Annotated in this window: 128 protein-coding genes, 2 tRNA genes and 3 other RNA genes (2 of these 133 only partly in view); 65 read left to right on the forward strand and 68 right to left on the reverse strand. The window is 58.8% G+C overall.

From position 1 onward, the window contains the following. A protein-coding gene (gene leuA / locus J0F90_RS09135; RefSeq protein ID WP_033640758.1) for a 2-isopropylmalate synthase crosses the window boundary here: on the forward strand, positions 1 to 1,385 show its 3' portion. The gene continues 304 nt to the left of window position 1, outside the view; only the last 1,385 of its 1,689 coding nucleotides appear in the window; its start codon lies off the left edge, out of view; the stop codon is at positions 1,383 to 1,385. Here leuA and J0F90_RS09140 read toward each other — a convergent pair. Continuing rightward, positions 1,336 to 2,136, reverse strand: a complete 801-nt coding sequence (locus J0F90_RS09140; protein WP_016928219.1) for an AraC family transcriptional regulator — start codon at positions 2,134 to 2,136, stop codon at positions 1,336 to 1,338. The two genes, leuA and J0F90_RS09140, sit on opposite strands and share 50 nt — an antisense overlap. Positions 2,137 to 2,271: 135 nt before the next feature. Between J0F90_RS09140 and J0F90_RS09145 the strand changes: the two genes are divergently transcribed. The 4 genes from J0F90_RS09145 to J0F90_RS09160 are packed head-to-tail and all read left to right on the forward strand — an operon-like array spanning position 2,272 to position 3,833. Then, the gene (locus J0F90_RS09145; protein WP_016928218.1) at positions 2,272 to 2,589 is read left to right on the forward strand and encodes an ArsR/SmtB family transcription factor; all 318 of its coding nucleotides are present in this window, start codon (positions 2,272 to 2,274) and stop codon (positions 2,587 to 2,589) included. Then, positions 2,579 to 3,013 (forward strand): YeeE/YedE family protein, encoded by a 435-nt coding sequence (locus tag J0F90_RS09150; protein ID WP_033640757.1) that lies wholly within the window; start codon positions 2,579 to 2,581, stop codon positions 3,011 to 3,013. The genes J0F90_RS09145 and J0F90_RS09150 overlap by 11 nt, the downstream gene beginning before the upstream one ends. A gap of 2 nt (positions 3,014 to 3,015) precedes the next feature. Then, on the forward strand, positions 3,016 to 3,444 hold the full coding sequence (locus J0F90_RS09155; protein WP_033640756.1) for a YeeE/YedE family protein: 429 nt from the start codon (positions 3,016 to 3,018) through the stop codon (positions 3,442 to 3,444). Further along, positions 3,435 to 3,833 (forward strand): VOC family protein, encoded by a 399-nt coding sequence (locus tag J0F90_RS09160; protein WP_016928215.1) that lies wholly within the window; start codon positions 3,435 to 3,437, stop codon positions 3,831 to 3,833. The genes J0F90_RS09155 and J0F90_RS09160 overlap by 10 nt, the downstream gene beginning before the upstream one ends. Before the next feature lie 50 nt (positions 3,834 to 3,883). On the opposite strand, the gene J0F90_RS09165 is transcribed toward J0F90_RS09160, so the two are convergent. From J0F90_RS09165 to J0F90_RS09180, 4 genes are all read right to left on the reverse strand, one after another. Beyond that, complete coding sequence (locus tag J0F90_RS09165; protein ID WP_016928214.1) at positions 3,884 to 5,437, reverse strand: peptide MFS transporter; 1,554 nt, start codon at positions 5,435 to 5,437, stop codon at positions 3,884 to 3,886. Positions 5,438 to 5,912: 475 nt separating this feature from the next. Continuing rightward, a complete protein-coding gene (mdtG, locus tag J0F90_RS09170; protein ID WP_016928213.1) occupies positions 5,913 to 7,151 on the reverse strand; it encodes a multidrug efflux MFS transporter MdtG in 1,239 nt (412 codons plus the stop codon). A gap of 201 nt (positions 7,152 to 7,352) precedes the next feature. After that, entirely contained in the window at positions 7,353 to 7,637 is a 285-nt protein-coding gene (locus tag J0F90_RS09175) for a YciI family protein (protein WP_033640755.1), read from the reverse strand. Between the two features lie 102 nt (positions 7,638 to 7,739). Continuing rightward, complete coding sequence (locus tag J0F90_RS09180; protein ID WP_015377426.1) at positions 7,740 to 8,660, reverse strand: Kdo(2)-lipid IV(A) acyltransferase; 921 nt, start codon at positions 8,658 to 8,660, stop codon at positions 7,740 to 7,742. Positions 8,661 to 8,921: 261 nt separating this feature from the next. Between J0F90_RS09180 and J0F90_RS09185 the strand changes: the two genes are divergently transcribed. Continuing rightward, complete coding sequence (locus J0F90_RS09185; RefSeq protein ID WP_016928210.1) at positions 8,922 to 9,080, forward strand: hypothetical protein; 159 nt, start codon at positions 8,922 to 8,924, stop codon at positions 9,078 to 9,080. A gap of 119 nt (positions 9,081 to 9,199) precedes the next feature. Next, a complete protein-coding gene (gene trhO / locus J0F90_RS09190) occupies positions 9,200 to 10,267 on the forward strand; it encodes an oxygen-dependent tRNA uridine(34) hydroxylase TrhO (RefSeq protein WP_033640754.1) in 1,068 nt (355 codons plus the stop codon). 43 nt (positions 10,268 to 10,310) lie between these two features. Here trhO and J0F90_RS09195 read toward each other — a convergent pair whose 3' ends face one another. Continuing rightward, positions 10,311 to 10,889, reverse strand: a complete 579-nt coding sequence (locus J0F90_RS09195; RefSeq protein ID WP_015377429.1) for a YceI family protein — start codon at positions 10,887 to 10,889, stop codon at positions 10,311 to 10,313. A gap of 23 nt (positions 10,890 to 10,912) precedes the next feature. Continuing rightward, the gene (locus J0F90_RS09200; protein WP_016928207.1) at positions 10,913 to 11,467 is read right to left on the reverse strand and encodes a cytochrome b; all 555 of its coding nucleotides are present in this window, start codon (positions 11,465 to 11,467) and stop codon (positions 10,913 to 10,915) included. Between the two features lie 442 nt (positions 11,468 to 11,909). On the opposite strand from J0F90_RS09200, the gene J0F90_RS09205 reads away from it, so the two are divergent. Further along, positions 11,910 to 12,968 carry an AI-2E family transporter gene (locus tag J0F90_RS09205; RefSeq protein ID WP_033640753.1) on the forward strand — a complete coding sequence of 353 codons (1,059 nt, stop codon included), beginning with the start codon at positions 11,910 to 11,912 and terminating at the stop codon, positions 12,966 to 12,968. On the opposite strand, the gene J0F90_RS09210 is transcribed toward J0F90_RS09205, so the two are convergent. The 8 genes from J0F90_RS09210 to pyrC form a co-directional block, all read right to left on the reverse strand. Continuing rightward, positions 12,916 to 13,920, reverse strand: a complete 1,005-nt coding sequence (locus tag J0F90_RS09210; RefSeq protein ID WP_033640752.1) for a zinc-dependent alcohol dehydrogenase family protein — start codon at positions 13,918 to 13,920, stop codon at positions 12,916 to 12,918. The two genes, J0F90_RS09205 and J0F90_RS09210, sit on opposite strands and share 53 nt — an antisense overlap. Positions 13,921 to 13,923: 3 nt before the next feature. After that, positions 13,924 to 14,040, reverse strand: a complete 117-nt coding sequence (locus J0F90_RS09215) for a DUF2770 family protein (protein ID WP_004927822.1) — start codon at positions 14,038 to 14,040, stop codon at positions 13,924 to 13,926. 122 nt (positions 14,041 to 14,162) lie between these two features. Next, positions 14,163 to 14,789 carry a LuxR C-terminal-related transcriptional regulator gene (locus J0F90_RS09220; protein ID WP_028128019.1) on the reverse strand — a complete coding sequence of 209 codons (627 nt, stop codon included), beginning with the start codon at positions 14,787 to 14,789 and terminating at the stop codon, positions 14,163 to 14,165. A 216-nt stretch (positions 14,790 to 15,005) separates the two neighbouring features. After that, positions 15,006 to 16,121 carry an N-methyl-L-tryptophan oxidase gene (gene solA, locus J0F90_RS09225; RefSeq protein ID WP_028128020.1) on the reverse strand — a complete coding sequence of 372 codons (1,116 nt, stop codon included), beginning with the start codon at positions 16,119 to 16,121 and terminating at the stop codon, positions 15,006 to 15,008. 139 nt (positions 16,122 to 16,260) lie between these two features. Continuing rightward, positions 16,261 to 16,515 (reverse strand): biofilm formation regulator BssS, encoded by a 255-nt coding sequence (gene bssS / locus J0F90_RS09230; protein WP_004927812.1) that lies wholly within the window; start codon positions 16,513 to 16,515, stop codon positions 16,261 to 16,263. A gap of 201 nt (positions 16,516 to 16,716) precedes the next feature. Further along, complete coding sequence (locus J0F90_RS09235) at positions 16,717 to 16,995, reverse strand: hypothetical protein (RefSeq protein WP_004927809.1); 279 nt, start codon at positions 16,993 to 16,995, stop codon at positions 16,717 to 16,719. A 130-nt stretch (positions 16,996 to 17,125) separates the two neighbouring features. After that, positions 17,126 to 17,365, reverse strand: a complete 240-nt coding sequence (gene dinI / locus J0F90_RS09240; RefSeq protein ID WP_015377444.1) for a DNA damage-inducible protein I — start codon at positions 17,363 to 17,365, stop codon at positions 17,126 to 17,128. A 75-nt stretch (positions 17,366 to 17,440) separates the two neighbouring features. Continuing rightward, positions 17,441 to 18,487, reverse strand: coding sequence for a dihydroorotase (gene pyrC, locus J0F90_RS09245; protein ID WP_033640751.1), 1,047 nt, complete (start codon positions 18,485 to 18,487; stop codon positions 17,441 to 17,443). A 213-nt stretch (positions 18,488 to 18,700) separates the two neighbouring features. Between pyrC and J0F90_RS09250 the strand changes: the two genes are divergently transcribed. Beyond that, complete coding sequence (locus tag J0F90_RS09250) at positions 18,701 to 18,988, forward strand: putative quinol monooxygenase (protein WP_015377446.1); 288 nt, start codon at positions 18,701 to 18,703, stop codon at positions 18,986 to 18,988. A 60-nt stretch (positions 18,989 to 19,048) separates the two neighbouring features. Here J0F90_RS09250 and rne read toward each other — a convergent pair whose 3' ends face one another. Beyond that, positions 19,049 to 22,414 carry a ribonuclease E gene (gene rne / locus J0F90_RS09255; RefSeq protein ID WP_072009674.1) on the reverse strand — a complete coding sequence of 1,122 codons (3,366 nt, stop codon included), beginning with the start codon at positions 22,412 to 22,414 and terminating at the stop codon, positions 19,049 to 19,051. Between the two features lie 552 nt (positions 22,415 to 22,966). On the opposite strand from rne, the gene rluC reads away from it, so the two are divergent. Further along, positions 22,967 to 23,926, forward strand: a complete 960-nt coding sequence (rluC, locus tag J0F90_RS09260) for a 23S rRNA pseudouridine(955/2504/2580) synthase RluC (RefSeq protein WP_015377448.1) — start codon at positions 22,967 to 22,969, stop codon at positions 23,924 to 23,926. Between the two features lie 6 nt (positions 23,927 to 23,932). On the opposite strand, the gene J0F90_RS09265 is transcribed toward rluC, so the two are convergent. Further along, complete coding sequence (locus J0F90_RS09265) at positions 23,933 to 24,514, reverse strand: Maf family protein (protein ID WP_065426414.1); 582 nt, start codon at positions 24,512 to 24,514, stop codon at positions 23,933 to 23,935. A gap of 141 nt (positions 24,515 to 24,655) precedes the next feature. On the opposite strand from J0F90_RS09265, the gene yceD reads away from it, so the two are divergent. The 14 genes from yceD (at position 24,656) to ptsG (ending at position 36,964) form a co-directional block, all read left to right on the forward strand. Next, positions 24,656 to 25,177, forward strand: coding sequence for a 23S rRNA accumulation protein YceD (yceD, locus tag J0F90_RS09270; RefSeq protein WP_004927780.1), 522 nt, complete (start codon positions 24,656 to 24,658; stop codon positions 25,175 to 25,177). Positions 25,178 to 25,193: 16 nt separating this feature from the next. After that, on the forward strand, positions 25,194 to 25,361 hold the full coding sequence (gene rpmF / locus J0F90_RS09275) for a 50S ribosomal protein L32 (RefSeq protein ID WP_004927778.1): 168 nt from the start codon (positions 25,194 to 25,196) through the stop codon (positions 25,359 to 25,361). An 11-nt stretch (positions 25,362 to 25,372) separates the two neighbouring features. After that, positions 25,373 to 26,407, forward strand: a complete 1,035-nt coding sequence (plsX, locus tag J0F90_RS09280) for a phosphate acyltransferase PlsX (RefSeq protein WP_072009673.1) — start codon at positions 25,373 to 25,375, stop codon at positions 26,405 to 26,407. 6 nt (positions 26,408 to 26,413) lie between these two features. Then, a complete protein-coding gene (locus J0F90_RS09285) occupies positions 26,414 to 27,367 on the forward strand; it encodes a beta-ketoacyl-ACP synthase III (RefSeq protein ID WP_028128023.1) in 954 nt (317 codons plus the stop codon). A gap of 18 nt (positions 27,368 to 27,385) precedes the next feature. Beyond that, a complete protein-coding gene (gene fabD / locus J0F90_RS09290; protein WP_015377451.1) occupies positions 27,386 to 28,315 on the forward strand; it encodes an ACP S-malonyltransferase in 930 nt (309 codons plus the stop codon). Positions 28,316 to 28,326: 11 nt separating this feature from the next. Beyond that, positions 28,327 to 29,061: a 3-oxoacyl-ACP reductase FabG gene (gene fabG / locus J0F90_RS09295; RefSeq protein WP_016928193.1), complete on the forward strand. Its 735-nt coding sequence runs from the start codon at positions 28,327 to 28,329 to the stop codon at positions 29,059 to 29,061. A 154-nt stretch (positions 29,062 to 29,215) separates the two neighbouring features. Further along, on the forward strand, positions 29,216 to 29,452 hold the full coding sequence (gene acpP, locus J0F90_RS09300) for an acyl carrier protein (protein WP_004719003.1): 237 nt from the start codon (positions 29,216 to 29,218) through the stop codon (positions 29,450 to 29,452). A gap of 82 nt (positions 29,453 to 29,534) precedes the next feature. Then, positions 29,535 to 30,776 (forward strand): beta-ketoacyl-ACP synthase II, encoded by a 1,242-nt coding sequence (gene fabF / locus J0F90_RS09305; RefSeq protein ID WP_004928734.1) that lies wholly within the window; start codon positions 29,535 to 29,537, stop codon positions 30,774 to 30,776. Positions 30,777 to 30,920: 144 nt separating this feature from the next. Next, positions 30,921 to 31,718 carry an aminodeoxychorismate lyase gene (gene pabC, locus J0F90_RS09310; protein ID WP_033640747.1) on the forward strand — a complete coding sequence of 266 codons (798 nt, stop codon included), beginning with the start codon at positions 30,921 to 30,923 and terminating at the stop codon, positions 31,716 to 31,718. A gap of 13 nt (positions 31,719 to 31,731) precedes the next feature. After that, positions 31,732 to 32,757 carry an endolytic transglycosylase MltG gene (gene mltG / locus J0F90_RS09315; RefSeq protein ID WP_033640746.1) on the forward strand — a complete coding sequence of 342 codons (1,026 nt, stop codon included), beginning with the start codon at positions 31,732 to 31,734 and terminating at the stop codon, positions 32,755 to 32,757. Next, positions 32,747 to 33,385 carry a dTMP kinase gene (tmk, locus tag J0F90_RS09320; protein ID WP_033640745.1) on the forward strand — a complete coding sequence of 213 codons (639 nt, stop codon included), beginning with the start codon at positions 32,747 to 32,749 and terminating at the stop codon, positions 33,383 to 33,385. The genes mltG and tmk overlap by 11 nt, the downstream gene beginning before the upstream one ends. Then, positions 33,385 to 34,392 (forward strand): DNA polymerase III subunit delta', encoded by a 1,008-nt coding sequence (gene holB, locus J0F90_RS09325; RefSeq protein WP_033640744.1) that lies wholly within the window; start codon positions 33,385 to 33,387, stop codon positions 34,390 to 34,392. Before tmk ends, holB begins: the two co-directional genes overlap by 1 nt. 19 nt (positions 34,393 to 34,411) lie before the next feature. Next, positions 34,412 to 35,188, forward strand: coding sequence for a metal-dependent hydrolase (locus tag J0F90_RS09330; RefSeq protein WP_033640743.1), 777 nt, complete (start codon positions 34,412 to 34,414; stop codon positions 35,186 to 35,188). Positions 35,189 to 35,530: 342 nt separating this feature from the next. Continuing rightward, the gene (gene ptsG / locus J0F90_RS09335; RefSeq protein WP_016928184.1) at positions 35,531 to 36,964 is read left to right on the forward strand and encodes a PTS glucose transporter subunit IIBC; all 1,434 of its coding nucleotides are present in this window, start codon (positions 35,531 to 35,533) and stop codon (positions 36,962 to 36,964) included. A 176-nt stretch (positions 36,965 to 37,140) separates the two neighbouring features. Here ptsG and J0F90_RS09340 read toward each other — a convergent pair whose 3' ends face one another. Both J0F90_RS09340 and J0F90_RS09345 read right to left on the reverse strand, forming a co-directional pair. Further along, positions 37,141 to 37,389: an ogr/Delta-like zinc finger family protein gene (locus tag J0F90_RS09340; protein ID WP_072009672.1), complete on the reverse strand. Its 249-nt coding sequence runs from the start codon at positions 37,387 to 37,389 to the stop codon at positions 37,141 to 37,143. Between the two features lie 45 nt (positions 37,390 to 37,434). Next, positions 37,435 to 38,589, reverse strand: coding sequence for a phage late control D family protein (locus tag J0F90_RS09345; RefSeq protein ID WP_033641443.1), 1,155 nt, complete (start codon positions 38,587 to 38,589; stop codon positions 37,435 to 37,437). 151 nt (positions 38,590 to 38,740) lie between these two features. Between J0F90_RS09345 and J0F90_RS09350 the strand changes: the two genes are divergently transcribed. Genes J0F90_RS09350 through J0F90_RS09375 form a run of 6 tightly spaced genes read left to right on the forward strand, consistent with a single transcriptional unit; the run spans position 38,741 to position 44,439 of the window. Then, positions 38,741 to 39,922 (forward strand): phage tail sheath subtilisin-like domain-containing protein, encoded by a 1,182-nt coding sequence (locus tag J0F90_RS09350; RefSeq protein WP_033640741.1) that lies wholly within the window; start codon positions 38,741 to 38,743, stop codon positions 39,920 to 39,922. Continuing rightward, on the forward strand, positions 39,923 to 40,438 hold the full coding sequence (locus J0F90_RS09355; protein WP_033640739.1) for a phage major tail tube protein: 516 nt from the start codon (positions 39,923 to 39,925) through the stop codon (positions 40,436 to 40,438). Between the two features lie 58 nt (positions 40,439 to 40,496). Continuing rightward, positions 40,497 to 40,796: a hypothetical protein gene (locus J0F90_RS09360; RefSeq protein WP_033640737.1), complete on the forward strand. Its 300-nt coding sequence runs from the start codon at positions 40,497 to 40,499 to the stop codon at positions 40,794 to 40,796. 32 nt (positions 40,797 to 40,828) lie between these two features. Then, positions 40,829 to 40,969: a GpE family phage tail protein gene (locus tag J0F90_RS09365; RefSeq protein ID WP_071531441.1), complete on the forward strand. Its 141-nt coding sequence runs from the start codon at positions 40,829 to 40,831 to the stop codon at positions 40,967 to 40,969. Beyond that, positions 40,959 to 43,934 carry a phage tail tape measure protein gene (locus J0F90_RS09370; protein WP_033640733.1) on the forward strand — a complete coding sequence of 992 codons (2,976 nt, stop codon included), beginning with the start codon at positions 40,959 to 40,961 and terminating at the stop codon, positions 43,932 to 43,934. The genes J0F90_RS09365 and J0F90_RS09370 overlap by 11 nt, the downstream gene beginning before the upstream one ends. Positions 43,935 to 43,947: 13 nt before the next feature. Beyond that, entirely contained in the window at positions 43,948 to 44,439 is a 492-nt protein-coding gene (locus J0F90_RS09375; RefSeq protein WP_033640731.1) for a phage tail protein, read from the forward strand. 92 nt (positions 44,440 to 44,531) lie between these two features. Here J0F90_RS09375 and J0F90_RS09380 read toward each other — a convergent pair whose 3' ends face one another. The 18 genes from J0F90_RS09380 to J0F90_RS09460 form a co-directional block, all read right to left on the reverse strand. Next, positions 44,532 to 45,566 (reverse strand): phage tail protein, encoded by a 1,035-nt coding sequence (locus J0F90_RS09380; protein WP_033640729.1) that lies wholly within the window; start codon positions 45,564 to 45,566, stop codon positions 44,532 to 44,534. Between the two features lie 3 nt (positions 45,567 to 45,569). Continuing rightward, positions 45,570 to 46,472 carry a hypothetical protein gene (locus J0F90_RS09385; RefSeq protein WP_033640727.1) on the reverse strand — a complete coding sequence of 301 codons (903 nt, stop codon included), beginning with the start codon at positions 46,470 to 46,472 and terminating at the stop codon, positions 45,570 to 45,572. Between the two features lie 5 nt (positions 46,473 to 46,477). After that, positions 46,478 to 48,784, reverse strand: a complete 2,307-nt coding sequence (locus J0F90_RS09390) for a hypothetical protein (RefSeq protein ID WP_033640725.1) — start codon at positions 48,782 to 48,784, stop codon at positions 46,478 to 46,480. Next, entirely contained in the window at positions 48,777 to 49,388 is a 612-nt protein-coding gene (locus J0F90_RS09395; protein ID WP_033640724.1) for a phage tail protein I, read from the reverse strand. Before J0F90_RS09395 ends, J0F90_RS09390 begins: the two co-directional genes overlap by 8 nt. Continuing rightward, positions 49,381 to 50,280: a baseplate assembly protein gene (locus J0F90_RS09400; protein WP_033640722.1), complete on the reverse strand. Its 900-nt coding sequence runs from the start codon at positions 50,278 to 50,280 to the stop codon at positions 49,381 to 49,383. Before J0F90_RS09400 ends, J0F90_RS09395 begins: the two co-directional genes overlap by 8 nt. Beyond that, positions 50,267 to 50,635 carry a GPW/gp25 family protein gene (locus J0F90_RS09405; RefSeq protein ID WP_033640721.1) on the reverse strand — a complete coding sequence of 123 codons (369 nt, stop codon included), beginning with the start codon at positions 50,633 to 50,635 and terminating at the stop codon, positions 50,267 to 50,269. The genes J0F90_RS09400 and J0F90_RS09405 overlap by 14 nt, the downstream gene beginning before the upstream one ends. Further along, positions 50,632 to 51,216 (reverse strand): phage baseplate assembly protein V, encoded by a 585-nt coding sequence (locus tag J0F90_RS09410; protein WP_033640720.1) that lies wholly within the window; start codon positions 51,214 to 51,216, stop codon positions 50,632 to 50,634. The genes J0F90_RS09405 and J0F90_RS09410 overlap by 4 nt, the downstream gene beginning before the upstream one ends. Beyond that, the gene (locus tag J0F90_RS09415; protein ID WP_033640719.1) at positions 51,216 to 51,854 is read right to left on the reverse strand and encodes a phage virion morphogenesis protein; all 639 of its coding nucleotides are present in this window, start codon (positions 51,852 to 51,854) and stop codon (positions 51,216 to 51,218) included. The genes J0F90_RS09410 and J0F90_RS09415 overlap by 1 nt, the downstream gene beginning before the upstream one ends. Beyond that, positions 51,851 to 52,312, reverse strand: coding sequence for a phage tail protein (locus tag J0F90_RS09420; protein WP_033640718.1), 462 nt, complete (start codon positions 52,310 to 52,312; stop codon positions 51,851 to 51,853). The genes J0F90_RS09415 and J0F90_RS09420 overlap by 4 nt, the downstream gene beginning before the upstream one ends. Then, positions 52,309 to 52,557: an Rz1-like lysis system protein LysC gene (gene lysC / locus J0F90_RS24885; protein ID WP_418895784.1), complete on the reverse strand. Its 249-nt coding sequence runs from the start codon at positions 52,555 to 52,557 to the stop codon at positions 52,309 to 52,311. Before lysC ends, J0F90_RS09420 begins: the two co-directional genes overlap by 4 nt. Then, the gene (locus J0F90_RS24670) at positions 52,454 to 52,837 is read right to left on the reverse strand and encodes a DUF2570 domain-containing protein (protein ID WP_050072191.1); all 384 of its coding nucleotides are present in this window, start codon (positions 52,835 to 52,837) and stop codon (positions 52,454 to 52,456) included. The genes lysC and J0F90_RS24670 overlap by 104 nt, the downstream gene beginning before the upstream one ends. Continuing rightward, positions 52,834 to 53,388 (reverse strand): lysozyme, encoded by a 555-nt coding sequence (locus J0F90_RS09430; protein ID WP_033640717.1) that lies wholly within the window; start codon positions 53,386 to 53,388, stop codon positions 52,834 to 52,836. The genes J0F90_RS24670 and J0F90_RS09430 overlap by 4 nt, the downstream gene beginning before the upstream one ends. Next, complete coding sequence (locus tag J0F90_RS09435) at positions 53,385 to 53,666, reverse strand: SGNH/GDSL hydrolase family protein (protein ID WP_033640716.1); 282 nt, start codon at positions 53,664 to 53,666, stop codon at positions 53,385 to 53,387. Before J0F90_RS09435 ends, J0F90_RS09430 begins: the two co-directional genes overlap by 4 nt. After that, positions 53,657 to 53,857 (reverse strand): tail protein X, encoded by a 201-nt coding sequence (locus J0F90_RS09440; RefSeq protein ID WP_033640714.1) that lies wholly within the window; start codon positions 53,855 to 53,857, stop codon positions 53,657 to 53,659. The genes J0F90_RS09435 and J0F90_RS09440 overlap by 10 nt, the downstream gene beginning before the upstream one ends. After that, the gene (locus J0F90_RS09445) at positions 53,857 to 54,354 is read right to left on the reverse strand and encodes a head completion/stabilization protein (protein WP_033640713.1); all 498 of its coding nucleotides are present in this window, start codon (positions 54,352 to 54,354) and stop codon (positions 53,857 to 53,859) included. The genes J0F90_RS09440 and J0F90_RS09445 overlap by 1 nt, the downstream gene beginning before the upstream one ends. A gap of 103 nt (positions 54,355 to 54,457) precedes the next feature. Further along, positions 54,458 to 55,327, reverse strand: coding sequence for a phage terminase small subunit (gene gpM / locus J0F90_RS09450; protein WP_033640711.1), 870 nt, complete (start codon positions 55,325 to 55,327; stop codon positions 54,458 to 54,460). 44 nt (positions 55,328 to 55,371) lie between these two features. Continuing rightward, a complete protein-coding gene (locus J0F90_RS09455) occupies positions 55,372 to 56,418 on the reverse strand; it encodes a phage major capsid protein, P2 family (protein ID WP_033640709.1) in 1,047 nt (348 codons plus the stop codon). Positions 56,419 to 56,454: 36 nt separating this feature from the next. Then, complete coding sequence (locus tag J0F90_RS09460; RefSeq protein WP_033640707.1) at positions 56,455 to 57,288, reverse strand: GPO family capsid scaffolding protein; 834 nt, start codon at positions 57,286 to 57,288, stop codon at positions 56,455 to 56,457. A gap of 159 nt (positions 57,289 to 57,447) precedes the next feature. Between J0F90_RS09460 and J0F90_RS09465 the strand changes: the two genes are divergently transcribed. After that, a complete protein-coding gene (locus J0F90_RS09465) occupies positions 57,448 to 59,169 on the forward strand; it encodes a terminase large subunit domain-containing protein (protein WP_033640706.1) in 1,722 nt (573 codons plus the stop codon). Position 59,170: 1 nt separating this feature from the next. Beyond that, positions 59,171 to 60,226, forward strand: a complete 1,056-nt coding sequence (locus J0F90_RS09470; RefSeq protein WP_033640705.1) for a phage portal protein — start codon at positions 59,171 to 59,173, stop codon at positions 60,224 to 60,226. Between the two features lie 411 nt (positions 60,227 to 60,637). Here the strand turns inward: J0F90_RS09470 and J0F90_RS09475 are convergent, their stop codons facing one another. The 13 genes from J0F90_RS09475 to J0F90_RS09540 all read right to left on the reverse strand — a co-directional run bounded on the left by J0F90_RS09475 (position 60,638) and on the right by J0F90_RS09540 (position 68,887). Continuing rightward, complete coding sequence (locus J0F90_RS09475; RefSeq protein ID WP_033640703.1) at positions 60,638 to 61,276, reverse strand: hypothetical protein; 639 nt, start codon at positions 61,274 to 61,276, stop codon at positions 60,638 to 60,640. Between the two features lie 3 nt (positions 61,277 to 61,279). Continuing rightward, complete coding sequence (locus tag J0F90_RS09480) at positions 61,280 to 62,278, reverse strand: ImmA/IrrE family metallo-endopeptidase (RefSeq protein WP_033640701.1); 999 nt, start codon at positions 62,276 to 62,278, stop codon at positions 61,280 to 61,282. A gap of 148 nt (positions 62,279 to 62,426) precedes the next feature. After that, complete coding sequence (locus tag J0F90_RS09490; RefSeq protein WP_050072190.1) at positions 62,427 to 64,850, reverse strand: replication endonuclease; 2,424 nt, start codon at positions 64,848 to 64,850, stop codon at positions 62,427 to 62,429. After that, the gene (locus tag J0F90_RS09495; RefSeq protein ID WP_033640698.1) at positions 64,847 to 65,176 is read right to left on the reverse strand and encodes a hypothetical protein; all 330 of its coding nucleotides are present in this window, start codon (positions 65,174 to 65,176) and stop codon (positions 64,847 to 64,849) included. The genes J0F90_RS09490 and J0F90_RS09495 overlap by 4 nt, the downstream gene beginning before the upstream one ends. Further along, entirely contained in the window at positions 65,173 to 65,994 is an 822-nt protein-coding gene (locus J0F90_RS09500; protein ID WP_033640696.1) for a Dam family site-specific DNA-(adenine-N6)-methyltransferase, read from the reverse strand. The genes J0F90_RS09495 and J0F90_RS09500 overlap by 4 nt, the downstream gene beginning before the upstream one ends. Then, a complete protein-coding gene (locus J0F90_RS09505) occupies positions 65,991 to 66,839 on the reverse strand; it encodes a 3'-5' exonuclease (RefSeq protein ID WP_072009671.1) in 849 nt (282 codons plus the stop codon). The genes J0F90_RS09500 and J0F90_RS09505 overlap by 4 nt, the downstream gene beginning before the upstream one ends. Before the next feature lie 161 nt (positions 66,840 to 67,000). Continuing rightward, a complete protein-coding gene (locus J0F90_RS09510; RefSeq protein ID WP_033640694.1) occupies positions 67,001 to 67,198 on the reverse strand; it encodes a hypothetical protein in 198 nt (65 codons plus the stop codon). A 74-nt stretch (positions 67,199 to 67,272) separates the two neighbouring features. Beyond that, on the reverse strand, positions 67,273 to 67,581 hold the full coding sequence (locus J0F90_RS09515) for a hypothetical protein (RefSeq protein ID WP_126186489.1): 309 nt from the start codon (positions 67,579 to 67,581) through the stop codon (positions 67,273 to 67,275). A gap of 92 nt (positions 67,582 to 67,673) precedes the next feature. Next, positions 67,674 to 67,883: a hypothetical protein gene (locus J0F90_RS09520; RefSeq protein WP_033640691.1), complete on the reverse strand. Its 210-nt coding sequence runs from the start codon at positions 67,881 to 67,883 to the stop codon at positions 67,674 to 67,676. Then, positions 67,880 to 68,152 (reverse strand): hypothetical protein, encoded by a 273-nt coding sequence (locus J0F90_RS09525; protein WP_033640689.1) that lies wholly within the window; start codon positions 68,150 to 68,152, stop codon positions 67,880 to 67,882. The genes J0F90_RS09520 and J0F90_RS09525 overlap by 4 nt, the downstream gene beginning before the upstream one ends. Further along, complete coding sequence (locus J0F90_RS09530) at positions 68,149 to 68,397, reverse strand: hypothetical protein (protein ID WP_033640688.1); 249 nt, start codon at positions 68,395 to 68,397, stop codon at positions 68,149 to 68,151. The genes J0F90_RS09525 and J0F90_RS09530 overlap by 4 nt, the downstream gene beginning before the upstream one ends. Then, the gene (locus tag J0F90_RS09535; RefSeq protein ID WP_033640687.1) at positions 68,394 to 68,606 is read right to left on the reverse strand and encodes a DUF4761 family protein; all 213 of its coding nucleotides are present in this window, start codon (positions 68,604 to 68,606) and stop codon (positions 68,394 to 68,396) included. The genes J0F90_RS09530 and J0F90_RS09535 overlap by 4 nt, the downstream gene beginning before the upstream one ends. 11 nt (positions 68,607 to 68,617) lie before the next feature. Further along, positions 68,618 to 68,887: a hypothetical protein gene (locus tag J0F90_RS09540; protein ID WP_050503712.1), complete on the reverse strand. Its 270-nt coding sequence runs from the start codon at positions 68,885 to 68,887 to the stop codon at positions 68,618 to 68,620. 82 nt (positions 68,888 to 68,969) lie between these two features. Between J0F90_RS09540 and J0F90_RS09545 the strand changes: the two genes are divergently transcribed. The 3 genes from J0F90_RS09545 (at position 68,970) to J0F90_RS09555 (ending at position 70,838) form a co-directional block, all read left to right on the forward strand. Next, positions 68,970 to 69,275, forward strand: coding sequence for a helix-turn-helix domain-containing protein (locus tag J0F90_RS09545; protein ID WP_392391993.1), 306 nt, complete (start codon positions 68,970 to 68,972; stop codon positions 69,273 to 69,275). A gap of 64 nt (positions 69,276 to 69,339) precedes the next feature. After that, the gene (locus J0F90_RS09550; protein WP_033640686.1) at positions 69,340 to 70,320 is read left to right on the forward strand and encodes a phage integrase; all 981 of its coding nucleotides are present in this window, start codon (positions 69,340 to 69,342) and stop codon (positions 70,318 to 70,320) included. Between the two features lie 161 nt (positions 70,321 to 70,481). Continuing rightward, positions 70,482 to 70,838 (forward strand): hypothetical protein, encoded by a 357-nt coding sequence (locus J0F90_RS09555; RefSeq protein ID WP_033640685.1) that lies wholly within the window; start codon positions 70,482 to 70,484, stop codon positions 70,836 to 70,838. Between the two features lie 142 nt (positions 70,839 to 70,980). Here the strand turns inward: J0F90_RS09555 and J0F90_RS09560 are convergent, their stop codons facing one another. Both J0F90_RS09560 and mntR read right to left on the reverse strand, forming a co-directional pair. Next, positions 70,981 to 71,346 carry a DUF4180 domain-containing protein gene (locus J0F90_RS09560; protein WP_033640683.1) on the reverse strand — a complete coding sequence of 122 codons (366 nt, stop codon included), beginning with the start codon at positions 71,344 to 71,346 and terminating at the stop codon, positions 70,981 to 70,983. A 14-nt stretch (positions 71,347 to 71,360) separates the two neighbouring features. Next, a complete protein-coding gene (gene mntR / locus J0F90_RS09565) occupies positions 71,361 to 71,831 on the reverse strand; it encodes a manganese-binding transcriptional regulator MntR (protein ID WP_016928182.1) in 471 nt (156 codons plus the stop codon). 230 nt (positions 71,832 to 72,061) lie between these two features. Between mntR and J0F90_RS09570 the strand changes: the two genes are divergently transcribed. Then, positions 72,062 to 73,366, forward strand: a complete 1,305-nt coding sequence (locus J0F90_RS09570) for an Nramp family divalent metal transporter (RefSeq protein ID WP_028128024.1) — start codon at positions 72,062 to 72,064, stop codon at positions 73,364 to 73,366. Between the two features lie 9 nt (positions 73,367 to 73,375). Here the strand turns inward: J0F90_RS09570 and J0F90_RS09575 are convergent, their stop codons facing one another. Continuing rightward, the gene (locus tag J0F90_RS09575; protein ID WP_016928180.1) at positions 73,376 to 74,281 is read right to left on the reverse strand and encodes a LysR family transcriptional regulator; all 906 of its coding nucleotides are present in this window, start codon (positions 74,279 to 74,281) and stop codon (positions 73,376 to 73,378) included. 158 nt (positions 74,282 to 74,439) lie between these two features. On the opposite strand from J0F90_RS09575, the gene J0F90_RS09580 reads away from it, so the two are divergent. After that, positions 74,440 to 74,958: a YybH family protein gene (locus J0F90_RS09580; RefSeq protein WP_016928179.1), complete on the forward strand. Its 519-nt coding sequence runs from the start codon at positions 74,440 to 74,442 to the stop codon at positions 74,956 to 74,958. A 51-nt stretch (positions 74,959 to 75,009) separates the two neighbouring features. Here J0F90_RS09580 and J0F90_RS09585 read toward each other — a convergent pair whose 3' ends face one another. Further along, a complete protein-coding gene (locus tag J0F90_RS09585; protein ID WP_033640682.1) occupies positions 75,010 to 75,759 on the reverse strand; it encodes an SDR family oxidoreductase in 750 nt (249 codons plus the stop codon). 99 nt (positions 75,760 to 75,858) lie between these two features. On the opposite strand from J0F90_RS09585, the gene J0F90_RS09590 reads away from it, so the two are divergent. Next, positions 75,859 to 76,236: a winged helix-turn-helix transcriptional regulator gene (locus J0F90_RS09590; protein ID WP_072270887.1), complete on the forward strand. Its 378-nt coding sequence runs from the start codon at positions 75,859 to 75,861 to the stop codon at positions 76,234 to 76,236. On the opposite strand, the gene J0F90_RS09595 is transcribed toward J0F90_RS09590, so the two are convergent. Next, positions 76,233 to 77,138, reverse strand: coding sequence for a transporter substrate-binding domain-containing protein (locus J0F90_RS09595; protein WP_033640680.1), 906 nt, complete (start codon positions 77,136 to 77,138; stop codon positions 76,233 to 76,235). The genes J0F90_RS09590 and J0F90_RS09595 overlap by 4 nt on opposite strands. 221 nt (positions 77,139 to 77,359) lie before the next feature. Between J0F90_RS09595 and hinT the strand changes: the two genes are divergently transcribed. From hinT to J0F90_RS09645, 10 genes are all read left to right on the forward strand, one after another. Further along, positions 77,360 to 77,710, forward strand: coding sequence for a purine nucleoside phosphoramidase (hinT, locus tag J0F90_RS09600; RefSeq protein ID WP_004928776.1), 351 nt, complete (start codon positions 77,360 to 77,362; stop codon positions 77,708 to 77,710). Positions 77,711 to 77,721: 11 nt separating this feature from the next. Then, a complete protein-coding gene (locus tag J0F90_RS09605) occupies positions 77,722 to 78,111 on the forward strand; it encodes a YcfL family putative periplasmic lipoprotein (protein ID WP_016928175.1) in 390 nt (129 codons plus the stop codon). A 26-nt stretch (positions 78,112 to 78,137) separates the two neighbouring features. Continuing rightward, complete coding sequence (lpoB, locus tag J0F90_RS09610) at positions 78,138 to 78,728, forward strand: penicillin-binding protein activator LpoB (protein ID WP_033640679.1); 591 nt, start codon at positions 78,138 to 78,140, stop codon at positions 78,726 to 78,728. Further along, entirely contained in the window at positions 78,709 to 79,575 is an 867-nt protein-coding gene (gene thiK, locus J0F90_RS09615; protein ID WP_033640677.1) for a thiamine kinase, read from the forward strand. Before lpoB ends, thiK begins: the two co-directional genes overlap by 20 nt. Before the next feature lie 37 nt (positions 79,576 to 79,612). Next, on the forward strand, positions 79,613 to 80,632 hold the full coding sequence (gene nagZ, locus J0F90_RS09620) for a beta-N-acetylhexosaminidase (RefSeq protein ID WP_016928173.1): 1,020 nt from the start codon (positions 79,613 to 79,615) through the stop codon (positions 80,630 to 80,632). 79 nt (positions 80,633 to 80,711) lie between these two features. Beyond that, positions 80,712 to 81,254, forward strand: a complete 543-nt coding sequence (ycfP, locus tag J0F90_RS09625; RefSeq protein ID WP_015377468.1) for an alpha/beta hydrolase YcfP — start codon at positions 80,712 to 80,714, stop codon at positions 81,252 to 81,254. Between the two features lie 332 nt (positions 81,255 to 81,586). Continuing rightward, positions 81,587 to 82,891 (forward strand): NAD(P)/FAD-dependent oxidoreductase, encoded by a 1,305-nt coding sequence (locus J0F90_RS09630; RefSeq protein ID WP_004928794.1) that lies wholly within the window; start codon positions 81,587 to 81,589, stop codon positions 82,889 to 82,891. Between the two features lie 8 nt (positions 82,892 to 82,899). After that, a complete protein-coding gene (locus J0F90_RS09635; RefSeq protein ID WP_126186846.1) occupies positions 82,900 to 83,145 on the forward strand; it encodes a hypothetical protein in 246 nt (81 codons plus the stop codon). Positions 83,146 to 83,246: 101 nt separating this feature from the next. Next, positions 83,247 to 83,783, forward strand: coding sequence for a glycine zipper 2TM domain-containing protein (locus J0F90_RS09640; RefSeq protein WP_167325016.1), 537 nt, complete (start codon positions 83,247 to 83,249; stop codon positions 83,781 to 83,783). A gap of 264 nt (positions 83,784 to 84,047) precedes the next feature. After that, positions 84,048 to 84,527, forward strand: a complete 480-nt coding sequence (locus J0F90_RS09645; RefSeq protein WP_028128027.1) for an RrF2 family transcriptional regulator — start codon at positions 84,048 to 84,050, stop codon at positions 84,525 to 84,527. Between the two features lie 65 nt (positions 84,528 to 84,592). On the opposite strand, the gene sdeB is transcribed toward J0F90_RS09645, so the two are convergent. Together sdeB and sdeA are read right to left on the reverse strand one after the other, a co-directional pair. After that, positions 84,593 to 87,736, reverse strand: a complete 3,144-nt coding sequence (sdeB, locus tag J0F90_RS09650) for a multidrug efflux RND transporter permease subunit SdeB (protein ID WP_033640676.1) — start codon at positions 87,734 to 87,736, stop codon at positions 84,593 to 84,595. A 24-nt stretch (positions 87,737 to 87,760) separates the two neighbouring features. Next, positions 87,761 to 88,948 (reverse strand): multidrug efflux RND transporter periplasmic adaptor subunit SdeA, encoded by a 1,188-nt coding sequence (gene sdeA, locus J0F90_RS09655; RefSeq protein ID WP_033640675.1) that lies wholly within the window; start codon positions 88,946 to 88,948, stop codon positions 87,761 to 87,763. 296 nt (positions 88,949 to 89,244) lie between these two features. On the opposite strand from sdeA, the gene J0F90_RS09660 reads away from it, so the two are divergent. After that, positions 89,245 to 89,601, forward strand: coding sequence for a helix-turn-helix domain-containing protein (locus tag J0F90_RS09660; protein ID WP_033640674.1), 357 nt, complete (start codon positions 89,245 to 89,247; stop codon positions 89,599 to 89,601). A 54-nt stretch (positions 89,602 to 89,655) separates the two neighbouring features. Here J0F90_RS09660 and J0F90_RS09665 read toward each other — a convergent pair. The 5 genes from J0F90_RS09665 to J0F90_RS09685 form a co-directional block, all read right to left on the reverse strand. Further along, a non-coding RNA gene (locus J0F90_RS09665) (RtT sRNA) lies at positions 89,656 to 89,775 on the reverse strand. A 47-nt stretch (positions 89,776 to 89,822) separates the two neighbouring features. Continuing rightward, positions 89,823 to 89,942: non-coding RNA, RtT sRNA (locus J0F90_RS09670), on the reverse strand. 47 nt (positions 89,943 to 89,989) lie between these two features. Further along, a tRNA-Ser gene (locus tag J0F90_RS09675) sits at positions 89,990 to 90,079 on the reverse strand. Between the two features lie 362 nt (positions 90,080 to 90,441). Continuing rightward, a non-coding RNA gene (locus J0F90_RS09680) (RtT sRNA) lies at positions 90,442 to 90,562 on the reverse strand. A 44-nt stretch (positions 90,563 to 90,606) separates the two neighbouring features. Continuing rightward, positions 90,607 to 90,696, reverse strand: a tRNA-Ser gene (locus J0F90_RS09685). 447 nt (positions 90,697 to 91,143) lie between these two features. Here J0F90_RS09685 and J0F90_RS09690 point away from each other — a divergent pair. The 6 genes from J0F90_RS09690 (at position 91,144) to J0F90_RS09715 (ending at position 98,032) form a co-directional block, all read left to right on the forward strand. Further along, positions 91,144 to 92,610 (forward strand): peptide MFS transporter, encoded by a 1,467-nt coding sequence (locus J0F90_RS09690; RefSeq protein ID WP_016928165.1) that lies wholly within the window; start codon positions 91,144 to 91,146, stop codon positions 92,608 to 92,610. Positions 92,611 to 92,736: 126 nt separating this feature from the next. Further along, entirely contained in the window at positions 92,737 to 93,678 is a 942-nt protein-coding gene (gene ghrA / locus J0F90_RS09695) for a glyoxylate/hydroxypyruvate reductase GhrA (protein WP_033640673.1), read from the forward strand. Positions 93,679 to 93,768: 90 nt separating this feature from the next. Next, complete coding sequence (locus tag J0F90_RS09700; RefSeq protein WP_033640672.1) at positions 93,769 to 94,506, forward strand: phosphatase; 738 nt, start codon at positions 93,769 to 93,771, stop codon at positions 94,504 to 94,506. Between the two features lie 42 nt (positions 94,507 to 94,548). Then, entirely contained in the window at positions 94,549 to 95,127 is a 579-nt protein-coding gene (locus tag J0F90_RS09705) for a TorD/DmsD family molecular chaperone (RefSeq protein WP_033640671.1), read from the forward strand. Positions 95,128 to 95,276: 149 nt separating this feature from the next. After that, the gene (locus tag J0F90_RS09710) at positions 95,277 to 95,930 is read left to right on the forward strand and encodes a tellurite resistance TerB family protein (RefSeq protein ID WP_033641437.1); all 654 of its coding nucleotides are present in this window, start codon (positions 95,277 to 95,279) and stop codon (positions 95,928 to 95,930) included. Positions 95,931 to 95,998: 68 nt separating this feature from the next. Then, positions 95,999 to 98,032 carry a S9 family peptidase gene (locus J0F90_RS09715; RefSeq protein WP_033640669.1) on the forward strand — a complete coding sequence of 678 codons (2,034 nt, stop codon included), beginning with the start codon at positions 95,999 to 96,001 and terminating at the stop codon, positions 98,030 to 98,032. A gap of 35 nt (positions 98,033 to 98,067) precedes the next feature. Here J0F90_RS09715 and exoX read toward each other — a convergent pair whose 3' ends face one another. Both exoX and J0F90_RS09725 read right to left on the reverse strand, forming a co-directional pair. Beyond that, a complete protein-coding gene (gene exoX / locus J0F90_RS09720; protein ID WP_033641436.1) occupies positions 98,068 to 98,736 on the reverse strand; it encodes an exodeoxyribonuclease X in 669 nt (222 codons plus the stop codon). A 26-nt stretch (positions 98,737 to 98,762) separates the two neighbouring features. Beyond that, positions 98,763 to 99,509, reverse strand: a complete 747-nt coding sequence (locus J0F90_RS09725; RefSeq protein WP_033640668.1) for a carbon-nitrogen hydrolase family protein — start codon at positions 99,507 to 99,509, stop codon at positions 98,763 to 98,765. A 369-nt stretch (positions 99,510 to 99,878) separates the two neighbouring features. On the opposite strand from J0F90_RS09725, the gene dksA reads away from it, so the two are divergent. Further along, positions 99,879 to 100,304, forward strand: a complete 426-nt coding sequence (gene dksA, locus J0F90_RS09730) for an RNA polymerase-binding protein DksA (protein ID WP_004928840.1) — start codon at positions 99,879 to 99,881, stop codon at positions 100,302 to 100,304. 4 nt (positions 100,305 to 100,308) lie between these two features. Here the strand turns inward: dksA and J0F90_RS09735 are convergent, their stop codons facing one another. After that, positions 100,309 to 101,205 carry a LysR family transcriptional regulator gene (locus J0F90_RS09735; protein ID WP_004928843.1) on the reverse strand — a complete coding sequence of 299 codons (897 nt, stop codon included), beginning with the start codon at positions 101,203 to 101,205 and terminating at the stop codon, positions 100,309 to 100,311. 149 nt (positions 101,206 to 101,354) lie between these two features. Between J0F90_RS09735 and J0F90_RS09740 the strand changes: the two genes are divergently transcribed. Together J0F90_RS09740 and pip are read left to right on the forward strand one after the other, a co-directional pair. Beyond that, a complete protein-coding gene (locus J0F90_RS09740) occupies positions 101,355 to 101,750 on the forward strand; it encodes a RidA family protein (RefSeq protein WP_033640666.1) in 396 nt (131 codons plus the stop codon). A gap of 156 nt (positions 101,751 to 101,906) precedes the next feature. Further along, on the forward strand, positions 101,907 to 102,860 hold the full coding sequence (gene pip, locus J0F90_RS09745) for a prolyl aminopeptidase (RefSeq protein ID WP_033641435.1): 954 nt from the start codon (positions 101,907 to 101,909) through the stop codon (positions 102,858 to 102,860). 31 nt (positions 102,861 to 102,891) lie between these two features. On the opposite strand, the gene J0F90_RS09750 is transcribed toward pip, so the two are convergent. Next, positions 102,892 to 103,122: a DNA polymerase III subunit theta gene (locus tag J0F90_RS09750; protein WP_016928156.1), complete on the reverse strand. Its 231-nt coding sequence runs from the start codon at positions 103,120 to 103,122 to the stop codon at positions 102,892 to 102,894. 344 nt (positions 103,123 to 103,466) lie between these two features. Here J0F90_RS09750 and ftnA point away from each other — a divergent pair, with 344 nt between their 5' ends. From ftnA to J0F90_RS09775, 5 genes are all read left to right on the forward strand, one after another. Further along, entirely contained in the window at positions 103,467 to 103,985 is a 519-nt protein-coding gene (gene ftnA, locus J0F90_RS09755) for a non-heme ferritin (RefSeq protein WP_015377481.1), read from the forward strand. 292 nt (positions 103,986 to 104,277) lie between these two features. Further along, on the forward strand, positions 104,278 to 104,694 hold the full coding sequence (gene yobA / locus J0F90_RS09760) for a CopC domain-containing protein YobA (protein WP_042706245.1): 417 nt from the start codon (positions 104,278 to 104,280) through the stop codon (positions 104,692 to 104,694). Between the two features lie 2 nt (positions 104,695 to 104,696). Next, the gene (gene copD, locus J0F90_RS09765; protein WP_033640664.1) at positions 104,697 to 105,578 is read left to right on the forward strand and encodes a copper homeostasis membrane protein CopD; all 882 of its coding nucleotides are present in this window, start codon (positions 104,697 to 104,699) and stop codon (positions 105,576 to 105,578) included. Positions 105,579 to 105,647: 69 nt separating this feature from the next. Then, positions 105,648 to 105,989, forward strand: a complete 342-nt coding sequence (locus J0F90_RS09770; RefSeq protein ID WP_004940890.1) for a YebY family protein — start codon at positions 105,648 to 105,650, stop codon at positions 105,987 to 105,989. Positions 105,990 to 106,478: 489 nt separating this feature from the next. Continuing rightward, entirely contained in the window at positions 106,479 to 106,883 is a 405-nt protein-coding gene (locus J0F90_RS09775) for a hypothetical protein (protein ID WP_033640663.1), read from the forward strand. On the opposite strand, the gene J0F90_RS09780 is transcribed toward J0F90_RS09775, so the two are convergent. Together J0F90_RS09780 and J0F90_RS09785 are read right to left on the reverse strand one after the other, a co-directional pair. After that, positions 106,880 to 107,098, reverse strand: a complete 219-nt coding sequence (locus J0F90_RS09780) for a hypothetical protein (protein WP_033640661.1) — start codon at positions 107,096 to 107,098, stop codon at positions 106,880 to 106,882. The genes J0F90_RS09775 and J0F90_RS09780 overlap by 4 nt on opposite strands. A gap of 74 nt (positions 107,099 to 107,172) precedes the next feature. Then, entirely contained in the window at positions 107,173 to 107,523 is a 351-nt protein-coding gene (locus J0F90_RS09785) for a hypothetical protein (protein ID WP_033640660.1), read from the reverse strand. Positions 107,524 to 107,771: 248 nt separating this feature from the next. On the opposite strand from J0F90_RS09785, the gene J0F90_RS09790 reads away from it, so the two are divergent. Beyond that, positions 107,772 to 108,122: a DUF4377 domain-containing protein gene (locus J0F90_RS09790; RefSeq protein ID WP_033640658.1), complete on the forward strand. Its 351-nt coding sequence runs from the start codon at positions 107,772 to 107,774 to the stop codon at positions 108,120 to 108,122. Positions 108,123 to 108,305: 183 nt separating this feature from the next. After that, positions 108,306 to 109,098 carry the 5' portion of an enoyl-ACP reductase FabV gene (gene fabV, locus J0F90_RS09795; RefSeq protein ID WP_016928134.1) on the forward strand. Its footprint extends 407 nt past the window's final position, so the window shows 793 of its 1,200 coding nt (coding positions 1-793); the start codon lies at positions 108,306 to 108,308; its stop codon lies off the right edge, out of view.

Here is a 109,098-nt window from a genome sequence, read left to right on the forward strand (position 1 = left end):
TGACGCAGTCGCGCGACGATCTGATCGATCGCACCTTCGAAGCGCTGCAGGGGGCGCCGCGGGCTATCGTGCATCTGTATAACGCCACGGCGCCGATGTTTCGCGATATCGTGTTCCGCCAGGATAAGGCCGCCACCGTGGCGCTGGCGGTGAACGGCGCGCGGCGCATCCGCCGGCAGTGCGAGGCACAGCCCGATACCGCCTGGTGCTTCGAGTATTCGCCGGAAACCTTCTGTTTTACTGAGTTAGAGTTCGCGCTGGAGATCTGCGAAGCGGTGGCGGAGGTTTGGCAGCCGGGGCCGCAGCGGCCGATGATCATCAACCTGCCGGCGACGGTGGAAGTGAGCACGCCCAACGTGTATGCCGATCAGATCGAATGGTTTTGCCGGCACTTCAGCCGTCGCGCCGATGTGGCGATCAGCGTGCATCCGCATAACGATCGCGGCACCGGCGTGGCCTGTGCGGAGCTGGCCTTGCTGGCCGGCGCCGATCGGGTCGAAGGCTGCCTGTTCGGCAACGGAGAGCGCACCGGCAACGTCGATCTGGTCACGCTGGCGTTGAATCTCTATACCCAGGGCGTGGCGCCGGGTCTGGACTTCAGCCGCCTGAAGCAGGTGGTGGAGGTGGTGGAGCAGTGCAATCAGCTGCCGGTGCATCCTCGCCATCCTTATGCCGGCGAGTTGGTGTTTACCGCCTTTTCCGGTTCGCATCAGGATGCGATCAAGAAAGGTTTCGCCGCGCAACGGCAGCGGCAAGATGGCCGCTGGCAGGTGCCATACCTGCCGCTCGATCCCGCCGATGTCGGTTGCAGCTATGAAGCGGTGATCCGGGTCAACAGCCAGTCCGGCAAAAGCGGCGCCGCCTGGTTGTTGGAACAGAATCATGGGTTGGCGTTGCCGCGCGGTTTGCAGATTGATTTCAGCCAAGTGGTGCAGCGCGCGACCGACGGCAGCGGCAAAGAAATGAGCGGCGCGCAGCTGTGGCGTTTATTCCGCGATACTTACGGGCTGGTGGAGCAGCCGCGTTTGCAGCTGTTAAGCTACCAAACGGAAAGCCATGGGGTAGAGGCCTACAGCTTCAACGCGCGAGTTGCCTGCGAGGGAGAGCCACTGCGCCTGCAGGGGGCCGGCAACGGTCTGCTTTCCAGCGCGGTGGATGCGCTGCGTCAGCGCTTCGGCTTGTCGCTGGCGATCGAGGATTATCACGAGCATACGTTGGGACATCAGAGCGATAGCCGAGCGGTGGCCTATATTCGCTGTACGCTGCCGCAAGGTGAGGCGACTTACGGCGTTGGCATCGACGCTGACTCCGCCAGCGCCTCGCTGCAGGCGCTGTTCAACGTCGCCGGGCGCTATCTGGCGCCAACGTCGGCGCAGTCCGGCTGAAATAGTCGCTGGGCGCTACTCCCAGCAGCCGGCGGAACATGGCGCTGAACGCGCTGGGGCTGTCATAGCCGAGATCCAGCGCCACTTCCAACACCGAGCGGCCGGTCGCCAGCGCGTTTAATGCCGCCAGCAAACGGGCGCGTCGCACCCAATCGCTAAAATGCAGCCCGGTTTCTCGCTGGAAGCGCCGCGACAGAGTGCGTCCGCTGACGCTGAGATGAGCGGCAGCCTGTTCCAGCGTCCAGGGTTGCGCCAGCGTGGCCTGGATATGGCGGCACAGGGCGAGCAGCGAGGCTTCGCGAGGTTCCGGCAGGTGCAGCGGCAGAATCGGCAGCATTCGCAACTCATCCAGAATCAGTTCCATCACGCGCTCATCGCGCCCGCCGCTTGGATAGCCGGGCGCAATTTCCATCGCACAGATAATCAACTCGCGCAGCAGCGGGGAAACCTGCACTACCTGGCATTGGGCCGGCAGATCGGCGCGCGCCAACGGATCGACGAACAACGTCCTGGCCGCCACCTGGCCGGTGATACGCAGGCTGTGCACCACTTTCGCCGGCACCCAGACGCCGCGGCCGGGCGGCACCACCCAACTGCCGAGCCGGGTCGTGACCTGCACCACGCCGCTCAGGCTGTGAATCAGCTGCGCGCAGTTATGGTAGTGGTCCGGCTCGCTGTCGCCGTGGCGATAATCTCTGGCTAATGGCCGTACAGGCCGATCGGGCGGCAGAACGTCGTGAAACAACAGCATCGTAAGCAGGCTCCGCGCGGCAAAAGGGGGAGGACAGCATGCCATGCGGCGCTGTTTCACACCAGTCTGTGGCGCGGCACGGCAAAATGGTTTATAAAATTATATTATATAATTTTATAAACTGATGGAGAGGCAATGGATATTGATGCGATGCGCAAGGCGGCGGCGCAGGCCGGTGCGATGCTGCGTACCTTGGGCAACGAAGATCGGCTGCTGTTACTGTGCAGGCTCAGTCAGGGCGAGATGGCGGTGAGCGAGCTGGCGCAGGCGCTGGATATCCGCCAGCCGACGCTGTCCCAACAGCTTGGCGTGCTGCGCGAGGAGGGGTTGGTCTCCACCCGGCGAGCCGGCAAGCAGATTTACTATGCGGTGGCCGATGCCAAAGCGCTGGCGCTGCTCACGACCCTGTATCAACTGTATTGCCCACAGCCGGAGAACCGCGATGACCATTGACTGGCAGCACTTCACGCCGTATTCCGCGTTGGCGGGAGGGGCCATTATCGGCGGCGCGGTAGCGCTGCTGCTGCTGTTCAATGGCCGGATCGCCGGTATCAGCGGCATTACCGGCGGTTTATTGAGCGCGGGAGGCCGGGAGCGGGGCTGGCGCGCCGCATTTATTGGCGGGTTGCTGCTCTCTCCCTGGCTGTATGCTGCCGCTGCGGCGTTGCCGCCCGGTGAGATCTCGGTTGGCAACGGCTGGCTGGCGGCCGCAGGGCTGTTGGTGGGCTTGGGCACTCGATTGGGCAGCGGTTGCACCAGCGGGCACGGCGTGTGCGGCGTCGCGCGGTTGGCGCCGCGTTCACTGGCCGCCACGGCGGTGTTTATGCTGCTGGGCTTTATGACCGTGTGGCTGATGCGCCATACGTTGGGAGGTTGAAAATGCTTAAAACGCTGTTGGCGCTGCTGAGCGGCGTGATTTTCGGTCTGGGGTTAATTATCGCCGGCATGGCCAATCCGGCCAAGGTGTTGGCGTTTCTCGACGTTACCGGCATGTGGGATCCCTCGCTGGCGTTGGTGATGGCAGGGGCGATCGCGGTGGCAGCGCCGGCCTTCCTGTGGGCGCGGCGACGCGAGCGGAGTCTGTTGGGCGAGCCGCTGCAGATCCCGGCCGCCGGGCGTGTGGATCGCCGTTTGCTGGCCGGCAGCGCGCTGTTCGGCATCGGCTGGGGCATCGCGGGCATTTGCCCCGGTCCGGCCTGGGTATTGGCCGGGGCGGAGATACAACGGGTATGGCCGTTCCTGCTGGCGATGCTGGCGGGCATGGCGCTGTATGACGTTATCATGAGGCGGAGGCGTACATGTCGATAGCCAAAGCGGTGTTGCGCATCGGGCGCCCCACCGATCGGTTGCAGGAAATTGCCGCGTTGTATTGCCGCGGGCTGGGTTTCGAAAAACTGGGCGAGTTTGTCGATCATCAGGGGTTCGACGGCATGATGATTGGGCATCCGCAGCATGCCTACCATCTGGAGTTCACGCAGCACCGCGGGGTGCGGGTCGGGCAGGCGCCGACGCAGGATCATCTGCTGGTATTTTATCTGCCGGATGAGAACGAATGGCGGGCCGCGTGTGAGCGGATGCGGGCGGCGGGGTTCTTGGCGGTCGCCGCCTATAATCCCTATTGGGATCGCGCGGGGCAAACCTTTGAAGATCCTGACGGCTACCGGGTGGTCTTGCAACATCAGGCCTGGCAAGCATAAAAAAACCGGCGCATCGAGCGCCGGTTTGCGAGAGAAAAACGGGTTATCCGTCAGACGTTGGTCGCCGGTTTTTGCGCGCTCTTGGACTGGGTATTTTCCAGCATGCGGCGAATCGGCACGATCAGCACGATAAGCACGGCGGCGCAGATCAGCAACGCGACTGAACAGCGAGCGAACAGATTCGGCAGCATATCCAGTTGGTCGGCCTTGACGTGGCCGCCGATCAGACCGGCCGCCAGGTTGCCCAGTGCACTGGCGCAGAACCACAGCCCCATCATTTGCCCGCGCATTCTCTCCGGTGCCAGCAGCGTCATGGTGGCCAGCCCGATCGGGCTCAGGCACAGCTCACCCAGCGTCAGCATCAGGATACTGCCCACCAGCCACATCGGCGATACGCCGGCGCCGCCGTTGCTCAGCACATTCTGCGCGGCCAACATCATCAGGCCGAAACCGCCGGCGGCGCACAGGATACCGATCACGAACTTGGTGATGCTGCTCGGACGCACGTTATTGCGTGCCAGCGCAGGCCAGGCCCAGCTGAACACTGGCGCCAGCAGGATGATGAACAGGGCGTTGATAGACTGGAACCACACCGCCGGGATCTCGAAGCCGCCGATCATGCGATTGGTGTAATCGTTGGCGAACAGGTTGAACGAGGTCGGTTTCTGTTCAAACGCCGACCAGAAGAACGCAGCGGAGATCAGCAGGATGAAGCACACCAGCAGGCGTGCGCGCTCTTTGCGGCTCAGGCCGGCAAAGGCGAACAGATAGATGAAGTACAGGGTGACCGACGCGGCGATGACGTATACCAGCACGCTGGCCACCTCGACCGGATTGATGACGATGGTGCCCTGAGCGATCAGCACGATGACCGCCACCAGGATGGCCGCCAGCGCCAGCAACCAGACGCCGACGCCTTCTTTCTTCGCGACCGGGCTGTTCCAGGTGGAGTCCAGGCCCACTTCGTGGTCATAACGTTTCATCGCCGGTACGGCGAATACCCGGAAGATCACCAGCGCCACCAGCATCCCGATACCGCCGATGCCGAAGCCCCAGTGCCAGCCGTGTGACTTGATCAACCAGCCGGAGATCAGCGGGGCAATGAACGAGCCGATGTTGATGCCCATGTAGAACAGCGAGAAACCGCCGTCACGACGCGCATCGCCTTTTTTGTACAGCGTACCGACCATCACCGAGATACAGGTTTTGAACAGGCCGGAACCGAGCACGATGAACATCAGGCCGATGAAGAACAGGTTGGTGCCCATCACCGCGGACAGTGCGATCGACAGGTGGCCGAGCGCGATCAGGATCGAACCGTACCAGACGGCCTTGCGTTGGCCGAGCCAGTTGTCCGCCAGCCAGCCGCCCGGCAGCGCCGCCAGGTACATGCTGCCGGCGAAGATGCCGACGATCGCCGACGCGTTCTCGCGCGCGAGACCCAGACCGCCATCGTACACGGTGGCGGCCATAAACAGGATCAGCAGCGGACGGATGCCGTAGAACGAGAAACGCTCCCACATTTCGGTGAAGAACAGAGAACCCAGCGGATAGGGATGGCCGAAGAAGGTCCGGCTTTCTGACTTATTGACAGAGGATTGCATAACGATTTCCCAATAAAAGGCGCTGCAAGGCTGCAGCCCGTACTGTGGTATGTATGTGTATTTAATGAAGGCGATCCGCCCAATGCGGATTACCCGACAAACACCGCGGCTGCAACGCTGATAAACCGTGGAAAGCGTGCTGACCTTTTCTTCACTTGGCCGATGTTTCACATCTGGCGTGATATTATTTAACCATTTGATAACTGGTCGTTGGTTTTGTCTAGTACCTGTATCCCATTTTTTAGACGAAAAGTCGACAAGCATCTCCTTTTCTGGTTTTTATGTTGGTTATGACAGGAATATGATTGACAGCGGGTTTTATGCGCTGAAAGTTAATTAATTGTTGATAAACAAAGCGTTGTAATAAGAATGTTCTGGGTGGGGCGAAAATACGCCAGCCCGAAGGAGGCATTATTAAAAGTGGGGGAAATGCGCCATTGATCTGGCCAACGGAGGCAACTGGCGATAAATGCAGCTATTGCTCTTCCTGCAGCGTGTCTTCCCGCAAATAGCTCGGCCGCCGCCGCAGACACCACCAGGAATAACCCGCGTTGAACAGCACCACTAAAGCGGTGACGGCGAAGACCGCGCGAAAACCGTAACCGGCGGAGACTGCGGCGCCGAGCAGCGGACCGCTGACGTTGCCGACGTCGCGGAACGACTGGTTATAGCTGAAAATACGGCCGGCCACCTGATTGGTGCAGTTATAAATTAACAACGTCTGTACCGCCGGCAGCAACGCGCCGTCGGCCGCCCCCAGCAGAAAACGCAGCACCCCGAGCTGCCACGGCGTTTGCACGAACGCCATCGGGATCAGCAATAGCACCGAGACGATCAGCATGAATACCAGTATGCGTTCCGGGCCGATGCGATCGCCCAGCTTGCCCAGCCGCGGGGCGCTCATCAATGCCGCGACGCCGGGCACCGAGGCGATCAGCCCGCTGATAAACGCCAGGTTATGGGTGGCGCCGGCCAAATCGCGCACATACAGCGTCAGGATCGGCGCGATCGAGCCGGTGGCGATCTGGATGATCATGGTGGTGACGAACAGGCTGAGCACCAGCTTCGGGTTTTTCAGCGAAGCGAACACCTGTTTTGCATGCAACATGTCGCGCTTTTGCACCGGGGTGAATTGTTCTTTGACATACAGCAACGTCAGCACGAAGCAGACGAACAGCACCGCGGCGGTGATGTAAAACACCGGGCGCAGGCCGTATAAATCGGCCAGCAGCCCCCCGATCAGCGGGCCGACCAGCGCGCCGCCGACGCCGCCGGTAGACAGGGTGCCGAGCGCCCAGCCGCTGCGGTTGCGCGGCACCTGGGTGGCGATCAGCGCGTTGGCGTTGGGAATGAAGCCGCCGAGCAGCCCCAGCACCGCACGCAGAGCGAGAAACTGCCAGACCGTTTGCGCCATGCCCATCAGCGCCATGACGATCGCCATACCGAGCGCCGAACGCAGCAGCATCAGTTTGCGGCCGCGTCGGTCGGCCAGGGCGCCCCAGAACGGCGCGGCGATAGCGGAAAACAGGAAGGTGATGCTGAACAGCAGACCGGACCACATGTTGAGCGCCTGATGGCCGGTTACGCCCAGCGTCTCTACGTACAGCGGCAGAAACGGCATCACCAGGCTGAAGGCGGCGCCGGTGAGAAAGCATCCCAGCCAGGCGACGAAAAGGTTGCGTTTCCAGTTAACGGGTTCTGCTGCCGAAGCCATAAATGTCCATTGCCGAAAGGTGACGCGTTTTGCCGGTGGCAAAGATGAAGGGGCAAAACGTGAAAAGTTAGCCTGGTAAGTATGCGCCGCAAGCGCGGCGACGGCAAATGAGGGGACAAAGATTGGGCGAAAAATGAAATAAAGTTTTAAAAATAACGTTTAAACCTTATTCCGCGCTTGGCGCGCGGAATTTACAGCGTTTTATAAGCCGGCCAGCGCCTCGAAACCGGCAGCGGTGGTGGTGGCGCTAAAGTCGGTGACCTCGTAGTAGGCCACGGCGTTGAACGGATCTTCGGCCAGGATGGCGTCCAGTTGCGCACGCTCAATGCCTTTGGCCAGGATCACGCCGCCGGTGCGGGGATTCTTGCGGCCGGAAGCGACGAAGGTGCCGTCCTGAAAATATTTCTTAAGCCAGGCGATGTGCCCGTCAAGGTGGCTGTCGACGTCGGCGATCGGGCGATGGTAGGTCAGGCTGACAATGTACATAGCGGCTCCAGGGGGTGGCGGCAAAGGCATTACCATCCCACCCTCGCCGGCGATTCTCAAGAGGCGCGCAATAAAAAACCCGCCGGCGGCGGGTTGGTTTTATCAGTAAAGCGAAGGCTCGCCTTCCGGGCGGGTCTTGAAGCGGCGATGCAGCCACATGTATTGATCCGGCGCCATCAGGATCTCTTTTTCCACCACTTTGTTCATGAAGGCGGCGGCGTCGAGTTCATTATCCAGCGGGAAGTTTTCCACCGCCGGCTGCATGATCAGCTCATACCCTTTGCCGTCCGGCAGGCGGCGCGGGGTGAACGGAATGATCGCCGGTTTACCCATTCGCACCAGCACATAGCTGCCGGTGGTGGTGGCGGCTTTGTCCACTGCGAACAGCGGCACGAAAACGCTGCTGCGCGGGCCGTAGTCGTGATCCGGCGCATACCAGATGATATCGCCCTGTTTCAGGGCGCGGATCATGCCTTTGACGTCCTTGCGATCCAGCATCGACTTGTTGGAACGCATGCGCCCCCAGGTTTGCAGCCAGTCCATCAGCTTGTTGTCGTGCGGGCGGTAAACGCCGATGCCCGGGTTGTGAATGCCGAAGATGCGCGCGCCCAGCTCCAGCGTCAAAAAGTGCAGGCCAATCAGCAGCACGCCCTGCTGGTTGTCGCGCGCTTTTTGGATATGCTCCAGGCCGCTGACCTTGAACCAGCGCTCGATGCGCCAGTTGGGCCAGAACCACGCCATGCCGGTTTCAAACAGCCCCATGCCGACCGATTCGAAATTCTTTACCACCAGCGCATCGCGTTCGGCCTGCGGCATGTCGGGAAAACAGAGCTCGAGGTTGCGCTGGGCGATAGCGACGCGCCGCTTGAGAAAGCGCATGGAAAATCGCCCAATCGAGGTGCCGAGCCAGTAGATGACGGGGTAAGGCAGCAACACCAGCAGATACAGCAAGCCGATGCCGACCCAGGTCAGCCAGTAGCGCGGGTGCAATAAGGAGCGATTGAAAGTAGGAACTTGAGTCATGGGTTCTCTGTTTGAATACGGTTGTTTAAGTGTAATGACAGCGTCATCGCACGGTCTGGCAGCCGGGTGAACTCGGCGGCAAGGTTCGTTTCTGCCGTTTGTTTGCGACTATTGTGGCATTTTTCTGGCGATCCGGGAAAACACAACGCATTAAAATCCCTTTTTGGGCGTTAAATATGCATCGAATGCCGAATTTTTCCACAATCTTTCCTGCCAAAGATAATGGCGATATTATTGTCGGTAATTATTCAGAGGGTAAATATGTTGGCACCATGGATCAGTGCGGGGCTGCTGGTGTTGGGCGCGGCGGTCGGCAGCGTCGGCGCACATTTGCAGATGAACGCGATATTGGCGCTTGCCGGCGTGATGATGGCGCTCGGTATGGTGGCTTCCGCGTTTACCGAAGGCGGCGGACGCTGAACGGGGCGCTTGCGCCAGGGCTGCGCGGCGGCGGTTTTTCGGGTATGATGTGCGCCGCGCGCGGGCCTGCTGGCTGCGCGCGGTAATCAGTCACCTCCCGAAAGACAGGAAAGTACACCATGCCAGTGTTACATAACCGAATTTCTAATGAGGAACTGAAGGCGCGCATGCTGGCGGAAACCGAGCCGCGCACCACAGTTTCTTTTTACAAATACTTCTCCATCGACGATCCCAAGGCGTTTCGCGACAGCCTGTACGTTCAGTTCGAAAAACTGAAGGTGTTCGGCCGCATCTACGTGGCGAAAGAGGGCATCAACGCGCAGATCAGCGTGCCGCAGCATCACTTCGACGCGTTCAAAGCCGCGCTGTTCGCCTCGCACCCGGCGTTGGATCAGGTCCGCCTGAATATCGCGCTGGAAGACGACGGCAAATCCTTCTGGGTGCTGCGCCTCAAGGTGCGTGAGCGCATTGTGGCCGACGGCATCGATGACGAGAGCTTCGATCCGAGCAACGTCGGTGAGTATCTGCAGGCCGATCGCGTTAATCAGATGATCGACGATCCGAATACGGTATTTGTCGATATGCGCAACCACTATGAGTACGAAGTTGGCCACTTCGAAAATGCCATCGAGGTGCCGTCGGATACCTTCCGCGATCAGCTGCCGATGGCGGTGGAGATGCTGCAGGACAGCAAAGACAAGAATATCGTCATGTACTGCACCGGCGGCATTCGCTGTGAAAAAGCCAGCGCCTATATGCTGCACAACGGTTTTAAAAACATCTACCACGTGGAAGGCGGGATCATCGAGTACACCCGCAAAGCGAAAGAACAGGGGTTGCCGCTGAAGTTTATCGGCAAAAACTTCGTGTTCGATGAGCGCATGGGCGAGCGCATCTCTGACGATGTGATCGCCAACTGCCACCAGTGCGGCGCGCCGTGCGATACCCATACCAACTGCAAGAACGACGGCTGCCATCTGCTGTTCATTCAGTGCCCGAGCTGCGCCGCCAAGTTCGAAGGATGCTGCAGCGAGATTTGCCGCGAAGAGCTGAAGCTGCCGCGCGAAGAGCAGCGCGCGCGCCGTGCCGGCCGCGAAAATGGCGTCAAGATCTTCAATAAGTCGAAAGGATTGTTGCAGACCACGATGCACATTCCGGCACCGGAAGAAGAAGGCCCAGCCCGCTGAGCCTGAGGAAATGAGAAGCCCGGCCGCCAAGCCGGGCTTTTTTTTATTTCTCGCGCACGCCTTCTACGGAGATGATCAGCTCAACGTCTTGCGACGCCGGGCCCAGATCGGTGGTAATGCCGAAATCTTTCAGCTTGATCTTGCCGTTGGCTTCAAAGCCGGCGCGGTAGCCGCCCCACGGATCGTTGCCCTGGCCAATCAGTTTGGCGTCCAGCGTGACGGGCTTGGTCACGCCGTTCAGCGTCAGGTTGCCGACCACCGCATAACCGTCGCCGTTTTTCTTCACTTCGGTGGATTCAAACTTGGCCTGTTTGTTCTTCTCCACGTTGAGGAACTCGGCGCTGCGCAGGTGCTTGTCGCGCTCGGCATGGTTGGTGTCGACGCTGGCGGTATTGATGGTCACGTTGACCTTGTCCTTCGAAGGATCTTTTTCGTCGAAGGTGAAGCCGCCGTCGAAGTCTTTAAAGCTGCCGTACAGCCAGCTGTAGCCCAGGTGCTGGATGCGGAACTCGATAAAGGCGTGCTGGCCCTGTTTGTCGATCTTGTAGTCCGCCGCCAGTGCGGAACCGGCGCTCAGCAGCAGGGCGCCTGCGGTCAGGCCCAATACGGTCTTTTTCAACATAGCAATCTCCATAAATCCAAAGGTTAATCGGCGCTGCTACCCAGCATCCGTTTCAAAGTGACATCACGATCGATAAAGTGATGTTTAAGCGCGGCCAGCCCGTGCAGTACCGAGAGCACTACCACGGCCCAGGCCAGGTAAAGGTGTATGGCGCCGGCGGTGTCGGCTTGCTCCGCCATGCCGGTCACGGTGGCGGGCACGTCGAACCAGCCGAACACGCTGATCGGTTGGCCGTCGGCGGTGGAGATCAGATAGCCGCTGATCAGAATGCCGAACAACACGGCGTACAGCGCCAGATGCGCGAGAATAGCGCTGACGCGAGTGAGGCGGCCATAGCTGGCCAGAGGTTTGGGCGGCGGCGAGACAAAGCGCCAGACCACGCGGATCACCATCACGATGAACAGCAGCGTGCCGATGCTTTTGTGGATCTCCGGCGCCTGATGGTACCAGACGTCGTAATAGCCCAGCGTGACCATCCACAGGCCAAGTGCGAACATGCCGTACACCGTCAGCGCCACCAGCCAGTGGATCAACACTGACACATGGCCGAAACGATCGGCGGTATTTTTCCAGAGCATCCTGTTTCCTTCGATTACCGATTGGCTGGCTGCAATAATTAAACTTTAGGAAACATAAAATCAATAATAAATTTAACTATGTTACTTCTTAGAAATATTAGTCAGTGAATTTGTTTGAGATGTTCGGGCTTCATCAGATAAATCGTTGAAGATGATATTATTTCCCTCATGGGGCGGTTGTGCTAGTTGTTGAAAATTAGGCTTATTATTTATTAATGTCAGCTTTTGTCATTTTACGTAAATCGTCCATGAGTTGCTCGGTGGAATTATTTGTTGGCAAAGGTTATGCCTATTTCTTGCGGCAAAGAGCAGGGCGGAAAGATTAATTTTTTCGAACGGTTAGGCGAAATCCTCTGCGGCGTGACGGTGGATTTTGCTACCATTAGCGCCAAGAGTCGGCTCTTGGTGGCCGGTTAACCCAGTGAAATAACAAGGAAACGTCATGGGCCGAACCCGCGTGACCGACAGCAGCCTGCGTCTGGCCGTCCTGCTGGCGATGTTGGTGATCATTTTGGCCGGGGTGAAAGCCGCCGCCGACATCGTGGTGCCGTTTTTGCTGGCGGTATTTCTCGCCATGGTGTTGAACCCGCTGGTGGCGATGCTGGAACGCAAGCGGGTGCCGCGTATCGTCGGGGTGACGCTGCTGCTGACGGCGGTGATCGTGGTCGTGATGCTGTTTATCGGCATGCTGGGCGCTTCGCTCAATGAGTTCGCCCGCTCGCTGCCGCAGTACCGCGGCATGATGATCGAGAAGTTGCGCGAGCTGCAGCATTACGCCGATCGCTTCAATATCAGCCTCTCCAGCGAAGCGATGCTGCAGTATGTCGATCCGAGCGCGGCGATGAATTTGGTCACCCGCATGCTGGGGCACCTGTCTGGCGCCATGACCAACGTCTTCCTGCTGCTGATGACCGTGGTGTTTATGCTGTTTGAAGTGCAGCTGCTGCCGTATAAGCTGCAGCAGGCGCTGGATAAGCCGAACGAAGGCCTTGCCGCGGTGCGGCGGGCGCTGGACGGCGTGACGCGCTATCTGGTGATTAAAACCATCATCAGCCTGGCCACCGGGGTGATCGTCTGGATCTTCCTGGCGGCGGTCGGCGTGCGCTTCGCTTTTATCTGGGGGCTGCTGGCGTTTCTGCTCAACTACATTCCCAACATTGGCTCGGTATTGGCCGCCATTCCGCCGCTGATTCAGGCGCTGTTGTTCAACGGGCTGGGCGATGCGCTGGTGGTGGCGGGCGGCTTTATCGCTGTCAACATGGTGATCGGTAATATCCTCGAACCACGGGTGATGGGGCGCGGGCTGGGGCTGTCGACGCTGGTGGTGTTCCTGTCGCTGATCTTTTGGGGCTGGCTGCTCGGCCCGGTGGGCATGTTACTGTCGGTGCCGTTGACGATCGTGGCGCGCATCGCGCTGGAGACCACCGAGGGCGGCTATCGGCTGGCGGTTATCCTGGGCGACGGCCGCCCGCCGCGTCAGCCTCCGGCGGCGCCGGAGTGAGGAAGATCTTGCCGTTCACACCGGGCTGCGTGGCCTGCTGCAGCGCCGCTGCGTACTGATGCAAAGGATAAATCGCGGCGGGTGGGCGCAAAGCCAGCTGGCCGCGCCGCAGCAGCTGGAATAGCTGATAAAACGCCATCTGCCACTGCGCCGGCGCCGCCTGTGCGTTCCATTTGCGCAGGTGGAACAGCGAAGCGCGCAGCTTTAACTCGTCCACCACGCGCCGCCAGTCTACCTGGCGGCCGCTCAGCAGGCCCAGCGCCACAAAATCGCCGCCGGTGCGGACCGCCTGCGCCAGCTGCAATCCGTCTTCCCCACCGATGCAGTCGATGGCCGCACGGGCGCCAAAATTCGTCATTTCCACCAGCTGTGGCGCTTCGATAACGCGCCAGGCGCCGGCGGCCAGTAACGCCTGGCGATGAGCGGCGTTGCGCACCACGACCGCCAGACGAATGCCGCGCAGCGCCGTCAGCTGCGCCAGCAGCAGGCTGACAGCGGAGCCGCCGCCGTTGAGCAGCAGTACGTCGCCGGCGTTGAGCGGCAGCCATTGCGTCAACAGCACCCAGCAGGTGAGCGGGTTGATATAGATTTGCGCTGCGCAGGCGTCGTCAATGTCATCCGGCACCCAGACCACCCGAGCCTCAGGCAGCGTGACGAAGGTTTGCCAACTGCCGTCACCCGCTACCGCCAGCGCGCGTCGGTCCGTTGAATGCCCATTCTGCGGATTGACGATGACGCCCACGCCTTCATATCCCGGCACCTGCGGCAGGGCGATGCGGTGCGCGTATTGGCCGTGGATCGGGATCAGATCGGAAGGGTTGATCGGGGCATAGCGCATCTGCAATAACTGCTGTCCGGGGCGCAGCAGCGGTCTGCTCATCTGCTGCAATTCCAGCACCTGGGCGGGATCGCCGAAGCGGTTGAAGCTCAATCGGGGAAATAACGGCGGCATGGATTACATGACGAAGAAGAAATAGACATCCAACGCCAGCAGCACCAGCCACAGACAAAGGTAAAGCACCAGGTGCTCACGCACATTGTTGACGATAGCCGCCAGTATTCGGTTTAACATTTCAGCCGCCTGAAGAGAAGGACCCTTGATTATAGTCCTTTTCTCGACGTCTTTTACAGCGCGCCGCGCGTGTGCGCTGGAAGAGCGGCGATAAAAAAGCCTGCGTTATCGCAGGCTTGATGTTATACCGCCAGCAGCGCCAGCGGCGTCGAATTTGTTGGCGTGCTCGGCGGGTAGAAATAGCGCAGCACGTTATACAGCGAGTAGAACTCCAGCCGGTTGCGCGCGTTGATCTTCTCCGTGATGTGACGCTTGTGCACGTACACCGTATGCGAGCTGATCTGCAGCTTTTTCGCGATGCGGTAGTTGGGCATCTCCGCCATCCAATATTTCATTACCGTCAGTTCCTGCGGGCTGAACAGGGAACGCTCTTCGCCGTCATCGGCCAGCGCCAGCGGATTTTCGCGCAGCGTGCGTAAGGTGAGCGGCAGAATGCTTTTATTGAACAGAAAGGCATTATCGGCGATGCGCATTGGCGCTTCGCTGTAAGGGTAAGGCGTATCGAGATAGATAAACAGCAAGGCAGACTGGCTGGCTTCCATAAATGCCAGCAGCTGTGCGTCCGCTTCGTTATAGCGGCATTGGTTGCTGAGGTTCACCAGAATGTGGCTCGGCTGAAAGCTGGACAACAGTGGCGTAGCGTACTCAATGCTGTGGCAGCACTTGATCGTCGTAATCCCACTATCAGCAAAGTAGCTGGCTATACCGACCCGGGTGAAGCAGCATTCGTCCACGACAAGTAGTTTCATGGTGACGTCCTTGTTGAAAGCCGATGGAGCATATCTTCTGTAAAATAGGACTTACACTGCAAGTGTTCAATTCGGAAATTCAAATGCTGAATGCAAGAAATTTCCGTTATCAGAATTTTTACTTGGTATTTAAAAGAGTTAGCAGGTTAATAAATTGTAACCGCCAGATTTCGCTGTCCAGGGCTCGACGGGAACGTGGACAGCGAAATCCTCCGCTCAGCTAAATCGCTTCAGACCAAAGCTGGAGAGGTCAACCGGCGGCGCTTTGTCCTGCGCGAACAGCGCGGCGATCTCGCCCAGAGCGCTGGCGAACTTGAAGCCGTGGCCGCTCAATCCGCTGATGACCATCAGACGATCGCAATCCGGCAGCGTATCGATAATAAAGTCTTCGTCAGGGCTCATATCATAACTGCAGGCTTCGCCGTGTAAACATACGCCTACACCCGGCAAAAATTGCCGCAGGAAGGAGAAAACTTCCGTGCCGTCGCTGGCGTAGCTGCCGAAGGGCTTGCGCTGCTCGGGGGCATCCATCGGCTGGCCGCCGTCGTGTTTGCCCACTTTCAGGCCATCGTTATCCGCCGGGAAGCCGTAATAGTGCGTGCCGTCCTGCGCTTCGACGGTAAAGGCCGGGAAGCGATTGTTCACGCTGTAGCGGCCGTCCGCCTGATGCCAGGAGAATACCTTGCGCAATGGCGCGATCGGCAGCTGCGGCAACAGCGCCTTCACCCAGGTGCCTGCGGTGACCACCGCTTTTCGCGCCGTGAAACGCCCTTCGTCGGTGACGACCTCAACGCCGCCATCAATGGGGTTCACCGCGCTGACCGGGCAGTTGAACAGCTGGCTGCAGCCGGCCTCTTTCGCCAGTTTGATCAGGCTGGCAACCGCCAGTTCGGAGCGCAGAAAGCCGGCGTCCGGCTCGAATACGCCGACGTAACCTTCCGGCGCGCGGAATTCCGGCCAGCGTTGAGCGATCTGTTCGGCGCTGAGGGTTTGCGCATTAAGGCGAAACTTTTGCGCGCTCTGCTGAGCATTGCGAATGAATTCGGAGTGCTGCGGCCCCAGGTTGAGCACGCCGCACGACTGGAACAGTTCTTCACCGGATTGTTGAATCAGCGCATTCCACAGCGCCTGTGCGCGCAGCACCAGCGGCACGTACTTTTCACCTTCGCCGTAAGCGTGACGAATGATGCGGGTATCGCCGTGATGGCTGCCGTTGCGGTGTGGAGGAATGGCGCTGTCGATCATCAGCGCTTTCAAGCCGGCCCGGGTAGCGTAATACCCTGCCGCCGCGCCGACTGAACCGCTGCCCACCACAATCAAATCATATTCCACGTGCCCACCCTCTCTGATAGCGATTTCTTATCGCCCCATGATAAAAGGTTGGCGAGCGCAATGCACTGATTGAACGGCGAAAGGCGAAGAAAAGGCGCCGGGATCGGTCACGGCGCCTTAGGGGTTAGGGGACGATGTATCAATGTTTTCTGCGATCAAGATCCTGGTAATCCGTAGCTTCAATCTTGGCGATGCCGGCCTCTAAGATATTGATTAATTGACGGGCGACATCTGTAGTCAGCCAAAGCGTTCGGTCTACTTGGGCTTCTTCGGGCGTTTGGTCTAGTGAAGACAGGTAATGAAGGCGTATCATCATGGCGTCGTAAACGTCGACAGTACTGATATCCCAACCGACAAGCGGGTGCGTCTGAATTACTTCATCATTTCTGTCCATAAAGACCCCTTATTGAGTAGTAACTACCGTGAGTGACTAACGAGGATCAATGCGGCTCATCATCATGAGAGCAATTACAGTATACGCATCCGCTTTCATCGGTGGAGGGGGTTGTCACCGAAATTTGCAAAATAAATATTTATTTGAACAATTATTCTACAAATTTGTATGTGCAGCAGTGGATGAGTCAAGCGCAGCGCGTTATTCCGCGTCGGCAGGTGGCGATGCGCCGTGCAGACATTTTTCCAGCTCTTCGGCCAAATGGGCGAAATGCTTTTGCGTTTCGGCATCACGATTCTGGCTGTGCGATTCCAGCTTCAGGCTGTGGATCAGCCGCTGGTTGGCTTTGTCATCCAGGCTGAAGGCCAGGTAAGAGAAGGCCACTTCCAGTACGTTCAAGCGCCTTTTCTGATCGGCAATCAGCGCCAGCAGTTCGCCAAACGTCATTGCGTCTTCGGATTTCACCTTGTCCGGGGCCATGCTTACTCCTTTGCGTTAAATACAGCGCTGAGGCAAATTTTGTTTCAGAGTAAGGGTAAGCGATGAATGGGCAGGGCGCCAGAAACAAAAAAGCCGGAGAGCGACCCCCGGCAAAAACAGCATTGCAGTGTTATTCTGCGCTAAACCATTCGTCTGCGCTTTCCCAGGTTTCCTGAAGGATTTCCTCGATCAGATCCCGGTCGGTTTTGGCGCCCCCCAGCACGGAGAGCCCGTTGGCGCCGGCATAACGTACGTGCACGACGGCGTCTGGAAACTGGCGGTTGACCCGCTTGCCCAGTTCACCGGTCAGCGCCTCAATGGCGCCCGCCGGCAGCGGCCGGGTTTTATCTATAGTGACTTCAACACGCATAATTGCCCCCGAAGCGATTTACTGTTTATTTATACAGTTAACCGAGTGCGGGGGCAAGAGGGCGAAGCAAAAATATCAGTCTTTCAGCGACCAGTTCAGGGTTTCACCCGCCAGGAAGGGGATCACGGATTCATTGCCGAGGGTAATCTCTTCCGGCTGGGTGGTTGGCACGCGCTGCAGTTCGATGAAGTCTTCGTTGAGCGGCAGGCCATAGAAGCGCGGGCCGTTGAGCGAGCAGAAGGCTTCGAAGTGCTCCAGTGCGCCTAGCTGTTCGAAGACCGCTGCGTAAGCCGGGATGGCATTCGGCGCGTTGAAACAGCCGGCGCAACCGCAGCTGGACTCTTTGCGATGCTTGAGGTGCGGCGCGGAGTCGGTGCCAAGGAAGAAGCGATCCGAGCCGCTGGCGACCGCCTGACGCAGCGCTTCCTGGTGGACATTGCGCTTGAGGATCGGCAGGCAGAACAGGTGCGGGCGAATGCCGCCGACCAGCATGTGGTTGCGGTTGAACATCAGGTGCTGTGGCGTGATGGTGGCGCCGAGGAAACGATTGCCTGCCTGCACGTATTGCGCCGCTTCTTTGGTGGTGATGTGCTCGAAGACGATCTTCAGCTCAGGGAACTGTTGGCGAATCGGTTCCATCACCTGCTCGATAAAACGCGCCTCGCGGTCGAAGATATCGACGGAAGGATCGGTCACTTCGCCGTGGATCAGCAATGGCATGCCGATTTTTTGCATCTGCTCGAACAGCGGGTAAATACCGGTCACGTCGCTGACGCCGTGGCTGGAGTTGGTGGTGGCGTTGGCCGGATACAGCTTGGCGGCAGTAAACACCCCTTGTTCGAAGCCGTTGACCAGTTCACTGGCCGCCAGGGAGTTGGTCAGGTAGCAGGTCATCAGCGGAGTGAAATTGTGACCCTGCGGAACCGCCGCCAGAATGCGATCGCGGTAGGCGCGCGCGGCGGCCACGGTCGTTACGGGCGGAACCAGGTTCGGCATCACGATCGCCCGGCCAAATACCTGGCTGGTATAGGGCACCACCGTTTTCAGCATTTCATCGTCACGCAGGTGGATATGCCAGTCGTCTGGGCGGCGGATTTTCAGAACTTGAGGTTGTGCGGTCATCTAGCTAGGCTCCGGCGGTCAAATACGTCTAATGAAAAGCGAATAATGGGTTTATTCACGCCGGGGTGTAAGGATAAGCGGAAAGTGCCGCAGATGCATCTGTTTGTTGGCGACAAGTTGAAATCAATAGCGCGGCGGGCGCATAGTAACAGGGATTTCAACGATGCCGACGCCAATACCGTCGACCTTCATCAAGTGGAAAGGGAGAAAGCAATGGAAGTACGCGTTATCGCCACCCTGCAAGCGAAAGCGGGATTTGAAGCCGCCGTCAGCGAAGCGGTGCACGACATTATCGAGCCGAGCCGCCAGGAGTTGGGCAACCTGCAATATGACTTGCATCGCGATCTGGAAAAACCGGGCGTTTTCGTGTTCTTTGAGCGTTGGGCCAGCAGCGAAGCGCTGGATAAGCATAATGAGACGGCGCATTTTCAGCAGTTCGTCAGCCGGCTTGACGGCAAGTTGGATGTTCTGGACATCAAAAAACTGAAGAAGATCGCCTGAGGACGTTACAGGCAAGAAAAAACCCGCCGATGGCGGGTTTTTTTAGGGTTGCAGATTAACTTATTCGTTAACCGGCTGTGGTTTGGTGGCCGGCGCGGTCGCCTGGCTCACCGCCGAATGGCCGCCTGCGGAGCCTTTGCCTTCAAAGTTGAAGGAAGGGCGCTGCCAGTTGCTGTGCTTGCGTTCTTCCGGCACGTAGGCCGGCGCAGGCGCTTTGGTCATCGGCGCAGTGGCGATGTGTTTGTACAGCGCGTCCTGCACGGCTTTCACCGGCGCCGGCTGCTGAGCAACCACTGGCGCAGGGGCTTGTTCCACCGGAGCGGCTTCCACGGCTGCCGCCGCAGGTGCGGCTTCTACCATTGGCGTTTCTTCCGCTGGCGTGGCTTCTACCACCGGTGCAGTTTCGACCACAGGCTCGTCTTCCGCTAGCGCAGGTTCAACCACTGGCTCTACAGCTACGGTTTCAGCTACCGGCTCGGCTTCCACTGCAGGGGCAGTCTCTTCCGCTTTCGGCTGTTCAACTGCAACAGTTGCCGGGGCGGTTTCCACCGGCGCCGGGATTTCCTCGGCCGGGATAGCCACGACAGGCGCTACGGCTGCAGCTTCTTCCGTTACGGTAACGGCAGCAGTTTCAACGGCGGCTTCTGGCGCAGGCGGGTTGACGCTGGCCGCCACCTGGGTTTCTTCCACGGCAACGTTGTGCTGTTCAACCGCGGCAGCGACAACCGGTGCCACAGCCTGTTCTACGGCTTCGGTCTGCACTTCGGCTTCTTCAACCTGAGCGACCGGGTAGCTTACCCAGACTTTGCCCGATGCCATTTCCGGCGAAGCGAATGCGCCCGCCAGCGGCATTGGAGATTGCAGCGGGTAACGTTCATCGCGGTAACGGCGGCGGCGCTGGCCGCTGACGCGCAGGTGGCGCGGTGAACGGCGGGAACGGCGCGGCATGCCTTCGCCGTTGCCGCGGCTTTCGCCCTGGGCATCGTCTTCCGGCTGTGCGGCAACGGTTTCCGGCAGCAGCTTGACGCTGTCGTCGGTGGTCGGCTGCGCGTCTTCGGCTTTCGCTACCGGCGCTTTCGGCGCCAACAGCTCTTCCGCTGCGCGCTGCAGCTCTTCTTCGGCAGACAGGATACGCACTTTCTGCGTCAGCGTGCGGCGCTGACGGCGCTGCATGTTCTGCTGCTGGCGTTCTTCCTGCTCTTCGTCGGTGCTCTCGACCGCTTCAACGTTTTCCAGCGCTTTCACTTCCTGCTGAGCCTGACGTTTCTCTTCCTGACGGCGACGCTGGCGTTCAGCGCGCTGCTCACGGCGTTGCTGCTGATCTTCGCGCGGCGCTTTAGCGCCTTCTTCTGAAGCGGTTTCCTCCGCTACCGGCGCGTTCTGCTGCTGGTTGCGGCGGTTACGGCGTTGCTCATCGCGGGACTCACGCGATTCACGGCCTTCACGGTTCTCACGCGGTTCACGGTTGTCACGCTCGCGATTGTCACGGCCTTCACCGCGCTCTTTACGCTCGCCGCGTTCCGGACGATCGCCACGGTCGCTACGCTCACCGCGCTCTTTACGGCCGGTGCCTTGACGGCGCTGACCGCGACGATCCTGACGACGGTTTTCACCGTTGCTTTCCGCCTTCGGCGCTTCGGCTGGTTTGGCTTCTTCGACGGCAGGTTGCTCTTCACCGGCGAACAAGTTCTTCAGACCACCGAACAGGCGGCCCAGGAAGCCCGGCTTGGCGGCGGCCGGCGCTGCGGCTTTCGCCTTGGCGGCTGCAGCGGCAGGCTTGGCCACGGCGACGGGTTCTTCAGCCGGCGGCGGCGCATCGGCGGACAGCGAGAAGGAAGCCAGGGCCGGTTGCTCCGGACGCTTGCGCTCCATCGGCGCATCTTCCAGCGGGCGTTCCATGTCTTCTTCGTGCAGCTTCGGCAGCAGGTAGCTGAGGGTAGAGGTTTCCTCGCCCTTGCGCACGCGCAGCACCGAGTAATGCGGGGTTTGCATTTCATCGTTCGGCACGATGACGGCTTTCACGCCACCCTGACGTTTTTCGATCGCGCTGACGGATTCGCGCTTTTCGTTCAACAGGTACGAAGCGACCTGAACCGGCACGATAGCGTGAACTTCTTTGGTGTTTTCCTTCAGCGCTTCTTCTTCGATCAGGCGCAGAATGGACAGCGCCAGCGATTCGTTGTCGCGAATGGTGCCGGTGCCGTTACAGCGTGGGCACACGTGATGGCTGGACTCGCCCAGCGACGGGCTGAGGCGCTGACGCGACATTTCCAGCAGGCCGAAGCGGGAGATGCGGCCGATTTGGATGCGCGCGCGGTCTTGGCGCACGGCGTCACGCAGGCGGTTTTCCACTTCGCGCTGGTGGCGAACCGGCGTCATGTCGATGAAGTCGATGACGATCAGGCCGCCGAGGTCGCGCAGGCGCAGCTGGCGAGCGATCTCGTCCGCCGCTTCCAGGTTGGTGTTGAACGCCGTCTCTTCGATGTCGCCGCCGCGGGTTGCACGCGCGGAGTTGATGTCGATGGCGGTCAGCGCTTCGGTGCTGTCGATGACGATCGAGCCGCCGGACGGCAGGCGCACTTCGCGCTGGAAGGCGGATTCGATCTGCGATTCGATCTGATAGTGGCTGAACAGAGGAATTTCACCGCTGTACAGTTTGATTTTGCTGCTGAAATCCGGGCGGCCCAGCGCAGCGATGTGCTCTTTGGCCAGATCGAGAATTTTCGGGTTGTCGATCAGGATTTCGCCGATGTCCGGGCGCAGGTAATCGCGGAAGGCGCGCACGATAACGTTGCTTTCCTGGTGGATCAGGAACGGCGCAGAGCGGCCTTCGGCGGCTTTTTTAATCGCTTCCCAGTGCTTCAGGCGGAAGGAGAGATCCCACTGCAGCGCGTCGGCGGATTTGCCTACGCCCGCGGTGCGAACGATCAGGCCCATGCCGTCCGGCAGTTGCAGCGAAGAGAGCGCTTCTTTCAGCTCGGTGCGATCGTCGCCCTCGATGCGGCGAGAAATACCGCCGGCGCGCGGGTTGTTCGGCATCAGCACCAGATAACTGCCCGCCAGACTGATGAAGGTGGTCAAGGCGGCGCCTTTGTTGCCACGTTCTTCTTTGTCTACCTGAACGATGACTTCCTGGCCTTCGCGCAGCACATCTTTGATGTTCGGGCGACCATGGGAAGAGTAATTGCTAGGGAAGTATTCGCGGGCGATTTCTTTAAGGGGGAGGAAACCATGTCGTTCTGCGCCGTAGTCCACGAACGCTGCTTCAAGACTTGGTTCAATGCGGGTGATTTTGCCTTTGTAAATATTCGCTTTTTTCTGCTCATGACCCGGACTTTCAATATCCAAATCATACAGCCGCTGTCCATCTACGAGGGCAACACGCAACTCTTCCTGCTGAGTTGCGTTAATCAACATTCTTTTCATCTTAACTTACTCGTTATTTTTACATTATCGACAAAGCTGCGGGCAAAATAACCTCATGGCCGGAGTTAAACCGAAAGCCCCGTGTCTTCTCGCAAAGTCGTCAACCTCACGGTTGTCGCCTGCATAGGGGCGCATTATCTCGGTAAGCCTGCTTTTCTTTGTGAAAGACAGCACTTTTACTAGGGGAATAGCCTCTGATTTACGTCGACAGATCTGATTCCATTTGCCGGCCAAGCTGCAACCCGCAGCCCGCTAATTGTTTGATTTCGCATTACGTCTTACGCCATTGCTGCGTTTTTGCGCGATCAGACAAATTTTATAATTCCACCGTTTTCCCTGTTTAACGAGAATCAACGCGGAAAGTGACTGCATTATTCCACTGCTGATGCCGTTATAGCAAGGTGACTTTTCCTTAACTGCGGAAGAAATCGCAAACGTTCAAATCGGCTTGCTGCCTTATTGTCCGCTGGGGTTTCGCCCGCCGTCAGAGAGACAGTTAAGCACAGAAAAAGATGTGGCGCTATTCACGCGCTCTATTTAGAATCCCGCACCATGAAAACGAACAATCCAGCAGTACAATTCATCACGATTTCCGACGACGAAGCCGGTCAGAGAATCGACAACTTTCTGCTCGCTCGCCTGAAAGGCGTGCCGAAGAGCATGATTTATCGCATCGTGCGTAAAGGCGAGGTGCGGGTCAATAAAGGGCGCATCAAGGTTGAATACAAATTGGCGGCCGGCGACGTGGTGCGCGTGCCGCCGGTGCGGGTGGCCGAGCGCGAAGAGACGCCGGTCTCGGCCAAGCTGGATAAGGTGGCCGCGCTGGCCGACTGTATTTTGTATGAAGACGACCACCTGCTGATCCTCAACAAGCCTTCCGGCACCGCAGTGCACGGCGGCAGCGGCCTGAGCTTCGGCGTGATCGAAGGGCTGCGCGCGCTGCGCCCGGAGGCTCGTTTCCTTGAACTGGTGCACCGGCTCGATCGCGATACCTCCGGCGTGCTGTTGGTGGCCAAGAAGCGTTCCGCGCTGCGTTCGCTGCATGAGCAACTGCGGCTGAAAGGCATGCAGAAAGATTATCTGGCGCTGGTGCGCGGCCAATGGCAATCGCACTGCAAGGCCGTACAGGCGCCGCTGCTGAAAAATATTTTGCAAAGCGGTGAACGCATCGTGCGCGTCAACAGCGAAGGCAAGCCTTCGGAAACCCGCTTCAAGGTGGAGGAGCGTTACGAATTCGCCACCCTGGTGAAGGCTAGCCCAATCACCGGGCGTACCCACCAGATCCGCGTGCACACTCTGCATGCCGGGCACCCGATCGCCTTTGACGACCGCTATGGCGACCGCGAGTTCGATCGCCAACTGGCGGGTACCGGCCTGAAGCGGCTGTTCCTGCACGCCGCGGCGCTGCGCTTCGAGCATCCGGCCACCGGCGAAACGATGCGCATCGAAGCGCCGATGGACGAAGAGCTGCGCCACTGTCTGCAGGTGCTGCGCCGGCAGGCGGCCAAGTAATCTGCGTCACCCCAGCGGGTTGATGCCTTCAGCCCGCAACATCTCCAACAGCGCGATCAACGGCAGGCCGATCAGGGCGTTCGGATCCCGGCCTTCCAGCCTGTCGAACAGCGCGATCCCCAATCCCTCGCTCTTGAAACTGCCTGCGCAGTTCAGCGGTTGCTCCAGACGCACATAGGCGGCGATCTCCGCTTCGCTCAGCGCGCGAAAATGCACGTGAAACGGCTCGCACAAGGCTTGCAGCTGCTTGCTGCGGCCGTTGTACAGCGCCAGGCCGGTATAGAAAGTCACGGCTTGGCCACTGGCCTGCCGCAGCTGCGCCCGGGCGTTTTCCTCGGTATGGGGCTTGCCGGTGATGTTGCCATCGATCACGCAGACCTGATCGGAGCCGATGATCAGATGCTCGGGATAGGCGAGGGCCAACGCCTGAGCCTTCGCCGCCGCCAGGCGCAGCACCAGCGCTTCCGCGCTTTCGCCGGGCAAGGGGGTTTCATCCACCTCCGGCGCGGCGCAGTCGAACGGCAGCTGCAGCTTCTCCAGCAGCATTTTTCGATAGGGGGAGGTGGAGGCTAAAAGCAATCTCTGCATAATTTTTTTCGCAAACCGTAGCGTAAATGGGTACGGCATTTTAAACTGTCGGCCGCTGTGGAAGCGAATATTGGTGAAAGGAGCCGTTTTACGGCCTTTTTCTTTGACTCTATGTCGTTACAAAGTTAATATGCGCGCCCTATGCAAAAGGTAAAATTACCCTTGACCATTGATGCGGTACGTACCGCTCAGAAACGCCTGGACTATGCTGGTGTCTATGCGCCTGAGCAGGTTACTCGTGTTGCCGACTCCGTGGTCAGTGTGGACAGTGATGTCGAGGTGTCGTTGTCGTTTAATATCGACAATCAACGCCTCGCGGTGATAACAGGGCATGCGGACGTCACGGTAACGTTGATGTGCCAACGCTGTGGAGTCCCGTTCGAACATCAGGTTCACACAACATATTGTTTTAGCCCGGTCGTCAATGATGAGCAGGCTGAGGCATTACCGGAAGCGTACGAACCGATCGAAGTTGACGAGTTTGGCGAAGTCGATCTGTTGGCAATGATTGAAGACGAAATTATTCTTTCACTGCCTGTCGTTCCGGTACATGAATCTGAACACTGTGAAGTGTCCGAAGCGGACATGGTATTTGGCCAACTGCCTCCTGAGGCGGAGAAACCGAATCCGTTTGCCGTATTAGCCAGTTTAAAGCGTAAGTAATTGAGGAGTAAGGTCCATGGCCGTACAACAGAATAAACCAACCCGTTCCAAGCGTGGCATGCGTCGTTCTCACGATGCTCTGACCACGACTACTCTGTCTGTAGACAAAGTATCCGGTGAAACTCACCGTCGTCACCACATCACTGCCGACGGTTTCTACCGCGGTCGCAAGGTTATCGGCTAAGTAGCGATACCTTGACTCGTCTAACCCTGGCGTTAGATGCAATGGGCGGGGACTTCGGTCCCTGCGTCACAGTGCCTGCTTCGTTGCAGGCACTGGCCTCTAATTTACAGCTTCATCTCCTGCTGGTCGGCAATCCCGACGTCATCTCTCCCTTGCTTGCCCACGCCGATCCGGTTCTTCTGGAGCGTCTGCAAGTCGTGCCCGCCGAGTCCGTGATCGCCGGCGACGCCAAACCTTCACAAGCGATACGCGCCAGCCGCGGCACGTCGATGCGCATTGCGCTCGAGCAGCTCAGCAGCGGAAACGCGCAGGGGTGCGTCAGCGCCGGCAATACCGGTGCGCTGATGGGATTGGCGAAGCTGTTGGTCAAGCCGCTGGAAGGCATCGAGCGCCCGGCGCTGATGACGGCGATCCCGAATCAGCAACGCAGCAAAACCGTGGTGCTGGATCTCGGCGCCAACGTCGAGTGCGACAGCACCATGCTGGTGCAGTTTGCCGTGATGGGGGCGGTGATGGCGGAAGAGGTGATCGGCATTGCGCAACCGCGGGTGGCGCTGCTGAATATTGGCGAAGAAGAGACCAAAGGCCTGGATAATATCCGCGAAGCGGCCACTGTGCTAAAAAATACTCCGGCAATCAACTATATTGGTTACCTGGAAGGAAACGAACTGCTCACCGGCAAGACCGACGTGTTGGTTTGCGATGGCTTCGTGGGCAACGTCACCCTGAAAACCATGGAAGGGGTGGTCAGGGTGTTCTTATCGCTGTTGAAATCGTCCGGCGACGGAAACAAGCGAGCGTGGTGGTTGAAATTGTTGGGCCGTTGGTTGCAAAAACGGGTGGTTAAGCGGTTCGGCCACCTGAACCCCGACCAGTATAATGGCGCATGTCTGTTAGGATTGCGCAGCACCGTAGTCAAGAGCCACGGCGCTGCGAACCCTCACGCGTTTGCAGTCGCAATCGAACAGGCTGTGCAGGCGGTGCAGCGGCAAGTCCCGGAAAGGATTGCTGCGCGCCTTGAGGCTGTATTACCTAAGAGTGACTGATCGTACATGTATACAAAGATTCTCGGTACGGGGAGTTATTTGCCCGTACAAGTGCGCACCAATGCTGATTTGGAAAAAATGGTGGATACCTCTGACGAATGGATCGTCACGCGTACCGGTATCCGCGAACGTCGCATCGCCGCTGCGGATGAAACCGTTGCGACGATGAGCTTCCAGGCCGCTGAGAACGCGCTGGAAATGGCAGGTGTGGCTAAAGAAGACATTGGGCTTATCATCGTGGCGACCACCACGACCACTCACGCGTTCCCGAGCGCGGCGTGCCTGGTGCAGCAAATGCTGGGCATCAAAGACTGCGCGGCGTTCGATCTGGCTGCGGCCTGCGCCGGCTTTACTTATGCGCTCAGCGTGGCCGATCAGTACGTGAAAAACGGCGCGGTCAAACATGCGCTGGTTATCGGCGCGGACGTCTTGTCGCGCACGCTCGATCCTGAAGATCGCGGCACCATCATCCTGTTTGGCGATGGCGCGGGTGCGGTGGTGCTTGGGGCGTCTGAAGAGCCGGGCATTCTGTCTACCCATCTGCATGCCGACGGCAGCTACGGCAACCTGCTGACGCTGCCGTACAAGGATCGCCAGAATCAAGACAAGCCGGCCTATGTCACCATGGCGGGCAACGAAGTCTTCAAGGTTGCGGTCACCGAACTGGCGCGCATCGTCGACGAGACGTTGCAGGCCAACAACATGGACCGCAGCGAGCTGGATTGGCTGGTGCCGCACCAGGCCAACCTGCGCATCATCAGCGCAACGGCGAAAAAACTGGGCATGGGGATGGACAAAGTGGTGGTGACGCTCGATCGTCACGGCAACACCTCTGCCGCCTCGGTGCCTTCCGCACTGGACGAAGCCGTGCGCGACGGGCGAATTCAGCGTGGTCAACTGGTGCTGTTGGAAGCCTTCGGCGGCGGCTTTACCTGGGGCTCGGCGCTGGTTCGTTTCTGATTTGGACAGGAAGAAAAAATGACGCAATTTGCTTTTGTTTTCCCGGGCCAGGGGTCGCAGACCGTTGGCATGCTGGCCGAGTTGGCCGCACAGTTCCCGATCGTCGAAGAAACCTTCGGCGAGGCTTCTTCCGCCCTGGGTTACGACCTGTGGCAGCTGGTGCAGCAAGGTCCGGCGGAAGAACTGAACAAAACCTGGCAGACCCAACCGGCTCTGTTGGCCGCTTCGGTGGCGATTTTCCGCGTGTGGCAGCAGCAGGGCGGTAAAGCGCCTGCGCTGATGGCTGGCCATAGCCTGGGCGAGTACTCGGCGCTGGTCTGCGCCGGCGTGCTGGACTTCAAGGCGGCGATCCGTCTGGTCGAGCTGCGCGGCAAGCTGATGCAGGAAGCGGTGCCGGAAGGCACCGGCGCGATGTACGCCATCATCGGTCTGGACAACGACGCGATCGCCAAGGCGTGTGAAGAGTCCGCACAGGGGCAGGTGGTTTCTCCGGTCAACTTCAACTCGCCGGGCCAGGTGGTCATCGCCGGCAACAAAGAAGCGGTTGAACGTGCGGGCGCCGCCTGCAAAGCCGCCGGCGCCAAACGTGCGCTGCCGCTGCCGGTGAGCGTGCCTTCGCACTGCGCGCTGATGAAGCCGGCCGCCGACAAGCTGGCCGTAGCGCTGCAGGACATCACTTTCAACGCGCCGCAGGTGCCAGTGGTGAACAACGTCGACGTGCGCACCGAAAACGATCCTGAAGCGATCCGCAGCGCGCTGGTGCGTCAGCTGTACAGCCCGGTGCGTTGGACCGAGAGCGTAGAATTTATCGCAGCACAGGGAGTGACGTCGCTGCTGGAAGTGGGGCCGGGCAAAGTGCTGACCGGTCTGACTAAACGTATTGTTGACACCCTGACGGCTGCGGCGGTGAACGACACCGCCAGCCTGTCGGCGGCGCTTGAACAATAAAGAGGAAAATGATGAGCTTCGAAGGTAAAATCGTTCTGGTCACCGGCGCGAGCCGCGGTATTGGCCGAGCTATTGCAGAAACGTTTGTGGCACGCGGCGCCAAAGTGATCGGCACCGCGACCAGCGAGAGCGGCGCTGAAGCGATCAGCAGCTACCTGGGCGCAAACGGCAAAGGGTTTATGTTGAACGTTGTTGATGCGCAATCTATCGACAGCGTGCTGGCATCGATTCGCGCCGAATTTGGCGAAATCGACATTTTAGTGAATAATGCCGGCATCACGCGTGATAACCTGCTGATGCGTATGAAGGATGATGAGTGGGAGGATATCCTCGACACTAACCTGACTTCCGTATTCCGCCTGTCAAAAGCGGTAATGCGCGCTATGATGAAAAAGCGGTTTGGCCGTATCATCACCATCGGTTCCGTTGTCGGCACCATGGGGAACGCAGGGCAGGCGAACTACGCGGCGGCTAAAGCCGGTCTGATTGGTTTTAGCAAATCTTTGGCACGTGAAGTTGCTTCGCGTGGCATTACGGTCAACGTCGTGGCACCTGGCTTTATTGAGACGGACATGACACGGGCGTTGACAGATGATCAACGCGCAGGCATTTTGTCATCAGTTCCAGCCAACCGGCTGGGCGATGCTAAAGAAATCGCCAGCGCTGTTGCATTTTTGGCCTCTGATGAGGCCGGCTATATCACCGGTGAAACGTTACATGTCAATGGCGGCATGTACATGATTTAAAAAATGTGAAAACCATTTGCGTTATTTGAGGCAAAAACCGCAAAATAGCGTAAAATCGTGGTTTGACCAGCCGGGATTTAGTTGCATCTTTTTCAGCATTTTATACACTACGAAAACCATCGCGAAAGCGAGTTTTGATAGGAAATTTAAGAGTATGAGCACTATCGAAGAACGCGTTAAGAAAATCATTGTTGAGCAACTGGGTGTTAAACAGGAAGAAGTTTTGAACAACGCTTCTTTCGTTGAAGATCTGGGCGCTGATTCTCTTGACACCGTTGAGCTGGTAATGGCACTGGAAGAAGAATTCGACACCGAGATTCCAGACGAAGAAGCTGAGAAGATCACTACTGTTCAGGCAGCTATTGATTTCATCAACGCTAGCCAGCAGTAAGAGAACATATCTAGGCGGTCGTTCGACCGCCTAAGTTTTTTCTATCCCTAGTGTCATATTTTTCCCTCCCTGGAGGACAAACGTGTCTAAGCGTCGAGTAGTTGTGACCGGACTGGGCATGTTGTCTCCTGTCGGCAATACGGTAGAGTCCACGTGGAACGCTCTTCTTGCCGGTCAGAGTGGCATCAGCCTGATCGACCATTTCGATACCACTGCCTATGCGACCAAGTTTGCTGGCCTGGTAAAGAATTTTAATTCTGAGGATTTCATCTCTCGCAAAGATGCGCGCAAGATGGACGCCTTTATCCAGTACGGTATCGCTGCCGGCATGCAAGCCATGCAGGATGCTGGCCTGGACATCACCGAGGCTAACGCCACCCGCATTGGAGCCGCGATCGGTTCCGGCATCGGCGGCCTGGGTTTGATCGAAGAAAACCACAGTTCACTGGTTAACGGTGGCCCACGGAAAATCAGTCCGTTCTTCGTGCCATCCACCATCGTGAATATGATTGCAGGCCACCTGACAATCATGTACGGCATGCGTGGCCCAAGCATTTCCATCGCCACCGCCTGTACTTCAGGTGTGCACAACATCGGCCATGCGGCGCGTATCATTGCCTACAATGATGCGGACGTGATGCTAGCCGGTGGGGCAGAGAAAGCCAGCACCCCATTGGGCGTCGGCGGCTTTGGCGCAGCGCGCGCCCTGTCCACCCGTAATGACAACCCGCAGGCGGCGAGCCGTCCGTGGGATAAAGACCGCGACGGCTTCGTGCTGGGCGACGGCGCCGGCATGATGGTGCTCGAAGAGTACGAACATGCGAAAAAACGCGGCGCGAAAATCTACGCCGAAGTGGTTGGCTTTGGGATGAGCAGCGACGCTTATCACATGACGTCGCCACCGGAAAACGGCGCGGGCGCTGCGCTGGCGATGGAAAATGCCCTGCTTGACGCCGGTGTGACCCCGTCACAAATCGGCTACATCAACGCGCACGGCACCTCTACGCCGGCGGGCGACCAGGCGGAAGCGCAGGCGGTGAAATCCGTGTTCGGCGCCGATGCAGAGCGCGTGCTGGTGAGCTCGACCAAATCGATGACCGGCCACCTGTTGGGCGCGGCGGGCGCGATCGAGTCCATCTTCACCGTGCTGGCGCTGCGCGATCAGGCGGTACCGCCAACCATCAACCTGGATAACCCGGATGAAGGTTGCGATCTGGACTTCGTGCCCCACGAAGCGCGCCAGGTCAGCGATATGGAGTACACCCTGTGTAACTCCTTCGGCTTCGGCGGAACCAACGGCTCGCTGATCTTCCGCCGAGTGTAACTCGCGCTGTTGAACGCTGATGAAAAGCCCGGTTTTTAACCGGGCTTTTTTACGCCTGGCGTCCAGCCGTCAGCAGGGCTGCGTATTGCCTCGCCGCCTGCTATTCTGCGAGCGTAATGATATCACCCGGCAACAGGAGGAAGCATGTACTGGATTAACGGACAACGCCACGATGCGCTGGCGCCGAGCGATCGCGGCCTGCAGTTCGGCGATGGCTGTTTTACGACTGCCCGGGTTATCGACGGTAAAATCGAGCTGCTGCCCTGGCATCTGGAGCGGCTGCAGCAAGCGGCGCAGCGGCTGATGCTGCCCGCCACCGATTGGCCGGCTTTTGAGCGCGAGATGGCGCAGGCGGCCGAATCAATTCCGCTCGGCGTGGTCAAAGCGATACTGACGCGCGGCAGCGGCGGGCGGGGTTACAGCCCGACCGGGTGCGAAAACCCGACGCGCATCGTGGCCCGCAGCAGCTACCCTGCGCACTATTTGCAGTGGCGCGAGCAGGGCATTACGCTTGCGCTCAGCCCGGTGGCGCTGGCGCGCAATCCGCTGCTGGCGGGGTTGAAGCATTTGAACCGCCTGGAGCAGGTGCTGATCCGCGCGCATCTTGACCAGACGGCCGCCGACGAGGCGCTGGTGCTTGACACTGCCGGTATGCTGGTGGAATGCTGTGCGGCTAATTTGTTCTGGCGTAAGGGAAAAGCGGTATTCACCCCGGATCTGAGCCAGGCGGGCGTCGCGGGCCTGATGCGGCGGCGAGTGATCGCGCTGCTGGCGGGCTCGGAATACCATCTGCACTGCGTCAGTGAACCGCTGGAGACGCTGGCCGATGCCGACGAAGTCCTGGTGAGCAATGCGCTGATGCCGTTGCTGCCGGTAAACGCTGCGCAATCATGGCGTTATGCTTCACGTCAGCTGTATGATTTTTTGCGTCCACACTGTTAACCATGGCTAATTGATGAAGAAAAGAAAGCTGAAGGTCCTGTCTGTTATTGTTGTTCTGGTATTGGCGCTGTTGTTTTGGGGCTACCAGAAGATCGAACGCTTTGCCGATACGCCACTGGCTATCCAACAAGAAACCATCTTCAAACTGCCGGCCGGCACTGGCCGGGTAGCGCTCGAAGGGTTATTGGTGCGCGATAAATTGGTGCACAATGGCCGCTGGTTCCAGTGGCTGCTGAAGCTGGAGCCGGAGCTGGCGGAATTTAAAGCCGGTACCTACCGGTTCACGCCGGGCATGACGGTGCGCCAGATGCTGAAACTGTTGGCCAGCGGCAAAGAGGCGCAGTTCACCGCACGCTTTATCGAAGGCTCACGCCTGCGTGACTGGCAGCAGGTGTTGCAGCAGTCCAAATACCTGAAACACACCCTGGCGGGCAAGAGCGAAGCGGAGATCGCCGCTGCGCTCGGCATTCCTGAGGGAGAAACCCCGGAAGGGCATTTGTACCCGGATACCTATCAGTATACCGCCGGCATGAGCGACATCGCGCTGCTCAAACGCGCGCACGTGCGCATGAACAAAGCGCTGCAGGCCGCCTGGGCCGGCCGCGACACCAGCCTGCCGTACAAAAAGCCGGAAGAGCTGCTGACCATGGCTTCGATCGTCGAGAAAGAGACCGCCGTGCCGGAAGAGCGCAGCAAGGTGGCGTCGGTGTTCGTCAACCGCTTGCGCATCGGCATGCGTCTGCAGACCGATCCGACGGTGATCTACGGCATGGGCGAAAGCTATAATGGCAACATCACGCGCAAGGATCTGGAGACGCCGACGCCTTACAACACCTATGTGATCGCCGGCCTGCCGCCAACGCCGATCGCCATGCCGGGTGAGGCCTCGTTGCAGGCGGCCGCCAATCCGGCCAAAACGCCATATCTCTATTTTGTCGCCGACGGCAAGGGTGGGCATACCTTCACCACCAATCTGGCGAGCCATAACCAGGCGGTGCGCGTGTACCGTCAGGTGTTAAAGGAAAAGAATGAAAAGTAAATTCGTTGTAATTGAAGGGCTGGAAGGCGCGGGCAAAACCACCGCGCGCGATACGGTGGTCAATGTGCTGCGTGAACATGGCATCAACGATATCGTCTTCACCCGTGAGCCCGGCGGCACGCCGCTGGCGGAGAAGCTGCGCGATCTGTTCAAGCGCGGCATCGACGGCGAATTGCCGACCATCAAGGCCGAAGTCTTGATGCTGTACGCTGCGCGCGTACAGTTGGTGGAAACCGTGATCAAACCCGCCCTGGCGCGCGGCGCCTGGGTGGTGGGCGATCGCCACGATCTCTCTTCACAGGCTTACCAGGGCGGCGGCCGCGGTGTGGATCCGCAGCTGATGACCTCGCTGCGCGACACCGTGCTGGGGGATTTCCGCCCGGATTTGACGGTCTATCTCGATCTGCCGCCGCTGGTCGGCCTGCAACGCGCGCAGGCGCGCGGCCAGTTGGATCGCATCGAACAGGAGGCGCTGCCGTTCTTCGAACGCACCCGCGCTCGCTATCTCGAGCTGGCGGCGCAGGATGAAACCATCGTCACCGTCGACGCCGCCCAGCCGCTGGAGCAGGTGACCACGGCGATCCGCGACTGCGTCGGCCACTGGCTGCGGCAGCAGGAAGGCGCATAATGAACTGGTACCCGTGGCTGAACGGCCCTTATCGCCAGCTGATTGGGCAGTACGCTGAGGGCCGTGGCCATCATGCGCTGCTGCTGCACGCGGCGGCGGGCAATGGTGACGATGCGCTGGCCTACGGCTTGAGCCGCTGGTTGATCTGCCAACAGCGCAACGGCGAAAAAAGCTGCGGCGAGTGTCACAGCTGCCGGCTGATGCTGGCGGGCAACCACCCGGATTATCATGTGCTGGCGCCGGAAAAGGGCAAGAGCAGCCTGGGTATCGAACCGATTCGCCAGGTGATTGAAACGCTGTACGCTCACGCTCAACAGGGCGGCGCCAAGGTGATTTGGCTGCCGCAGGCGGAACAGCTGACCGAGGCGGCGGCCAACGCGCTGTTGAAAACGCTGGAAGAGCCGCCGGAGAAAACCTATTTTCTGCTGGGTTGCCGTGAGCCGTCGCGGCTGATGGCGACGTTGCGCAGCCGCTGCCTGTACTGGCATTTGGCCAGCCCGGATGAACAACTCAGCCTGCAGTGGCTGAGCCGGCAGGCGGCCGGCTCTCAGACGGACCGCCTCACGGCGCTGCGCCTGCACGACGGCGCGCCGCTGGCCGCCGAACAGCTGTTGCAGCCGCAGCAGTGGCAGCAGCGCAGCGCGCTGTGCGCCGCCTTGAGCGCTGCGCTGCCGCAGCGCGATATGCTGTCGCTGCTGCCGGCGCTGAACCATGAAGACGTCGCCGAGCGCCTGCACTGGCTGTGCGCGCTGCTGGTGGACGCCATGAAGTGGCAGCAGGGCGCGCATCACTATGTATTGAATCAGGATCAGCAGCCGCTGGTGCATCAGTTGGCCAGCCTGCTGAGCAGCGCCTCGCTGCAACAGATCGTGCAGCAGTGGTTGAACTGCCGCCATCAGCTGCTCAGCGTGGTGGGCGTCAACCGCGAGCTGCTGCTGACCGAACAGTTACTTCGCTGGGAACAGATGCTTGGCGCCGCCGGCTATTCCCACCCTCACTCGCTGTAAAGTTAAAGAGTTAAACATTATGTTGTTAGTCGATTCTCATTGCCACCTTGACAGTCTGGATTATCAGACGCTGCATCAGAATGTGGACGACGCGCTGGCCAAGGCCAAAGCGCGCGACGTCGGCTATGTGCTGGCGGTCGCCACCACGTTGCCGGGTTACCGTTCCATGACCGAACTGATCGGCCAGCGCAACGACGTGGCCTTCTCGTGCGGGGTGCATCCGCTCAATCTGGAAGAGGGCTATGATTACGCCGAACTGCGTCACCTGGCGGCGGCGGAGCAGGTGGTGGCGCTGGGAGAGACCGGGCTCGATTACTTCTACCAGAAAGACAACCTTGAGCTGCAGCAGGACTCTTTCCGCGAACATATCCGCATTGGCCGGGATCTGAACAAGCCGGTGATCGTCCACACCCGCGATGCGCGCGCGGACACGCTGGCGATCCTGCGTGAAGAGAATGCACAGGACTGCGGCGGCGTGCTGCACTGCTTCACCGAAGATCTGGCCACGGCCGAAGCCCTGTTGGATCTGGGCTTCTACATCTCTTTCTCCGGTATCGTCACCTTCCGCAATGCCGAACAGCTGCGCGAAGTGGCGCGTTATGTGCCTCTGGATCGCATTTTGGTGGAAACCGACTCGCCGTACCTGGCGCCGGTGCCGCATCGCGGCAAAGAAAACCAACCCGCCTATGTGCGTGATGTGGCTGAATACATGGCGGTATTGAAGGGCGTTAGCCTGGAACAACTGGCCGAAGCCACCACCGCCAACTTTTCACGCTTATTTCACCTCGATCTGTGATCTTTGACCTAGGCTATAGCTGTAGGTCATTGTCTGCGTAATTTTTTTTAAGCTCGTAATTAATCACTGAAACGGGTAAGGTTCCCTCCCGTTTCAAGGTGGTTGGCGCGCGTTTTTTGCTCTCTTTTGCCAAAAAAACGCCGGTTTTTGCAAAGTTGCGCGGCTCGATCATCGAAACGTGATTGTCATCAAACATTGCGCAGGCTATTTATTTTACTCTGCGTAATAAATTCAAGGGGTGCTCAGACACCCTGAATTGCAGGGGTTTTTCTCCCCCCCTTGCAGCGCGAATCATCGCGACAAGAAGTAGCAAAGCATTATTACTCAGGAGCACACTCAACTATGTTCAAGAACGCATTTGCAAACCTGCAAAAAGTAGGTAAATCGCTCATGCTGCCGGTGTCCGTGTTGCCTATCGCAGGTATCCTGCTGGGCGTCGGCTCCGCCAACTTTAGCTGGCTACCTGCGGTAGTCTCCCACGTGATGGCGGAAGCGGGCGGTTCGGTCTTCGCCAATATGCCGCTGATTTTCGCCATCGGCGTCGCTCTGGGCTTCACCAACAACGACGGCGTTTCCGCGCTGGCGGCGGTGGTGGCTTACGGCATCATGGTGAAAACCATGGCGGTGGTTGCGCCGCTGGTGCTGCACCTGCCGGCTGAAGAGATTGCGGCCAAACACCTGGCGGATACCGGCGTGCTCGGGGGGATTATCTCCGGCGCCATCGCGGCCTATATGTTCAACCGCTTCTTCCGCATTCAACTGCCGGAATACCTGGGCTTCTTTGCCGGTAAGCGTTTCGTGCCGATCATTTCCGGTCTGGCGGCGATCGTTCTGGGCGTAGTGCTGTCCTTCATCTGGCCGCCGATCGGTACGGCTATCCAGACCTTCTCGCAGTGGGCGGCTTATCAGAACCCGGTCGTGGCCTTCGGCATTTACGGCGTGGTTGAGCGTGCTCTGGTGCCGTTCGGTCTGCACCACATCTGGAACGTGCCGTTCCAAATGCAAATCGGTGAATTCACCAACGCGGCGGGCCAGGTGTTCCACGGCGACATCCCTCGTTACATGGCGGGCGACCCGACCGCGGGCAAACTGTCCGGCGGCTTCCTGTTCAAAATGTACGGTCTGCCTGCTGCGGCCATCGCCATCTGGCACTCGGCCAAGCCGGAAAACCGCGCGAAAGTCGGCGGCATCATGATCTCCGCCGCGCTGACCTCGTTCCTGACCGGTATCACCGAGCCGATCGAGTTCTCCTTCATGTTCGTCGCGCCGATCCTGTACGTGATCCACGCTATCCTGGCCGGTCTGGCGTTCCCAATCTGCATCCTGTTGGGCATGCGTGACGGCACCAGCTTCTCGCACGGCCTGATCGACTTTATCGTACTGAGCGGCAACAGCAGCAAAATTTGGCTGTTCCCAATCGTCGGCATCGTCTACGGTCTGGTGTACTACACCATCTTCCGCGTGCTGATTGCCAAGCTGGATCTGAAAACTCCGGGCCGTGAAGACACCGCTGCCGAGCAGACTGCGCAGGGCGGTTCCGAAATGTCCGCGGCGCTGGTTCAGGCCTTCGGCGGTAAAGAAAACATCACTAACCTGGATGCTTGTATCACCCGTCTGCGCGTCAGCGTGGCCGACGTGTCCAAAGTCGACCAGGCGGGCCTGAAGAAACTGGGCGCAGCCGGCGTAGTCGTCGCTGGCTCCGGCGTGCAGGCCATCTTCGGCACCAAGTCCGACAACCTGAAAACCGATATGGACGAATACATCCGTAATCACTGATTCAGGCAGGGGAGTTATCAAGGGAGGCGAAAGCCTCCCTTTTTTGTGGTTTATTTTATTGAAAAATATAGATTCTATATTTTCAGTGACCACATTTTTACCCATCTAGTTTGCTCTGTGTCTGGCATCTCTATGAAAACAGATGATAAAAAACCCCGCTCAAAGGCGGGGCCGGTTCACAGTGACAGGTTCAGCTGATCACGCCCATAGTGGGACGTGGGGAAGGCGTCTTGCGGGATAAAGTTGGGCGGTAATTCTTCGCGCGGGCCGCGCTTTGTTACCAGTTTTTCAACGCTGTTTAGCGTCGTGAACGTGATACTGCATTCGAAATTCTGACACTGATGATATTGGCGTATCGTCATTTCACTGAGACGGCGACTGGTGCGGGTGCGGGCCATAGCACCGCAGATCGGGCAAACAAACATGATGGCCTCCCATGGCGGGAGTTGAACTCCCCGTTATTATGGCCGTCACTTCTCACTTTCCGCAATCCATTCAGGTATTTTAGCCTCCAGTTCCAGCCGCGTGGTAAAGCCGTTCCCGTCGATCGAATGGCTCGCCCTGGCGATTATCCAATCCTGATTATCAATATCCGTTTTAAATCCCGATACCGTGCCGTGCTGCTCCGGGTATAAATCGGCGCGGCCGTAGGCCAGGGTAAGGGTAAATTCAGCCGCGCCGCGTTTCAGCTGCTGCCATTTTGCGGCCGCGGCCCGTTTGGCGGCCGTTTCGTTATTGTAGGTTTTGCGCAGGACATAGACGTTACCGTCGGCCCCCTCGATGTAATCACCCTCGCGGCTGCTGCTGCGCTGCACTTTCTTTTTCGCCGGCTTGCGGGCCTTCACCGTGACCTTTTTCTTTTTCCCGAATTCCAGATCGAGCCAGTAAGCGCGCACGCCGGTATAGGCATCACGATCGGCAATGCGGAAGGCGTGACGATCGCCGCTGCTACGGGTGATGGCGAAGGAGGGCAGCGCCTTACCGTTGGCGCTGACGCCGCCGCCGGGCAGGATAAACAGCAGGCTGCCATTTTTCACCGTGGCAATGGCGCCCAGCATTTCGGCCATGCGCGTCAGAAAGGACATATCGCTTTCTTGCGTCTGGTCGGCGTGGTCGATCTCCAGCTCCATCAGTTGCTGCGAGATGATGGCTTTCAGGTTGTAGCGCCGGGCGATCGCTGACACCACCCGTTCTACGGTGACGTCATGCCAGGACACTTCGCGCTTGACGTTGAACTCGTCGCGAAAATCGGCACTTCTGGCGGTGATCGTCAGCGTGTCAGGCGGCCCGGTGTGCGCCACTTCATCGACGATAAAAATGCCTTTGTAAACCAGAGCTTCACCGTGCCAGCCCATCGACGCGGACACTTCGGCGCCGCGCGGCGGCAACTGCAGCTGGCCGTCAGTATCGTCCACGGTGATCGTCAGCTCGTCGGCCTCAAAGCCGCGGTTGTCGGTCATCTCCAGCGACAAGACGCGTTCATCCAGCCTGGTCAGCTCCTTGCCGCCAAGCAGGACGCTGAACGCCGGCACGCGCGACAGCTCCGTCTGGTAATCGTTGAACGTGCTGGCGCCGCTACCCAGCAGTGATTTGGCCTTGTCGATCGCGTCAGTAGTCAGTGCCATGGCTCCCCCTTTGGCGCTGATGGTTTCATGCGCGCGCGACGGGGAAAACCGCGCGTTGTTGTCGCCGGCGGATGACAACCAGCGCCGCGTGTTGCGCTGGCGTTTTTCGGCGAATATCACCACGAACTCACAAGCATGATGGCGGTACAATATGACCGACAATTTCTTCCATGGTGCGCGCGTCAAGGAAAACACCGACCTGCAGACCGCGATCAATGACGTTGACTCAACGGTCATTGGTCTGGTCGCGGTGGCGGATGATGCTGACGCAACCACCTTCCCGTTAGATACGCCGGTGCTGATCACGCGGGTAATCAGCGTACTCGGCAAGGCCGGTAAAACCGGTTCGCTCTATAAATCCCTGAAGGCCATTTCCGACCAGGTCAGCACCCGCGTGATCGTGGTACGTGTAGCGGCAGCCGGCACAGAAGACGGCGCAAAAACGCAGTCGCAGCTGATTATCGGCGGCTCCCAGGCGGACGGCAGCTATACCGGCATGTTCGCGCTTTTGACCGCCGAGCAGAAAGTCGGCTACCGGCCGCGCATTCTTGGTGTGCCGATGTACGACACGCAGGAAGTCACCGCACAGCTGCGGGTGATTGCCAAGCAGCTGCGGGCGTTTTCCTACAGCTATTGCGACGGCTGCGAGACGATCGCCGAGGCCAAAACCTATCGCGAGCAGTTTGCCGAGCGTGAGGGCATGCTGATTTGGCCGAACTTCATCGCTTGTAACCCGGTGAGCGGCGAGAACGAAGAGTTCCCAGCGGTGGCGTATGCGCTGGGGATGCGTGCGAAGATCGATAACGAGCAGGGCTGGCATAAGTCGCTGTCAAACGTGGCGGTTAGCAACGTGCTCGGCATCACCAAAGATGTGTTTTGGGCGCTGCAGGCGGAGGACTCCGACGCCAACGAGCTGAACGCCAACGAAGTCACCACGCTGATTAAGCGTGACGGCTTCCGCTTCTGGGGCAACCGCACCACGGACAAAGACGAGTACATCTTCGAGGTGTACACCCGTACCGCGCAGATCCTGGCGGATACGATCGCGGAGGCGCAATTTACTACGGTAGACAGTCCGCTGACGCCGGCAAACGTCAAGGATGTGGTCAGCGGTATCAATGCCAAGCTGCAAGGGCTGGTCACCGCCGGCCGGTTGATTGGCGCCGCGTGCTGGTTCGATATCGTCGATAACCCGACAACCGGCATTCGGCAGGGCAAAGTTGTGGTGCGTTACAACTACAGCCCGGTGCCGCCACTCGAAGATCTGACCATGATCCAGACCTTCACCGATCAATATTACGAAGCGGCCTTCGCGTCGCTGGGAGGGGCATAAGTGGCTATCCCTAAAAAGCTTCGGTTGTTCACGCTGTATGTGGACGGCACCAACCACATCGGCAAGATCCCTAGCGTCACCTTGCCAAAAGTCACCCGCAAGACGGAGGACTATCAGGGCGGCGGCATGCAAGGCGCCGTAGCGGTAGACCTCGGCCTTGACGGCGGCGCGCTTGATGCGTCGATGGTGGTCGGCGGCGTCGTTGAAGAGCTTATCCTCAAGTACGGCGGTGGTATCGACGAAATGCGCCTGCGTTTCGTCGGTGAAATCTACAGCGGCGGCACCAGTTCACTGATGGAAGTGGAGATGCGCGGCCGCATCACCGAAATCGATCAGGGTGAGGCCAAGCAGGGCGATGACACCAACCATACCTACGCCATCAAGAACACCTACTACAAGCTGTCGGTGGATGATAAGGCGTTGCTGGAAATTGACCTGCTGAACTTCATCTACAAGCGCGACGGGAAAAACCTGTACCCCGATCGCATTGTGTCAGCCCTCGGCCTCGGCGGCTGATCGTTAACCCTTAACCTACTTTGAAGGCGGCACGCGTGGCCGCCTGGAGAACATGCACATGTCCGTAACGCTCACCACGCCGATTAAACGCGGCAACAGCGAGATCACCACTGTCACCATTACCGACACCATTAAACAAGCCGGCTCACTGCGTGGCCTGCGCCTGGTCGACGTGCTCAACTTCGACTATGACGCCGTTTCAACACTGCTAACGCGCGTCACCGCGCCAGCACTGACCGCCGCCGAGATCGCCGCGCTGGATACCGGTGACTTTGTCGCGTTCATTGAAGAGATGACGCCTTTTTTGACCAAAGCGGCGCCGTCCGTACCGAACGTGGCGGAGACGGGGAACAAGTAAGGGAACCGCTTTTTGTCAGCGTTGACGATCTCATCGCTGACATTGCTGTAGTTTTTCACTGGCCGCCCTCCGAGATGTACGGCATGGAGCTGCGCGAGCTGATGGCATGGCGCCAGCGCGCCGCCATCCGCAGCGGCAACCATGACGATGACGAGGATGACCATGGATCTTAGTATTCGCGTCGCGTTCAACGCGATCGACAAGCTCACCCGCCCGGTTAAAGCCGCTAGCAAAGCTGTTAGCGGCCTTTCTGACTCCCTCAAGAAAACGCAAAACGCCGTTAAAGACCTGGACAAGCAAGCCGCCAGCTTTGACCGTTTAAGCGCGCAAGTCAGCAACACAGCAAAGAAGATTAACAGTGCGAAACGCGACATAAGCGGGCTTAATCAGGTTGTGCGCGAGGGAGGGCAACTGACCGACGCCCAGGCCGCGCACCTGGAAAACCTGCGCGGCAAGCTCACCCGACTGACGCAAACCTACAGCCAGCAAACGGCCAAGCTGCGAGAGGCGGCCCAGGCGGTGCGACAGCATGGCGTCAACCTGTCCGCCGGCAGCGGTGCGGTGCAAAGTGCCATCCGGCGGACAGAGCAATATAACCAGCAGCTTGAGCGGGAGCGGCGACAGCTGGCCGCCGTTACCCAGGCACAAGCCGGCTACACCCGCGCCAAAGATGCCGCCGGCAAACTGCGCGGCGCCGGCATGGGGATGGTTGCCGTGGCATCGGTTGCTGGTTATGCGGAAGGGCGCTTCTTATCCCCTGCCGTTGGTTTTGACCAGGATATGTCACGGGTACAGGCGTTAACCCGTATTGACAGCAAAGATCCGCGTTTTACTCAACTGCGTGAACAAGCAAAAAAACTCGGAGCTGAAACAGCATTCTCCGGCCGGGATGCTGCCAGCGGCCAGGCGTTCCTGGCGATGGCCGGTTTTACTCCTGAAGCTATCCAAGCCGCATTACCCGGCATTTTGAATGTCGCAATTGCCGGGGGTGCTCTTACTGGTGACATTTCACTCGGTGAAACCGCGGATATCGGCGCCAGTATCCTCAACCAATTCAAATTGAACTCTGCCGATATGGATAGGGTTGGTGATGTGTTGGCCGGTACTTTTACCCGAAGCAGCACTAACCTGCGCGATCTCGGCGACACGATGAAATATACCGGCTCGGTCGGTGCCAACCTTGGCGTTGGGCTGGAGCAGGTAGCCGCAATGGCTGGATTGTTGGCTAACAATGGCATTAGGGGGTCTGATGCGGGTACTGCTTTGCGTGCCAGTTTATCCCGCTTGGCATCGCCGCCAAAAGCGGCTGCGAAAGCGCTCAACGAGTTAGGGGTGTCTGTTGCTGACTCCAAAGGCAAAATGCATGACGCAATGACAATTCTGACCGATCTCTATAAAGCCACCCGTAAATACGGGGAAGTTGACCGAGTTGGGTTCTTTAAGGACATTGCTGGGGAAGAAGCTTATAACTCGCTCATGACCTTGGTTAACGGGGCTGGCAGCGGTGATCTGCAAAAGTTACTGGCAGAGATTGGCACAGCACACGGTAACAATGAGTCGTTTAAGGTTGCTAAAACGATGTCTAACAACCTTGGCGGTGATCTGTCTAACCTTGGCAGTGCGTGGGAAGGCCTGCAAATTGAGATTTCCGACACCGTTAAGGGGCCGCTTCGCGAATTGGTACAGTGGTTCGATGATGTTATTTCTCGTATTTCAGTTTGGGTGAAAGAAAACCCACGGCTGGCGCAATCCATTCTGTTGACTGCCGGCGCCGTCACCGCCCTGGTGGCCGCGTTGGGGATCGCCAGCCTGGCGACCGGCCTGCTTATTGGGCCGCTGGCTAAGCTGCGTTTGGGCTTCACGTTGCTGACGGGCGGGCGCGGTCTGATGGGAACCGTTAGCGCACTGCGGGGCTTCGTTGGCGCCGGCGGCAACGCCATGGCGAGGGTCAGCGGTTGGTCGCGCGTGTTGACTTCGCTCTCTGGTGGTGTCCGTGGGCTGCAGGGCTCGCTGGCGACGCTGCGCAGTATGCTGATGGGCGTATTTATGGCGCCGTCGGCAGCGCTGGGTTCATTGGTGCGTGGCGTGATGGGGCTGGCGCTACGGCTGACGGGCCTGTCTACGCTATGGGGGATTCTCACCGGCGCGCTTTCGGCGCTGGGTGCTGTGCTGTCGTTCCTGCTGAGTCCGATCGGGTTGATTGGCGCCGCCTTTGTCGCGGCCGGCGTACTGATTTGGAAATATTGGGAGCCGATCAAGGCGTTCTTTGTCGGCTTTGGTTCAGGCGTCATGGCGGCGCTGGCGCCGCTGCGTGAAGCGTTTGCACGTATCGCACCGATCTTTGGTGTGATTGGTGATGCACTCAGCAGCGTGTGGGACTGGTTTACCAAGCTGCTGACGCCGATGCAGACCAGCAAAGACACGCTGGACAAATGCGCCAGCGCCGGCGAGACATTCGGGCGGGTGTTTGGTGCTGCTCTGCAGCTGTTGTTTGCGCCAATTACATTTCTGATGGACTCAGTCGGTTGGCTGCTTGAGAAGCTGGGGTTGATCCCCGATGGTATCGAGCAAGCCCGCATTAAAGCCGAAAAGATGAAGTTGGAGCTTACCCCGGAAGGGCAGCAGCGGTTGGGTGGCAAGGTAGGGTTACTGGCTGGTGATCTTGCGAGTATTACCAAACCTGCTTCAGTCAGCACTGATGCGCCTAAACCTCCTGCCCTGACAGGTGACACAGGCACGCTACGCCGCCTGAACGAGATCGCCGGCAACACCAAGGCGACCGCAGACAATACCAACGTCACCAAACGCATCGGGCCGGGGGATATCGTCTTCAAAAATCTGCCGCGCGCGCTGGCACTGCGTGGGGCGTACCAGGAAGCGCGGGTGATGCCGCAACCGGTGCCGCGTGTGGCGGCCGCTGCCGGCGGCGGGGTGCTCTCGGTGCCGTCGGCGTCACAGCCGGCCGCGATGGCGCCCGTGTCCGCGCCTGGCGGCGGTGGCCCCATCTTCCAGTTGTTCTTTAACGACGTCGGCCAGCGTTCGGATCAGGAGCTCGAACGGATGGTGCGCAGCGCGGTGCGCGATGCGATGGCCAGCACAGTCAGGGGTAACCGCGGGTCATTCCGCGATCGAGATTAAGGGAGTCAAAATTATGATGATGGTATTCGGGATGTTCGTTTTTACGCTTCGCACGGCGCCTTACCAGCAGCTGCGCCATTCGCAGGACTGGCGCCACGTCAAAAACGATCGCATTAACCAGTCTGCCGGCTGGCAGTATATCGGGGCAGGGGATGACAGCATTACTCTTGATGGCGTGCTCTACCCGGAGATCACCGGCGGCAATCTGTCGCTGTCGAGCCTTGAGACCATCGGCTTTACCGGCCGGCCCTGGCCGCTGATTGAGGGAGACGGGCGAATTTACGGCATGTACGTGATGACGCGGTTAGAGCGGGGTAAGTCGGAGTTTGACCGCTACGGCAACCCGAAAAAAATCGAGTTCTCCATCAGCCTAAGCCGTGTCGACAGCGATTTTCGCGAGAAGCTGCAAACGACGTCGGCGAGTGACGTGCTCGGTGAGCTGCGCACCAGCGCCAGCCGGGCGGTTAACTCGGTGACAAAATCGGTAAACGGTCTGTTTGGGTGAGGTATAGCGCGATCTGACTGTACTCGATACCGGCAGATATAGACGGCGCCGGCTGTACTGCAGGAGAAGAAAAAGCCCCGAAAGGGGCTTTTTTATGCGGCTCGATACCAGCACATCAGCTTGATGTGGCTTTCAACGACGTTGATAGCTTGTCCCTGGCCGAGTGCCTCGGTTTGCGCCCAAACGGTGTGAGAGTGTGGCGGTACGGTGGCCTCGTGGGTATGGTCTTCAGCCTCGCTGGTGTAGTTGCGCGTTCTTCGGCTGTCATTGTCGGATCCGACAATATAATCGTCGTCCCACGTCTCACCAGGCGCGGACATTCCCCCTTGGTGCCTGTGCCTACCCGCTGGCGTTGTTTGCAGCGTTTGCGCCCCTTGTTCGTTTGTGCTTCCCGACACATTCAGCACCGATTGCGGCAAGTTGGCGCGCGTAATGTTCACCGTATCGCTGCCGCCCTCAGCGCCGACGTCTGAACCATCGGCCTTGCCAATGCGGATCGTTTTATTCTCGCCGGTATAGTGCCATGTGGTGCCGGGCCACTTTTCGTTAGGGTTCAGGTTAGTCGCAAAGAAGATACTGATCCCCGGCGGGTAAATGTCATCGAACGCGGCTTTATTTTCCGCCAGCGCGTAGGCGTCGTCTGCACGGCCTTTTGCCTCATTGAACTTATTATCGACATAAGTCACTGGTGCTATTATGACGTCGGGGTCAACGATTAGCTCAACATCTGCCGTACTGCTAACCATCAACTCCATGCGTATAATCTGTAACCGGCCCGATCCCTCATCAAGCAGCGGTTTATACGTCTCCGGCATATTCGCAACGGCGATAAGATCACCATCATTGTCATATACGCCGATCTCGCGCATCCACCATCCGCCAATATTCGCGGGTATCACCATATCAACAGCAATAACACGCTGATCGGCATTGCTGATGTTGAGTGAGTTGATGTCAGCGCGATAGCGCTCGTTCAGCAACTGCGTTTGCTCCGGGTGCGGTTGCGGTAGTGTTCCCAATCCGTCCCCGACCGCCATCACGGTTATCGAGAGCTTTTCTCCGATGGCTGCGGCCGCGGCGATTTTCTCCGCGCCGCGGTTGGTTATGATGCTGAAGAACTTGCCCATAAATTACGCTCGCTGTGAAATCAGTTTTGCCAGGTCTTCAGTGGCCTGCGAGAGTACTCGAATGCGGCCAATACACCCGTACGCGCCGTCTGATGATGTGAGATCGCTGGGATATCGGCCGGCGACTTGCAAATAACCCATTACGCCCGAAATATTCGGCGGCGGCGTTTTAAGATCCTCTTGATACAACGTGCCGTTTTCGTACCCACGCATACGCTCACCCACAACATCAACCAGCGCAGCGGTGCGGGTGATGGTGCCGTCGAATGGCGCACGTGAAACATTCGCGCCGCCGGCGCCGGTCGGCGGATTAAACTTATCACAGGCATAAAACCATGAGTATTTCTGGGCTTGACGACTTACCGACCAAAAATAGATGGCAGGAAAACTTGAATTGATGAACGACACGGCGATGCCTGTGTTGTCATTCAGATCGAGATCTAATGCACGCACGGCCATCAGGTACTGTGCATTTCGCGTTTTCTGGATCGGCAACATTCGGGCGGTGCGTAAATATGTCCCGCCGTTTTGCAACTTAATGTTCAGAACGGGGATTTCGCGTGCAGTGTCGAGCGTGATTGGGTTCACCGTTGTGCCTGCGACTACCGCCTCATAATCGGGGGTATCTCCCAGCCCGTACATTTTAATCACGTTCCCGTCGGCGTTCTTTTTTATCCCCCACTCAGGTGCTGCAAACGACGCCATATTTGTCCAGGCATCATTTTCAACCAAAAAGTTGATTTCATCCATGAGTGACGCCTCATTGAGGATAATTCCGCCATCGTCAATTACGCGTTTTTTATGCTTGTCGAATATTTCGGCCGGCTTCAACAGGGCGCCAGCCAAATTAATAGAACTGCGTAAACCGTCGTACAGCTTACCCGTATCCATCGCCAGTGATGCCATTTTTTTTACCCTCTTTCTGCTGGAACTGCAATGCGTGACAGTACGCACCAGTTTGTTAATTTGAATCCCTTTTTGTAATCGCTCAGGATATTGGATTCATCGCTGATGTTGACCAATGGATGCGTCCAATTGATGCCATTGAAATCTTTGTTGTCGATTGCATTAAACCCGAACCTGAAATAATCACCTGCGGCCGGTGGCCCGTTGGTGACAATACGAAATACCCGATCCGAATTTTGCTGGACACTGTTTACCTCTGTTGATTTGAGGCTGAGATCGATACCCAGATTGGGTGCAGTGCCGATATCCGTATTGATGCGCAGCGCACCGCCGAGCGGGCTATTGAGTGTGACATCAAAGGTGTTTTCATTGATGGCAACAATTGATTCCGGCTCTACCGGTCGCCACTTGCGCCCCTGTGGGTTGGTGAGGCGGTCATACAATGTAAAGTCCTCTGCCTGTCCCTGATACTCACCCAGGATGCAATATCCCAATCCGTTCAGGTGCTGGAAATCGCTGGCAAACTGGCGGTTCAAATGATATTTGGGGGTGCTCATGAATACATCCAAGCGCGCTAACGATAATTCCCACTGATCGATAGCGATAATGTCGCCCCGCAGCGTTGACTGGCCCGGCCGTGGCACCACCATCACCGAACCTATCTGATCGAGGTCAATCAGAATGCGCGAGGCCTGGCCGGTAATTTTCATCAGGTCGGCCTGAGTGTCATTAATCCACTCATCCTGCATGGCCCTGAATTGCCCAAATTCGGAAACGAGTGCGGAGTCGTGTTCACCAAATGTATAGCCAACGCATTTGACAATAGGGATTTTCCCCACGGCGATGGCGCGATTTGTGAAAGCCTGGCAGGACGTCAGCCCATCAAGATACGGCAACGTGCCTTTCTTCAATCCCTCGTAGCCGGTTCCTGATTTTGCATCCATACGCGTCAGAAGGATTGGCATGTCGTCTACAGCGATGCCGCGTTTTTTATGGCGGCGCAGCACATGCAGAGCGCCAGGCACCTGGCAGTTTTGTCTATACGGCAGGGGCTGCGCGTCGGTAAATCCGCCCAGGGTCGTGTCTGTTACCGGACCATCTGGCGGCCATTGACAGCCCCGATCTTGCCCCGCACCGGAAAACATGAGCAGGTGCCCCGCATACTCGGGATCGAAATCGGACAATCTGGCATCCTGTCCCACGCGCAGCGATTGCCCCCGGCCGTACAATGCGTGTATTTCTGCCGGTTTTAACGGCAATTCCCGGATAGGGTAACCCTGATTAACGGGATATCTCAGGGGGAACAATCCGGCGCGCAGAACCGCATTTTCCTGAAAGATGAAGCTGACACCGTCGCGGGTGATGGGCGTTGCGCTTACCACGGGGGCGCGATCCCATACTGGCGTTTCAGCTGTTTTGTCTGCAAAGAGGGCGGGAATACCATTATGCGGACGCACCAGCCCCGGCCCGCTCGCGCTGAGAGCGTCTTGCACAGGTTCATTCATTCCCGGCAACCACAGCCCGCCATCATTATCAATCGCAAGAATCGCATCACTGAGGGCCTTTGCGAACAGCACGAACTGGTATCCCTCAATGCGGCTACTGAAACCGGCCGGCTGGATGGGTGTGAGGTAATTTTGTACTGGCTCATCCATGCCCGGTAGCCATGCGCCGCCATCGTCATCAATGGCGAACAGGGCGTTTTTCATATCCTGTGCAAAAATAACAACCTGATAGCCCGCAATTCGGTTAGAAAATGACGTTGAGACCATATTGCGCAGATAATCCTGCATTGGTTCATCTAACCCGGTTGCGACGAGGCCCCCGTCATCATCAATACCAAATAAGCCCTTAATACCTGTACTGTCAGTTATCATGAACTGGTAGCCGGCCAAATTTGCGCCCAATTGACGCGGAATACGGGCATTGAGAAAATCAAGAGCTGAAGACAGCACTTCAACAAAAGCCAGGCTGGCGTAACTGTCACCGGTCGGCGTAGCTATACCGTTCTCATTTTTATATAGCTCTACGGCTTTTTCATTGTCTGCTGACAGAACACTGAAAACTGCATCAAGGGGGATCTTCCCACTATCGATTGCGGCCTGTGCCTTCTCAACACTGGAGTATGGACTTTCGCCGAGGGATACCATAGACATCAGTGTTTCAAACAGATTTTTTAGGTAGGTAGTTCTGGCGGCTAATTGCGATGCCTGGATATTTCCTACGCCGCTTTCTCCTCCCTTGACCAAATCGCTATCTTCGATTTGATAGATATTTTCCGTCCACAATGAACGATTATTTAAATTACCCATAGTTTTTCCCACTGTAGGTGTGATTACCGATGTATTTAATACTGCCGTTGTAAGTAACGTCTGATTCAGGGAGATACCTATCTGGATAAACAGTTATGATGTTTCCATCATGCACAGCAGTAGCGGCATAAATAAAACCGCTGACTTTTACTGCGATATTCAGCTGTGCAAGATGTCGGCTAACCGGTTTGGCATCAGAAATTAGACGATTTAGTTCAGCCAGCGTTTTTTCTGTTAATCCTACATCCCGAACGTCAATTTCAAGCCGAAAGGTTCCTGGCCGATCGCCGGCGTCGAACCATTCGGCAAAGGTGGCCGAAAATCCCATGCTCTCAATCACCCGCCGCACCGCGGCGCGGGTGCCCTTACGACGGTGAATCCAGTAGGATTGCTGGATCGCCGCTATCTTCTTCTCTGCCGGCCAGTTCTTATCCCAGCGGTCAACCGACAGCGCCCAGGCGAGATACGGCAACAACTCTACCGGGCAGGCGGTCGGCGTCCAGAGCGTGCGCAGCGCGACAGTGATTGCCGACAGCCGCGCAGTGACGGTTTCGGTGTGGCGCATCCAGGCGCCGGCGGACGGGGGGAGTAGGGTGTTATTCATCCGTCCCGCCGTTCTCTACCGTGTAGCCGATGTTGCGCGCAGCCTGCGTGTCGGAGATCTGCAGGTCAGTCGACGGCGAACGCAGTACCACACGCTGTACCCCCTGCACATGCAGCGAGGCAGAGATCGCCGACCTGGCAACGTCACGCCCGATCTTCTTGTCGTTATCGGCCAAAAAGCCACGCAGCGACGCCATGGCGGCGTTGATGATGGGTTCCGACTCCGGCCCCGGATACAGGAAAAGCTCCGCATCAATCGAATAGTCGACAATATCCGCGCTACGAACTGTTACGCGGTCGCCCAGCGGCCGGACTTCCTCATCGTTGACAGCGGCCGTCACGGCGGCCAGCAGCTCTGGCGAGGCGGTGCCGTCGCCGTCGGTCGACAGGACGGCGATCACCACCTCCGCCGGTGCCGGGCTGGTTGCCCTGGCGTCAGCGACCTTGCCGCTCGCGCTGCGGGCAAAATATTCATACGCCGCCGACGGGCCGGCCACGCTCATGCCCTCGAATGCGGATTGCGCGCGCAGGCGCAGGGCTTCGTCACTTTCCATCACCGCGTCGGACGTGTCCGTTTCCTGGGTGATCGTCAGGCGCTCGGTGTCGAGGTTGGCGGCCAGGTTGTCCAGGTCGGTGCCTTCGGCGTGGCTCAGCATACAGGCGGCAGCCCCCTCGTTGATTCGCCGGCGCAACAGCAATTCGCGGTAGGCCATCGCCTGGGCGATAACGTTGAGCGGCTCGGACTCCAGCGACAGGGCGGCGGCAACCGACGCCTGCTGGTCATCAGGAAAGGCGGCGATCATCACCGCCTTGACGTCAACGAGGATCGTCTCGAAGTCGAGCGGCTCGATGATCTGCGGCGATGGCAGTTGCGACAGGTCAATCGTTGGCATCGTTGTGGCTCCTTAACTCAATCGTCCCGGCGCTTTTCTCCATGCTTTCCGTCAGTATGCCGGCCATCTCGGCCGTGACAGCGCCGGTGGGCGAATAACTGATGTTGATGGTGTCCAGCGCAAGGCGCGGCTCCCATGCCGCCAGCGCGATCACTGTCGCGCTCATGATCTGCAGGCGGGTGACGTCGTTTTGCGGGCTGTCGAGCAGGTCTGGCACCAGCGAACCGTAGTTACGGCGCATGACGCGCGAACCGATGGGCGTCAGCAGGATGTCATTGGCTGACTGCCAGACGTGATCCGCATCGGTCAGCGTGCCGGTGCCGCTGTTATTCATGCCGCGGTACTTCTCGCTCATCGGGTGCCCTCCGTCCAGTCGCCGCCGCGCTGCACGCCGCCGTGGTTGTGGTCATCAACCTTCACGCCGTTCGACACGAAGGTGCCGCCGGTGTGATTGAAATCACCGTGCATCTCGCCGCCTTCGCTGACGTCGAATTGCCGGGTCTTCAGCAGGTTGGTGCATTCGACGACGGGCGAATCCAGGATCACTTTGACCTCGGCCGTTAATTTGGCGGTCTTGACGCCGCTGACTTCCAGCGCGCCGGCATCGGCGTCATAACGGAATCTGGCGCCGTCCGGGGCGGTGATCACCATCTCGTTACGCGAGCCGCCGGGGGCGGGGTGATCGTTGCTGTACAGGCTGCCACCGATAATGGCCGTCTCCGGATTGCCGCCGATGCACAGCAGCCAGACCTGCTCGCCGAGCGACGGCGGCATCCAGATGCTGAATGCGCCGGCGCGCTGCGCATTCCAGCGCAGCCAGGTGGTATCTAACCCGCCGGTGGCGACGCGCACGCGCTTGTTGTCTTCGTCGATCGCCGTGACCACGCCAACGCGGATCAGGTTTTCCAGCAGGCGAATAAGTTCGGCCGCGTCCACTATTTCACCCCCAGCGAGTCAATGACCGAGCGGGCGATCGCCATGCGGTCGGCTTTGGTGATCCCCAGCACCTCGCGGCGTGGGTAGGATGCCATCGCGCCGGACTTGTTCACCCTGTCGCGCAGGCCGTACTGGTGCGTGCGCGCAATGCGGCCCGCAACGCCGGTAAAACCGACGGTGGCGCCGCCGGCATCGGCGCGCGCCTTCAGGAAGCGCGCGGTGCGCAATCGGCGAAACATCGGATCGGCCTTGGTGGTGTCCTTGCGCGTCTGGCTGAAGTTGATATCGAGGTAACGCTCGATATCCTCGCGATAGAATGAGCGGACGGCGCCACGGCCTTCATCGAAACCGGTCAGCATGCGGCCGCGGCTGCTCTTGGTTGCCCGCCAGTTTTTCAGGCGGCGGGTTTCGCCGTTCCAGATAAAGCCAATCCCGGCCTGAGAGCGCAGCACCTTGCGGCGGCGCTTCTCGAATTTTGAGCCGTCCGGGTTTTCCTGGCGTGCAATGCGCCTCGACTGGCTCTGGCGCAGCATGCGGCCGACCTCGCGCGCGGTGCGTATACGCCCGGCGGGGGACATGCCGCCGAGAATATTGGCGAACACCTGATCCAGTTCATGAAACAGCGCGGCATCGGTCATGGCACCAGCTCCCCGCCGCTCTCAGGATCGAATACGATTTGCCAGTCGCCGCCGTTGATGCGGGGCTTGTCTTCCGCCAGGTGCTGTGTAAGAAGCTTTCCATTTTGGCGTGTTACCATGACACGCTCCCAAATTGGCACCTTCAGCAACAGATCGGCAGTGTCGTCGTTTGCAATATCAGCTTCGAACTCAATGCTTTTGTTTTTATCCGGGTTCAATAGCAGGTCTGGCTGGTATTCCCATATCCATCCCAACAGTGGCAGCATCAGGTCATCTAGATCACCCGGGTAGTTCATCACGAATACCTGGAGCGGATAAACGTACATAAACGAAGGCTCGCCGGTCGCCTGGATTTCGATATGCCCCTTTTCAACAAAAACGGTGAACAGCTCAGGATTGGCCTTGCACCAGGCACTGGCCGCAGTCAGCGCGTCGCGCAGCAGTTCGGCTTTTTTCACTTCATCCCCCTGGCGATACGCCGTAGTTCGAGTTCTCGTATGGCCGCCTTATCGGCGTTGCAGGTGTCCAGCGCATCCAGCAGCCGATCCGCCCAGGGCGCCAGGCTGCCGTAAGTCATCGGTGACGGTGCTGCAGGTACATCAGTGTTTGCCGTCAGGCTGGCCGGCAAAGGCTCCTGAATAATCTGCGGCGCGGACTTCCGCGGCGCGTTTTTGCAGGCTGTCAGCGACAGCAGCAGGCACAGGAGTAACGGCGCACGTTTCGCCGTCCAGCGCAGTCTTGATGGTTTCACGTCGTTGTTCTCCGTTGGTGCCGCGCCTCTCGCTCAGCTTCTTCATTCCGGCCTCAATCTCGCCGATGTCGGCACGCAGGGCGCGCACTTCGGCCAGCACATCCCCGGTTTGCTCGACGGCGCGCTCGGCAATATCGCGGCGCTGTTCGGCCAGTTCCCGCTGATGCTTCTGCCATCCCATCCCGGCCAGCGCCGCCAGAAACAGCAGGATCAATACCGCGGCCGCTTTCATTTCTCGACCTTCAGAGCCGGGTCAGACAGGCACCAGGCTTTGAACTCTTCCCGACGGTTAACCAGCCCTTGCAGGCGTTTGCCGCCGGAGTTCACAAAGTCGGTCAGGCGCTGGCATGCGCCGGGCCAGTTGCCCGCCTGCGCATATTTCCACAGAGTGGTGCGCTGCTTTTTGCCCTGGCGATCGGTGAACCAACTGATCCCGGTGCAACCCACGTTAAAACTGACGTCGGTCAGCGCTTCAAACACGAATTGTGGGGCGGCGGCGCCGTTAAAGTTGCTGTTGATACACTTCTCCGCGCGTACCAGGTCGTTTACCCAGCGCTCGGCGATCTCCGTTTCAGAGTACTGCCGATCCTCGACGCGGGTCGTTGAGCCCATGCCGATGGTCAGCACCCCGGCGGGGCAGTAGTAGGGCGTCTTGCGGCAGTCCTCATACTTCGCCATTTTTAACTGTGCCGCCTGGCTGGTGCGCACCTTCTCGGGCCACAGGGCACCGGCCAGCGCCACAATGGCAGCCACGCTGCAGGCGATAACGCTTTTTCGTCTCACCGTTGGCCCCCTTTCAGCTCGCTGATAAGCGCCTTCACATCCTGCCTGTTCTCGGCATCGCTGCGCACTGCGTCAACCAGCTGCGCCAGCAGGGCGTTGGTGGTCGCCTGGCTGCGCGCCACCCGGCGGCGGTGGATTTCGCCCAGCGCCGCGGCGATCAGGCCGATCACCAGTCCGCCGGTCGCCAGCCATTCGCGCTGCGTCATCATGCCGATGCCCATCAGCACGGTGGAATAGGAGTAGATCACCCAGCTCCAGAGGCGGTCGATTACGTCCATAGCTGCACCGTCTCCTGTTGGGTTGAACGTTCGATCTCCGGCAGCTCGACCACCTGGCCGGCGGTCAAAAAAATCTGTTCGGCGATCCCTGGATTGGCGGCCAACACGATTTCTGTCACGCCTTGCGTGGTGCCGTAGTGTCGTTGGCACAGCAGATCCAGCGTGTCGCCCTGCATTGCTTGCACCTTCACTAAAATGCCTCCGCAAAATTGCGCACTTCGTCGCGAATATCGGCGATAGCCCAGCGGGCATCCCGCCACAGATCTGCCGCCTGCAGCGTCAACCCGGCGGCGCGTTTCTCGCCGGCGTCGCCGGTGGTGTCGACGTCGCGATAGTTTTCGATCAGCAGCGCGCGGGTGATGCTGAATACCGCGCGGCGGTAGCGGTGGATCTTCACGCTCACGTCATTGATTTGACGGGCTGGTACGGTCTCCAGCGACGCGAAGCCGGCTTTCAACTGGTTTTCTTGCCAGCCCGCCAACTGGTCGATCACATGGCCTGTCGCTTCAATCGCGGCCTGCTTTAAGCGGGTGGTGGTCACCGCGCCGGTGATGCGCATCTCAAGGCGCACGTCCTTGAGCGCTATCGCGGGCCAGAAGGGGCCGGCTGTGATGGTCTCGCCGCCATCGTCGGTATCTGGCACATCGTCAGCGGCGGGGGTGACGGTACGCCCGGCAACAAGGCTCATGGCCCAATCTCCTCAAAAGGTGGCGGTGAGCGGGCGGGGAAAAGCACACGCGAAGCGCTGCAGATCTCCGCCCGCGCCGCCAGCGCACGGGGCGCAAGTCGTTTTATTCGGTGGCGTCCTGCTTGGCTTTCTTACCGGCGGCCTTGCCGGCGGTCTTTTTAGCGGCCGATGGCTTACGCGCGGTGCTGCTGCGCTGCCGGTGCTGGGTGGCCGGTACAGTCGTTTTTGATGCTGCTGCAGCGTCGGTCGTTGCTGCGGTGCCGGAGGTGTCGGCATCGTTATCGCCTGCGCCGTCGGTAGTCTGGCTGGCCTTCTTGACCTGGCGTGCCAGGCTCTCGATCGCTTTTTTCACGCCGGCGTTGGCGTCCAGTTTCAGCGCCTGGCGCAGCAGTTCCAGCGCCTTCGCCTGGGTGGCATCATCGCCACCGCGCAAGGCAAAGCCGCGCACCTTGAACAGCTTGGCGAGCACGACGTCAGGCATATCCTTGCCATCGACGATTTGCGCGAGCTCGTCCAGCACCTGCAGGTGTGCGGTCAAATCGGTGCTCTCGTCGGCCTTGACCTGCACCAGAATGGGATCGCAAAGCTCTTCCACGAGGGCCGTCGCCGCCGTGCGGTGGAACCGGTCAGGCATCGCGAGGTTGTGCTCGATGACATAGCGGCCGATACGCACCGCGAGCGGATAATCGCCGGCGTCAATCGCCCAGATCATCAGGGTGACGATGACCTCGTCCTGCCGGCCGCTATTGCCGTCGAGCGTGCCTTCGATCCAGCCTTCATAGTGCGGAAGCAACTGCTTTTTCATCTCCGCTTTCGCCTGGTCGGACTGCACGCGTTTGAGTGCACTCTGATCCATGCGCAGGCGGTGAAGGATTTGTTCATGCGCGGTGCGGGCGGCTTCTGTGAACTCCTCGGTCTTACCGTGGCGTTCCGCCATCACGCGCTGAAAATGTCGTTGTGCCGGTGTCAGCATTGTCCTGTCCCCAAAGGGGGGCGGGCAGGTGCCCGCCCGGGTAATTAACCGCCGTTCTCAGGCTGTGCGAAGGTGATGCCGTCGATAAAGGCGACGTTGCCGTAGTCCTCGATCACGAAGTCATCGTTCGACGACTGGTAGGTCGCGACGCGGTTGTACTCCGGCTCTTCCTTGATGGTGCGGCGCAGGCTCCCGCGCTGGTAGTACACCGACAGGTTCTTAAACGGCGTGATCAGAATGCCGTTCACCGGGAAGTACGGCGCGATGAAGGTCGGCATGTTCCCGACGCGCTCCTGCGCCACAATCAGCTGACCGGCCAACATTTCGGTATTCGGGTTGGTCTGGCTCATGGCGTTGATTGCCGGGAAATTACTGCTGGTCAGCAGGTCACCGGCCAGGATCACCACGTTATCCGGGTTACGTTTGTGCCATTCGTCCATCAGGCTGTTTTTGGCGTCATAAACTGCTGAAGTCAGGTTGCCGTAGGTGCCTCTGGCGATGATCTTGTTGTCATCATCGCGCGCTGTCACGGTTACGCCGGAGATCATGCGGTGTGGGGCTTCTGTTCGGATTTTTTCCAGCCAGCCGATGCCACAGTCTTGCAGCAGCGGGTTGGCGGCGCGGTTGGATGGATCGGCGTAGCTGTTGCCGTTGAAACCGATCATGATGCGGTCAAGCGACATTTGGCGGCCCATGGCTGCACTGATCATCGGTTGGAACTCTGGCATATGCGCCCAGGTGTCCAACTGCTCATAACCCAGACCGTAGTCGTAGTTGACTTTGCGGCAGGTGTAGTTGAGCGGCTCCATTTTGCTGTTATCGGCCGGGTTGCGGCGAGTGGTGGTGCTGTTGTTCACGCCGGCAAGCGGGCCTTTGCTGCCGATCAGCACTTTCTGGCCGATCTGTTGGTTCACGCCGAAAACGTTAATTTTGCTCAGGAAGGAGTCACTTTGTTGCGCGGCAAGCTCCATCTTCTGCTGCCGCGACGGTTCGACAGCGAATTTTGCCGCGACCGCTGCTGGTGACACGCCATTCATTTCGGCTTGGCGTGCAACGTACTGATCAAACAGTTTGCGGGTATTGTTATCCATGCTCTTTTTCTCTCGTAGTCAATATCGATCGCTGGCTTAGTAGTCAGCCTGCTGCACGTTGCCACCGCCGCCGGCCGGCGGGCGACGGCTGAAATTGCCGTCCGTGGTTTCAACCTGCTGCTTCATCGCAGCCAGGTCAGCGGTCAACTTCGCGATGGCCTGCTTGTTGCTGGCGCTTTCCTGCGCGGTGGCGCTGAATTGGTCGGTCAAATCGGCCTGCGCCGTCGCCACGGCCTCTACCGCCTGATGCACCTGGCTGAAGCGTTCATCGTCGGTTTTCTTGCCCTTGCCGAGGATGCCCATAACGCGGGAGAACCACTCGTTGCCGGTGGTTGAGCGCGACTGGTCTGCCTGCATCAACTCAGCTTCGAAAGCGGCGGTGAACATCGTCGGCTCGGCATCTGCGGTGTTGAACCGCATGATCTCCCCGCGCTTCTCGGCGGCAAATTTCAGCTTGTCAGTGCCCAGACTGGCCGGGGTATCGGTCATCGCCAGGCCGACCAGGTACGGGCCGTTGGTCAGTGAAAACTTTGGATGGATCTCGACGCTGGAATAAATCTTCTTCCCGTCGTCGGTCATGGCCCTCATGCGTGCCGTAGGCTCTATCTCTGCGTACAACGCCGCTTCGCCAGTCAGCGGGCCGTCGGAAATGTCCTCGGCGGACAAGGCCATCACGTCGCCCATGGCGCAGAAGGTGCTGTCCGGGAACGGGGAAAGGTAGTGCTCGATATTGACGCGGGCGCCATACACCGCCGGGTTATACGACGCCGCCATCGCATGGATCTGATCGCGGGTGACCTGACGGCCGTCGATAGTGACGCCGGAGGTCATGACGCGGAATTTCTTACGGGTGCTCGTTGTGCTTGCCATGTCTGCTTGCTCACGATTCTGTTGAGTTCCCGGTGATGATGGCAGGGCGTCCGGCCCTGTCTCAATGCGTTGTTGTTGTCGGAGAGCGGCGACAGCCGGCACCGCGAGAAAGCCCCCGCGCGCGCGGGTTAACCTCCCCGGCAGGACATGGGGGAGACAATGACGGTTCAGGAAACATTCACTCGGCACCGCGCACGACAGCTTTACTGGCAGGGGTATCCGCCGGCGGAAATCGCGCGCCTGATGGGTATCAACCAGAACACGGTTTACGCCTGGAAGAAGCGCGACGAATGGGATGAAACGCCACCGATCCAGCGCGTCACCACCTCGATTGATGCGCGCCTGGTGCAGCTGACCGGCAAGGACAAGAAGAGCGGCGGCGACTTCAAGGAAATCGACCTGCTGACGCGCCAGCTGAAGAAGCTGGACAACGGCACGCCGGCCACCCAGCCGAAAAAGAAGGTGCGCAAGAAGCAAAACTTCTTCTCTGAGTCGCAGATCGCGCAGCTGCGGCAGAACATCCTGGGGTCGCTGCACTGGCATCAGCAAGGCTGGTATGACAATCACCACCACCGCAACCGGATGATCCTGAAGAGTCGCCAGGTGGGGGCGACTTGGTATTTTGCACGCGAGGCGCTGATCCGCGCGTTATCTGACGATGTGAAGTACAAGCACCAGCTCAACCAGATCTTTCTGTCGGCCAGCCGCCGGCAGGCGTACCAGTTCCGCAGCTTCATTCGTTCGGCCGCGGCGGAGGTCGACGTCGAGCTGAAGGGCGGCGATATGATCCAGCTGTTCAACGGCGCCGAGCTGCATTTCCTCGGCACGTCTGCAGCGACGGCGCAGTCCTACACCGGCAACCTGTTCTTTGACGAGTTTTTCTGGGTGGGCCAGTTCGCCAACCTGAAGAAGGTGGCCGGTGCGATGGCGACGCTGAAAGGGCTGACGCGTACCTACTTCTCCACGCCGTCGGCGGAAAGCCATGAAGCGTATCCGTTCTGGACAGGGGAGGCGTTCAACAAGGGGCGCGCCAGCAGTAGCCGCGTGGAGTTCGACACGTCCTGGAAGACGCTGAACAGCGGGCTGATGTGCCCGGACAAGATCTGGCGCCAGATCGTCACGTTGCAGGACGCCATCGATCACGGCTGGGATTTGACCGATATCGATGAAATCCGCGACGAGAACAGCCCGGAGGAATACGACAACCTCTACGGCTGCCAGTTTATCCGCAACGGTGAATCGGCCTTTGACTACAACATGCTGCTGACCTGCGGCGCTGATGGTTATGACGACTGGCTCGATTGGAAACCCTACGCCATGCGGCCGCTGGCCGATCGGCCGGTCTGGATTGGTTACGACCCGAACGGCGCCAGCGGGAAAGGTGACAGCGGGGCGATCTCCGTCAACGCCGTGCCGCTGGTCGCCGGTGGTAAGTTCCGCACCATCGAGACGCAGCGCATCCGCGGCATGGAGTTCGAGGCGCAGGCCAATCTGATCATTGGCATGCTGGATCGCTATAACGTGCAGCATATCGGCATTGACGGGCAGGGGATTGGCGAGGCGGTCTGGCAGTTGGTGAAGAAGAAGTTTCCGGCGGCGGTCTGCTACCAGTTCAACCCGGCCAGCAAGCGCATGCTGGTATTGAAGATGCAGCAACTGGTTCGCGGCGGTCGCTGGGAGTTCGACCGCGGGGAGCGTGACCTGATCACGGCATTCAGCGCGGTGCGCAAAGTGGTAACGCCTGGCGGGGTGATCACCTATGACACCGACCGCAGCCGCGGCGTCAGCCATGGCGACCTTGCCTGGGCGACGATGCTGGCCATTATCAACGAGCCGCTGGGACAAGATGGCGGCAGCACAATGACGGTTATGGAGTATTAACGTGAGCAAACGAAAATCACCGCGGCAGCGCCAGCAGCCCGCCGCAGACACGCAGCTTGATCTGGCGACCGAGCTGCAAAAACTCCCTGGCCTGAGTACCTTCTCCTTCGACGGCCCCTGGCCGGTTAGCTCGTCCTATGACCTGCTCGACTCGATGTACTGCGCCGACAACGGCCGCTACTACGACACGCCGATCAGCTGGTACGGTCTGGCGCGCCAGTTCGGCCACGCCAGCTGGCACCAGTCGGCGCTGATATTCAAGCGTAACGTGCTGGCCGGTTGTTTCATCCCGCACAAGCTGCTGTCGCGCCAGGCGTTCTCGGCCTTCGCTATGGATTGGGTGGTGTTCGGCAATGCCTACCTGGAGCTGCGCCGTAACGTGTTAGGCGGGCCGCTGGCATTGCACCACACGCTGGCGAAGTACACGCGCCGCGGCTCTGACCTGGATACTTACTGGTTTATCCAGGCGGGGCTTGATGATTATCAGTTTCCTACCGGCGCCGTCTGCCATGTGATCAACCCGGACATTCACCAGGAGATCTACGGCATGCCGGAATACTTCGCGGGCCTGCTGTCCGCGAACCTTTCGCACTCGGCCGACACGTTCCGCAAGCTGTACTACGACAACGGCAGCCATGCCGGCTGCATCGTCTACGTCAACAGCGCCATCGCCGATCAGGAGAGCCTCGACAAGCTCAAGAAGACGCTGACCGACACGCGCCGCGGCGGAGCATTCAAAAACATCCTGCTGCACGCGCCGAACGGCGGTAAGGACTCGGTGCAGATCCTGCCGTTCAGCCAGATCTCGGCCAAGGATGAATTCCTGGGCGTCAAGTCCGCTACACGTGACGATATCCTCGCCGCGCACCGCGTGCCGCCGCAGCTGATGGGCGCCATGCCGGAAGGTAACGGCACCTTCGGCGACGTGGAGAAGGCGGCGCGGGTGTTCGCAATCAACGAGCTGACGCCCATCATGGAAGCCATGAAGCACGTCAACGACTGGATGGGGGAGGAGGTGATCCGCTTCAACCCGTATGCACTGCTCGATGTAGAGTAACTCCGGCGCTGCAGCACGGCCGCCGCTGTCTATGGCGGCCATCCCCTGACAAGTAGCCCCATCACGCGCCACGCCCATCACTTCGAACTGCTCCCCACCGCCAGCCGCGCTATGCGGGCCGCTGGCGCGTTAACGCCTGTTCATCACCTCAATAGCACCACGACGGCGAGAGCCCCACAGCGGCCCATTCAGGCAACACACGACCCCCTTCCCATACCCCAAAGCGCGCGCTTGCTCCCCCGCCTCGCCTGCGCGCCTCACACCCTCTTTTTTGTGCAAGATCCAAAGTAGATCGAACCCGCGCCAGTACTGGCGCAGGTTCGCAATAGGGGAGATCGAATTATTGTGCAAAATTATGCGCTATTGTGCAGTTTGAAGAACAATAAAAAATGACTCTGATGGCCTTGGTTTTTACCTTCCCCATTCCCTTTCAGGAAGTCGGTCTTTGAAAGCAAGGTAATCATAAAACTCACGTGTGTGGGAAAAAATACATTCACACATAGCAGCGCCAGCGTTGGAAAGAGCCAGCTTCAGCATACCGTCAGGCTTAGGGTTGCTCACCAAATTAGCATAAACCTGGGCCTGATCTGTGCCGTGAACACATAATAGAAGTGATGACTCAAATGTAACCACTGCATCCAATAAACGCTGATGAACAACAGCAAGTGCTGGTTGATTGGCAACGATTGCAGTCAAACAGCGGCGATCTCCTGTCATGAAGATTGCCTCGGGATTCTCTATGCACGATGCAAGTAGTAGCTGTTCGCCTACATCAATTCCAGGCACACTCCCTAGAAGCTCGATTAGCTGGGAATCTTGGACTTCAGGGATATCCTGTACAGACCCGATGAATGCTCCCAGTTGCTCATAAACAACCTGGCTACCACATTTCCTGATTGCCTTATCAGGATTTTGCGGAAGTAGCTGAAAACGGGCTGCGGGGTTAATAAAGATCTGTTCGGGGGGTTGATTAAAAACTACTGGCAGCTGTGGCAACAGATTGCACTGTGCCAGCTTTAAAATGACATCATTGTCAGAAAGAACAATCACTTATCACTCCCCGATTAGATTTTCTAAAACCTTAAGATCATCTTCGTGGATATTTTCTAAATCCATCCCGCTTTTCATCATGGCCCTCACAAAGTCCTGATCTGATTCTTTACCAGCACAGAGCGATTTAACCGCGTTAACAGCAGCGCCCCAGCAGTTCTGAGCGAAACCATAATTTAAGGCGATGTGAGTAGGGTCAATGTGATTGTCACTACCATATTTTTGAGCCGCCCGAGCCAGACTAGCCCCATTCAACCGGCCAGCTGTAGGAACGATACGCAAAGACTTCTGTCCCGAAATAACCAGGAAGGCAAATTCGTTGGCTTCTTTCTCTATGTTGTCAGTCGAAGCATTTTCAATTTTTGCATCAACATGACATTGCCCGTTTTCTGCGTTCAGATGACCTCTGGCGATGTGGCCTAACTCATGCGCAAGGTCGAACAGCATATAGCCATACTTCTGCGGTTGAGTAAGAACTATCACCGGGCGCCCGTGGCTCATTAGCGCCAGTCCGGCCATTTTCTTGGCCGCTTGAGGGAAGGATTTTAGAAAAACAACAGGAATACCAATTGAATGGCAGTACGATACCAAACTATCAAGCGATACCCATGATTCCTTAGCAAGGATTTTTGCTCTTATCGCCAAAGGATCCAGCACGGCACTAGCATCGTAAGGAGTTTTGAAATTAGATGTGACAATGCCAGCCGCAGTATAGGCAACAGCAGTCGCAATATCTAAATCGTTCTCGGCTACATTTTGTCGATGTTTGTATTTATGGTTGCCACCAAAATTGAAACATACGCCATCACTGCCATCTTTCAGACTATCAGGGAGAATGCTAAACATACGTGCGAGATGCAGGTACGCATATTGGCGCCCTGATGGGGTTTCAGCAAGCTTCTCATCCCACCAATCAGGCAACAACCTGCGGATGTAAGAGAGATTAAACCCGGCCCTGCCGAATTTAGAATAAATTTGACTCATCTGATTATGGTTCGTCATAAGAGCCTCCTAACTGCGTGTGTAAGCGAAATGCCATTTATTATTAGCTTAGTTATGACACAAAAACGCGCACACTATAAGCAGAAAACGACAAAATTCATAATGTTTTCGGTTGTGTTATTTGTGTGTAGCTTCAAGTTAGAACCGGTTATATCAGCTTAGTTCCGTGAAAACTCAGGTTCACTTGGCCGTTAGCAAACTCCTGCGATGACCGTGCTCGATGCTTTTTCAGCTCAAACACTCGGCTCATGATGGCGCTGCGTTTTTCCGCGTAGCTGGCCGGCGCCTCGCGGATGGTTCCATCGGCGCCAGCCCGCCAGCGCTTGCCGTTCAGCGACAATTCATCACCGCCGGCCAGCTTTTTCGCTTCCAGCTCGGTCAGTTCCAGGCCGATCGAAACCGCGAAATCGGTTAGCCGCTCGAGATGCTGCGCCGATTTTTCGGCACGTTGGTGCTGCGAGGGCTGCTTGCTTCGCGTTTTTTTCTCTTCTGCTATCAGGTATTCGTTGAAGGCCCGCCGTTCTCGGCGCGTCATCCCCTCAAAATCGCCCCCAGGCGGCCAGCTGGCACAGCCATTTGCATCTATATCAGGGGGCAAAAGGCCGGAATTACTGCCCTGTCTGTCTTCCTCCTGCTGCGTTCCGCGTACAGTTATTGACAGAACTCCGAGGGGCGGCGCTGCCGCCTGAAGGTCAACGGCCAAAACCGGATCGGCGCCAGCTGGCACAATCTTGTAAGTGATTAGGCGGGTATAAACCGTCGCCTGAATGCCCGATAGCGGAGAATAAACGCCGATGATTTTGCTGATGTCGTCGCCGTAATCGTTGCCGTTCTCGGTGGTTTCATAAGCAAGGCGCACGCGAAGGTTGTGGCGCTCAACCAAAGGGCCGCCCTGGGCTTCGGTATATCCCACCCAGTCATCGCCATCCGCAGCAATGTGCGCAGGGGAAATCTGCGGATAAAGGAACAGATCGCGACCGGGCATGCGGCGCAACTCGCGGTATACCGTGACCGGGGCGCCGCCAATCTGCTGAAACTGACGAATACGCCAGCGCGACGCCCAGGCGTTCACGCGCTTGGCGATATCCTTCAGCGGTTCGCCGGTGTCATGATCCAGCTCGTCGTCAAGGGCGTACCCGTCGATATTTTTCGAAATGTATTTCGCGATGTAGCCCGTGGCGGAGCCGAATTGCTCATCCATTGGCTTAACGCTGAAACGGTATTCGGCGGCGCCTGGTTCATCGCCATCAACCTGCAGCGCGTAGCGGCGGAAGATGTCGCGGGCCTGCTCGATGTGCTCAGGCTTGAGGAACAGCAACAAATGCCAGTGCGGGGTTTCGTCGTGGTGCGGCTCGGTGACGCGGAAGCCGAACACGCGAATGCCGGCGCGCTTCCACGATGCCCGCACCTTTGACCAGACCTTGCAAAGATAGCGCTGGGTTTCGCGCGGGCTGGCGCCGCGGTATTTGTTATTGCGGCGCCCGGTCTTACTTTGCATCGCGTGATACTTCGACGGAGCCGTCAGCGTGTAAAACTCGCCAGCCAGTTCGCGGGCCTTCGCCAAATCTTCAAAACCGCGCATGCGGTTCATTAACTCGGCGCGCTTAACCGCAGGATTGGCGACGCTGCCGTCCACCTTGTCGATGAGCGAAACGCGCTCGCCGGTGTCCACGTCTTCCAGTTCCCGCGACTTCAAAAACTCGCGGTTGGCTTTCTTCTGGGCGTGCCATTCTTTCAGGCATGGATCGCTGCAGTAGGGCGTTGCCTTATCGCTGACATAGCCGGCGGCGATCATGAGGTGCTCGCGCCACTGGTCATGCAGGCGGCGCAAACGGCGCAACCACCATGCCGGTGATTCGAGGCGCGCGACGGCGCGCGTTGCATCTTCCGCGCTCAACTGTCCGCTGCAATATTGCTGCCAGCCCGGAGCGAACATATTCAGGCTCTGGGTTAAATACCCGATGCGGCCATAGGCATAGATCACGGCAAAGGCCAGATCGTCAGCGGCGGCGGCCCAGTAATCGCAGAGGCGCACAAACTCGCCTGTCATGCAGTCGGCCAGCCTGTGCGCCAGGCGTTTGAGGTCTTTTTTCCCGCTGTACGGGATGCGGAAGAAATCATCGCGGAAGGCGATCAGCGCCGGCGGCACCTGGCCGATCTGGTACTGTTCGTTGACTGCATCGATGCGCGGCAGGACGTGGCGCTCAAAGGTATTGACCAGCCAGCCGTTGGCGGCCTTCATTCCTTTGCTTTGCTCGAGGCTGTTCAGGCGCTGGGTGTAATAGCGTCGGACATACTGGGGAAGAGCGGCCAGCCGCCGGCGCAGGCGACGTGGCGCGGGATCGGCAACGCGCGACTGACCGGCGATATCAAACAGGGGAACGCGCACCGGCTCGCCGGCGTGGTTGGTGGCACCGAATAACTGGATCGATGCCGGTTCGTCGGCACGCTCGGTGACGATGGCGTCGCGCTTGGCGTTCCAGGAGTATGCGTATTCAAAAGCAACCGCGCCGCTGCCCGGATAGGGTAGCGGCGGGGAAGGTTGGTGCCGTCCGCGTGCGTTGCTTGTCATTCCCTTTGACCTGGCGCTGCTGCCAGCATCGCGGCATAGATGTTGCCGAAGTTCACGCAGAAACTTTCGTCGGCGTTGAACGTGACATCGTCGCAGTTCATGGCGGCGGCGATCATGTCTTCGGTTGGCTCTACTGGCACAAACTGGTAATCGCCACCTCCAGTTTGAGCGAGTATTGCAGCGCGACAGGCATCCCATATTGTTTGAGGATCAGCGCCGCATTCAACAAATCCTTCGCACTCTGTGTAAATCACGTCAAAGACAGATTTCGGCACGGTTTTCGGTATTGCTAGGGTTGGCTTCGGTTGTGTGGTTTTGGTGCTCATGCGGATGCCTTCATAGTTGCGATTATCTCGCCAACGTCTGCGCGGCTGGCAGCTTTGGCGCTGACAGAGCGGCGGGCGGTGATCGAGGTGATAGCGAAATCGGCGTACAGTGCTTTGGCTGCGTCCGTCTCGCTGTTCGAGGCAACGACGTGGCGGCCCAGCTTGGCGGCGATACGTAGCATGCGCGCCAGCTTGCGCTGCTGCTCGCTGGTAAAGCCGTCAGTGTGATAGCTGGTAAAGCTGGCGGTGGCGCTGGCTGGGATGTACGGCGGATCGCAATAAATCACGTCGCCGGCCTGGGCCATCCTGATCGCTTCTGGGAAGCTGCAGCACAGGAAAATAGCTTTCTTGGCCTGCGCCTTTTCTGCGAAGGCTCTGATCTCGTCTTCTGGGAAGTAGGGCGCTTTTCGATGACCGAACGGCGAATTAAACTCGCCGCTCAGGTTGTAGCGGCAAACGCCGTTGAAGGTGTGGCGGTTCAGGTAAAGGAACTGCGCAGCACGGTAGATGAAATTGCTGTCACAGCGCAGATTGAAGTCAGCGCGCACGCCGTAATAGCCCTCCTGATCCGGGTGTGCGTTGAACAGATGGCGCGCTTCGCGGATCAGCACCTCAGGATGGTTTTTGGCGACGTTGTGGAAGTTGATCAGATCGCTGTTGATATCGCACAGCAGATAACTGTCATAGTCGGTATTGAGAAAAACCGCGCCGGAGCCGACGAACGGCTCAACCAGGCGCTTACCTTCCGGCAGGTGCTGGCGCAGCGTGTCGATAATGCGGGCTTTGCTGCCGAGCCACTTCAGCGCCGTGCGGTTCATGCGTCACCGCCTGCAAAAACGACATCAGCTACAGCGAAACCCTTCAGTTCATTACCATCATAAATTGCTGCTATCACTTCAGGGGAAATCAGCGCATTGATGACGCCAATCATGCCGATGATATAGGTGCTGTCGCAGATACCTACCGTTGCCGCTGTCTTTTTGGCGAAATATTCAGAGCACTTAACGCGATTATCAACCAGAGCTGTGATCGCATCTGGGTCTACCTGAAATAACCCGTTAAGGATATCGACAGCTTTTTGTGCCGTTATTCCGTGCGATGCGCGGCGAACACCTCCGGCTGCCATTGCCTCAATCACGCCGAGAGTTGTCAGGCAGTCAGAAAGGGCGCGATGCGGCGTTCCTTCGATAATGACACCCTGCTGTTCGGCGGCGGCTGTCAGCTTTTGCCACTTGTACCCGCCACGGTCGCTTTTCTGGCCGTAAAACTCGGCGTACTCATGCATGGCACATACGATCTGTGGCATTACGCTAATTTTCGGCGTTACCTTCCAGATGCGATCTGTCTGTTCAAGCAAGCGGAGATCATATTCAGCATTGTAAATCGCAATCGTTTTTCCACTGATTAAGCTGCACAGCTGAGGGTTGACCTCCGGCCATGTTGGGGCATCTTTTACCATTTCATCAGTGATTCCATGGATTGCGGTAGCTTCTGCCGGAATAGGTTTTGATGGCTTGACCAGCGTGTTCAGCAGTACCTTGCCAGTGGCGTCAATTACGGCTATCTCGATGATCTCGGCTTTATCATCGAGGCCCGTGGTTTCTGTATCCAAAACCAGGCAATTTCTATTTAAACATTGCTGTGCTTGCTGTTGTGGTGTCATGGTATTTCTCCGATTCAATTAATCGTAATTACGTAATTCAGGTGGAACGGATGCCGCGCGATTAAAGGCGCGGCAGAATTTGCAATAGCGGTAGGCAACCCAGCCAACCAACCCAAATGCGACAACCGCCCAAATGGCGGCGAGAGTGAAGCAGAAAGCCATCATTGAGGCTTCTCCACTTTGGGTGCGTCGGTAGACCGGCGGATATTGATCCAGTCCTTCAACGTGCTTAATACCTGGTCGCGGGTGAAGTTATCCGCAGCCAGTCGGTCAAGTTTGCTCTCCAGCAGCTCAAGCAGTTGAAGCCGCTCAGAGCGGCGGGCATTCATAAACGCTTTGTGTAATTCGTCGTCTTGCATATCCACCTCCTGATTTCAGGGTGTAAGAAACCCGCCACCATGAAGGCGGCATTATTTTTAACAACGCTGTTTAATTAATCGCAGTCAGTAATATTTATTAATGACGGGATATCGCGATTTAACTTTTGTAGAAGTTTTATCCCTCGGAAAACGGCCCGCCTTTCTGCGTAACTCATTTCCTCGAACTTCATTTCGATGTGTTGAGCCGTTAACTTTGTGCGGCTGTCAATATTGCCTAATGTGCAAATGGCTTTTTTTTCACTCGCCATCAGCTTGTTATAAAAAAAGGCAGTGTGATTTTTGTTTTTAGCGCGCGCCAGTAATGACTTGGCATTATTGACGAAACGCTCACCGGATTTTATTTGCTCAACTGTCATGCTCATAAAAGCCCCCACACTGTTGCCTATCTGGGAGCGCATCCCGTGACGCCAATCACCCCCGTTAAAGGTTGAGATGCGCTCTCAGATAGGGCCGGTCATGCCGGCACAACAAATATTGAAAGTGATTTGTATATTACTAAAAATATAAACAGTCCTGCCAAAATCATTTTAATAACGGGCCATCCGTGTTTTATAAACTCTGCTTTAAGCTCTTTGAGGCCCCCGCCGCTTTCAATAAGACCCCAAACCATCATGCATGCCACCGCCATGAACCAAGCAATAAGAAACGCGAGTCCATCTTTCATAAAACCCCCGAATTTTGTTGCGGTGATGGGATATCGCCGTTGTTACAGCGCATGATTAAGCGATCGATAACGGCGGCGGCCGGGCCATCGCCAGCAGCCTCTGCTGTACTCAGCAAACCCGTCAGGCCGATGCACAGGCGGAAGGCGTAATCGTTCAGCGATACCTGGCGAACCTCTGGTGCCACAGCGGAAGCGCTGTGCAGATTGGTCGCTTTGGTGTGGTACTGCAGCAGCAGCGTGTCGATCAGAATGCGGTAAGGCTGTTTCATGCTGGTGTGTCCTCTGAAAATGGCGCCGGTTTTTTGCCGTAGCACTGCCAATACTTCGCGGCGTTCTCGATAACGATGCTCGCAGCAGGGTGGCCGGCATAGCGTGCGGCGTCTGCGATACGTCCGAGATTGATCACTGCATTCGCCGATTCGCCGACCGCGCGCTCAGGTTTCATGTACTGTATGCGTTTGTCGTATTGAGCGATCACGGCGTTTGCTGCGTCGTAGAATGGGTTGCCGCTCATGCCGGCCTCTTGCCGTTGATCATCTTGTCCACGGTGCGCATGGCTTCCGCCAGCGCGAAATCACGACCGAAATAATCCCCGTTGCTCACCAGCTGGTAGGCCGTGCGATTCGTTTCGCTATGGCGCGGGCACTTCTGAATAGTGAATCCGCGGTAAATGAAGGTGTGCTTCGAGAGTTGGATCAGGGCACGCGGCTGAATCTCCGTCATGAGTGATCTCCTCAAGAGCCCATATGCGCGACAAACTTCTCCGCGTGACGCTTGGCATTCAGATAGATGGCGTAAAGATTGACCCTACGCTTGGCTCCTGGGCGAGTTTGTAAAATTGGTAGGGCGCCGGTGTCTGCCTGAGTGCGGATCGTCTGCGGATTCTTACCAATGCGGCGCGCATAATCAGAGATCGATTCCTCTAACAGGTCACCGAATGGGTAATCCGCAGGTAATTGATTTTCCCTCACTCCAATCACCTTTTTTTGTCGGTTTTTGTTCATAGTGGTACCCTTTAAGATCACGCAGATTTAAGTCATAAAGGTCACTTTAACGTGACCTTTTCGAAAGGATAGTCATTTGGACGTGACCATGTCAAGCGATTACGCGCAAAAATTGAAATCGATCAGAAGAGCTGAGGGGTTAACTCAGAAGGCTTTTTCTGACTTGGTCGGGGTTCCGCTTGGTTCGATAAAGAACTATGAGACGGGACAGACTGAGGCAGGTTTAAAAACAATCGAGCTTGTGGTTAACAATCCGCAGTTAAAAAAATACACGATGTGGCTGATGACAGGGGATGTCGCGCCTGAAATCGGGCAGATATCTCCTGCTCTCTCCCCTGATGGGCACGACAGCACATCCAACTACCCAAAAGGCCAGAAGGCTGGTTAACTGCTTGGCGTATAAAGAATTCGTGGGGTAAAGGTGGGATTTGTGCTGAAAGGAGTCTTTGGGGATGAGTGTTAAGTCTCTTGGCGCTGACGGTTACATGGTGGATGTGCGGCCCCAAGGTAGAGACGGGAAGCGCGTCCGCAAAAAGTTTAAAACGAAGTCTGAAGCGCAACAGTTTGAGCGCTGGGTGATTGCGACACAGAACAACAAAGAATGGCTCGATAAGCCCGCTGACCATCGCCCATTAACAGACCTGATCGATCTGTGGTGGAACCATCACGGCCAGCACCTGAAAGACGGAGTGAAGAGGGCGCAGAAATTGCGCGTTATGGCGGAGAAAATGGGGCATCCCAAAGCGAGCCAGATCACCCGCACTTTCTTCGCCGACTACCGGTCGCTGCGATTTGCTGAAGGCAAGAAAGCCAAGACGGTCAATCTTGACCAGGAAATGCTGGGCGGCGTGTTTTCCGTTCTCATCGAGCTGGGGCATTACCACGGCGAGCACCCGCTCAAGGCCATGAAGAAAATGAAGCTGCCGGCACAGGAAATGGGGTTTCTTACCCAGGCCGAGATTGCCGCGCTGCAAGAGCGGCTTGACGGCGATCACCTGAAAGCTGTCCGTCTTTGCCTGGCGACGGGCGCCCGCTGGGGTGAGGTGGCGAAGCTGCGAAAGGAAGAGGTGATCGGTAACAAGGTCACCTACCTGAACACCAAGAACAACAAGAACAGGACGGTGCCGATCTCGCCCGAACTCTGCAAAGAGATCACCAGCGGTGTGAAGTCGGGGCCGCTGTTCAAGGATCTGAACTATCCCTATGTCCGGCTATGCGTGAAGGAAGTTGCTCCCGGTCTGCCGGCGGGACAAGCGGTGCATGTGCTGCGGCATACGTTCGCCAGTCATTTCATGATGAACGGCGGCAACATTTTGGCACTGCAGCGGATTTTAGGACACTCAAGTATTTTACAAACAATGGTTTATGCGCATTTTGCGCCGGATTATCTGGAAGATGCTGTCCGATTTAATCCTTTAACCAGTGTGGCTTAGACATGTCGTCTTCGGTTAACCAGACTCGGCCGCGAAGTTGAGACATTTGCTCGCGTGTCGCCGGGTTGAATTTTGCGCACCATGCACCGCCACGCAATACACAAAAAGCACCGTGAATCATTTGGCAAGCCACGATTAATCTTACATAAAAAGGAGTTTTCATGCCGGAAATGAATAATTTCATACAAGTCCCATTTCGTGTTGATGGTTGGAATTCAAACGCATTATTGAAGGAGCTTAACGAGGCGGGGTTTGAAACGCAAATTACAAGGCGGCACTTCAGCGCGGGCTCTACCGGCGGTGACTTTTTCAACCTTGCGCTTGAACTTGCACCTTATGCTTTTGGGTTACTCTCTTCTGTTTTAGTTGCGTATGTAACAAGAGGGAAGAAGGTGAAAATCAGCTTTAAAGATGGGCGCGTTACAGAGCTTGAAACAAACTATTGCAGCGTCAAGGAAGTGACCAAACTTTTAGAGTCGATAGAATCTGTGAGACAGATTGACGTTTCGAACAACTGATCCACAAATTGACCCAAACGCCCACGCTATACCCATTTTAAGCACGCAGTTACAGGCATCTAAATTACTGATAATCCTGTAACTGCTTGTTTTTATTACCCTCGAAATGGCGGCGAAAGCCTCCCTTTTTTATTGCCTGCCGTCAGGCGCCAAGGCGCTGTTCGAGCTCGGCGAGAGAAGGGAGGAACCAGACCTGTTCGCCGCGATTGGCTTCGCGCACAAGGTCTTGCAGCGCGCAGCTTTGCGCCAGCCAGGGAGTGATATCGCCCAGCAGCGCCACACGCAGGCGGTAGTTGATGAATTTCTGCAATACGGTGCCGGCCACGCCGCTCCTCAGTTGGAAGAAGGCGGGGTCGAGGCGGCTGACGGGGAGGGCAATCATCCCGGCCTCGTGTTCAAAGGCGGGCGCGATAAACAGGCTGACGTCGTTTTCGTCTTTCAACATCGGCCCGGCTTCGGCGAATACCACCAGGCGCAGATCATGGATTTGCTGCACGGCGTAGCTCATCGGTGCTCCGGGAGTCAGGGTTTAGCATGTTTTTGCAGGTAATGCTCGAACACCGCCAGCGTTTCGTCCGAGATATGGTGTTCAATCCCTTCGCTGTCCAGCTCGGCGGTTTCGCTCGGCACCCCGAGGCACATCAGCAGATCGACCACGATGCGGTGACGGCGGCGCACCTTCTGCGCTAGCTGCTCGCCTTCTTCCGTTAGAAACACCCCGCGATAAGGGCGCGATTCCACCAGCCCGGCGCTTTTCAGCCGCGCGATATTTTTGATCGCCGTCGGGTGAGACACGCCGAAGCGGCGCGCGATATCGGTGGTTCTGGCTTCGCGGGTGCTTTGCAGCAAATCGGCGATCAGCTCAACGTAATCTTCGATCAGCGCATTGGACTGCGCTTCGCGGGCGCGGCTAAAACGCAGGGCGTGCTCGGCCTCGTCCGGCATGTCGGTCTGGGCGTGGCGGTCGGCGTTATCTGGCGCGCGGGTAACCATAGCGTGGGGCGTCCTGTAAGCATAAGAATGGCGTCTCCCGGCAATGCGGGGAGGGTTGCCCTAAGTTAGTCCAAATAGCACACATTATCAATTCGATGCCACGCATTGTGGTAGTTAGAAATATCTCTACACAAAGCCCATTAATTTTGCCTGTTGCATAAAGTGTAGCCGATGCTACATTGTCAGCATGATCGGTGGAAAAATAACCAGCAAAAGATTAAGGGTACTTCATGCGAGACGCGGCTACTCCCTCATCGTTAACCGAACGGACCAACATCGCGATTGGCGCCGCCCTTGCCGGACGCAAGCGCGGCGCCTTTACGCCGTTGCTGTTCGCCGGCCCGGCGGTGATTGCCTCGATCGCCTATATGGATCCCGGTAATTTCGCCACCAACATTCAGGCCGGGGCGAAATACGGCTACAGCCTGCTGTGGGTGGTGGTGATGGCCAACCTGATCGCCATGCTGTTTCAGGCGCTGTCGGCCAAACTGGGCATCGTCACCAACCGCAATCTGGCGGAAATGTGCCGCGACCAGTTTTCACGGCCGGTGGTGATCGGCATGTGGCTGCTCAGCGAAGTGGCGGCGATGGCCACTGATTTGGCGGAGTTTCTCGGCGGGGCGATTGCGCTGGCGCTGCTGTTCCATATGCCGCTGCTGGCGGGGATGGGGGTGACGGCGGTGATCACCTATGCGCTGTTGATGGTGGAAAAGAAAGGTTTCCGCCCGGTCGAGCTGATGATCGGCGGCCTGGTGGGCATCATCGCGCTGTGCTATCTGGTGGAGATGTTCATCGTGCCGGTGAACTGGCAGGCGGCCGGCATCGGCATGGTGACGCCGCAGTTGCCGGATGCCCAGGCGCTGACCATCGCCGTCGGCATTATCGGCGCCACCGTGATGCCGCACGCCATTTTCCTGCACTCGGGATTGACCCAGCACCGCAGCCCGGCCAGCGACAACGGCGAGCGGCGCAAGCTGCTGCGTTTTTCCAATATTGAAGTGGTGATCGCGCTGGCGCTGGCCGGGCTGGTGAATATTGCGATGGTGATCATGGCCTCGAGCGCCTTCCACGCCGGTAACAGCGACGTGGCCGAAATTGGCACCGCCTACCATACGCTGACGCCGCTGTTCGGCGCGGCGGCGGCCGGCATCTTCCTTGCGTCGCTGATCGCCTCCGGCATTTCCAGCTCGGTGGTGGGCACCATGGCCGGGCAAATGATCATGCAGGGCTTCGTCGGTTTCCGTATCCCGGTGTGGGTGCGCCGCCTGGTCACCATGGTGCCGGCGTTTATCGTGGTGGCGATGGGCGTCAACGCCACCGACGCGCTGGTCTACAGCCAGGTGGTGCTGAGCCTGGCGCTGCCGGCGCCGATGATCGCGTTGGTGATGTTCACCCGTCGCCGCGACATCATGGGCGAGTTCGCCAACGGCCGCTGGACCAGTCTGGCGGCGGTGGTCGGCACGGTGGTGATCGTGCTGCTCAACGGGGTGTTGCTGCTGCAGACTTTCGGCGTCGATATCCCTGGACTGGGGTGAGGCGCGCGCTCAGGGCCTGGCGAATTTGTCGGTGAACAGCTCGCTGATGAAGTCGACGAAGACCCGAATTTTGTGGCTGCGATCCCGCAGGCGCGGATAGAGAATATTGATCGGCGCCCCTGTGGGCGCCCATTCCTGCAGTATCGGCTCCAATTCCCCTGTCTTCAGATAATTTTCCAGCGTGCAATCCAGCAAGTAAACCAGGCCGAGGTGATTCCTGGCCACCTCGCACAGCGATTGAGAATGGTTGAAGCTCAGCAGCGGGCTGGGCGCCAGAGAGTAGCGTTCGTCGCCGCGAATGAACTGCCAGTCGTCCGCCGCCGCTGCGCCTGAACGCATAAATCCCAGCCGCTGATGCTGTTGCAGCTGTTCCGGGTGTTCCGGCCGGCCATGGCGCGCAAAATAATCGGGCGACGCACAGCACAGGTAGCGTGGTTGCAGCAATTGACGGCTGACCATCTCGGGGATGTCGCCGGCGCCGATGCGAATAAATACGTCGGCGCGATCTTCCGCTGGATTGACCAGGCGATCGCTAACCGACACGCTGAGCTGCAACTCCGGGTATTGCGCCAAAAAAGCCGGCAGCGCTGGGGCGATATGCATGCTGCTCAGCATTGAGGCTATCTCAACCCGCAGCGGTCCGCGCGGTTGTTCAAAGTCACCCGACATGTCGTTTTTCAGCTGGTCAAACTGCCGCAGTATCTCTTGCGCGGTGCGATAGCAACGCTCCCCGGCGCTGGTCAGCGAGAAGCGCCGGGTTGAACGCTTGAAGAGGGACTGCCCGAACTGTTTTTCAAGCTGATTGATGCTGTACGTGACGCTGGCTGGGGAGAGCCCCATTTTGGTTGCCGCCTGGCTGAATCCCTCCATTTCCACCACCTGGCAGAACACGCGCAACGCATGCAGTTCGTTCATGTTAACAGCTTCCATTATTTAAATTATTAAAAGAGTATTTTTAAATATGCCGGCTGTCAATTTAACGCGGCATTGGATAATTTATTTTAAGCGTTTTTATTTATCTGAATTCGCATCCTTTATTGCCATAATGAAATAACGCCGAAGAGGATATTTATATGAAAAAGTTAACTGCCGTATTGTTATTGGCGGGCGCGGGTTTGTGCGGCCAAACTTATGCCGCAAGCAGCGAGGCCGTACCGCAACGTTACAGGGTTTCCGCAGAGGCGGGCGTCGCGGCAGAGCAGAAGGCGGTGTATGAGCTGATAAACCGCTACCAGACAGCGCTTAACGCCGGCGACACACAAACGATTTTGTCACTTTTTGCGCCAGAAAGTTACTCGCAATGGAACGAAAAACCGACGGCGGACAGCAATGAAAAGCGCCGCCAACAATATGACAACTTATTTAAAAACGAGAAATTTGAAACCGAGTTTGCTTATGACAGCGTCAGCGTGAACGGTAATATGGCCTATGTGCGAACGCACCATCATCGCGGCGCAACGGTCACCCGAATAAGCGACGGCGCCACCCTGATCGATTTAAACCGTGAAGTATTTGTATTGGAGAAACAGCAGGGCCAATGGAAGATCGTGGTCTACACCTTTAATACCAATCCGATTCAAGGGGTGAGCTGATAAGGACAGATAAAGGCCGCGCAAGCGGCCTTCTTAGGGTGTCGCGCGCGGTTACAGGTTCCCCACGCCGCCGTCCATTTGCAGCTCCGCGCCGACCATAAATGCCGACTCGTCCGCCGCCAGAAACACCGCCGCTTTGGCCAGCTCCAGCGCGCTGCCCATGCGGCCGATCGGCACCAGCGCGCGGATATCGTCGCGCAATGCCTGCTCATCCGCTTCCGCCAGCCCCAGCTTACCCAGCGCCGGGGTTTCGGTCGGGCCGGGGCTGAGGCCGTTGACGCGAATGCCGCGCGCGTGCAGTTCGCCGGAGAGCGTTCTGGCCAAAGATAACAAACCGGCTTTGCTGGCGGCGTAGGCGCTGCTCTGCGGCAGGCCGATATGGGCGCTGACCGAACCGCACAGGATCACCGAAGAAGGGTTGGCCAGCAGCGGCAGCAGCGCCTGGATCAGAAAGAACGGTCCCTTGAGGTTGATGTCCATCAGCCGCTGGTAGCTCTGTTCATCCCATTCCTGCAGCGGGCGGTGCGTGACGTCGCCGGCGTTAACGTACAGCACGTCCAGCCGCGGCCACCGTTGCTCCAACTGCTGCGCCAGCGCACGTTGCTGTGGGATGTCGCCGGCGTCGCTCAGCAGCAGCAGCGCGTTGCCCGCCAATGCCTGGCCCGCCGCGTCCAGGGCGCGTTGGCTGCGGCCGGTGATCGCCACCGTCGCGCCCTCGGCGATGAACTGGCGGGCGGTTTCCAACCCGATGCCGCTGGTGCCGCCGGTGATCAATGCGTATTTGCCTTGCAGTCGTGACATAACCGATTCCTCTTTAGCGTCAGTTTCGGCATTATTTGCGCTATAGTTACTTTTGCATAGTAGGCACCTTTTGGATACTAATGGACGAGGTGGGATGAAATGACGACGCAAGCGCCCTTAGCGGCGGAAAATAATTTGGCGGCGTTGCCGACGGCGGGTGAACCTTGCCCGATGGTGGACTTCGTCAATCTGGTGTCGGGCAAATGGGCGATACCGATCTTGTACCGGCTGATCATGATCGATGGCCCGGTGCGATTCAGCGAGCTGCAGCGGGCGGTGGCGCCCATTGCGCAAAAAGAGCTGACGCGCCAGCTGCGGCTGTTCGAACAGCGCGGTCTGGTGACGCGGCAGGTGTTTCCCGAAGTGCCGCCGCGAGTGGAGTATCAGGTCACCGCGCTGGGCAAATCGCTGCGGCCAACGTTGGACTCGCTGGCCGAGTGGATGCGTCGGCATGCGCCACAGCTGATCGGCGGCTAGTCGCCGATGCCTGGCGGGTTGATGGTTGAACGCTCGACCTTTTCGTCGCCTTCGCCCCAGCGTTCCAGCACCTGCGCATATTCGCCGCTGACGATAGCGCCATTGATGGCGGCGTTGACGGCGTTCACCAACCCGTTGCCTTTTTTGGTGGTGACCGCGACATAGGCCACGTTGGGGCCGATGCCGACCATTTTGGTTTTGCCGGTCAGCGCCGCCTTGTAGGCGCCGGTGGAGTGAGGGCCGAAGAACGCATCGGCGCGCCCGGACTGAATGCTGAGGTTGGTGGCGGCGTCGTCGGTCACGTAGATCGGCTGCACCGGCGGCAGCCCGGCGGCGCGATTCTGCTTATCCCATCCCAGCAGAATGTTTTCCTGATTGGTGCCGGATCCGACGATGATCCGCAGACCGGCGACGTCCTGCGGCCGGTTGATCGCGGTGATGTTGCTGGTGGATTTGACGTAAAAGCCCAGCGTGTCCACTCGGTAAGTGGCGAAGTCGAATTTGGTTTTACGCTGTTTGGTGACGGCGATGTTGAAGATCGCCGCATCGTATTTGCCCGCGCTGATGCCAAGCGGCCAATCTTCCCACGAGGTGGGCACCAGATTCAGATCCAGCCCGAGGCTGTCGGCCACCAGGCGGGCGATGTCCGGATCGCTGCCGATCAGCGTTTTATTGTCTTCGGCGAACAGCGCCAGCGGCGGGGAGTTCTCAAATGCCACCGCCACCGTCAGCTTGCCGGGCACCGCGAAGTGAAAGTTCGCCGGGATCAGCGCGATAGCGGCGGGGTTGTTCTCTGCGCGTATCGGCTGTCGATTAGCCTGCAGATCGATACCGCCCGACGGGGCCGCCTGCACGGCGGCGCTCAGCAACAGCGCGCACAGCGCCGGAATCCTCGGTAACATAACGCCCTCTATCCTTTGTTAATCATGGGGTTACTATTGGCGGCGGCGCGGGGCAAGTAAAGCAACAATAGTGAATAACCAAAGTGAAAAGATGCACAAGCGGGGGGCCGGGCTGCGCGAATCTGCAGCACTCGACGTGGAAAGTGCGCAATCAGGTTGAAAGCAGTAGAATTTGTCACTCATACTGCGTACAGCTAATTGTGTAAAACAAGGAACGCCAGATGGCCGAAGAAACGATTTTCAGTAAAATTATCCGCCGCGAAATCCCTGCTGATGTGGTTTACCAGGATGAACTGGTGACCGCTTTCCGTGACATCTCCCCCCAGGCGCCCACCCATGTGCTGATCGTTCCCAACGTGCTGATCCCAACCGTCAACGACGTGACCGTGGAGCACGAAGCCGCGCTGGGCCGTATGATCACCGCCGCGGCGAAAATCGCCGAACAGGAAGGCATCGCCGAGGACGGCTACCGCCTGATCGTCAACTGCAATCGCCACGCCGGTCAGGAGGTCTATCATATTCATATGCACCTGGTCGGTGGCCGCTCGCTGGGGCCGCTGTTGTCACGTTAAGCGAGGAAATCATGCGCGGTAAAAAAACTCTGCGTGGTCTGATGGCGTTGGCGCTGCCCGCCGCGTTGTTGATGGGATGCAGCTCACCGCCCGGCATCGCGGTCAACCAAGGGCAGACGGTGGTGATGGATCCTTCGGTGCTGACTGCCGGCATTCTGGCCGATACGCCCTCGATTTCGAACGCTTCCGGGCGGGTGATGGCAACCTCGGTGCTCAATAACAGTCAGCCGACGCCGGTCACCGTACATTACCGTTTCTATTGGTACGACGCGCAGGGACTGGATATTCGCCCCTTCGAGAAACCGCGCGAGATCGTGGTGGCGCCCAACTCGGACGCCAAAATCTACTCGATTAACGGCAATCTGGACGCTAAAAGCGCGCGTCTGTATCTGTACCTGTAAGCGCTTGCCAGGTTTGGAGAAAAAGCATGAAAAAGTACGTCTTAGTGGCGCTGGCCGCATTCACCCTGAGCGGCTGTCTGTCGCGCCCGCCTGAGCCGGAACAACCGCTGCCGCCGGTCACCGTCGAGCCGGATCAGCCGCAGCCGCCGGTCGAGCAGCCGCAGCCGCCAACTACCGAGCCGGTGCCGCAGCCGCCGAAAATCCAGCAGCTCGACTGGCTGGGCAGCGTTCAGCCGCTGGTGGGGCAGATGTTGAAGGCCGATGGCGTCACGGCCGGCAGCGTGTTGCTGCTGGACAGCGTCAAGAACAACACCAACGGTTCGCTGCAGATGGGCAAAGCCACCGCGGCGCTGTATAAGGCGCTGGCGTCGAACTCCACCTTCAGCGTGGTGCCGGAAGCGAAGCTGACGAGCGCCAGACAAACGCTGGGCCTGTCGGCGGATGACAGCTTCGGCTCGCGCAGCAAGGCGATTGGCCTGGCGCGCATCGTCGGCGCGCAGTACGTGCTGTACAGCGACGTCAGCGGCGACGTGAAGTCGCCGGCGTTGGATATGCAGCTGATGCTGGTGCAAACCGGCGAGATCGTCTGGTCGGGCAATGGCGCCGTTAAACGCTGAGGCCGCGCTGCGACGATTGATGGAAACCAGACTGCCGGCGGTGAATACCGCCGGTTGTCATTTCAGCCCGGTGCAGGGGCTGACCGGCGAGAGCTGGCGTATCGACGGCGCGGGCATTACGCTGCTGGCGCGGCAACACAGCGCGGAGAAACGCGCGCTGGGCGTGAGCAGGCGGCGGGAAGCGCAGGTCTTGCGTCGCTGCGCGCCGGGGCTGGGGCCACGGGTTTTCGCGCAGAATAATCAGTGGCTTATCCTCGAATGGCTTGAAGGTGACGTCGTCACAATTGCCGAGTTTGACGCGCTGAATCAGCGCGGCGAGCTGGCGGCGATGGTGGCGACGCTGCATCGGCGGCCGCTCAGCGGTTACCGGCTGGATCTGCGGCGGCAGTTCCTCCGCTACTGGCAGCAGCTGGATACGCGGCGTTTAACCCCCGCCTGGCTGCGCCTGCAGCGTCATTTTTTACGCAGCGCCTTGCCACGGCCGCTGCGTCTGGCGCCGCTGCACATGGATATCCATCCGGGCAATCTGCTCGCCACCGGCGAAGGGCTGCGGCTGATCGACTGGGAGTATGCCGCCGACGGTGATGTGGCGCTGGATATCGCCGCGCTGTTTCGCAGCAACGGCTGGTCGGCCGAACGGCAGCAGCGCTTTTTGCAGCACTACGCGCGTCAGGATTATCACGACATCGCTCGGCTGCAGGCACAGGTGCGCCGTTGGCTGCCGTGGGTGGATTATCTGATGCTGCTGTGGTTTGAAGTGCGCTGGCAGCAGAGCGGCGACGTTGAATTTTTGCGCTGGGGCGCTGCGCTGCGCCGGCGATTCTGTTTATCACCATCCGAATTCTGAACGAACACAATGAAGTGAGGTGCCCGTGGGCCCAGTAATGCTAGATGTCGCCGGCTACGAGCTGGATGCAGAAGAACGCGAAATATTGAAACACCCGCTGGTTGGCGGATTGATCTTGTTTACCCGCAACTTCCACGATGCGGAGCAGCTGCGTGAGCTGGTGCGCCAGATCCGCGCCGAATCGCACGATCGGCTGGTGGTGGCGGTAGATCAGGAAGGCGGGCGCGTGCAGCGCTTCCGCGAGGGCTTCACCCGTCTGCCGGCGGCGCAGTCGTTTGCCGCGTTGCACGATGCGCAGGAAGGCGGCCGTCTGGCGCAGGAGGCCGGCTGGCTGATGGCGGCGGAAATGATCGCGCAGGATATCGACATCAGCTTTGCGCCGGTGCTGGACATCGGCCACGGCAGCGCGGCGATCGGCGAGCGTTCGTTCCACAGCGATCCGCCGCAGGCGTTGGCGATGGCGGAACGCTTCATCCTCGGCATGCACAGCGCCGGCATGAAAACCACCGGCAAACACTTCCCGGGGCACGGCGCCGTCAGCGCCGATTCGCACAAGGAAACCCCGCGCGATCCGCGGCCGCTGGCGCAGATCCGCGAGCACGACATGGCGATCTTCCGCGAGCTGATCAACCGTCAGCTGTTGGACGCCGTCATGCCGGCCCACGTCATCTATACTGAAGCGGACCCGCGTCCGGCCAGCGGCTCGCCGTACTGGCTGCAGCAGATCCTGCGTCAGGAGCTGGGCTTCGACGGCGTGATTTTCTCCGACGATCTGTCGATGGAAGGCGCTGCCATCATGGGCAGCTATGCCGAACGCGGCCAGGCGGCGTTGGATGCCGGTTGCGACATGATCCTGGTGTGCAACCACCGCGAAGGCGCGGTCAGCGTGTTGGATAACCTGTCCCCGGTCAAAGCAGAGAAGGTGAAGCGGTTATATCATCGCGGTCAGTTCACCCGTCAGGAACTGCGCGACTCCGAGCGCTGGCAGCAGGCGCACAAGGCGCTCAGCGCGCTGAGCGAGCGCTGGGAGGAGCACAAGCAGCGTTCGCAAGGGTGAATCCAGGCGCCGCACCGCGGCGCAGAGCGGAAATGATGAGGGCCGCGCCCGCGGCCCTTGGCTTGTTGCGAGGATCCACATGATTATCTATTTGCACGGCTTCGATTCCACCAGTCCCGGCAATCATGAAAAGGTGTTACAGCTGCAGTTTATCGATCCGGACGTGCGCTTTATCAGCTACAGCACGCTGCATCCGCGTCACGACATGCAGCATCTGTTGAAAGAGGTGGACAAGGCGGTGCAGCAGGGCGGCGACGCGCACCCGTTGATCTGCGGGGTCGGCCTCGGCGGCTTCTGGGCGGAGCGCATCGGTTTCCTGTGCGGCATTCGCCAGGCGATGTTCAATCCCAACCTGTACCCGGAAGAGCACATGCACGGCAAGATAGACCGGCCGGAAGAGTATCGCGATATCGCCACCAAGTGCGTGGAGGATTTCCGCGAGAAAAACCGCGATCGCTGTCTGGTGGTGCTGTCGCGCCACGACGAGGTGCTGGATAACCGGCGCAGCGCCGAATTGCTGCATCACTACTACGAGATTGTGTGGGATGAACAGCAGACGCACAAGTTCAAAAACATCTCGCCGCATCTGCAGCGGCTCAAGGCGTTCAAGGCGCTGGGTTAACAGTTTCATAACGCTGCCGCGAGCCGCGCTCCCCGTTTTTCACCGGCGGAAAGTGCGGCTTTTTTGTGCGTCAAAGCAAGATTCTCTGTGGCAATCGGCAAAATTTAAAACTGTGACTCAGCGCTAACTATTTGAATCACAATCCCCAAAAAATCCCCTCGTCCAGCCTTTAACCAAAAAAAATTGATGTACGTCAATTTTGGTATGACCAAATAACCTCACATGCTATTCTGGCTGCAGAGAGCCGATTTATTTTACGCGAACCCTATGTATTCTAAGGATATTATTTATTTACCCTGGGATAACAAATGGTTCACATTTAGGGGGTTATTTTGACAACGCCAAAGAAGAAAATCGTTATTGTTGGCGGCGGCGCCGGTGGTCTGGAGCTGGCAACCAGCCTGGGCCATAAACTTGGCCGCAAGAACAAAGCCGAGATCACGCTGGTGGATCGCAACCACAGCCATTTGTGGAAACCGCTGTTGCACGAAGTGGCGACCGGTTCCCTCGATGACGGCGTGGATGCGCTCAGCTACCTGGCGCACGCGCGCAATCACCATTTCAGCTTCCAACTGGGGTCGTTGACCAACATCAACCGCGAGACGCAAACTCTGCAGCTGGCGCAGATCTGCGACGAGCAGGGCGGCGAACTGGTGCCGGCGCGCGAATTGCCGTACGACATCCTGGTGATGGCGCTGGGCAGCACCTCGAACGATTTCGGTACGCCGGGCGTGAAAGAGCACTGCATCTTCCTGGATAACCCCCATCAGGCACGTCGTTTCCACAACGAAATGCTCAACCTGTTCCTGAAGTTCTCGGCGCAGCCGGGGCAAAAAGAGCGGGTCAACATCGCTATCGTCGGCGGCGGCGCCACCGGCGTTGAACTGTCCGCCGAACTGCACAACGCGGTGAAGCAGTTGCACAGCTACGGTTTCGAAGGCCTGGACAACAGCGCGCTCAACGTGACGCTGGTGGAAGCCGGCGAGCGCATCCTGCCGGCGCTGCCGCCGCGCATTTCCGCCGCCGCGCACCAGGAGTTGATCAAACTGGGCGTGCGCGTGCTGACCAACACCATGGTGACCAGCGCGGACGCCAAGGGGCTGAACACCAAGGGCGGCGAATTTATCGACGCCGATCTGATGGTGTGGGCGGCCGGCATCAAGGCGCCGGACTTTATGAAGGACATCGGCGGCCTGGAAACCAACCGCATCAACCAGCTGGTGGTGGAGCCGACGCTGCAGACCACGCGCGATCCGAACATCTTCGCCATCGGCGACTGCGCCTCCTGCCCGAAAGAGGGCGGCGGTTTCGTGCCGCCGCGCGCACAGTCGGCGCACCAGATGGCCTCACGCTGCGCCACCAATATTCTGGCGCTGATGAACGGCCAGACGCTGAAGCCATACGTGTATAAAGACCACGGCTCGCTGGTGTCGCTGTCGCGCTTCAGCACCGTCGGCAGCCTGATGGGCAACCTGATGCGCGGCTCCATGATGGTGGAAGGGCGCATCGCGCGCTTCGTTTACATCTCGCTGTACCGCATGCACCAGGTGGCGCTGCATGGCTACATCAAAACCGGCCTGATGATGCTGGTGGGCGGCATCAACCGGGTGATCCGTCCGCGTCTGAAGATGCACTGATCCCGCCTTTGTCGATCAACCCGCGCCGGTTCGCCCGCGCGGGTTTTTTTATGGCGGCGCGAGGCGATCGGCGGCGGTTGTTTGATTCTTCTGCACAAGCCGTCATCGGCATGGGTAAAATTCTTAAGATTCCTCCTAAACAACGGGAAAACGGCCGTTTTCCCGCATTTTTGGTCCCTTTGTCTTATTGCGGGCCTTCAGATCATTGTGCAGACTTTACCTCGTTTACAGACGGCGCGTCGCGCACGCCGTAAACCGGGATACCGCAAGCCGCCCATGCGCAAAATAATAAGCGCGGTGCAGCCGGTAACAGACCCCGGAAAAAATGCGTGGTAACACTTTCAGGAGGTTTCCTGTGAACAAGTCAATGTTAGCCGGTGTTGGAATTGGTGTCGCTGCCGCTCTGGGGATTGCCGCGGTAGCCAGCCTGGACGTCTTTTCTGCCGGTCCGCAATATGCGCAGGTGCTCGCCGCAACGCCGATTAAAGAAACCATCAAAACGCCGCGTCAGGAATGCCGCAATGTCACCGTGACGCACCGCGCACCGGTGCAGGATGAAAACCGCATCGCCGGTTCTGTGCTGGGCGCAGTGGCGGGCGGCGTGATCGGCCACCAGTTCGGCGGCGGTCGCGGGCGCGACGTGGCGACGGTGGTCGGCGCACTGGGCGGCGGTTATGCCGGCAACCAGGTGCAAGGGGCGATGCAGAACAACGACGTCAGCACCAGCGTTCAGCAGCGTTGCAAAACGGTCTACGACAAGTCTCAGAAAATGCTGGGCTATGACGTGACCTACAAGATCGGCAATCAGCAGGGCAAGATCCGCATGGATCACGATCCGGGCACGCAAATCCCGTTGGATAAAAACGGCCAGCTGGTGTTGAACAGAGCCTGATCGCCACATTCGAATTAAACCCGCGGGCAGTGTTAGTTCTGATCGTTTAACCCGGTTAAGCGAGCGGCGTTAACATTGACGCGGGTTTCTGTTTTCTGCCTGCCTAAAAATTTGCGATCGTTCTAATGTCTGCGTGCGATATCGCTGGGCGAAACTTCAAAAAAGCCCCCGCGTTTGTTATATTATTGTGCGATTAAGCGGTGTGTTCGGCGCCAATCGCCACACCGGCCAAACCCGAGTACTTCGTCTCGCAGAGATAACGACATGTTAGATTTTCGCTTTCCGACAGCGTTGCAAATGGTCCTTAGCGTCGCCGTAGCTGAGAAGCAGGGCATGCGTTCGACGAGCGCCACCCTCGCCGCCGCTCTGGAAGCCAACCCCAGCTTTATCCGCAAACTGATGGTGCCGCTGACCAAAGACGGCATCATCGTTTCCACCCTGGGCCGAAACGGCTCTATCCACCTCGGCCGCCCGGCGGAAGAGATCACCCTGCGGGACATCTATCTGGCGGTGATCGACGACAAGCGCATCTGGGCTTCCCGCCCTGAAGTGCCGGCCCGCTGCCTGGTGAGCGCCAACGCCTGCTGGTATTTCAAATCGGTGGTGAACGAGGCCGAGCAGGCTTCGCTCGCGGTGCTGGCGCGCCACACCGTGGCCGACTCGTTGGCCGAACTGGAGCGGGGCGACAAACGCGCCTGCGCGGAGTACGCCGCTGAGCAAGAGGCTGAAACCGCCGATAAATAATCGCGGTTCGCATGCATAAAAAAAGGTCGGGCAATGCCCGACCTTTTTGCATGTTAAGACGATGATTACGCCGTCTGCGGCTGCGCTTTGCGCGCCACCAGGCGCCGCAGGGTGACGTAGAACACCGGCGTCAGGAACAGCCCGAACAGGGTGACCCCCAGCATGCCGGAGAACACCGTGATGCCGGTGACGCCGCGCACCTCGGCGCCGGCGCCGTGGCCGAGGATCAGCGGGATGGTGCCGGCGATGAAGGCGATGGAGGTCATCACGATCGGGCGCAACCGCAGGCGACAGGCCTCCAGCGCCGCCTCGACGATGCCTTTGCCCTGCATTTCCAGCTCGCGGGCGAACTCGACGATCAGAATGGCGTTCTTGCAGGCCAGCCCCATCAGAACGACCAGCCCGACCTGCACGAACACGTTGTTGTCGCCGCCGGTCAGCCACACGCCGAACAGCGCCGACAGCATGGTCATCGGCACGATCAGGATCACCGCCAGCGGCAGCGTCCAGCTTTCATACAGCGCCGCCAGCGCGAGGAACGCCAGCAGCACTGCCACCGGGAAGACCACCAGCGCGGCGTTGCCCTGGGTCGATTGCTGATAGCTCAGATCGGTCCACTGGATGTTCATGCCGTTCGGCAACAGCTTATCGGCCATCTGCGTCAGCGCACCCATCGCCTGGGTAGAGGAGAGCACGCGCGGATCGGCGTCGCCGATCAGATCCGCCGCCGGGAAGCCGTTATAACGGATCACCGGATCCGGGCCGTAAGTGGTGCCTATGCTGACCATGCTGCCGATCGGCACCATTTCGCCCTTGTCGTTGCGGGTACGCAGGTTGGCGATGTCTTCCACGCTGTCGCGGAACTGGCCGTCGGCCTGCGCCATCACCTTCCAGGTGCGGCCATAGCGGTTGAAGTCGTTGATATAAGACGAACCGAGGTAGGTCTGCAGCGTGCTGAACAGCGCATTGAGCGGCACCCCCTGGGCCTTGGCCTTGTCGCGATCGATTTTGGCGTCCAGCTGCGGCACGTTAGCCTGATAGGAGGAGATCGGGAACCCCATGCCTGGCGTTTGCATAATGGCGCCGGACATCGTGTTGATCGCGGTCTGCAGCGCGCCGTAACCCAGCCCGCCGCGATCCTGCACGTACAGCGAATAGCCGGAACCCTGGCCGATGCCGAGGATCGGCGGCGGCATGATCGAGAAGGCGAAACCTTCCTGGATCTGCGAAATGCGCGCGTTGATCTCGGCGTTGATCTGCGCCGCGGTGCGGGTACGGGTGCTCAATGACTCCAGCGCGAAGAACACCGTGCCGGTATTCGGCGTATTGGTGAACTGCAGCGCGTTCAGGCCGGGGAAGGCCACCGCATCGGTGACGCCGTCCACGCTCATACCGATGGCGCTCATCTTGCGGATCACCGCATCGGTGCGCTCCAGCGAGGCGCCTTCCGGCATCTTCACGCCGCCAATCAGATACAGCTTGTCCTGCGTCGGGATAAAGCCGCCGGGCACGGTCTTAAACATCACCCCGGCGGCGGCCAGCAGCAGCAGATAGACGATGAACACCGCGCCGCGCCGGCCCAGCACGCGGGAGACGCCGCGCTGGTAGCGTTGCGAACCGCTGGCGAAGAAGCGGTTGAACGGCCGGAACAGCCAACCGAACAGCCTGTCGATCAGGCGCGACGGCATATCTTTCGGCGCGCCGTGCGGTTTCAGCAAGCGCGCCGCCAGCGCCGGCGACAGGGTCAGCGAGTTGATGGCGGAGATCACCGTCGAGATGGCGATGGTGACGGCGAACTGCTTGTAGAACTGGCCGGTGACGCCGGAAAGGAACGCCATCGGTACGAACACCGCGCACAGCACCACGGCGATGGCGATGATCGGGCCGGAGACCTCGCGCATCGCCTGGTGCGCCGCCGCCAGCGGCGACAGCCCCTCTTCGATGTTGCGCTCGACGTTCTCCACCACCACGATGGCGTCATCCACCACGATGCCGATCGCCAGCACCAGCCCGAACAGACTGAGGGTGTTGAGCGAGAAGCCCAGCAGATACAGCGCGGCGAAGGTGCCGACCACGGAGATCGGCACCGCCAACAGCGGAATGATCGAGGCGCGCCAGGTCTGCAGGAACAGAATAACCACCAGCACCACCAGGATCACCGCTTCCAGCAGGGTATCCACCACCGCGCGGATCGAATCGCGCACGAAAACCGTCGGATCGTACGGAGATTTCCAGCTCATGCCATCCGGGAAGCGGGTCGCCAGCTCGGCCATCTTGCCGCGCACCGCGTCCGACAGCTCGATGGCGTTGGCGCCCGGCGACTGGAAGATGCCGATGCCGACCGCATCCTTGTTATTGAGCTGGGCGCGCAGCGCGTAGCTGCCGGAACCCATCTCGATGCGCGCCACGTCGCGCAGCCGCACGATCTCGCCGTTATCGCCGCTTTTGAGGATGATATTGCCGAACTCTTCTTCAGTTTGCAGGCGGCCCTGGGCGTTGATCGACAGCAGATAGTCGCTGCGCGTCGGCATCGGCTCCGCGCCGAGCTGGCCGGCGGAGACCTGCACGTTTTGCTCTTGCATGGCGCTCACCACGTCGGAGGCGGTCAGCCCGCGCGCGGCGACCTTGTTCGGATCGAGCCAGATGCGCATCGCGTATTCACCGGCGCCGAAGATCTGCACCTGGCCGACGCCCGGCAGGCGAGCCAGTTCATCCTTGACCTTCAGGGTGGCGTAGTTGCGCAGGTACAGCGAGTCGTACTTGCCGGAAGGCGACACCAGATGCACCACCAGCGTCAGCGCCGGAGACTGTTTCTGGGTAGTGATGCCCTGGCGGCGCACGTCTTCCGGCAGGCGCGCTTCGGCCTGCGCCACGCGGTTTTGCACCTGCACCTGCGCCTGATCGGGATCGGTGCCGGGGCGGAAGGTGACGGTGGTCACCAGCACGCCGTCGGAACCGGCGACCGATTTCATGTACATCATGTTTTCGACGCCGTTGATCGCTTCTTCCAGCGGCGTGGCCACCGTTTCAGCGATCTCTTTCGGGTTGGCGCCCGGGTATTCTGCGCGCACCTGCACGCTGGGCGGCACCACGTCCGGGTACTCGCTGATCGGCAGCAGCGGGATGGCGATCACCCCGGCGACAAAAATCAGTATCGACAGCACCGCGGCAAAGATCGGCCGGTCGATGAAAAAACGGGAAAAGTCCATGGGTCAGAGTTCTCTGCTGGGAGCTTAGTTAAGTGCGGAGGCGGTGGTGGTCATGGCGACGCTTTTCGCGTCGACCGGCATGCCCGGCATAAACACTTTCTGCATGCCGTCGACGATCACCCGATCGCCGTTTGCCAAGCCTTTTTGCACAATGCGCAATCCTTCGGCCATCCGGCCCACGTCGATGTCGCGGCGCTGCGCCTTGCCGTCTTTATCGACGATGTAAACGAACTTGCGGTTCTGATCGGTCATCACCGCTTTGTCGTCGATCAGCATGGCGTTGAACTCGGCGCTGCCGGGCATCTGTACCCGAGCGAACAGCCCCGGCGTGAAGCGGCGATCGCGGTTGTCGAGCAGGGCGCGCATGCGGATGGTGCCGGTCCCGGCGTTCAGTTGGTTATCAGTGAAGTCCACCAGCCCTTGATGCGGAGTGCCGTCTTCGCCCACCAGGCCGACTTTCACCGGCAGGCGGGCATCGTGCCGGCCTTGCTGCTGATAACGCAGGAAGGTGGCTTCATCCACGTCGAAATAGACGTAGACCTTGTCGAGCGACACCAGCGTCGTCAGCACGCTGGCGCTGTCGCCGGCGGTGACCAGGTTGCCGGCGGTGATCATCGCGCGGCTGGCGCGCCCGTCGATCGGGGCGGTGACGCGGGTAAAGTCGAGATTAAGCTGCGCCATATCGAGCTGGGCCTGCGCCGCCAGCACGTTGCTTTGCGCCTGCGCGGCGGACGAACGGCGCTGTTCCCACACCTCTTGCGAGATGGCCTGAGTGCCGATCAGTTTCTCGGTGCGCGAGGATTCGCTGCGCGCCAGAGCGGCCTGATTGCGCGCCCGCACCAGCTCTGCCTGCGCCTGTTCACGCGCGGCGCGGTAGGTGCGATCGTCGATGGTGAACAGCACCTGGCCTTTCTTCACCTCGTCGCCTTCGGTGTAGTTGACCCGCTCGATGTAACCAGAGACCCGTGGGCGCAGTTGCACGCTCTGCACCGCCTCGACCCGGCCATTGAACGCATCCCACTGGCTGATCGGCTTGACCACCACGCTGGCGGCGCTGACCACCGGCGGCGGCGGCGGGGCATTGTGCGCGACGCTGTTGTCACACCCGGCGAGCAGGGCGGCCAACAGCGCCACCCCGGAGAGCCGCTGGCCCAGAGCGACGGCGCGCGTGCGGCCGCCGGCGTTGAACGATGAGTTTGGTTGATTTGGCATTATTTTTATTCCGATAAGTAAGCGCTGTCTGGCCCCATACCCAGCCCTGTTTTCCGGGCTTTTCCCTTCATGCCGGCGTTCGGCGGAAGGGGCGCCGCGCTTTGTCATGGCGCAACGTTAGGTTTTGAAACATATTGGTGTCACATTAATGTATCAATATCGGTTACATTAATTGGGTGGAGTATAGTGGCGGCTTTCCGATAAATGCAATAATAAAAATTGCATTTAAAGCGAAACTGTTGCAACGTATGTGCATCGGGCAGAGGGTGACCCTGCCGAATGATGGGAGCATCTGCATGAACACTACGGGCTTTATTACCGATTTGAAGGCGTGGATCGACAACAATCTGGAAGAGAAACTGGATATCAACACCGTGGCGGACCGCGCGGGCTATTCCAAATGGCATCTGCAGCGCATGTTCAAACGCCAGACCGGCTACGCGCTGGGGGAGTATATCCGCATGCAAAAACTGAAAGTGTCGGCGGAGCGCCTGGCCAACAGCGGCGAGCCTATCGTCAGCGTGGCGATCTCGCTCGGCTTCGACTCACAGCAGTCGTTCAACCGCAGCTTCAAACGCCAGTTCGGCCAAACGCCGGGCGACTGGCGCCGCGCGCTGGCGCAGCCAGCGTCGGTGAGATGCACGCACCACTGAACGGTTGGGCAGTGGGGATAAAAAAGCCTGAATTTGCGTTCGGGCTTTTTTGTATGGCGGTGAGGGAGGGATAGATTCGCTGCGCTCACCCTGCGGGCCGCCGTTGGCGGTCCAAATCGCAGGCGTTTTGTCGAACCCTGTCGAGGGTTCTCACCCTCCCGGTTGGTGCGCTATGCATACAAAAAAGCCTGAACTTTCGCTCAGGCTTTCTCGTTAGAATATGGCGGTGAGGGAGGGATAGATTCGCTGCGCTCACCCTGCGGGCCGCCGTTGGCGGTCCAAATCGCAGGCGTTTTGTCGAACCCTGTCGAGGGTTCTCACCCTCCCGGTTGGTGCGCTATGCATACAAAAAAGCCTGAACTTTCGCTCAGGCTTTCTCGTTAGAATATGGCGGTGAGGGAGGGATTCGAACCCTCGATACACTTTCGCGTATACACACTTTCCAGGCGTGCTCCTTCAGCCACTCGGACACCTCACCATATTTTTTGTTGCGAAATCATCGCTGCAACGGGGCGCTACTATAGGGAGTGGGGCCGATCCGGTCAAGAATAATTTCTGTGTTTTTGTTCGTCCGCTCAAGCCGTGTTCACTTTGCTGAAAACTGCGGCGAACTACACGTCAGAAGTCATGAAAGGGCGAGAAAATCAGAGAGGCGGTTCGAGGAGAACCGAGAAAAAGGGGAACCTCGGTAGCGTAAGGCGGGAGGTGTTCGCGGCGGGCCGCCGTTGGCGGTCCAAAACGCAGGCGTTTTGTCGAACCCTCTCGAGGCTTCTCCCCCCTCTCGGCGGTGCACCATGCAAAAAAAAGCCTGGACGCGAATCCAGGCTTTCTCTTTGAATTTGGCGGTGAGAGAGGGCTTGATTCGCTGCGCTCACCCTGCGGGCCGCCGTTGGCGGTCCAAAACGCAGGCGTTTTGTCGAACCCTGTCGAGGCTTCTCACCCCTCTCGGCGGTGCGCCATGCAAAAAAAAGCCTGGATGTTAATCCAGGCTTTCTCTTTTGAATTTGGCGGTGAGAGAGGGGTTCGAACCCTCGATACACTTTCGCGTATACACACTTTCCAGGCGTGCTCCTTCAGCCACTCAGACACCTCACCGTTTTGTTGTCGAAAACGCTTTGCGCTGTCGACGGGCGCTAATGTAGGAGAATCTGATCTCAGCGTCAACCCTCTTATTTCATTCTCATGACTGTTTAGCCAAACTTGCAGCAATTTGCTGATTTACCGAACGATATTCCCACTCGCGGTCGCCAGCGGGCAGGGTAGGCTGCGGCCAGAATTCATGACAGACGATTGTTTGACCTTTTTCTGTTCAAGTAGCTCAATATATCGCCAATGAGATCGGTCTGTTTGCTGTTATATGCATTAATACTGGATTATTAGTCAAATGTGTCGCTAAATGGAATTGTGTCGGCGCGGCGTTTTTGGCAAGGAACATCACGACGCCGCGCAGATTGCCGGGAGACAGGCCGGCGATACCGCAGACAGGGACAGACTCATTACATAATAATGCAGTAGAGGTTCGTTTTGACTCCTTCAGATGCCATGCCGGCGCCGCAAGCGCGCCATGCCATTCCCCCCGGTGCAGGGGCGCTGTTCTTCATCCAAATCTTCGCCACGCTGGGCTTCGCCGTGCTTTACTCCACGCTGGTGTTGTACGCAACCAAGCGATTGGGCTTCAACGAAAGCAGCGCCAACGCCATGATGGGCGTGTTCGGCGCCTTCAACTATGGTCTGCACATGTTCGGCGGTTACCTCGGCGGCCGTTTCCTCAGTAACCGCAACCTGTTCGTGCTCGGTATGGTGCTTCAGGTGTTCGGCTGCGCGCTGATTGCCGTCGCGGGCGTGTGGGGGCTGTACTGGGGGCTGGCGATGTTCCTGACCGGCAGCGGCCTTAACGTCACCTGCATTAACATGATGCTGACCCAGCGTTTCAAGCCGGACGATGACCGGCGCGAATCGGCATTCCTGTGGAACTACGCCGGCATGAACCTCGGGTTCTTCGTTGGCTTTACCGTCGCCGGGTATTTCCAACTGACGGAAAACTATCGCGCGCTGTTCCTGTTCGCCACGCTGGGCAATGCGGCGGCGATCATCGTCGCCGTCTGCCGCTGGCGGATTCTGGCGGATCTCAATACGCCGCTGCACGACGCCAGCCGCAGCCAATACCGTTGGCGCATGCTGGTCGGGCTGGCGGTGCTGGTGGCGCTGGTGCCGATCATCCGCGTGATGCTGACCCACGCCGAGTTCAGCGGGCACTTTGTGATCGTACTCGGCGCCCTGATCTTCCTGATGCTGTGCGTGGTGACGCTGCGCCACCATCCGCGCGATGAGCGCCGCAGAATGGCGGCCTATCTGATCCTGGCGCTGGGCTCGCTGGTGTTTTGGGCGCTGTACCAGCTGGCGCCGATGGGGCTGATGCTGTTCTCCGAGCACAACATCAATCTGAACGTTTACGGCATTCAGGTGGCGCCGCAGTGGATCCAGAACATCAACACGCTGGTGATCGTGGTGGGCGGCCCGCTGCTGGCCTGGTGGTTCAACCGCCTGCGCGCTCGCGGCTGCAACATCGACATTCCGCTGCAGTTCTCCGGATCGCTGTTTTGCATCGGGCTCGGCATGCTGGTGTTGCCGCTGGGCATCAGCATGGCGGGCGGCGACGGGCTGGTGGCGTTTAAATGGATCGTCATCAGCTATGTGCTGCAAAGCGTCGGTGAATTGATGATCTCGCCGATCGGTTACGCGATGATCGGCAAGCTGGCGCCGCCGCGCTATCAGGGCGTGATGATGGGATGCTGGATGATGGTGACCGGTGTCGCCTCGGTGCTGGCGGGCTATGTCTCCGGCCTGATGCCGGAAAACAGCGGCAGCACGCCGTTGCAAACCAACCCCGGCTACAGCGAAATCTTCAGCGCGCTGGGCTGGGGGGCGACGGGCGTCGGCGTGGCGATGCTGATTCTCATTCCGCTGCTGCGGCGCCTTATCCGGCGCGACGGCCCGTCTGCCGCCTGATTGACGAGCATGCGCAACAGCCCCACTGGTCGGGGCTGTTTTTATTTTGGGCTTTAACGCTTGCATCCGGCGGCGAATCGCGGAAGGCTGGAGGAAAACCAATAAAAACAAACCGGAGCCCGCAGCATGAACATCATTTATTACCACCCCTTGTTTAACGCCCAGGAATGGCTGGCCGGCATCAAGCAACGCCTGCCGCAGGCCGAGATCCGCGAGTGGCAACGCGGCGACGAGCGGCCGGCCGATTACGCGCTGGTGTGGCGCCCGCCGCACGAGATGCTGGCCAACCGCCGCGATCTGAAAGCGGTGTTCGCCCTCGGCGCCGGCGTCGACGCCATTCTTGATCAGGAACGCAAACACCCCGGCACGCTGCCCGCCGGCGTGCCGCTGCTGCGGCTGGAGGATACCGGCATGGCGCAGCAGATGCAGGAATATGCGCTGAGCTATGCGCTGCGTTATTTCCGCCGTTTCGACGAGTATCAGGCGCTCCAGCAGCGGCAGGAATGGCAGCCGCTCGATCCTCACTCGCTGGATGATTTCACCATCGGCATCCTCGGCGCCGGCGTGCTGGGGCAGAGCGTGGCGCGCAAGCTGACCGAGTTTGGCTTTCGCGTGCGCTGTTGGAGCCGCAGCGCCAAACAGATCGACGGCGTGCAAAGCTTCGCCGGGGAGGCGCAGCGCGCGGCCTTCCTCGACGGCGTCAAACTGCTCATCAATCTACTGCCCAATACGCCGGAGACCGTCGGCATCCTCAACCGCGAGCTGTTCGCGCAGTTGAGTACGGGCGCCTATCTCATCAACATCGCGCGCGGCGCGCATCTGGTGGAAGCCGATCTGCTGGCGGCGTTGGAACAGGGGCAGTTAGCCGCCGCCACGCTGGACGTGTTCGCCCGCGAGCCGCTGCCGCAGGATCACCCGTTCTGGCGTCATCCGCGTGTCACCATTACCCCGCATATTGCTGCCATCACGTTGCCGCAGCAGGCGATGGATCAGATCGCCGCCAACATTCGCGCGCTGGAGGCGGGGCATGCCCCGGCCGGCGTGGTCGACAGGCAACGGGGATACTGATCCTTCAGCCGCCGTTCGGTAACTGATAAGCTGTTATCGTCATCGCGCCTGCCCGTACCTTTGCGGGCGGGCCCTCTGGAAGGAGAAACAATGTACCCCGTTGATTTGCACATGCACACCGTCGCCAGCACCCACGCTTACAGCACGCTGCACGATTACATCGCCGAAGCCCAGCAGAAGGGCATCAAGCTGTTCGCCATCACCGATCACGGCCCGGACATGGCCGATGCGCCGCACTACTGGCACTTTATGAACATGCACGTGTGGCCGCGCCGGGTGAACGGCGTGGGCATCTTGCGCGGCATCGAAGCCAACATCAAAAACCTGCAGGGCGATATCGACTGCACCGGCCCGATGCTGACCGCCACCGACGTGATCATCGCCGGTTTCCACGAGCCGGTGTTTGCGCCGCAGGATAAAGCGTCCAATACTGAAGCGATGATCGCCGCGATGGCGCAGGGGGACGTGCATATCATCAGCCACCCCGGCAACCCGCGTTACCCGATCGACATTCCCGCCGTCGCGGCGGCCGCCGCCAAATACGAAGTGGCGCTGGAGCTGAATAACTCGTCGTTCACCCATTCCCGCAAGGGCAGCGAGGCCAACTGCCGGGCGATCGCCGCCGCGGTGCGCGACGCCGGCGGCTGGCTGGCGCTGGGTTCGGATTCGCACGTCGCTTTTTCACTGGGTAATTTCGAGCACTGCGAGCGCATCATCGAAGAGGTGGGCTTCCCACAAGCGCGCATTCTTAACGTCAGCCCGCGCCGGTTGCTGGATTTTCTCGAGCGGCGCGGCAAGCCGGCGATTGCGGAATTGGCCGATTTGTGACATCGTCCCGGCAAAATTTTCCGTATTGTATAAGGCCTTATCATGAATGAGTTTTCGATTGTCTGCCGCGTGCTGGGTACGCTGTTCTACCGCCAGCCGCAGGAGCCGCTGTTGGTGCCGCTGTTCGCGCTGATCAAAGAGGGCAAGCTGCAGCAGCACTGGCCGCTGGAGCAGGATGAGCTGCTGAAGCGCCTGCAACAGGGCTGTGACGTCAACCAGTTGGCGACCGACTTCAACGCGATGTTCGTCGGCAGCGAGTGCAGCGTGTCGCCGTTCCGCTCCGACTACGTCGAAGGCGCCAGCGAAGCGGAAGTGCGCACCTTCCTGCAGCAGCGCGGCATGCCGCTGGCGGAGGCGCCGGCCGACCATTTCGGCCAACTGCTGCTGGCGGCCTCCTGGCTGGAAGATCAGTCGCAGGAGGATGAAGCGCAGGCGCAGATCGCGCTGTTCGACGAGTTTCTGCTGCCGTGGTGCGGCCGCTTCCTCGGTAAAGTGGAAGCGCACGCCACCACCGGTTTCTACCGCACGCTGGCGCTGATGACCCGCGACGCCATCCAGGCGATGCGCGACGAGCTGGCGGAGTACGAGCAGGACGACGAAGCGGGCGACGAAGACGCGTAACGCCGCAGCCATCCAGGCGGGCCGCCCGGCCCGCTAAACACAGGTTTGCATCCCCCAGACATAAATTGACAAAAGATCCCCTAATCTGGCGGTTTACCGTCGGTTCGGCCGCGCCTGCGCGCCGCGTTTTCTCACGCAAGGGGTAGATGATGAAAAGTAACTGGATGCAGCAGATTCAAACGTTGATCGGGCAGAAGGCCGGTGCGATGGGTGGGGCGGAAGGCATCGGCAAACTGCTGGCGCCCACGGCGCTGGGCGGCCTGGTCGGCGTGCTGTTGGCCAACAAATCTTCGCGCAAGCTGGTGGGCAAATTCGGCAAGAATGCGCTGATTATCGGCGGCAGCGCGGCGGTGGGCGCGGTGCTGTGGAACAAGTATAAGCAGCGGGTGAAAGAGACCCATCAGGACGAACCGCAGTTCGGTTTGCAAACCACGCCGGTGGATCTGCGCGCCAAGCGTTTGGTGCAGGCGCTGGTGTTCGCCGCCAAGAGCGACGGCCATATCGATGCCGACGAGCAGCGCGCCATCGATCACAGTCTGTCGCAGCTGCAGGTGGGGGAAGAGGCGCAGGGCTGGGTGCAGGAAGCGCTCGATCAGCCGCTCAACCCGGCATTGATCGCCCGCAGCGTGCAAAACGAAGACGAGGCGCTGGAGGTTTACTACCTGAGTTGTCTGGTGATCGACGTCGATCACTTTATGGAGCGCGGCTACCTCGATGCGCTGGCTCAGGCGCTGAAGATCCCGGCGGACGTCAAGCAGGGCATCGAGAGCGACGTCAACGAGAAAAAGCGCGAGCTGGCGTAGCGCCGCTTGGCAAGCCGGGGGGAATCGTGTCACTCTTGCCGCAATCTATGTAAGCGGATGATTTAGCAATGATGACCCCACCAAAAGCGGAAAAACGCCCTTATCCCATCACCATCCACGGCGACACGCGCGTGGATGACTACTACTGGCTGCGCGACGATGAGCGCGCGGACCGCCAGGTGCTGGACTACCTGCAGGCGGAGAACGCCTACACCGATGCGATGCTGAAGCCGCAGCAGGCGCTGCGCGAAACTCTGTACGAAGAGATGGTGGCGCGCATTCCGCAGCAGGAACATTCGGTGCCTTACGTGCGCCATGGCTATCGCTATCAGACGCGCTACGAGCCGGGCAACGAATACGCGATTTCCGTGCGCCAGCCGCAGGCCGAGAGTGAGCACTGGGAGGTGCTTATCGACGGCAACCAGCGCGCCGAGAACCACGAGTTTTATACCCTGGGCGGGCTGGACGTCAGCCCCGATAACCAGCGGCTGGGGGTGGCGGAGGATTTCCTGTCGCGCCGCCAGTATGACATTCGTTTCAAGAACCTGGCCGACGGCAGCTGGGCCGACGAAGTGCTGGAAAACACCTCCGGCAGCTTCGAGTGGGCCAACGACTCCTCGACGGTGTACTACGTGCGCAAGCACGCCAAGACGCTGTTGCCGTATCAGGTTTATCGCCACGTGGTGGGCAGCGATCCGCAGCAGGACGAGCTGATTTACGAAGAGCTGGACGATACCTTTTACGTCGGGCTGGAGAAGACCACCTCCGAGCGCTTTATCCTGATCCACCTGAGCAGCACCACCACCTCGGAGATCCTGCTGTTGGACGCCGATCGTGCGGATGCCAAGCCGCAGCTGTTCGTGCCGCGCCGCAAGGATCACGAGTACGCCATCGATCACTATCACCAGCATTTCTATATCCGCTCCAACAAGGACGGCAAGAACTTTGGCCTGTACCAGAGCGAGCAGGCGGACGAAGCGCAGTGGCAGACGCTGATCGCCCCGCGCGCCGACGTGATGCTGGAGGGCTTCAGCCTGTTCCGCGATTGGTTGGTGGTGGAAGAGCGCAATGCCGGCCTGACGCTGCTGCGCCAGATCCACTGGCAGACGGGCGAAGAGAAGCGCATCGCCTTCGACGATCCGACCTACACCACCTGGCTGGCGTATAACCCGGATCCGGAAACCGCGCTGCTGCGCTACGGCTATTCGTCGATGACCACCCCGACCACGCTGTACGAGCTGAACATGGACAGCGGCGAGCGGACGATGCTCAAACAGCAGGAGGTGAAGAACTTCACGCCGGAAAATTACCGCAGCGAGCGGGTGTGGGTGAAGGCGCGCGACGGCGTCGAGGTGCCGGTTTCGCTGGTGTATCGCCAGGACAGCTTCCAGCGCGGCGCCAACCCGCTGATGGTGTACGGCTACGGTTCTTACGGCAGCAGCATGGATCCGGCGTTCAGCGCCAGCCGCCTGAGCCTGCTGGATCGCGGTGTCGTGTTCGCGCTGGCGCACATTCGCGGCGGCGGCGAGCTGGGGCAGCTGTGGTATGAAGACGGCAAACTGTTCAACAAGCAGAACACCTTCAACGATTTTATCGACGTGACCGAAACGCTGATCGCCCAGGGGTACGGCGACGGCAAGCGGGTGTTCGCCATGGGCGGCAGCGCCGGCGGTCTGCTGATGGGCGCGGTGATCAACCAGGCGCCGCAGTTGTTCCACGGCGTGGTGGCGCAGGTGCCCTTCGTCGACGTGGTGACCACCATGCTGGATGAGTCCATCCCGCTGACCACCGGCGAATACGACGAGTGGGGCAACCCGAACGAGCAGGCCTATTACGACTACATCAAACAGTACAGCCCGTACGATCAGGTGAAAGCGCAGGCATACCCGCATCTGCTGGTGACCACCGGTCTGCACGATTCGCAGGTGCAGTATTGGGAGCCGGCCAAGTGGGTGGCCAAGCTGCGCGAGCTGAAAACCGACGACCGGCAGTTGCTGTTGTATACCGACATGGATGCCGGCCACGGCGGAAAATCCGGCCGCTTCAAGGCCTATGAGGATATTGCGCTGGAGTACGCCTTCATTCTGGCGCTGGCGGAGTAACGGCGAACAGCGGGCGGCCTGCGCCGCCCGCTGTGCTAGCCAATCAAATAGTATTTCAGCGTGTGCTTCATGTCCGGGCTCAGATCGTCGATGGACTTCAGCATCCAGCGCAGATAGCCGGGATCTTCTTGGGCGATGCGTTCGATTTCCTGCCCGCGATACTTGCCGAATTTGAATTTCTTCAGCAGCACCGGCTGTTCGGTGATCTGCACCATTTGCTCCGGCGTCCAGCCCGAATCCTTGATGATGCGTTGCAGCAGCGCGGCGGTGACGTAGCAGTCGTACAGCGCGCGGTGCGGGTACAGCGTGGCGTCTGCCGGCAGCTGCACGTCCAGGTTCAGCGCGTAGCGCAGATACTGGTTGCCGTACTTGATGTCCGGATACAGCGTGCGCGCCAGCTTGAGGGTGCAGATCCAGGCGCCGTTCATCTCCGGCAACACCCCGCGATCAAAGGCGGCGTTGTGTGCCACATAGTAGGGGCTGCCCTGATAGCGGCCGATCGCCACCGCGATGCGCGGTTTGCCTTCCACCATCTGTTCGGTGATGTGATGAATCGCCATCGCGTCGAGGCTGATGGGGCGGTCCGGGCTGATCAGATCGCTCATCGGATTGGTTAACTGGCCGTCGAGCAGATCGAGGGAGGCCACTTCCACCACGCCGCCGTCCAGCCCGCAGGTTTCGGTATCTATTACGCGTAACGTCATGCTTTCCTCCGCGTTGCCGTCAGGCTTCAGCTTAACCGGCACAGGCGGCCGTGCCAACCGTCGGAAGTCTTGCCGGCGATGATCAGCCCAGGAGCGTCATCCGGCGCGGCAACCAGAAGCTCTCCCGCTTCATTCCAGATGGCGCTGCGGCCCGCCGGGATCCAGCCGCCGGTCGGCGCCGCATGGTTGGCCATCAGCGTGACCATGCGATAACGCCGGGCATAGCCTGCCAGCGCGGCGCTGTCTTTCGCGTAACCGGCTTCAGATACCAGCACGCCGGCGGCATAAATCTGCGCGCCCGCCCGTGCGGCGGCGCTTGCGTGGCCAGGTTCCGAAGTGTCGGCGCAGATGGCCAGCGCGATGCGTTGCTGCTGTATTTCCAGCAACGGGCCGCCCTCACCGGGCGAGAAGAATTGCTGTTCCGCGCCGTGCAGATGCTGTTTGGTATAGACGGCCACCGTGCCGTTGGGGTGAAAGATCAAGGCGGCGATATGCAGCGCTTGGCCACTGTGCAAAGGCGCGCCGACGATGATCGTCATCTGCCGCGATTGCGCCGCTGCACTGAGCGGTTGCAGGCGGGGATCGCCCAGCGTCAGCGCCAGTTCGGCAGCATCGGCCAGTTCATAGCCGCTTAGCGACAGTTCGGGAAACACCAACAGCTGCACCTGCTGTTCGGCTGCCTGCGCGATAAATTCCAGGTGACGTTCAAGGTTGCTGGCGATATCGGCCGCAGCGGCGGGGTATTGGGCGGCGGCGAGGGTAAAGCAGGGCATTGGCCATCTCTCCTGTGAGGCAATAAAAAACCCGCCTTGGCGGGTTTAATGACGGATGGAAGGACGCTTACTCACCAGACGGATGCGCTTTTTTGGCGCGTTTCTCCGCACGTTTCTCAGCTGGGGTTTTCAACGGCTTCTTCTTCGCATTTTTTTTGCTATCCATTCCCTTACTCATGATGGCCTCTCGTTACCTATGATTGGGTGGCTTGCTCAGTCATTAACCGCCTAAAGCCGGCAGGATGCAAGCGACAAAGTGCGAATTGCATTTAACCTGCTGTTTACACATGAGATTTTGTTTTAGGATGACCGGGTGATAAAAATAATTATTATGTTATAATATTACACTTTCAATGTTCGGAGAACGCAATGACTGTGATGGCATTACCGGATGCGCAGCAACTGCTGGCCATGCCGGATTCTGATTATATGAACTCGGTTCAACGGGCGTTTTTCCGTCAGCTGCTGCAGGATGAGCGGCAAAAGCTGCTGCTGCACATCGATGAGCTGAAAAAAGAGATCGACGGCGGCGAAGCGACGGGCGATGAGGCCGATAAGGCGGCGCGCGAAGAGGATCTGCGCCTGTTGTTCCGCCAGCTGGATCGCGAAAGCCGCCTGTTGCCGAAAATCGATGCGGCGCTGGCGCGCTTGCAGAACGGCGAATACGGCTACTGCCGGGAAACCGGCGAACCCATCGGGCTGGCGCGCCTGCTGCTGCGCCCGACGGCGGAACTGAGCATCGAGGCGAAAACCGCACAGGAGATGCGCGAGCCGCATATGCGTAAAGGCGGGTAAGGTCTCAGCCGCCGAGCGTATCCACCAACAGATCGAGAAAGCGCCTGACGCGGGGTTCCAGCAGGCGCTTATTCGGATAGAGCGCCACAATCCTGACTTCTTCACCCGCCACGGCGCGCAACACCTGCCGCAGACGGCCGGCGGCCAAATCTTCCGCAATCATAAACTCCGGCAGATACGCGATGCCCAACCCGGATAGAGCGGCGTCGCGTAACGCTTCCCCACTGTCCAGCCGCAGGCGGCCGCGAACCGGGGCCTTGACCCATTCGCCGCGCTCGTCGCGCAGCCGCCAGGGCTGTTTTTGGTTGCGGCTGCTGAACAGCAGAGCCTCGTGCCCGGCGAGCGACTCGACGGTTTGGGGTTCGCCACGGGCGGCGAGGTAGGCGGGGGAGGCGCACAGCAGGGCGCGATACCTGGCGAGGGTTCTTGACACCAGCCGGGTATCCGGCGCCGTGACGCCAATCCGCACCGCCAAATCAAATCCTTCTTCCACGATATCCGCCAGGCGATCGGAAAAACTGATCTCCACCTGCACCTCAGGCCAGGCGACGAGAAATTTCGGCACCAGCGGCAACAGGATCCGTCTGCCGAAGGCGGCGGGAGCGGTCAGCCGCAGCACCCCGCGTGCGGTGCCTTTGTCGCCGGCCACGCTGGCCTCGGCGTCGTCGACCGAAGCGAGGATCTGCAGACCGCGCCGATAAAACTCTCGCCCCTCGTCGGTCAGGCCAAGCGAACGCGTGGTGCGATGCAACAGCCGCACGCTCAGCCGCTGCTCCAGACGCGCGATGGCCTTGCCCGCCGCCGAGCGCGATAGCCCCATCGTCTGTCCGCCGGCGACAAAACTGCCGGCGTCGACGACGGCCATGAAAACCTGAATGTCATTGAGATTCGCCCGCAGCATGCCGCCCCCCTGAGAGCCGGTGATAAGATAATTAATTTAACATATTCAATTAATTAACTGCATAGTCAATGTCGTTTCAGTGACGACATTCATTCGCCAATCAAACGATTATAGTCGTCATGGAAACGATAAACGGTTGGAGAAGCAGCATGAAAAACGGCATCACGCACTACCATCACGGGGTCATTTGGGAAGAGGAGAATGGCGTGTCCCAAGGCGTTCGCGTCAAAGACACCCTCTACATTTCGGGGCAGTTTTCCCATGATATGCAGGGTGAGTTTATCGGCGCGGGCGATATCGAACGGCAAACCCAACAGACGTTGGACAACCTGGATCGGGTATTGGCGGGATTCGGCGCCGAACGTTCGAACCTGGTGTATGTGGAGATCTACCTGACCGACGTACAGGCGCACGTTGAACCGTGCATTGCGTTGTTCAAGCGCTATGTCGGCGATCACCGGCCCGCCGGTTCGCTGATCGGCGTCACCGGGCTGGCTTCGCCCGAGCAGTTGGTGGAGATCAGTGCGATCGCGCACCTCAACTGATCGGGCCTGTGGGCATTTTACAGGCAGGTCGTTGTGATTTTGAGCAAACGCGCGCCGAGTTCTCGGCGCGCGTTCGAGTTTTCGGGTTTTACCGTTGACCTGCCGGGCGGCTTCCGCTTTGATGAAAGCATGACTCACAGAGAGACGGAAAGCGCCATGGAACAATTACGAGGTTTGTACCCGCCGTTAGCGGCATACGACAGCGGTTGGCTGGATACTGGGGATGGCCACCGGATCTACTGGGAGCTGAGCGGTAACCCGAACGGTAAACCGGCGGTATTCATTCACGGCGGGCCGGGCGGCGGCATCTCCCCGCATCATCGTCAGCTGTTCGATCCCGAACGCTACAAGGTGCTGCTGTTCGATCAGCGCGGTTGCGGCCGCTCCCGTCCGCATGCCAGCCTGGACAACAACACCACCTGGCATTTGGTAGCCGATATCGAGCGGCTGCGCGAAATGGCCGGCGTCGATCAATGGTTGGTGTTCGGCGGTTCCTGGGGATCGACGCTGGCGCTCGCTTATGCGCAAACGCACCCGGAGCGCGTCAGTGAGATGGTGCTGCGCGGCATCTTCACCCTGCGTAAGCAGGAGCTGCATTGGTATTACCAGGACGGCGCTTCGCGCTTCTTCCCGGAAAAATGGGAGCGCGTGCTGTCCATCCTATCGGATGACGAGCGTAAAGACGTGATCGCCGCCTACCGGCAGCGGCTGACCTCGGCCGATCCGCAGGTGCAGCTTGAAGCGGCCAAACTTTGGAGCGTGTGGGAAGGGGAGACGGTCACGCTGTTGCCGAGCCGCGAATCCGCTTCGTTCGGCGAGGATGATTTCGCGCTGGCGTTCGCCCGCATTGAAAACCACTACTTCACCCATCTGGGCTTCCTGGAAAGCGACGATCAACTGCTGCGCAACGTGCCGCTGATCCGCCATATTCCGGCGGTGATCGTCCACGGCCGCTATGACATGGCCTGCCAGGTGCAGAACGCCTGGGACCTGGCCAAGGCCTGGCCGGAGGCGGAGCTGCATATCGTGGAAGGGGCGGGGCATTCGTATGATGAGCCGGGCATTTTGCACCAGCTGATGATCGCCACCGACCGGTTTGCCGGCAAGTGACGCAAAAAACCCGCCGTAACGGCGGGTTTTTCTATTTAGCCTTCGGTTCGTACGGCAGGCGCGAAAACTTGTGGGATTCCGCGCGGTAGTGCGCCACGCGCTCGCGAAAATAGTCGCGCAGCGCTTCCGGTTGCTCGCGCTCCACCACTTCCGGGATCACCGGCATGTTGTAGCGCTCTTTATACGCCACGCCTGAGGCGGCGAGATCCACATTCACCCTGTCCATCTCTTCTTTGGACAGCTCGGCCAGATTGTAACCCACGCTATGCTCCTTACTTACTTTGCCGCATTGAATCTGCGCAGAAGGTAATCCACCCGGCGGCGCTTGGCAAGCCCATTACGCCGTTGTCGGGAGCGATATTTATCCAGCAGTAATGCAATCTATTTATTCTTTTAAATAAGAATGATTCGCTTTTTGATTAAAATAAAAGATGAAAATAATTATCATGTGAATTCTCAATGCAGGTGAAATATTTTAATTTATTGATATTTATAGTTTTTATAATTAATGTGATTTGAGTGTAAATAAGGTGTTTTTATTTTTACGGCAGCAGGGCATAATGCGCGGAAATTAAATTCATGACCTGCAAAATAAAAGGAATCATTATGCTGACGCAAGAAATGACTCAAAAGCTGAATGAGCAACTGAATCTGGAGTTCTACTCCGCCAACCTGTATCTGCAGATGAGCGCATGGTGCAGCGATAAAGGCTTTGAAGGCGCCGCCGCATTTCTTAAGGAGCATTCTCAGGAAGAGATGCAGCATATGCAACGTTTATTCGACTATCTGAGCGACACCGGCTCTCTGCCGCTGCTGGGCACCATCGCCGCGCCGCCGGTAGCGTTCGAATCGCTGGCGGACGTGTTCCAGCAGACCTACGAACACGAACAGCTGATCACTCGTCAGATCAACGAACTGGCGCACGCCGCCATGACCGCACACGATTACTCCACCTTCAACTTCCTGCAGTGGTACGTGGCGGAGCAGCATGAAGAAGAGAAACTGTTCAAATCCGTGCTGGACAAGCTGGCGCTGGTGGGCACCAGCGGCAAGGGCCTGTTCTTCATCGACAAAGATCTGAAGAAAATGGGCGCGATGGGCCAGGGCGGCAACGACCAGGCCTGATCTGCATCAGAACATCGAAAAAACCGCGCGCGGGCGAGCCTGACGCGCGGTTTTTTTTTACCCTGCGTTTATCGCGGTTATGCGGCGATACGTGCTGCCGGATCGCAAAATGCCAGTGATGCGCTCGACTTGCCGCAGCGTGGTCGTTATGATTTACCGCGATACGCTACAGGGATGGTAGAGTCAAAACAGCGGGTTAGCCGATACAACCCGTTTTCTGTTTACCCGTGGCGCAATCATTGCGGTGGGTTGGGGCCGCTGATACATCGCCTTGGCTGTGGCCTTAACCCTTATGACCCTCTTTATATTGTTAAGGGATACCACTGTGATCGGTAAAATTCGTTCCTCCTGTCGCCTGCTTTCCACCGTTTTCGTTCTGTTCGTCGGCCTGTCTTCGCAGCAAGCGCTGGCGCACGCCCACCTGAAAGTGGAAACGCCGAAGGCCGACGCCAGCGTCAGCCCGGCGCCGAAGGCGCTGACCCTCAGCTTCTCCGAAGGCATCGAACCAAACTTCAGCGGCGTGAAAATCACCGGCCCGGACAACGCCGTGGTGAAAACCGGCAAGCTGCAGCTCGATCCGAACAACAACACCCAGGTCAACGTGCCGATCGAAAGCGAGCTGAGCGCGGGCAAATACAACGTCAGCTGGCATGTGGTGTCGGTCGACGGGCATAAAACCAAAGGCCAGTACAGCTTCACCGTAAACTGATCGTGACTCTGGCGACCCTGTTCGTTCTGTGTCGCTTGGTGCACTTTGCGGCGGTGATGCTGATGTTCGGCATCAGTCTGTTCACCGCCTTATTGTCACCGCAGCGCCTCTCCCCGATCCTCTCCCGCGATGTGCGTCCGCTGCTGCTTGCCGGCACCTGGATTGCCGGGCTTTCCGCCGTGGCGCTGCTGGCCATTCAGGCCGGGCAGATGGGCGACGGTTGGGAAGACGCCTGGCGGCTGGAGGTCTGGTGGGCGGTGCTCGGCACCACCTTCGGCGAAGTGTGGCGCTGGCATCTGGGCCTGTCGCTGCTGGCGATCCTGAGCCTGCTGCTGCCGGAACGGCCGCGCGCACAGGCGTTGGCGCTGTGCTCGGCGCTGCTGCTGGTGAGCCTGGCGTTTATCGGCCACGCGGCGATGCATGAAGGCGCGTTGGGCGCGCTGCACCGCGCCAACCATGCGGTGCACCTGCTGGCCGCCGGTTACTGGTTCGGCAGCCTGGCGCCGCTGCTGGTTTGCCTGCGTTACCTGCCTCCGCCGCAGTGGCGCAGCGACGCCATCACCACGCTGATCCGTTTCTCGCGCTGGGGGCACCTGGCGGTGGCGGCGGTGATCGTCACCGGCATCGTCAACAGCCTGATCATTCTCGGCGGTTGGCCGCTCAACCTCAGCTCGCCTTATCAGCGCCTGCTGCTGATCAAAACCGCGCTGGTGGCGCTGATGGTGATGGTGGCGCTGGCCAATCGCTACGCCATCGTGCCGGCGATGAGCCGCGTACCGGCGCTGGCGCAGCGCGGCGTGGTGCTGGCCTGCTGGCTCGAAGTCGGGTTGGGGATGGCGGTGCTGCTGCTGGTCAGTTTATTTGCAACCTATGCGCCGGTATGACATTTCAGCTTGCCGCAACCGGGCAAGCTGCGGGAAAATCGGCGCGAATAGCAACCTTAAGGCCATCACATGAAATCGGTATTACTCGGCATTACGCTGCTGGCAACCGCGACCGGCGCGCTGGCGGCAGACAAATTGGTGAACATCACCAAACTGGAGTACGGCAAACAGTGGGCGTTCACCAAGGAAGAAGTGACGCTGCAGTGCCGCAGCGGCGGCGCGCTGTTCGTGCTCAATAACAGCACCCTGATGCAATACCCGCTCAACGACGCGGCGGAGCAGCAGGTGAAGAAGGGCCATCAGCGCGCGCAGCCGCTGGAGGTGATCCTGCTGGACGACCCTGCCGAACCGGGGAAAAAAATGAGCATGGCGCCGTTTATCGAGCGCGCCGAGAAGCTGTGCGCTGACTAACCGCTTGTTTGCCAACGCCTTGCCCAGCGTGCGCAGATTGATGCGCATTTGCCGCATAGTTATTTCGTCACGAAACTATCACGCGGCCGCCGGGCGGCTGGCAAAACTGGCGCGGTAGGCTACTCTTAAAGTGCACGGCTGAACAAGCCCTGCATTAAATGCCAACTTTTAGCGCACGGCTCTCTCCCAAGAGCCATTTCCCTAGACCGAATATAGGAATCGTATTCGGTCTTTTTTTGTGTGATTGATTTATAAGGAAATTCCACTTAAAGCGCCAATAAATTTCTGGTTTCTCTTTCCCGTCGTCACATTTCAACCCGATCTCCGGCTCCACACACCCACCGCACCTATCGCTAATTTAGCCGCACCAAAAGTCATTACGTCATCTATGGCGCTGATAAGCTTCGGCCATTGCTCCCATCAACGGTTTAACGAGAGTGTCATTATGGGAAATATCCCGGCATCAGGCGCTATAAAAGGTAACCCGCAGTGAACGAGCAACTGAATCAATTAAAGATGATGTTGCCCGGCTATCTCGAGGCGTGGCGTGAGGGGGCCTTACCCTCTGACTGGGGGCAGGTGGCTAATCCTGAAGTGGTTGCCGCCCTGTTGGCGGAGTGGGAGGCGCTAAGCGAGTTGGCGTCTCGGTTCGAAACCGCCACTGAAGCTCCCTCCGAACCGGCCGCGTTTTGGCAGGCGCGCGCCGAGCTGATGGCGCAGCGCAATCGTGAACTGATGGCTCAACTGGCGACGCCAATCCGTTTGCCCAGCGCACGGGTGGCCTTTTTTGGCTATGTGAAAACGGCCGTGATGGACGCCAGGCAGGTTAAAGCGGCGATTCGCGATGCCGGTTTTATCGTTGCGGGCGGCGCCTCCAACGAGAACACGGCTTAACGCGGTTTCTTCTCAAATTTCTCGGCAAAAAAGAACCGCAGCAATTTATGGATCCACAGCAGGATGGCGCCGACCACCACCAGAGAGACGACGAAATGCGACAGATTTTTAGGCGCGGCATAGCCGTGGGTAAAGGAGACCCCCGCGCCGCTGAGCAGCAGGGTGGCGATCCAGAAGCCGAGCAGCAGGCATAAGGTACGAAACAGTTTAAACATGGTTATCACCAAAAATACGGAAAGCGCCGACCGAACGGAGAGGCTCAGCCGGAGCTTTGATTAATTAAAACCGCTTAGCGCGAACAGGTATTGCCGCCTTTACTGCTATTGTTATTGCAGTTGCTGCCGCTGTTTTTGTTGCCGCCTTTCCCCATGCCGACGTTGCCGCCGCCTTTGCTGCCTTCCTTGAAGCAGCCGCCGTTGAGCGCGCCCACCGCCAGGCCGCCAAGGCCGCCCAGAGAGCCGGTGATCACGCCGTTAACGCAATCCGGCGAGGTGTGCTTGCCGTAGAATCCCTGATTGGATGACCCGCCCCCGTTCTTGTTGCCGCCGTTGTTGTTGACGCGGCCATTGCTGCCGCGGTTGTCGGCAAAGTTACCGGCGCCGGCGATCAGGTGAAAGTGTTTGGCATCGATCTCTTGCATAAAATTCCCTCTTTATCGATTCAGTTAAATTCAGTAAAGCTTGCGCAAGCCAGCTGTTTTTAACAGAAAAAATAGCGGGGGTAATTACCGGTTCGGATAAGAACAGGGGGTTTATTTTGCGATATTTTCCAGTCTGATAGGGCACAGAGGAATGATATTTTGGATGTGTGGATCCGCATCGCTATCCGTTCTCTTGAGCCGGTTAATTTGTTAGCATGGCGCCCCTGGATGACTATTGGTGCAGTACATTGAAAATTAAAGCGTTGTTATTTGTTGCGCTGGCCGCGCTGGCCGGCTGCAGCCAGGAGGGAACCTCGATGAATCAGCCCGCAAACGAGAAAGGCGGCCAAACGGAAGTGTTGCTGGTGAACAGCGCGCTGGTGGACTGCGTGGGCGTCGGCCCGATGAAGTGCATGCAGGTGCGCCGCTCCGCGCAGCAGCCGTGGGAGTTGTTCTATACAGGCATCGAGGGCTTCATTTTCGAACCGGGCTATCAGTATCGATTGAAAGTGCGCGTCACTCCGGTGGAGAACGTGCCGGCCGACGCCTCATCGCTGCGTTACACGCTGATTGAGCAGTTGGAAAAGAACAAGGCGTGACTCTCGACTGGCCGGGTAATCGCAACCCGGCCTGCCATGATTATCCCTTTGCCATCATGACATGTCTCGGCGGCGGGCTTTCCGACTGGTCTGTTCACTGCGCTTGTTTTCGCACTTTCTTAAGTATATTGAGAAAATCAGGTATATTGTCCTTCGGTTTTTAGCTACCAAGAAAAAATTACTATGATTATCAAACCTAAAATTCGTGGTTTTATCTGCACCACCGCTCACCCGGCAGGCTGTGAAGCCAACGTCCGTGAGCAAATCGCCTACGTTAAGTCGCGCGGCGAACTGAAAAACGGGCCTAAAAAGGTGCTGGTCATTGGTGCTTCCACCGGTTACGGTCTGGCCTCGCGCATCAATGCCGCTTTCGGCAGCGGTGCGGCCACCATCGGCGTATTTTTCGAGAAGCCTGGCAGCGAAGGCAAAACCGGTTCCGCCGGTTGGTACAACTCCGCCGGTTTCGACAAGGCAGCTAAAGAAGAAGGCCTGTACGCGAAAAGCATCAACGGCGACGCATTCTCCAACGAGTGCCGTCAGACCGTGATCGATCTGATCAAAAAAGACCTGGGCCAGGTTGACCTGGTGGTTTACTCGCTGGCTTCGCCGGTGCGTAAGATGCCGGAAACCGGCGAAGTGGTGCGTTCCGCACTGAAGCCGATCGGCGAGCCATACAAATCCGTCGCACTGGACACCAACAAAGACGTGCTGGTTGAAGCCGTGGTCGAGCCGGCCAACGAGCAAGAAATCGCCGACACCGTGAAGGTGATGGGCGGCCAAGACTGGCAGCTGTGGATGGACGCGCTGGACGAAGCGGGCGTGCTGGCGGATAACGCGCAGTCGGTCGCTTACTCCTACATCGGTACCGATCTAACCTGGCCAATTTACTGGCACGGCACGCTGGGCAAGGCGAAAGAAGATCTGGATCGCGCGGCGCACGCCATCAACCAGAAGCTGCAGGCCAAAGGCGGCGCGG

Source organism: Serratia marcescens subsp. marcescens ATCC 13880 (genome assembly GCF_017299535.1).
Classification (GTDB): Bacteria; Pseudomonadota; Gammaproteobacteria; order Enterobacterales; family Enterobacteriaceae; genus Serratia; species Serratia marcescens.

Coding starts and splice junctions, on each gene's coding strand:
- J0F90_RS09160 (WP_016928215.1), top strand. CDS start 3,435: ATGTCGATAGCCAAAGCGGTGTTGCGCATCGGGCGCCCCACCGATCGG.
- J0F90_RS09455 (WP_033640709.1), bottom strand. CDS start 56,418: ATGGATAACAATACCCGCAAACTGTTTGATCAGTACGTTGCACGCCAA.
- ycfP (WP_015377468.1), top strand. CDS start 80,712: ATGATTATCTATTTGCACGGCTTCGATTCCACCAGTCCCGGCAATCAT.
- ptsG (WP_016928184.1), top strand. CDS start 35,531: ATGTTCAAGAACGCATTTGCAAACCTGCAAAAAGTAGGTAAATCGCTC.
- sdeB (WP_033640676.1), bottom strand. CDS start 87,736: ATGGACTTTTCCCGTTTTTTCATCGACCGGCCGATCTTTGCCGCGGTG.
- J0F90_RS09490 (WP_050072190.1), bottom strand. CDS start 64,850: ATGACAAGCAACGCACGCGGACGGCACCAACCTTCCCCGCCGCTACCC.
- J0F90_RS09155 (WP_033640756.1), top strand. CDS start 3,016: ATGCTTAAAACGCTGTTGGCGCTGCTGAGCGGCGTGATTTTCGGTCTG.
- J0F90_RS09690 (WP_016928165.1), top strand. CDS start 91,144: ATGCCGGCGCCGCAAGCGCGCCATGCCATTCCCCCCGGTGCAGGGGCG.
- J0F90_RS09195 (WP_015377429.1), bottom strand. CDS start 10,889: ATGTTGAAAAAGACCGTATTGGGCCTGACCGCAGGCGCCCTGCTGCTG.
- J0F90_RS09515 (WP_126186489.1), bottom strand. CDS start 67,581: ATGAGCATGACAGTTGAGCAAATAAAATCCGGTGAGCGTTTCGTCAAT.
- J0F90_RS09785 (WP_033640660.1), bottom strand. CDS start 107,523: ATGCAAGAGATCGATGCCAAACACTTTCACCTGATCGCCGGCGCCGGT.
- tmk (WP_033640745.1), top strand. CDS start 32,747: ATGAAAAGTAAATTCGTTGTAATTGAAGGGCTGGAAGGCGCGGGCAAA.
- J0F90_RS09725 (WP_033640668.1), bottom strand. CDS start 99,509: ATGCCCTGCTTTACCCTCGCCGCCGCCCAATACCCCGCCGCTGCGGCC.
- J0F90_RS09200 (WP_016928207.1), bottom strand. CDS start 11,467: ATGCTCTGGAAAAATACCGCCGATCGTTTCGGCCATGTGTCAGTGTTG.
- J0F90_RS09395 (WP_033640724.1), bottom strand. CDS start 49,388: ATGAATAACACCCTACTCCCCCCGTCCGCCGGCGCCTGGATGCGCCAC.
- holB (WP_033640744.1), top strand. CDS start 33,385: ATGAACTGGTACCCGTGGCTGAACGGCCCTTATCGCCAGCTGATTGGG.
- J0F90_RS09495 (WP_033640698.1), bottom strand. CDS start 65,176: ATGAGCACCAAAACCACACAACCGAAGCCAACCCTAGCAATACCGAAA.
- J0F90_RS09480 (WP_033640701.1), bottom strand. CDS start 62,278: ATGACGAACCATAATCAGATGAGTCAAATTTATTCTAAATTCGGCAGG.
- fabD (WP_015377451.1), top strand. CDS start 27,386: ATGACGCAATTTGCTTTTGTTTTCCCGGGCCAGGGGTCGCAGACCGTT.
- J0F90_RS09540 (WP_050503712.1), bottom strand. CDS start 68,887: ATGAACAAAAACCGACAAAAAAAGGTGATTGGAGTGAGGGAAAATCAA.
- J0F90_RS09235 (WP_004927809.1), bottom strand. CDS start 16,995: ATGGCCCCGGACAAGGTGAAATCCGAAGACGCAATGACGTTTGGCGAA.
- J0F90_RS09460 (WP_033640707.1), bottom strand. CDS start 57,288: ATGGCAAGCACAACGAGCACCCGTAAGAAATTCCGCGTCATGACCTCC.
- J0F90_RS09220 (WP_028128019.1), bottom strand. CDS start 14,789: ATGAAACTACTTGTCGTGGACGAATGCTGCTTCACCCGGGTCGGTATA.
- J0F90_RS09780 (WP_033640661.1), bottom strand. CDS start 107,098: ATGTTTAAACTGTTTCGTACCTTATGCCTGCTGCTCGGCTTCTGGATC.
- J0F90_RS09595 (WP_033640680.1), bottom strand. CDS start 77,138: ATGTTACCGAGGATTCCGGCGCTGTGCGCGCTGTTGCTGAGCGCCGCC.
- J0F90_RS09700 (WP_033640672.1), top strand. CDS start 93,769: ATGTACCCCGTTGATTTGCACATGCACACCGTCGCCAGCACCCACGCT.
- J0F90_RS09520 (WP_033640691.1), bottom strand. CDS start 67,883: ATGAAAGATGGACTCGCGTTTCTTATTGCTTGGTTCATGGCGGTGGCA.
- pip (WP_033641435.1), top strand. CDS start 101,907: ATGGAACAATTACGAGGTTTGTACCCGCCGTTAGCGGCATACGACAGC.
- sdeA (WP_033640675.1), bottom strand. CDS start 88,948: ATGCCAAATCAACCAAACTCATCGTTCAACGCCGGCGGCCGCACGCGC.
- J0F90_RS09265 (WP_065426414.1), bottom strand. CDS start 24,514: ATGCAGAGATTGCTTTTAGCCTCCACCTCCCCCTATCGAAAAATGCTG.
- J0F90_RS09285 (WP_028128023.1), top strand. CDS start 26,414: ATGTATACAAAGATTCTCGGTACGGGGAGTTATTTGCCCGTACAAGTG.
- J0F90_RS09250 (WP_015377446.1), top strand. CDS start 18,701: ATGGAAGTACGCGTTATCGCCACCCTGCAAGCGAAAGCGGGATTTGAA.
- J0F90_RS09710 (WP_033641437.1), top strand. CDS start 95,277: ATGAAAAGTAACTGGATGCAGCAGATTCAAACGTTGATCGGGCAGAAG.
- J0F90_RS09505 (WP_072009671.1), bottom strand. CDS start 66,839: ATGACACCACAACAGCAAGCACAGCAATGTTTAAATAGAAATTGCCTG.
- J0F90_RS09660 (WP_033640674.1), top strand. CDS start 89,245: ATGAACACTACGGGCTTTATTACCGATTTGAAGGCGTGGATCGACAAC.
- bssS (WP_004927812.1), bottom strand. CDS start 16,515: ATGGACAGAAATGATGAAGTAATTCAGACGCACCCGCTTGTCGGTTGG.
- J0F90_RS09175 (WP_033640755.1), bottom strand. CDS start 7,637: ATGTACATTGTCAGCCTGACCTACCATCGCCCGATCGCCGACGTCGAC.
- J0F90_RS09145 (WP_016928218.1), top strand. CDS start 2,272: ATGGATATTGATGCGATGCGCAAGGCGGCGGCGCAGGCCGGTGCGATG.
- J0F90_RS09390 (WP_033640725.1), bottom strand. CDS start 48,784: ATGGGTAATTTAAATAATCGTTCATTGTGGACGGAAAATATCTATCAA.
- J0F90_RS09375 (WP_033640731.1), top strand. CDS start 43,948: ATGATGATGGTATTCGGGATGTTCGTTTTTACGCTTCGCACGGCGCCT.
- J0F90_RS09185 (WP_016928210.1), top strand. CDS start 8,922: ATGTTGGCACCATGGATCAGTGCGGGGCTGCTGGTGTTGGGCGCGGCG.
- rluC (WP_015377448.1), top strand. CDS start 22,967: ATGAAAACGAACAATCCAGCAGTACAATTCATCACGATTTCCGACGAC.
- J0F90_RS09445 (WP_033640713.1), bottom strand. CDS start 54,354: ATGAGCCTTGTTGCCGGGCGTACCGTCACCCCCGCCGCTGACGATGTG.
- lpoB (WP_033640679.1), top strand. CDS start 78,138: ATGAAAAAGTACGTCTTAGTGGCGCTGGCCGCATTCACCCTGAGCGGC.
- J0F90_RS09165 (WP_016928214.1), bottom strand. CDS start 5,437: ATGCAATCCTCTGTCAATAAGTCAGAAAGCCGGACCTTCTTCGGCCAT.
- J0F90_RS09575 (WP_016928180.1), bottom strand. CDS start 74,281: ATGAACGAACTGCATGCGTTGCGCGTGTTCTGCCAGGTGGTGGAAATG.
- mdtG (WP_016928213.1), bottom strand. CDS start 7,151: ATGGCTTCGGCAGCAGAACCCGTTAACTGGAAACGCAACCTTTTCGTC.
- J0F90_RS09530 (WP_033640688.1), bottom strand. CDS start 68,397: ATGAGCGGCAACCCATTCTACGACGCAGCAAACGCCGTGATCGCTCAA.
- J0F90_RS09510 (WP_033640694.1), bottom strand. CDS start 67,198: ATGCAAGACGACGAATTACACAAAGCGTTTATGAATGCCCGCCGCTCT.
- J0F90_RS09405 (WP_033640721.1), bottom strand. CDS start 50,635: ATGAGCGAGAAGTACCGCGGCATGAATAACAGCGGCACCGGCACGCTG.
- J0F90_RS09560 (WP_033640683.1), bottom strand. CDS start 71,346: ATGAGCTACGCCGTGCAGCAAATCCATGATCTGCGCCTGGTGGTATTC.
- yobA (WP_042706245.1), top strand. CDS start 104,278: ATGACCCTCTTTATATTGTTAAGGGATACCACTGTGATCGGTAAAATT.
- J0F90_RS09735 (WP_004928843.1), bottom strand. CDS start 101,205: ATGCTGCGGGCGAATCTCAATGACATTCAGGTTTTCATGGCCGTCGTC.
- J0F90_RS09525 (WP_033640689.1), bottom strand. CDS start 68,152: ATGAAACAGCCTTACCGCATTCTGATCGACACGCTGCTGCTGCAGTAC.
- J0F90_RS09400 (WP_033640722.1), bottom strand. CDS start 50,280: ATGCCAACGATTGACCTGTCGCAACTGCCATCGCCGCAGATCATCGAG.
- J0F90_RS09770 (WP_004940890.1), top strand. CDS start 105,648: ATGAAATCGGTATTACTCGGCATTACGCTGCTGGCAACCGCGACCGGC.
- rne (WP_072009674.1), bottom strand. CDS start 22,414: ATGAAAAGAATGTTGATTAACGCAACTCAGCAGGAAGAGTTGCGTGTT.
- ghrA (WP_033640673.1), top strand. CDS start 92,737: ATGAACATCATTTATTACCACCCCTTGTTTAACGCCCAGGAATGGCTG.
- J0F90_RS09205 (WP_033640753.1), top strand. CDS start 11,910: ATGGGCCGAACCCGCGTGACCGACAGCAGCCTGCGTCTGGCCGTCCTG.
- thiK (WP_033640677.1), top strand. CDS start 78,709: ATGGCGCCGTTAAACGCTGAGGCCGCGCTGCGACGATTGATGGAAACC.
- J0F90_RS09215 (WP_004927822.1), bottom strand. CDS start 14,040: ATGTTAAACCGAATACTGGCGGCTATCGTCAACAATGTGCGTGAGCAC.
- J0F90_RS09535 (WP_033640687.1), bottom strand. CDS start 68,606: ATGACGGAGATTCAGCCGCGTGCCCTGATCCAACTCTCGAAGCACACC.
- J0F90_RS09345 (WP_033641443.1), bottom strand. CDS start 38,589: ATGGCACTGACTACTGACGCGATCGACAAGGCCAAATCACTGCTGGGT.
- rpmF (WP_004927778.1), top strand. CDS start 25,194: ATGGCCGTACAACAGAATAAACCAACCCGTTCCAAGCGTGGCATGCGT.
- J0F90_RS09370 (WP_033640733.1), top strand. CDS start 40,959: ATGGATCTTAGTATTCGCGTCGCGTTCAACGCGATCGACAAGCTCACC.
- hinT (WP_004928776.1), top strand. CDS start 77,360: ATGGCCGAAGAAACGATTTTCAGTAAAATTATCCGCCGCGAAATCCCT.
- J0F90_RS09350 (WP_033640741.1), top strand. CDS start 38,741: ATGACCGACAATTTCTTCCATGGTGCGCGCGTCAAGGAAAACACCGAC.
- J0F90_RS09550 (WP_033640686.1), top strand. CDS start 69,340: ATGAGTGTTAAGTCTCTTGGCGCTGACGGTTACATGGTGGATGTGCGG.
- dksA (WP_004928840.1), top strand. CDS start 99,879: ATGACTGTGATGGCATTACCGGATGCGCAGCAACTGCTGGCCATGCCG.
- J0F90_RS09210 (WP_033640752.1), bottom strand. CDS start 13,920: ATGCCGCCGTTATTTCCCCGATTGAGCTTCAACCGCTTCGGCGATCCC.
- J0F90_RS09435 (WP_033640716.1), bottom strand. CDS start 53,666: ATGGACGTAATCGACCGCCTCTGGAGCTGGGTGATCTACTCCTATTCC.
- J0F90_RS09715 (WP_033640669.1), top strand. CDS start 95,999: ATGATGACCCCACCAAAAGCGGAAAAACGCCCTTATCCCATCACCATC.
- J0F90_RS09585 (WP_033640682.1), bottom strand. CDS start 75,759: ATGTCACGACTGCAAGGCAAATACGCATTGATCACCGGCGGCACCAGC.
- J0F90_RS09330 (WP_033640743.1), top strand. CDS start 34,412: ATGTTGTTAGTCGATTCTCATTGCCACCTTGACAGTCTGGATTATCAG.
- J0F90_RS09340 (WP_072009672.1), bottom strand. CDS start 37,389: ATGTTTGTTTGCCCGATCTGCGGTGCTATGGCCCGCACCCGCACCAGT.
- fabG (WP_016928193.1), top strand. CDS start 28,327: ATGAGCTTCGAAGGTAAAATCGTTCTGGTCACCGGCGCGAGCCGCGGT.
- J0F90_RS09605 (WP_016928175.1), top strand. CDS start 77,722: ATGCGCGGTAAAAAAACTCTGCGTGGTCTGATGGCGTTGGCGCTGCCC.
- J0F90_RS09140 (WP_016928219.1), bottom strand. CDS start 2,136: ATGCTGTTGTTTCACGACGTTCTGCCGCCCGATCGGCCTGTACGGCCA.
- J0F90_RS24670 (WP_050072191.1), bottom strand. CDS start 52,837: ATGAAAGCGGCCGCGGTATTGATCCTGCTGTTTCTGGCGGCGCTGGCC.
- gpM (WP_033640711.1), bottom strand. CDS start 55,327: ATGCTGACACCGGCACAACGACATTTTCAGCGCGTGATGGCGGAACGC.
- J0F90_RS09150 (WP_033640757.1), top strand. CDS start 2,579: ATGACCATTGACTGGCAGCACTTCACGCCGTATTCCGCGTTGGCGGGA.
- trhO (WP_033640754.1), top strand. CDS start 9,200: ATGCCAGTGTTACATAACCGAATTTCTAATGAGGAACTGAAGGCGCGC.
- pyrC (WP_033640751.1), bottom strand. CDS start 18,487: ATGACCGCACAACCTCAAGTTCTGAAAATCCGCCGCCCAGACGACTGG.
- pabC (WP_033640747.1), top strand. CDS start 30,921: ATGTACTGGATTAACGGACAACGCCACGATGCGCTGGCGCCGAGCGAT.
- J0F90_RS09705 (WP_033640671.1), top strand. CDS start 94,549: ATGAATGAGTTTTCGATTGTCTGCCGCGTGCTGGGTACGCTGTTCTAC.
- J0F90_RS09645 (WP_028128027.1), top strand. CDS start 84,048: ATGTTAGATTTTCGCTTTCCGACAGCGTTGCAAATGGTCCTTAGCGTC.
- acpP (WP_004719003.1), top strand. CDS start 29,216: ATGAGCACTATCGAAGAACGCGTTAAGAAAATCATTGTTGAGCAACTG.
- J0F90_RS09465 (WP_033640706.1), top strand. CDS start 57,448: ATGACGGTTCAGGAAACATTCACTCGGCACCGCGCACGACAGCTTTAC.
- J0F90_RS09740 (WP_033640666.1), top strand. CDS start 101,355: ATGAAAAACGGCATCACGCACTACCATCACGGGGTCATTTGGGAAGAG.
- yceD (WP_004927780.1), top strand. CDS start 24,656: ATGCAAAAGGTAAAATTACCCTTGACCATTGATGCGGTACGTACCGCT.
- nagZ (WP_016928173.1), top strand. CDS start 79,613: ATGCTAGATGTCGCCGGCTACGAGCTGGATGCAGAAGAACGCGAAATA.
- J0F90_RS09500 (WP_033640696.1), bottom strand. CDS start 65,994: ATGAACCGCACGGCGCTGAAGTGGCTCGGCAGCAAAGCCCGCATTATC.
- J0F90_RS09570 (WP_028128024.1), top strand. CDS start 72,062: ATGCGAGACGCGGCTACTCCCTCATCGTTAACCGAACGGACCAACATC.
- mntR (WP_016928182.1), bottom strand. CDS start 71,831: ATGGTTACCCGCGCGCCAGATAACGCCGACCGCCACGCCCAGACCGAC.
- exoX (WP_033641436.1), bottom strand. CDS start 98,736: ATGACGTTACGCGTAATAGATACCGAAACCTGCGGGCTGGACGGCGGC.
- J0F90_RS09590 (WP_072270887.1), top strand. CDS start 75,859: ATGACGACGCAAGCGCCCTTAGCGGCGGAAAATAATTTGGCGGCGTTG.
- J0F90_RS09555 (WP_033640685.1), top strand. CDS start 70,482: ATGCCGGAAATGAATAATTTCATACAAGTCCCATTTCGTGTTGATGGT.
- J0F90_RS09180 (WP_015377426.1), bottom strand. CDS start 8,660: ATGACTCAAGTTCCTACTTTCAATCGCTCCTTATTGCACCCGCGCTAC.
- J0F90_RS09380 (WP_033640729.1), bottom strand. CDS start 45,566: ATGGGCAAGTTCTTCAGCATCATAACCAACCGCGGCGCGGAGAAAATC.
- J0F90_RS09385 (WP_033640727.1), bottom strand. CDS start 46,472: ATGGCATCACTGGCGATGGATACGGGTAAGCTGTACGACGGTTTACGC.
- J0F90_RS09415 (WP_033640719.1), bottom strand. CDS start 51,854: ATGACCGATGCCGCGCTGTTTCATGAACTGGATCAGGTGTTCGCCAAT.
- J0F90_RS09360 (WP_033640737.1), top strand. CDS start 40,497: ATGTCCGTAACGCTCACCACGCCGATTAAACGCGGCAACAGCGAGATC.
- J0F90_RS09580 (WP_016928179.1), top strand. CDS start 74,440: ATGAAAAAGTTAACTGCCGTATTGTTATTGGCGGGCGCGGGTTTGTGC.
- ftnA (WP_015377481.1), top strand. CDS start 103,467: ATGCTGACGCAAGAAATGACTCAAAAGCTGAATGAGCAACTGAATCTG.
- dinI (WP_015377444.1), bottom strand. CDS start 17,365: ATGCGTGTTGAAGTCACTATAGATAAAACCCGGCCGCTGCCGGCGGGC.
- mltG (WP_033640746.1), top strand. CDS start 31,732: ATGAAGAAAAGAAAGCTGAAGGTCCTGTCTGTTATTGTTGTTCTGGTA.